General features: G+C 42.6%; 127 protein-coding genes (1 of these 127 only partly in view). 77 read left to right on the top strand and 50 right to left on the bottom strand.

The window, feature by feature from the left end; translation table 11 throughout:
- Together QWZ05_RS08280 and QWZ05_RS08275 are read right to left on the bottom strand one after the other, a co-directional pair.
- On the bottom strand, positions 1-116 hold the beginning of the coding sequence (locus QWZ05_RS08280) for a hypothetical protein (RefSeq protein WP_290297890.1). Its footprint begins 757 nt before the window's first position; the window shows 116 of its 873 coding nt (coding positions 1-116); its start codon is at positions 114-116; its stop codon lies beyond the left edge, outside the window.
- 9 nt (positions 117-125) lie between these two features.
- Positions 126-2,000 (bottom strand): PD-(D/E)XK nuclease-like domain-containing protein, encoded by a 1,875-nt coding sequence (locus QWZ05_RS08275; RefSeq protein WP_290297888.1) that lies wholly within the window; start codon positions 1,998-2,000, stop codon positions 126-128.
- 219 nt (positions 2,001-2,219) lie between these two features.
- On the opposite strand from QWZ05_RS08275, the gene QWZ05_RS08270 reads away from it, so the two are divergent.
- From QWZ05_RS08270 to QWZ05_RS08215, 12 genes are all read left to right on the top strand, one after another.
- On the top strand, positions 2,220-3,485 hold the full coding sequence (locus QWZ05_RS08270; RefSeq protein ID WP_290297886.1) for a ParA family protein: 1,266 nt from the start codon (positions 2,220-2,222) through the stop codon (positions 3,483-3,485).
- 11 nt (positions 3,486-3,496) lie between these two features.
- Positions 3,497-4,681, top strand: coding sequence for a hypothetical protein (locus QWZ05_RS08265; RefSeq protein ID WP_290297884.1), 1,185 nt, complete (start codon positions 3,497-3,499; stop codon positions 4,679-4,681).
- A complete protein-coding gene (locus QWZ05_RS08260; RefSeq protein WP_290297882.1) occupies positions 4,671-5,351 on the top strand; it encodes a SprT-like domain-containing protein in 681 nt (226 codons plus the stop codon). The genes QWZ05_RS08265 and QWZ05_RS08260 overlap by 11 nt, the downstream gene beginning before the upstream one ends.
- A 593-nt stretch (positions 5,352-5,944) precedes the next feature.
- Positions 5,945-6,490 (top strand): tyrosine-type recombinase/integrase, encoded by a 546-nt coding sequence (locus QWZ05_RS08255; protein WP_353958880.1) that lies wholly within the window; start codon positions 5,945-5,947, stop codon positions 6,488-6,490.
- Positions 6,491-6,563: 73 nt separating this feature from the next.
- Positions 6,564-6,818 carry an AbrB/MazE/SpoVT family DNA-binding domain-containing protein gene (locus QWZ05_RS08250; RefSeq protein WP_290297879.1) on the top strand — a complete coding sequence of 85 codons (255 nt, stop codon included), beginning with the start codon at positions 6,564-6,566 and terminating at the stop codon, positions 6,816-6,818.
- Positions 6,818-7,171: a type II toxin-antitoxin system PemK/MazF family toxin gene (locus tag QWZ05_RS08245; protein ID WP_290297877.1), complete on the top strand. Its 354-nt coding sequence runs from the start codon at positions 6,818-6,820 to the stop codon at positions 7,169-7,171. Before QWZ05_RS08250 ends, QWZ05_RS08245 begins: the two co-directional genes overlap by 1 nt.
- A gap of 13 nt (positions 7,172-7,184) precedes the next feature.
- Positions 7,185-7,388 (top strand): hypothetical protein, encoded by a 204-nt coding sequence (locus tag QWZ05_RS08240; protein WP_290297875.1) that lies wholly within the window; start codon positions 7,185-7,187, stop codon positions 7,386-7,388.
- Positions 7,389-7,437: 49 nt separating this feature from the next.
- On the top strand, positions 7,438-7,821 hold the full coding sequence (locus QWZ05_RS08235) for a hypothetical protein (RefSeq protein ID WP_290297873.1): 384 nt from the start codon (positions 7,438-7,440) through the stop codon (positions 7,819-7,821).
- 11 nt (positions 7,822-7,832) lie between these two features.
- Positions 7,833-8,345 (top strand): DUF262 domain-containing protein, encoded by a 513-nt coding sequence (locus QWZ05_RS08230; RefSeq protein ID WP_290297871.1) that lies wholly within the window; start codon positions 7,833-7,835, stop codon positions 8,343-8,345.
- Positions 8,346-9,128: 783 nt separating this feature from the next.
- Positions 9,129-10,064, top strand: coding sequence for a hypothetical protein (locus tag QWZ05_RS08225; protein WP_290297869.1), 936 nt, complete (start codon positions 9,129-9,131; stop codon positions 10,062-10,064).
- 74 nt (positions 10,065-10,138) lie between these two features.
- Positions 10,139-10,456, top strand: coding sequence for a hypothetical protein (locus QWZ05_RS08220; RefSeq protein WP_290297867.1), 318 nt, complete (start codon positions 10,139-10,141; stop codon positions 10,454-10,456).
- An 85-nt stretch (positions 10,457-10,541) separates the two neighbouring features.
- Entirely contained in the window at positions 10,542-10,685 is a 144-nt protein-coding gene (locus QWZ05_RS08215) for a hypothetical protein (RefSeq protein ID WP_290297865.1), read from the top strand.
- A 285-nt stretch (positions 10,686-10,970) separates the two neighbouring features.
- Here the strand turns inward: QWZ05_RS08215 and QWZ05_RS08210 are convergent, their stop codons facing one another.
- The 8 genes from QWZ05_RS08210 to QWZ05_RS08175 form a co-directional block, all read right to left on the bottom strand.
- Positions 10,971-12,233 (bottom strand): Y-family DNA polymerase, encoded by a 1,263-nt coding sequence (locus QWZ05_RS08210; protein ID WP_353958879.1) that lies wholly within the window; start codon positions 12,231-12,233, stop codon positions 10,971-10,973.
- Entirely contained in the window at positions 12,234-12,602 is a 369-nt protein-coding gene (locus QWZ05_RS08205) for a S24 family peptidase (RefSeq protein WP_290297860.1), read from the bottom strand.
- A gap of 59 nt (positions 12,603-12,661) precedes the next feature.
- The gene (locus tag QWZ05_RS08200; RefSeq protein ID WP_290297858.1) at positions 12,662-13,141 is read right to left on the bottom strand and encodes a hypothetical protein; all 480 of its coding nucleotides are present in this window, start codon (positions 13,139-13,141) and stop codon (positions 12,662-12,664) included.
- Positions 13,142-13,166: 25 nt separating this feature from the next.
- Entirely contained in the window at positions 13,167-14,069 is a 903-nt protein-coding gene (locus QWZ05_RS08195) for a DUF2786 domain-containing protein (RefSeq protein ID WP_290297855.1), read from the bottom strand.
- Positions 14,070-14,132: 63 nt separating this feature from the next.
- Positions 14,133-14,321 (bottom strand): hypothetical protein, encoded by a 189-nt coding sequence (locus QWZ05_RS08190; RefSeq protein WP_290297853.1) that lies wholly within the window; start codon positions 14,319-14,321, stop codon positions 14,133-14,135.
- A 12-nt stretch (positions 14,322-14,333) separates the two neighbouring features.
- Positions 14,334-14,792: a hypothetical protein gene (locus tag QWZ05_RS08185; RefSeq protein ID WP_290297851.1), complete on the bottom strand. Its 459-nt coding sequence runs from the start codon at positions 14,790-14,792 to the stop codon at positions 14,334-14,336.
- A gap of 291 nt (positions 14,793-15,083) precedes the next feature.
- The gene (locus QWZ05_RS08180; RefSeq protein ID WP_290297849.1) at positions 15,084-15,482 is read right to left on the bottom strand and encodes a hypothetical protein; all 399 of its coding nucleotides are present in this window, start codon (positions 15,480-15,482) and stop codon (positions 15,084-15,086) included.
- Between the two features lie 63 nt (positions 15,483-15,545).
- The gene (locus QWZ05_RS08175; RefSeq protein ID WP_290297848.1) at positions 15,546-18,401 is read right to left on the bottom strand and encodes an adenine nucleotide alpha hydrolase family protein; all 2,856 of its coding nucleotides are present in this window, start codon (positions 18,399-18,401) and stop codon (positions 15,546-15,548) included.
- A 113-nt stretch (positions 18,402-18,514) separates the two neighbouring features.
- On the opposite strand from QWZ05_RS08175, the gene QWZ05_RS08170 reads away from it, so the two are divergent.
- The 3 genes from QWZ05_RS08170 to QWZ05_RS08160 are packed head-to-tail and all read left to right on the top strand — an operon-like array spanning position 18,515 to position 20,331.
- On the top strand, positions 18,515-19,669 hold the full coding sequence (locus QWZ05_RS08170) for a DGQHR domain-containing protein (protein WP_290297846.1): 1,155 nt from the start codon (positions 18,515-18,517) through the stop codon (positions 19,667-19,669).
- A gap of 10 nt (positions 19,670-19,679) precedes the next feature.
- Positions 19,680-20,039 carry a hypothetical protein gene (locus tag QWZ05_RS08165; RefSeq protein ID WP_290297844.1) on the top strand — a complete coding sequence of 120 codons (360 nt, stop codon included), beginning with the start codon at positions 19,680-19,682 and terminating at the stop codon, positions 20,037-20,039.
- Positions 20,032-20,331, top strand: coding sequence for a hypothetical protein (locus QWZ05_RS08160; protein ID WP_290297843.1), 300 nt, complete (start codon positions 20,032-20,034; stop codon positions 20,329-20,331). Before QWZ05_RS08165 ends, QWZ05_RS08160 begins: the two co-directional genes overlap by 8 nt.
- Here the strand turns inward: QWZ05_RS08160 and QWZ05_RS08155 are convergent.
- Both QWZ05_RS08155 and QWZ05_RS08150 read right to left on the bottom strand, forming a co-directional pair.
- Entirely contained in the window at positions 20,328-21,116 is a 789-nt protein-coding gene (locus QWZ05_RS08155; RefSeq protein WP_290297842.1) for an EAL domain-containing protein, read from the bottom strand. The two genes, QWZ05_RS08160 and QWZ05_RS08155, sit on opposite strands and share 4 nt — an antisense overlap.
- A 129-nt stretch (positions 21,117-21,245) precedes the next feature.
- A complete protein-coding gene (locus QWZ05_RS08150; RefSeq protein ID WP_290297841.1) occupies positions 21,246-21,467 on the bottom strand; it encodes a hypothetical protein in 222 nt (73 codons plus the stop codon).
- A 425-nt stretch (positions 21,468-21,892) separates the two neighbouring features.
- Here QWZ05_RS08150 and QWZ05_RS08145 point away from each other — a divergent pair, with 425 nt between their 5' ends.
- Entirely contained in the window at positions 21,893-23,134 is a 1,242-nt protein-coding gene (locus tag QWZ05_RS08145) for a zinc metalloprotease (RefSeq protein WP_290297839.1), read from the top strand.
- Positions 23,135-23,191: 57 nt separating this feature from the next.
- On the opposite strand, the gene QWZ05_RS08140 is transcribed toward QWZ05_RS08145, so the two are convergent.
- Entirely contained in the window at positions 23,192-23,716 is a 525-nt protein-coding gene (locus tag QWZ05_RS08140; RefSeq protein ID WP_290297837.1) for a PadR family transcriptional regulator, read from the bottom strand.
- Positions 23,717-24,004: 288 nt separating this feature from the next.
- On the opposite strand from QWZ05_RS08140, the gene QWZ05_RS08135 reads away from it, so the two are divergent.
- The 6 genes from QWZ05_RS08135 (at position 24,005) to QWZ05_RS08110 (ending at position 28,429) form a co-directional block, all read left to right on the top strand.
- Entirely contained in the window at positions 24,005-24,388 is a 384-nt protein-coding gene (locus tag QWZ05_RS08135; RefSeq protein ID WP_290297834.1) for a hypothetical protein, read from the top strand.
- Between the two features lie 493 nt (positions 24,389-24,881).
- A complete protein-coding gene (locus QWZ05_RS08130) occupies positions 24,882-25,478 on the top strand; it encodes a TfoX/Sxy family DNA transformation protein (RefSeq protein ID WP_290297832.1) in 597 nt (198 codons plus the stop codon).
- 348 nt (positions 25,479-25,826) lie between these two features.
- Complete coding sequence (locus QWZ05_RS08125) at positions 25,827-27,074, top strand: competence protein CoiA family protein (RefSeq protein WP_290297830.1); 1,248 nt, start codon at positions 25,827-25,829, stop codon at positions 27,072-27,074.
- Positions 27,075-27,794 (top strand): hypothetical protein, encoded by a 720-nt coding sequence (locus tag QWZ05_RS08120; RefSeq protein WP_290297828.1) that lies wholly within the window; start codon positions 27,075-27,077, stop codon positions 27,792-27,794. It begins immediately after the preceding gene.
- A 107-nt stretch (positions 27,795-27,901) separates the two neighbouring features.
- Positions 27,902-28,132: a hypothetical protein gene (locus QWZ05_RS08115; RefSeq protein ID WP_290297827.1), complete on the top strand. Its 231-nt coding sequence runs from the start codon at positions 27,902-27,904 to the stop codon at positions 28,130-28,132.
- A gap of 12 nt (positions 28,133-28,144) precedes the next feature.
- Complete coding sequence (locus tag QWZ05_RS08110) at positions 28,145-28,429, top strand: hypothetical protein (RefSeq protein WP_290297825.1); 285 nt, start codon at positions 28,145-28,147, stop codon at positions 28,427-28,429.
- Between the two features lie 133 nt (positions 28,430-28,562).
- Here the strand turns inward: QWZ05_RS08110 and QWZ05_RS08105 are convergent, their stop codons facing one another.
- A complete protein-coding gene (locus QWZ05_RS08105; protein WP_290297824.1) occupies positions 28,563-28,844 on the bottom strand; it encodes a hypothetical protein in 282 nt (93 codons plus the stop codon).
- A gap of 245 nt (positions 28,845-29,089) precedes the next feature.
- Here QWZ05_RS08105 and QWZ05_RS08100 point away from each other — a divergent pair, with 245 nt between their 5' ends.
- Both QWZ05_RS08100 and QWZ05_RS08095 read left to right on the top strand, forming a co-directional pair.
- On the top strand, positions 29,090-29,806 hold the full coding sequence (locus QWZ05_RS08100; protein ID WP_290297821.1) for a hypothetical protein: 717 nt from the start codon (positions 29,090-29,092) through the stop codon (positions 29,804-29,806).
- Positions 29,807-29,869: 63 nt separating this feature from the next.
- Complete coding sequence (locus QWZ05_RS08095; protein ID WP_290297820.1) at positions 29,870-31,531, top strand: class I SAM-dependent methyltransferase; 1,662 nt, start codon at positions 29,870-29,872, stop codon at positions 31,529-31,531.
- Positions 31,532-31,607: 76 nt separating this feature from the next.
- Here the strand turns inward: QWZ05_RS08095 and QWZ05_RS08090 are convergent, their stop codons facing one another.
- Positions 31,608-31,901, bottom strand: a complete 294-nt coding sequence (locus tag QWZ05_RS08090; RefSeq protein WP_290297818.1) for a hypothetical protein — start codon at positions 31,899-31,901, stop codon at positions 31,608-31,610.
- Positions 31,902-32,147: 246 nt separating this feature from the next.
- Between QWZ05_RS08090 and QWZ05_RS08085 the strand changes: the two genes are divergently transcribed.
- The 24 genes from QWZ05_RS08085 to QWZ05_RS07970 all read left to right on the top strand — a co-directional run bounded on the left by QWZ05_RS08085 (position 32,148) and on the right by QWZ05_RS07970 (position 47,037).
- Positions 32,148-32,558 carry a hypothetical protein gene (locus tag QWZ05_RS08085; protein ID WP_290297816.1) on the top strand — a complete coding sequence of 137 codons (411 nt, stop codon included), beginning with the start codon at positions 32,148-32,150 and terminating at the stop codon, positions 32,556-32,558.
- Between the two features lie 63 nt (positions 32,559-32,621).
- Complete coding sequence (locus QWZ05_RS08080; RefSeq protein ID WP_290297815.1) at positions 32,622-33,014, top strand: hypothetical protein; 393 nt, start codon at positions 32,622-32,624, stop codon at positions 33,012-33,014.
- 12 nt (positions 33,015-33,026) lie between these two features.
- A complete protein-coding gene (locus QWZ05_RS08075) occupies positions 33,027-33,236 on the top strand; it encodes a hypothetical protein (protein WP_290297813.1) in 210 nt (69 codons plus the stop codon).
- A gap of 5 nt (positions 33,237-33,241) precedes the next feature.
- On the top strand, positions 33,242-33,529 hold the full coding sequence (locus QWZ05_RS08070; protein WP_290297811.1) for a DUF5983 family protein: 288 nt from the start codon (positions 33,242-33,244) through the stop codon (positions 33,527-33,529).
- Between the two features lie 21 nt (positions 33,530-33,550).
- Entirely contained in the window at positions 33,551-33,781 is a 231-nt protein-coding gene (locus tag QWZ05_RS08065; RefSeq protein ID WP_290297809.1) for a hypothetical protein, read from the top strand.
- 451 nt (positions 33,782-34,232) lie between these two features.
- Positions 34,233-34,841, top strand: a complete 609-nt coding sequence (locus tag QWZ05_RS08060; protein ID WP_290297807.1) for a class I SAM-dependent methyltransferase — start codon at positions 34,233-34,235, stop codon at positions 34,839-34,841.
- A 50-nt stretch (positions 34,842-34,891) separates the two neighbouring features.
- The gene (locus tag QWZ05_RS08055) at positions 34,892-35,083 is read left to right on the top strand and encodes a hypothetical protein (protein ID WP_290297805.1); all 192 of its coding nucleotides are present in this window, start codon (positions 34,892-34,894) and stop codon (positions 35,081-35,083) included.
- 2 nt (positions 35,084-35,085) lie between these two features.
- A complete protein-coding gene (locus tag QWZ05_RS08050; protein ID WP_290297803.1) occupies positions 35,086-35,310 on the top strand; it encodes a hypothetical protein in 225 nt (74 codons plus the stop codon).
- Positions 35,292-35,495: a hypothetical protein gene (locus QWZ05_RS08045; protein ID WP_290297801.1), complete on the top strand. Its 204-nt coding sequence runs from the start codon at positions 35,292-35,294 to the stop codon at positions 35,493-35,495. The genes QWZ05_RS08050 and QWZ05_RS08045 overlap by 19 nt, the downstream gene beginning before the upstream one ends.
- 211 nt (positions 35,496-35,706) lie before the next feature.
- The gene (locus tag QWZ05_RS08040) at positions 35,707-36,147 is read left to right on the top strand and encodes a phage protein NinX family protein (protein WP_290297799.1); all 441 of its coding nucleotides are present in this window, start codon (positions 35,707-35,709) and stop codon (positions 36,145-36,147) included.
- Positions 36,140-36,784 carry a hypothetical protein gene (locus QWZ05_RS08035; RefSeq protein ID WP_290297797.1) on the top strand — a complete coding sequence of 215 codons (645 nt, stop codon included), beginning with the start codon at positions 36,140-36,142 and terminating at the stop codon, positions 36,782-36,784. The genes QWZ05_RS08040 and QWZ05_RS08035 overlap by 8 nt, the downstream gene beginning before the upstream one ends.
- A 257-nt stretch (positions 36,785-37,041) precedes the next feature.
- Positions 37,042-38,124: an LPD29 domain-containing protein gene (locus QWZ05_RS08030; RefSeq protein WP_290297795.1), complete on the top strand. Its 1,083-nt coding sequence runs from the start codon at positions 37,042-37,044 to the stop codon at positions 38,122-38,124.
- 54 nt (positions 38,125-38,178) lie between these two features.
- A complete protein-coding gene (locus tag QWZ05_RS08025) occupies positions 38,179-38,301 on the top strand; it encodes a hypothetical protein (protein ID WP_290297794.1) in 123 nt (40 codons plus the stop codon).
- A gap of 208 nt (positions 38,302-38,509) precedes the next feature.
- The gene (locus QWZ05_RS08020) at positions 38,510-38,800 is read left to right on the top strand and encodes a hypothetical protein (protein ID WP_290297792.1); all 291 of its coding nucleotides are present in this window, start codon (positions 38,510-38,512) and stop codon (positions 38,798-38,800) included.
- 9 nt (positions 38,801-38,809) lie between these two features.
- Positions 38,810-39,112, top strand: a complete 303-nt coding sequence (locus QWZ05_RS08015; RefSeq protein WP_290297791.1) for a hypothetical protein — start codon at positions 38,810-38,812, stop codon at positions 39,110-39,112.
- 12 nt (positions 39,113-39,124) lie between these two features.
- The gene (locus tag QWZ05_RS08010; RefSeq protein ID WP_290297789.1) at positions 39,125-39,472 is read left to right on the top strand and encodes a hypothetical protein; all 348 of its coding nucleotides are present in this window, start codon (positions 39,125-39,127) and stop codon (positions 39,470-39,472) included.
- A 51-nt stretch (positions 39,473-39,523) separates the two neighbouring features.
- A complete protein-coding gene (locus tag QWZ05_RS08005; protein WP_290297787.1) occupies positions 39,524-39,853 on the top strand; it encodes a hypothetical protein in 330 nt (109 codons plus the stop codon).
- Between the two features lie 254 nt (positions 39,854-40,107).
- The gene (locus tag QWZ05_RS08000) at positions 40,108-40,530 is read left to right on the top strand and encodes a hypothetical protein (RefSeq protein ID WP_290297786.1); all 423 of its coding nucleotides are present in this window, start codon (positions 40,108-40,110) and stop codon (positions 40,528-40,530) included.
- Positions 40,531-40,717: 187 nt separating this feature from the next.
- Positions 40,718-41,656 carry a DUF932 domain-containing protein gene (locus QWZ05_RS07995; protein ID WP_290297783.1) on the top strand — a complete coding sequence of 313 codons (939 nt, stop codon included), beginning with the start codon at positions 40,718-40,720 and terminating at the stop codon, positions 41,654-41,656.
- Between the two features lie 214 nt (positions 41,657-41,870).
- Complete coding sequence (locus tag QWZ05_RS07990; protein WP_290297782.1) at positions 41,871-42,860, top strand: ParB/RepB/Spo0J family partition protein; 990 nt, start codon at positions 41,871-41,873, stop codon at positions 42,858-42,860.
- Positions 42,861-43,366: 506 nt separating this feature from the next.
- Positions 43,367-45,172 (top strand): hypothetical protein, encoded by a 1,806-nt coding sequence (locus QWZ05_RS07985; RefSeq protein WP_290297781.1) that lies wholly within the window; start codon positions 43,367-43,369, stop codon positions 45,170-45,172.
- Positions 45,096-46,043 (top strand): IS30 family transposase, encoded by a 948-nt coding sequence (locus tag QWZ05_RS07980; protein WP_290297780.1) that lies wholly within the window; start codon positions 45,096-45,098, stop codon positions 46,041-46,043. The genes QWZ05_RS07985 and QWZ05_RS07980 overlap by 77 nt, the downstream gene beginning before the upstream one ends.
- Positions 46,012-46,569 carry a hypothetical protein gene (locus tag QWZ05_RS07975; protein WP_290297779.1) on the top strand — a complete coding sequence of 186 codons (558 nt, stop codon included), beginning with the start codon at positions 46,012-46,014 and terminating at the stop codon, positions 46,567-46,569. The genes QWZ05_RS07980 and QWZ05_RS07975 overlap by 32 nt, the downstream gene beginning before the upstream one ends.
- Before the next feature lie 45 nt (positions 46,570-46,614).
- Entirely contained in the window at positions 46,615-47,037 is a 423-nt protein-coding gene (locus QWZ05_RS07970; protein ID WP_290297778.1) for a hypothetical protein, read from the top strand.
- 233 nt (positions 47,038-47,270) lie between these two features.
- On the opposite strand, the gene QWZ05_RS07965 is transcribed toward QWZ05_RS07970, so the two are convergent.
- Genes QWZ05_RS07965 through QWZ05_RS07945 form a run of 5 tightly spaced genes read right to left on the bottom strand, consistent with a single transcriptional unit; the run spans position 47,271 to position 56,439 of the window.
- The gene (locus QWZ05_RS07965) at positions 47,271-52,748 is read right to left on the bottom strand and encodes a hypothetical protein (RefSeq protein ID WP_290297777.1); all 5,478 of its coding nucleotides are present in this window, start codon (positions 52,746-52,748) and stop codon (positions 47,271-47,273) included.
- A 14-nt stretch (positions 52,749-52,762) separates the two neighbouring features.
- Positions 52,763-54,118: a hypothetical protein gene (locus tag QWZ05_RS07960; protein ID WP_290297775.1), complete on the bottom strand. Its 1,356-nt coding sequence runs from the start codon at positions 54,116-54,118 to the stop codon at positions 52,763-52,765.
- Positions 54,119-54,127: 9 nt separating this feature from the next.
- On the bottom strand, positions 54,128-54,877 hold the full coding sequence (locus QWZ05_RS07955; RefSeq protein WP_290297773.1) for a hypothetical protein: 750 nt from the start codon (positions 54,875-54,877) through the stop codon (positions 54,128-54,130).
- Between the two features lie 4 nt (positions 54,878-54,881).
- A complete protein-coding gene (locus QWZ05_RS07950; protein WP_290297772.1) occupies positions 54,882-55,883 on the bottom strand; it encodes a hypothetical protein in 1,002 nt (333 codons plus the stop codon).
- Positions 55,861-56,439, bottom strand: coding sequence for a hypothetical protein (locus QWZ05_RS07945; RefSeq protein WP_290297770.1), 579 nt, complete (start codon positions 56,437-56,439; stop codon positions 55,861-55,863). Before QWZ05_RS07945 ends, QWZ05_RS07950 begins: the two co-directional genes overlap by 23 nt.
- A 77-nt stretch (positions 56,440-56,516) precedes the next feature.
- Between QWZ05_RS07945 and QWZ05_RS07940 the strand changes: the two genes are divergently transcribed.
- Positions 56,517-57,023 carry a hypothetical protein gene (locus QWZ05_RS07940; protein ID WP_290297769.1) on the top strand — a complete coding sequence of 169 codons (507 nt, stop codon included), beginning with the start codon at positions 56,517-56,519 and terminating at the stop codon, positions 57,021-57,023.
- An 8-nt stretch (positions 57,024-57,031) separates the two neighbouring features.
- Positions 57,032-58,147 (top strand): thioredoxin domain-containing protein, encoded by a 1,116-nt coding sequence (locus tag QWZ05_RS07935; RefSeq protein ID WP_290297767.1) that lies wholly within the window; start codon positions 57,032-57,034, stop codon positions 58,145-58,147.
- A gap of 17 nt (positions 58,148-58,164) precedes the next feature.
- Here QWZ05_RS07935 and QWZ05_RS07930 read toward each other — a convergent pair whose 3' ends face one another.
- From QWZ05_RS07930 to QWZ05_RS07920, 3 genes are read right to left on the bottom strand one after another with little or no spacing between them, the layout of a single operon-like run.
- Positions 58,165-59,424 (bottom strand): toprim domain-containing protein, encoded by a 1,260-nt coding sequence (locus QWZ05_RS07930; RefSeq protein ID WP_290297766.1) that lies wholly within the window; start codon positions 59,422-59,424, stop codon positions 58,165-58,167.
- Positions 59,372-60,388: a hypothetical protein gene (locus tag QWZ05_RS07925; RefSeq protein WP_290297764.1), complete on the bottom strand. Its 1,017-nt coding sequence runs from the start codon at positions 60,386-60,388 to the stop codon at positions 59,372-59,374. The genes QWZ05_RS07930 and QWZ05_RS07925 overlap by 53 nt, the downstream gene beginning before the upstream one ends.
- Positions 60,385-60,831 carry a hypothetical protein gene (locus QWZ05_RS07920; RefSeq protein WP_290297762.1) on the bottom strand — a complete coding sequence of 149 codons (447 nt, stop codon included), beginning with the start codon at positions 60,829-60,831 and terminating at the stop codon, positions 60,385-60,387. Before QWZ05_RS07920 ends, QWZ05_RS07925 begins: the two co-directional genes overlap by 4 nt.
- Before the next feature lie 60 nt (positions 60,832-60,891).
- On the opposite strand from QWZ05_RS07920, the gene QWZ05_RS07915 reads away from it, so the two are divergent.
- Genes QWZ05_RS07915 through QWZ05_RS07895 form a run of 5 tightly spaced genes read left to right on the top strand, consistent with a single transcriptional unit; the run spans position 60,892 to position 66,288 of the window.
- Complete coding sequence (locus tag QWZ05_RS07915) at positions 60,892-61,188, top strand: hypothetical protein (protein WP_290297759.1); 297 nt, start codon at positions 60,892-60,894, stop codon at positions 61,186-61,188.
- Positions 61,185-62,285 carry a hypothetical protein gene (locus tag QWZ05_RS07910; protein WP_290297757.1) on the top strand — a complete coding sequence of 367 codons (1,101 nt, stop codon included), beginning with the start codon at positions 61,185-61,187 and terminating at the stop codon, positions 62,283-62,285. The genes QWZ05_RS07915 and QWZ05_RS07910 overlap by 4 nt, the downstream gene beginning before the upstream one ends.
- A gap of 1 nt (position 62,286) precedes the next feature.
- Positions 62,287-62,925: a hypothetical protein gene (locus QWZ05_RS07905; protein WP_290297756.1), complete on the top strand. Its 639-nt coding sequence runs from the start codon at positions 62,287-62,289 to the stop codon at positions 62,923-62,925.
- 1 nt (position 62,926) lies between these two features.
- Positions 62,927-65,593 (top strand): hypothetical protein, encoded by a 2,667-nt coding sequence (locus tag QWZ05_RS07900; RefSeq protein WP_290297754.1) that lies wholly within the window; start codon positions 62,927-62,929, stop codon positions 65,591-65,593.
- Positions 65,593-66,288 carry a hypothetical protein gene (locus QWZ05_RS07895; RefSeq protein ID WP_290297753.1) on the top strand — a complete coding sequence of 232 codons (696 nt, stop codon included), beginning with the start codon at positions 65,593-65,595 and terminating at the stop codon, positions 66,286-66,288. The genes QWZ05_RS07900 and QWZ05_RS07895 overlap by 1 nt, the downstream gene beginning before the upstream one ends.
- Here the strand turns inward: QWZ05_RS07895 and QWZ05_RS07890 are convergent.
- The 13 genes from QWZ05_RS07890 to QWZ05_RS07830 form a co-directional block, all read right to left on the bottom strand.
- On the bottom strand, positions 66,274-66,747 hold the full coding sequence (locus QWZ05_RS07890; protein ID WP_290297751.1) for a hypothetical protein: 474 nt from the start codon (positions 66,745-66,747) through the stop codon (positions 66,274-66,276). The two genes, QWZ05_RS07895 and QWZ05_RS07890, sit on opposite strands and share 15 nt — an antisense overlap.
- A 26-nt stretch (positions 66,748-66,773) precedes the next feature.
- The gene (locus QWZ05_RS07885; protein WP_290297749.1) at positions 66,774-67,109 is read right to left on the bottom strand and encodes an outer membrane protein assembly factor BamE; all 336 of its coding nucleotides are present in this window, start codon (positions 67,107-67,109) and stop codon (positions 66,774-66,776) included.
- A gap of 61 nt (positions 67,110-67,170) precedes the next feature.
- Positions 67,171-68,676, bottom strand: coding sequence for a hypothetical protein (locus tag QWZ05_RS07880; protein WP_290297746.1), 1,506 nt, complete (start codon positions 68,674-68,676; stop codon positions 67,171-67,173).
- A gap of 19 nt (positions 68,677-68,695) precedes the next feature.
- Positions 68,696-69,259, bottom strand: a complete 564-nt coding sequence (locus QWZ05_RS07875; RefSeq protein ID WP_290297744.1) for a type IV pilin protein — start codon at positions 69,257-69,259, stop codon at positions 68,696-68,698.
- Positions 69,260-69,298: 39 nt separating this feature from the next.
- The gene (locus QWZ05_RS07870) at positions 69,299-70,444 is read right to left on the bottom strand and encodes a type II secretion system F family protein (protein WP_290297741.1); all 1,146 of its coding nucleotides are present in this window, start codon (positions 70,442-70,444) and stop codon (positions 69,299-69,301) included.
- Positions 70,441-72,162 carry a GspE/PulE family protein gene (locus QWZ05_RS07865; RefSeq protein WP_290297739.1) on the bottom strand — a complete coding sequence of 574 codons (1,722 nt, stop codon included), beginning with the start codon at positions 72,160-72,162 and terminating at the stop codon, positions 70,441-70,443. The genes QWZ05_RS07870 and QWZ05_RS07865 overlap by 4 nt, the downstream gene beginning before the upstream one ends.
- Positions 72,163-72,187: 25 nt before the next feature.
- Positions 72,188-72,883 carry a hypothetical protein gene (locus QWZ05_RS07860; protein ID WP_290297737.1) on the bottom strand — a complete coding sequence of 232 codons (696 nt, stop codon included), beginning with the start codon at positions 72,881-72,883 and terminating at the stop codon, positions 72,188-72,190.
- Positions 72,873-74,477 carry a hypothetical protein gene (locus QWZ05_RS07855; RefSeq protein WP_290297735.1) on the bottom strand — a complete coding sequence of 535 codons (1,605 nt, stop codon included), beginning with the start codon at positions 74,475-74,477 and terminating at the stop codon, positions 72,873-72,875. The genes QWZ05_RS07860 and QWZ05_RS07855 overlap by 11 nt, the downstream gene beginning before the upstream one ends.
- Entirely contained in the window at positions 74,478-76,091 is a 1,614-nt protein-coding gene (locus QWZ05_RS07850; RefSeq protein WP_290297734.1) for a hypothetical protein, read from the bottom strand.
- A 12-nt stretch (positions 76,092-76,103) separates the two neighbouring features.
- A complete protein-coding gene (locus QWZ05_RS07845) occupies positions 76,104-77,300 on the bottom strand; it encodes a TcpQ domain-containing protein (protein ID WP_290297732.1) in 1,197 nt (398 codons plus the stop codon).
- 312 nt (positions 77,301-77,612) lie between these two features.
- Positions 77,613-78,836 carry an ATPase, T2SS/T4P/T4SS family gene (locus QWZ05_RS07840; protein ID WP_290297728.1) on the bottom strand — a complete coding sequence of 408 codons (1,224 nt, stop codon included), beginning with the start codon at positions 78,834-78,836 and terminating at the stop codon, positions 77,613-77,615.
- Positions 78,805-79,725: a type IV secretory system conjugative DNA transfer family protein gene (locus QWZ05_RS07835; protein ID WP_290297726.1), complete on the bottom strand. Its 921-nt coding sequence runs from the start codon at positions 79,723-79,725 to the stop codon at positions 78,805-78,807. Before QWZ05_RS07835 ends, QWZ05_RS07840 begins: the two co-directional genes overlap by 32 nt.
- A 76-nt stretch (positions 79,726-79,801) precedes the next feature.
- Positions 79,802-80,350 carry a DotD/TraH family lipoprotein gene (locus QWZ05_RS07830; protein WP_290297724.1) on the bottom strand — a complete coding sequence of 183 codons (549 nt, stop codon included), beginning with the start codon at positions 80,348-80,350 and terminating at the stop codon, positions 79,802-79,804.
- A gap of 273 nt (positions 80,351-80,623) precedes the next feature.
- On the opposite strand from QWZ05_RS07830, the gene QWZ05_RS07825 reads away from it, so the two are divergent.
- On the top strand, positions 80,624-81,256 hold the full coding sequence (locus QWZ05_RS07825; protein WP_290297721.1) for a hypothetical protein: 633 nt from the start codon (positions 80,624-80,626) through the stop codon (positions 81,254-81,256).
- Between the two features lie 49 nt (positions 81,257-81,305).
- Here QWZ05_RS07825 and QWZ05_RS07820 read toward each other — a convergent pair whose 3' ends face one another.
- The 14 genes from QWZ05_RS07820 to QWZ05_RS07755 form a co-directional block, all read right to left on the bottom strand.
- Positions 81,306-81,908 carry a hypothetical protein gene (locus QWZ05_RS07820; protein ID WP_290297720.1) on the bottom strand — a complete coding sequence of 201 codons (603 nt, stop codon included), beginning with the start codon at positions 81,906-81,908 and terminating at the stop codon, positions 81,306-81,308.
- A 41-nt stretch (positions 81,909-81,949) separates the two neighbouring features.
- Positions 81,950-84,964, bottom strand: a complete 3,015-nt coding sequence (locus tag QWZ05_RS07815) for a putative type IV secretion/conjugal transfer ATPase (RefSeq protein ID WP_290297718.1) — start codon at positions 84,962-84,964, stop codon at positions 81,950-81,952.
- A 13-nt stretch (positions 84,965-84,977) separates the two neighbouring features.
- Positions 84,978-85,283 carry a hypothetical protein gene (locus QWZ05_RS07810; RefSeq protein ID WP_290297716.1) on the bottom strand — a complete coding sequence of 102 codons (306 nt, stop codon included), beginning with the start codon at positions 85,281-85,283 and terminating at the stop codon, positions 84,978-84,980.
- Positions 85,284-85,294: 11 nt separating this feature from the next.
- Positions 85,295-86,521 carry a hypothetical protein gene (locus QWZ05_RS07805; protein WP_290297715.1) on the bottom strand — a complete coding sequence of 409 codons (1,227 nt, stop codon included), beginning with the start codon at positions 86,519-86,521 and terminating at the stop codon, positions 85,295-85,297.
- Entirely contained in the window at positions 86,518-87,330 is an 813-nt protein-coding gene (locus QWZ05_RS07800) for an HNH endonuclease signature motif containing protein (RefSeq protein ID WP_290297713.1), read from the bottom strand. Before QWZ05_RS07800 ends, QWZ05_RS07805 begins: the two co-directional genes overlap by 4 nt.
- Before the next feature lie 4 nt (positions 87,331-87,334).
- Positions 87,335-87,745: a hypothetical protein gene (locus tag QWZ05_RS07795; RefSeq protein WP_290297711.1), complete on the bottom strand. Its 411-nt coding sequence runs from the start codon at positions 87,743-87,745 to the stop codon at positions 87,335-87,337.
- Between the two features lie 65 nt (positions 87,746-87,810).
- Positions 87,811-88,191, bottom strand: a complete 381-nt coding sequence (locus QWZ05_RS07790) for a hypothetical protein (RefSeq protein WP_290297710.1) — start codon at positions 88,189-88,191, stop codon at positions 87,811-87,813.
- A 66-nt stretch (positions 88,192-88,257) separates the two neighbouring features.
- Complete coding sequence (locus QWZ05_RS07785) at positions 88,258-89,439, bottom strand: hypothetical protein (RefSeq protein WP_290297708.1); 1,182 nt, start codon at positions 89,437-89,439, stop codon at positions 88,258-88,260.
- Entirely contained in the window at positions 89,439-90,815 is a 1,377-nt protein-coding gene (locus QWZ05_RS07780) for a TraB/TrbI/VirB10 family type IV secretion system protein (RefSeq protein ID WP_290297707.1), read from the bottom strand. Before QWZ05_RS07780 ends, QWZ05_RS07785 begins: the two co-directional genes overlap by 1 nt.
- Complete coding sequence (locus QWZ05_RS07775) at positions 90,808-91,905, bottom strand: DotH/IcmK family type IV secretion protein (RefSeq protein WP_290297705.1); 1,098 nt, start codon at positions 91,903-91,905, stop codon at positions 90,808-90,810. The genes QWZ05_RS07780 and QWZ05_RS07775 overlap by 8 nt, the downstream gene beginning before the upstream one ends.
- A gap of 117 nt (positions 91,906-92,022) precedes the next feature.
- The gene (locus tag QWZ05_RS07770; protein WP_290297703.1) at positions 92,023-92,718 is read right to left on the bottom strand and encodes a hypothetical protein; all 696 of its coding nucleotides are present in this window, start codon (positions 92,716-92,718) and stop codon (positions 92,023-92,025) included.
- Positions 92,715-93,278 carry a hypothetical protein gene (locus QWZ05_RS07765; RefSeq protein ID WP_290297702.1) on the bottom strand — a complete coding sequence of 188 codons (564 nt, stop codon included), beginning with the start codon at positions 93,276-93,278 and terminating at the stop codon, positions 92,715-92,717. The genes QWZ05_RS07770 and QWZ05_RS07765 overlap by 4 nt, the downstream gene beginning before the upstream one ends.
- Entirely contained in the window at positions 93,279-93,986 is a 708-nt protein-coding gene (locus QWZ05_RS07760) for a hypothetical protein (RefSeq protein WP_290297700.1), read from the bottom strand.
- Positions 93,956-94,282 carry a hypothetical protein gene (locus QWZ05_RS07755; RefSeq protein WP_290297699.1) on the bottom strand — a complete coding sequence of 109 codons (327 nt, stop codon included), beginning with the start codon at positions 94,280-94,282 and terminating at the stop codon, positions 93,956-93,958. Before QWZ05_RS07755 ends, QWZ05_RS07760 begins: the two co-directional genes overlap by 31 nt.
- A gap of 80 nt (positions 94,283-94,362) precedes the next feature.
- On the opposite strand from QWZ05_RS07755, the gene QWZ05_RS07750 reads away from it, so the two are divergent.
- From QWZ05_RS07750 to QWZ05_RS07650, 21 genes are all read left to right on the top strand, one after another.
- Complete coding sequence (locus QWZ05_RS07750; RefSeq protein ID WP_290297697.1) at positions 94,363-94,866, top strand: hypothetical protein; 504 nt, start codon at positions 94,363-94,365, stop codon at positions 94,864-94,866.
- A 9-nt stretch (positions 94,867-94,875) separates the two neighbouring features.
- Positions 94,876-96,318 carry a secretion/conjugation apparatus DotM-related subunit gene (locus tag QWZ05_RS07745; protein ID WP_290297696.1) on the top strand — a complete coding sequence of 481 codons (1,443 nt, stop codon included), beginning with the start codon at positions 94,876-94,878 and terminating at the stop codon, positions 96,316-96,318.
- Positions 96,318-99,161 carry a type IV secretory system conjugative DNA transfer family protein gene (locus tag QWZ05_RS07740; RefSeq protein ID WP_290297695.1) on the top strand — a complete coding sequence of 948 codons (2,844 nt, stop codon included), beginning with the start codon at positions 96,318-96,320 and terminating at the stop codon, positions 99,159-99,161. Before QWZ05_RS07745 ends, QWZ05_RS07740 begins: the two co-directional genes overlap by 1 nt.
- Positions 99,162-99,170: 9 nt before the next feature.
- Complete coding sequence (locus QWZ05_RS07735; protein ID WP_290297694.1) at positions 99,171-99,503, top strand: hypothetical protein; 333 nt, start codon at positions 99,171-99,173, stop codon at positions 99,501-99,503.
- Between the two features lie 8 nt (positions 99,504-99,511).
- Positions 99,512-100,066: a transglycosylase SLT domain-containing protein gene (locus tag QWZ05_RS07730; protein ID WP_290297693.1), complete on the top strand. Its 555-nt coding sequence runs from the start codon at positions 99,512-99,514 to the stop codon at positions 100,064-100,066.
- Entirely contained in the window at positions 100,050-102,500 is a 2,451-nt protein-coding gene (locus tag QWZ05_RS07725) for a DNA topoisomerase (protein ID WP_290297692.1), read from the top strand. Before QWZ05_RS07730 ends, QWZ05_RS07725 begins: the two co-directional genes overlap by 17 nt.
- Entirely contained in the window at positions 102,497-104,758 is a 2,262-nt protein-coding gene (locus tag QWZ05_RS07720) for an ATP-dependent helicase (protein WP_290297690.1), read from the top strand. The genes QWZ05_RS07725 and QWZ05_RS07720 overlap by 4 nt, the downstream gene beginning before the upstream one ends.
- Positions 104,736-104,906, top strand: a complete 171-nt coding sequence (locus QWZ05_RS07715) for a hypothetical protein (protein ID WP_290297688.1) — start codon at positions 104,736-104,738, stop codon at positions 104,904-104,906. The genes QWZ05_RS07720 and QWZ05_RS07715 overlap by 23 nt, the downstream gene beginning before the upstream one ends.
- On the top strand, positions 104,896-105,951 hold the full coding sequence (locus QWZ05_RS07710; protein ID WP_290297686.1) for a hypothetical protein: 1,056 nt from the start codon (positions 104,896-104,898) through the stop codon (positions 105,949-105,951). Before QWZ05_RS07715 ends, QWZ05_RS07710 begins: the two co-directional genes overlap by 11 nt.
- 55 nt (positions 105,952-106,006) lie before the next feature.
- Entirely contained in the window at positions 106,007-106,663 is a 657-nt protein-coding gene (locus QWZ05_RS07705; RefSeq protein WP_290297684.1) for a hypothetical protein, read from the top strand.
- Positions 106,664-106,675: 12 nt separating this feature from the next.
- Positions 106,676-107,398, top strand: coding sequence for a DNA/RNA non-specific endonuclease (locus QWZ05_RS07700; RefSeq protein ID WP_290297682.1), 723 nt, complete (start codon positions 106,676-106,678; stop codon positions 107,396-107,398).
- A 117-nt stretch (positions 107,399-107,515) separates the two neighbouring features.
- Positions 107,516-108,085, top strand: a complete 570-nt coding sequence (locus tag QWZ05_RS07695) for a hypothetical protein (RefSeq protein ID WP_290297681.1) — start codon at positions 107,516-107,518, stop codon at positions 108,083-108,085.
- Positions 108,072-108,527: a hypothetical protein gene (locus QWZ05_RS07690; protein ID WP_290297680.1), complete on the top strand. Its 456-nt coding sequence runs from the start codon at positions 108,072-108,074 to the stop codon at positions 108,525-108,527. The genes QWZ05_RS07695 and QWZ05_RS07690 overlap by 14 nt, the downstream gene beginning before the upstream one ends.
- A 3-nt stretch (positions 108,528-108,530) precedes the next feature.
- Positions 108,531-109,073, top strand: coding sequence for a hypothetical protein (locus tag QWZ05_RS07685; protein WP_290297679.1), 543 nt, complete (start codon positions 108,531-108,533; stop codon positions 109,071-109,073).
- Positions 109,074-109,176: 103 nt separating this feature from the next.
- Positions 109,177-109,500, top strand: coding sequence for a hypothetical protein (locus QWZ05_RS07680; RefSeq protein ID WP_290297678.1), 324 nt, complete (start codon positions 109,177-109,179; stop codon positions 109,498-109,500).
- A gap of 9 nt (positions 109,501-109,509) precedes the next feature.
- Positions 109,510-109,956, top strand: coding sequence for a hypothetical protein (locus tag QWZ05_RS07675; RefSeq protein ID WP_290297677.1), 447 nt, complete (start codon positions 109,510-109,512; stop codon positions 109,954-109,956).
- A 245-nt stretch (positions 109,957-110,201) separates the two neighbouring features.
- On the top strand, positions 110,202-110,501 hold the full coding sequence (locus QWZ05_RS07670) for a hypothetical protein (RefSeq protein ID WP_290297676.1): 300 nt from the start codon (positions 110,202-110,204) through the stop codon (positions 110,499-110,501).
- 516 nt (positions 110,502-111,017) lie between these two features.
- Positions 111,018-112,376 (top strand): AcrVA2 family anti-CRISPR protein, encoded by a 1,359-nt coding sequence (locus tag QWZ05_RS07665; protein WP_290297673.1) that lies wholly within the window; start codon positions 111,018-111,020, stop codon positions 112,374-112,376.
- A 39-nt stretch (positions 112,377-112,415) separates the two neighbouring features.
- Entirely contained in the window at positions 112,416-112,616 is a 201-nt protein-coding gene (locus QWZ05_RS07660; RefSeq protein ID WP_290297672.1) for a hypothetical protein, read from the top strand.
- A 90-nt stretch (positions 112,617-112,706) separates the two neighbouring features.
- Positions 112,707-113,048 carry a hypothetical protein gene (locus QWZ05_RS07655; protein WP_290297670.1) on the top strand — a complete coding sequence of 114 codons (342 nt, stop codon included), beginning with the start codon at positions 112,707-112,709 and terminating at the stop codon, positions 113,046-113,048.
- A gap of 29 nt (positions 113,049-113,077) precedes the next feature.
- The gene (locus QWZ05_RS07650) at positions 113,078-113,584 is read left to right on the top strand and encodes a hypothetical protein (RefSeq protein ID WP_290297668.1); all 507 of its coding nucleotides are present in this window, start codon (positions 113,078-113,080) and stop codon (positions 113,582-113,584) included.
- Positions 113,585-113,721: the final 137 nt, after the last annotated feature.

Below are 113,721 nucleotides of genomic sequence, written 5' to 3'. Positions count from 1 at the left end.
GAAAATATGGTCGCTTCATCTCCGTAGAATTCTTCTCGGACATCTTTGCTGCGAGCGTACATCTGAGCTAACGTACGCAATGTTTGGATGTAATCTGGATTAAGCCATTTTTTCATTTTAGACCCCTAAGCGGCATTTGATTTTGAAGAGTTGGAAGTCATCAATGCATTAAAGCTTGGATATTCACTTTCGCTTTCGTGTTGCGAACGAGCGATTTGTGGTTGCTCGTTCTGCGCTTCCGCTTTTTTGTTCATGTGTGCCTTATGAGATGAGATAAATTCCATCTCTCGCTTAACTTGATAGGCAGGTACGTCTAACATCTCTTCGTCCTCAAACCCCGTGAAAATATCGTCATCAGTCCAATGTTCGATTTCTAAGAAACTTGCATCGATGAGTTGATTCGCCCGTTCGCGGTGATGGGGCTTGTAAACACCAACACGAATACGAATAGGCTTCGTTTCTTCTTTACCAAGCTCAGGTGCATCTTTCTCTACAAAGATAAACACAAACTTTAGTAACGTTTCAGCACCATCAGGTAAGCTTTCACAGACCTTGTTAAAGCCGCGACTATAGAAGGCTTCTTGGACGTGATAATTGAACGCGCCAGCATCGCGACTCATTTTGTCGAAATCCACCGAGCTGACAAATTTAAGGTCTGCCATGATGTTGTATTTGAGGTTAAGCAAGTCAGCTTTTAATTTGCACAATACCTGACGGACTTGATTTGGTAGTGAAGGGTGTTTGATTTCTTCGTTCCAAAACATTGCCACTTCATACATGTTGTCATCTAATGATAGGTACTTGCTTGCTCTCGGGTGTTGCTTAACTGACTCAACAATTCTCATCGCATGATCAAATTGTTCTTGGCTAATTAGCGTTTTTTTCTGCTCTGACGCTCGGTATTTATCCGCTTCCACCAGCTCTGTCATAATCACGGGTTTGGTTTTGTAGAGGCGCTCAAATGCCTGAATACATTCGTCTAGCTCAAATACCTCTTTATCGCTCTTCTTATTGCCGACATTCGGTAATTTAGTCAGGTAGCTAATAGCGTACTCTTCACAGCTATCGTTTAGAGCTTGGTTGGCTTTTAGTTCGTTATATAAAGTATCGATAGCTTGTTTTTCGTCAATTTGCTGTTTTTGCGATTTCTGAGTTTTTGAATAATCGGATAGTGCTTTCTTCTTACTAGCTTGAGTCAGTGCAGATTCAATGATTTGCTCTGGCACGTACTCCATAAACTCATCAGCACTCATCGTAGTGCGCTTTACAATCACTGCATCAATAAGCGAGTTCAGGATTTGACGTTTTACGCCTAGCTCAGCTTTATAGAAACTTTTAACCTCAGTTTGGGTGTAAAGCTCATTAAGCGCAGCAGACAGGGCTTCGACCTTAACAGCTACGAGTCTTTTCAGCTCATCCCCCTGAACTGAATCAGTGATGCGAACAAGGATTTGTTCTTCAAATCGTTTCAAGGCTTTTGTTTTACCTGCGGTAGTAAGTGTTGCTGTTTTGTACTCGGTAGGCAGCTCACTATATTCGGTGATTTCCAGCTCTTTAGTTTGACTACTCGAAGAGTTAAATACCTTTGCTGCTTTCTTAAGTTCTTTTGCAAATGCGCTGTGCTTGCGGTTGTGCTCGGAAATTGTCGCCTTAAACGCTTCGACATTGACAAAGAAAGCATCGTTGTCGCGGTGAATTTCTTCATAGTTTTTTTGCAAAACATACTTAGAGTCAAAAGTTTCAGGCTCTAATGTCAAGCAATGGAGTAGAGAGCCATCGTCCATACCGCTCGATTTTTTCTTACCTCGTTTGTCTACTGTGAAAAATTTGTAGTCCAAACCAGAGCGCAATGCAGGGTCAATGGCGTGTTTTGAATGTGACCCAACAGCAAAGTAATCTGAGTCACTAATATTAGCTACAATACCTGTAGGGGTCTGTAAAATAATGTTCTCTTCGCCCAGTTGCGTCAAAATGCTTTGAACAGAGTCGCGATTAATCATGATGGATACCTTTTGTTTAACTGACCCTATAAATATAGCAAGAATAATCAGTGTGTCAAGATTCTGTTTTCAAATAGGTGCTGTGTTCGCTTAATGCTGTGTTGTCACGAAAATCGCGGGGTGTGCTAATTATCGTAACAAGATGCCTTTTATTGACTTTGTTTCTGATGTAGTATCTAGTTAACGATATGACATGATAACCAAGCAAGGTTTACCAATATGAATGGATTACAGACTCTCAAGGCTTACACCATCCTAGCTGAGCGCTTTCGGGATGTGATTAGCCGAGCACAACGTCACGAGTATGATCAGCAGATTGATTTACTTTCTGATCTGAATAGCGAGTTGTATGTTGCACCGAACGGGAAGCGTCAAAAGGTATTCTGCTCACTAACAGAATTAGGTGAGTGGCTTTATGGTAAGAAAATTGCCTCTACAACCGTTAAACGTTTGGTCGATAAATATCAGCCTACAGGCGTTATTCCTCAGAGTGACAACAAGCCGAATATTTACCGCATTCCAATGTCCGAAGCTATGCGTATTGCCACAGGTGAAGAGTTAAAGACTCCCTTTAAACGTGATGTGGAGCAAGATCTACAAACGTGGCTTGTAGGGAATCTCAAAGGGGGGAGTGGCAAGACAACCACCACTTACAACCTAGCGCTAGCTTTAGCAACTGAATTACCTGTCACTTATCGTGTTGGTGTTATCGACCTCGACCCTCAAGGCAGTTTGACTGCAACAATGCTTCCTAATTTGTCTGAGGATGCATTTAGTGTCGGTGATATTGTGATGCAAAACTTTGAGCTTGATGAGGGTGAGACTTATCAAGATTTTATCCGAGACGCATTCCATGAAATTAATCACCCGAATGTGCGAGTCCTTCCAGCGAAAGAGACGGATAACCTTTTTAATCTACGTAGTAAAGAGCTTGGTAATGATTACTACAAGGTTTTAGAGCCAATCATCGATGCGGTACGAGATGATTTCGACATCATCCTGTTTGATACACCACCCAATATTAATGACATCACCATTGCAGCGCACTTTTCTGCAACTAGTGTGCTTATTCCGCTTCACCCAAGCGACAAAGACCGTGACGGAACGTACAAGTATCTCAAGACCTTTAAAATTCTCTATGAAGAATTGGTTAAGTCTCACGACCACCAAGGTTATGACAATATCCGAATGCTCACAGTCGGAGGCATTAAAAACTCGGCAACTGACCAAGAGCTATTGCGTGAAATTTGGTACGCAGGGGGTACAACGATGTTGCCTGACTTGGGTCACAGTGAAGCTGTGAAAAAAGCCGCTTTCAAATATAAGTCGGTACTTGAAATCTCTCCTTACGAATATTCAATGAAAGTCGATGGCAAAGTACTCTACGGCACAAAAGAGTCTCACGCTGCAGCAATGGAAATTATCAATACCGTGGCTGTTGGTGTCGAAGGTGCTATGAAGAAAACTTGGGGCTTGGCAATCTAAGGACTTAAAGAATGGCTAAAAGAACGATACAACTGACTGCTACCGATGCGATGGTAGGTCATAACCCTCACACTGAAAAAACCAAATCGACTGCACTTGACCTGCCTGACGATGGTTTTGATCTGGACTCTGAGTTAGGCGAGGAAGATTTTTCTCAAACAATCACGGCAGAGGATGTAGACCCTGAAACGCTCAAAGAAGGTAAAAATGAGATAGCTCTACCGCTTGGGCGTAATGGGGCTGATGTGGTGTTTAAACTGGTTCGGATTCCTGCCGATGAACTGGCAAAGAGAGTGACTATTCATCCAGATAACGCACGGGTTAAAGAGTACTTCACGGAACTTGATCGCTTAGAAGCGAAAAAGATGATTTCAGAGGAAGGGATCAATGTCTATCCAGCACTGGGTACTTTCAATAAGCAAAACAACCTGATTGAACTCGTTGATGGCTTTAGACGCTCTCAAGGCTGTGAAGCTGGCGGTTATGATTTTCAGGTTTACGTCTCTTATGACTCAATAAATCCAAAACGTGCCAGCAGCTTAAGTCGAAATGCGAACTTGCATGTAGGTAATGGTCTGCTAGAGAAGCGCCATGCTTTAAAACGAGAAATTGATTCAAAACATCGACACCATGAGCTTGCTTCTCAAAGGGCAGGGAATGTCGATAACACTAAAAAGCTAAGCCAATCTGCCATCATCAAACAATTGGGCATTCCCAGAGCTGATTATTACGCAGCCATCCAGTCGTTTGAGGTTAGCGAAAAGGTTTGGAAGCTTTTTCCCTCACCTGCAACTTTAGGGCGACCGTCAATCAATACCGTCATTGATTACTTCCGAATCTGCGATGAGAGTCAGCTCACAGAGAGCAAAAAAGGAAAGCTTCTGAATGAAGAGCAACGAGCCACTGTGATTACAACAGTGAGCCAATTCGTTGCCCAAAGTAATTTTGCTGTCAATGAGATCGCTCCAAAGGATGCCAATACTGCCACTATCAAGTTTTTTTCTAAAACCTGCAGTCAATTACTAAAGGAAAGCAATCCTAAAGTGTCTGATAACGTGAATACCTTGCCAGATAATTTAGGTAAAGTGACGACTAAGGAAAATGGTGCTTTGACGATTGAGCTTCAAACTCTTTCCTCTGAATCGATGAGCGCACTGATGGCTCAGTTACAAGCAATGATTGAAGATGCCAATTAGCGCCATCACTAAAAAGGCGATAGAGCGTGAGGCGTTAACGATTGTTGGGACAGCTTGTTTAGTGGCAAGTAGAACTACTGGTATCGAGCTGCCCTACAAGACGGTGGTTTTAAACACCGTTTTGTCTTGGCAGGGTAGTCGAACCAGTCATGCTAGAATCAACGAGCGAGGGGCAGGGTTGTATTTTGCTCTCCATGAGCTTTTCGCTTGTGAAATGGATGGGCGATACTTCTACAGCGAAAGTTCGGCACTGGCTAGGTCATATTTGCCACCAGCTTACATGACGCCTAATGAAGCGCTTTGCTCTTTGATTGCCCACGAGGTCGCACATCTTTATATGTTTCATGTTCCCAAGCTTAGAGACCGTAACAACCATCACCACCAAAGCTGGCTTGATTTGATGCTTACCATTCGAGAGAGGTTGGTGTCGGTCTTCTGTTTCTGCGTAACGAACGAGCTTGAGCAGCATCATAAGGACGCCAGCACTATCAACATGCGTTGGCAGTTTATTCGGCATTACGTTCGTTGTGAGACGCTTAAAGAGTGTGGTGCGTTGTTACCAGCAAAGCCAAGCCGCGACTTGGATATAATTGCGAAGTTGATCATTCGATTACGACAGCGCAAGGCTGTCAGGGGACTGTATCTAATGTCGGAACGATTATTCGTGTAGTTCACTCTGATTAGAACCATAAGCCGAGGCATTAAGCCTCGGTTTTTTTCATTGGTATATTTTGTACTAACAATTCATTTAAGAGTGACTCTTGTCGTTGGACAAAGATAAGAACTTTTCTCCAACACAGGGCTGATTACTATGTGATGTAACAGCCAAGAAGTAACAACAAAGATCGAAACTTTGACTCCATCATCGTTACTATCCTGTAGGAGAGGAATAAAGTTCGTTGCTAAACAGTCAAGCAACCCTGATCGAACCGTTTAATCTTAAACATGATCAAAAATAAAGATTCATACTGATTGCTACCACCAAGTCCTAATCAAGCTACAATTGATTATTAAAGTATCATACTCGTTTTCCCCTAAACTCCCATTGCGCCTATGGTATGTTAAACAACACGGTCAAATTCCGTGATGTGTGTATTTCTGGTTATTTAAGGAAAATGCACAATATGCCCAAGTCAAAATCTAAGGCTAAAAGCCTCACCCCGCACCAAATCAAAAAGTTGCTTACTCGATGCCAACTAATGCAGAACGCAGAACAGAAACGTGCTGTATTAGCTTTGTCATTTTCACAATTCACCCTTACGAGTGTCTGAACTTGCTCAAATTACCGTTGCCGATGTGATCACACCAACAGGCGAGATTAAGCATGAAATACACCTCAGAGCTGCGCTATGTAAGAGACGAATCCCGCGTTCTGTTTGGTTAAGTCAATCAGCTAAGAGTATGATCCAAGAGTGGGTTGATTACCGAAAATCCCGCAATTTGGCTACTACATTCGATGATACTTACCAATCACTTAACTCCCGAAGTAAATTGATTTTGAGTAATAGGGGGAGCAGCTACTCCATGAAGCGCAAGACCAGAATCAATCAAGCTGGTCAGACGGTCAATTATCTTGCCTGTGACGCGCTTGAATTTATGATCAGAAATATTTACAAGCGCAGTGGTCTAAAGGGCTGTAGTAGCCATTCTGGACGGCGTTCGTATGGTACTAACATGAACGCTCAAGGGGTTGAGCTAAGTCAAATACAACGGGCGTTAGGGCATAAAGAACCAAGTATGAGTTTGGAGTATATCGACATTTCAAGTGCTCAATTATCAAAGGCGGCTGAATTGTCCTTTTGGTTATAACATTGTTGACACTTGGCGATAGAGGTGTACAGTAACTCATGTTATAACAATGTACTCACTACAAGGTGGCAATATGCGTACTCAAGTACGGAAAATTGGTAACAGTCTTGGCAATATCATTCCTGCTACGTTCATACGTCAGTTGGGTTTAGTTGAAGGTGCTGATATTGAAGTTAAAACCGAAGGTAAAAAAATCATCATTGAGCCAGTTAAGCGACAAAAGAAACGCTTTCCATTAAGTGAAAAAGACTTACTAAAAGGTTTAGATGCTCATACGGCACATGCTGATGAATTAGCGGTTATATCGGGTAAGGAGTTTGGCGAGTAATGGCGATGTATATTCCTAAGCGAAATGAAATAATCTGGTTGGATTTCGAGCCAGTCAAAGGAAAAGAGATCGGCAAAACACGTCCTGCCCTCGTTCTTTCTAGCAAGGATTACAATCAGCAAACAGGCTTACTTATTTGCTGCCCGATTAGCACAAGTATTCGCGGTCAAGCTACCGAAGTGCCAGTAAATAATCTTGATAAACCTTGCGTGGTTGCAGCAAGTTTAATTCAAACATTATCTTGGAAAGACCGAAAATCGAAGTTAATTACCACTGCTGAAAGTGGGGTTATCGAAGATGTTTTACTACGACTTATCCCGTTAATTGGGGCTGAGTCTTTATTCGAAGATTAATTGGGAAATCGTAATGGCTTTGGGAGTAAAGCGTAGGCAACTACGAATACAAGCTTTAGAAACAGCAGCTCAATACATCAAAAGCATGGAAAGTGGCGGTGCTAGTCCAGAGGAACTTGTAGAAGATCCAGACGACTTAGAGCTGTTCATTGAAGAATGCGAAAAGCTTGCTGATAAACTCGAAGCAATGGCAGAAAAGCTACAAATCAAAATTTAGGGGTATATAGCGCCCTTTACCAAACCACAACATATAGGAATTATTAACAATGGATCATTACCAACACCTAATTTTGAAAGGCTTAATCAATGGCGGTGGCAGCTCTAGTGAAACTTATGTTTACCAGTTATTAACTGGCAACGTTTCAGACGAGGGTAGTTCGGTTTCTCATATGTGGGGATATTTAGACAATTCACTGAAAGAAACGTTAATTGAAATCTTTGCTGATATTTGCTCTCTCGATTTGACCAACAAAACAGATCGTCAAATCGTACCTCTCTTGATTGATTACATGGCGGAAAAAGCAGGTCGAAGTGAGTTTTTTAAAGTGAATGACCGCCGCGAAATTGATCGTATGAGCGATGATGAATACGAGGGTGGTATTCAAGACCTGATCCGAGCTAAGAAAGTTAAGCTGCTAGACCGCGAGTAGAGGGAAACTACGTGAATAATCGAATCCCACAACCAATTATCAAGTTTAGTGAATCGGGAGTCATGATTTCTGACTTGGTAGACAAACGCCACGGCTATTCAGCAAAAGATTACCCGTGGGCGCGAAAGATGCTAGGTAAATTCCCTATTCCTGAATGGCAACGGGATTCCGTTTGGACATTAGAGCAAAAGGTATCATTCGTTGAATCCTGCTATTTAGGTTACGACATTGGCTCTATCGTTGTGAACGATTATGTTGATTTGGACAACAACACATTAGCTAAATACTCGGATTGTCTCATTGATGGACAACAAAGGGTTGAAGCGTTACTGGACTACACGACAGATAAATTTAAAGTCTTTGGACTTTATTACAGCAAACTGGATCGAAGTGAACAATCTCGCTTTTTGTATCGAGAGTTAGGCAAACGAAAAACAAGCTGTTTTGATGAAACCAAGCTTAAAGCTGTTTATAACCATCTGAATTTCTCTGGTACAAATCACTTGGAAAGCGAACGAGCTTAACCACTAACGAAGAAATAAGGGAAAATAATGTCATAGTTACTTTATTGTCGAGGTATCGAACTTTGTCCACCGACAACTCTCAACACTTGGCATTTTTGGTTTGGGTTGAGTTTAGTGTTTATGGTTGTGTCGGTGATTTATATCAATGCGTTGCTCACCCCTTAACAGGGCGTTACATAGGCGATCCTATATCACCAATTTGCCTTTGCTTAAGGTTACAAATTGTTACATGTGTTTGTGGCACAATATAATCTTAATGATCGACCCGAAATAAATTGAAGGAAATTTGGTCGAGCAATAGCTCTAAGGTTTAAATTATTCGATGGATCGGCTTTTCTCTTATTCGTACTGACTCATAAAAGGATATATCGAAACCGTATCCTATAGTGTTGAATTATAAGGGATTTATTGAACTGGCATTGGATAAAGGCTAGGCGTTCATTATTTTGTCTTATGAGTGAGATACCATCAATTAAGCAAAAGTGAGACATTGTGCCACATTATTGTTTATTTCAATAACTGACAGTTTTTTTACATGCATCTACCATGTAGTTTATAATATACTTAACTGCATGAGGCGCATTGCCTCTCATGATTCATTCATTTTATTACCAAGAGGGGTGTTTATGGTGTCATCCACGAACAGGAACAGTACACGGCAAAATATTTCTAGCGCCCCTTTTTTCTTGGGGTCTTACAACGACCATTTGCGTCAAGAGTCCCAGCTTTTTTTTGCAAAACATGCAGTTCAACCTTCATGGTGATTCAGGGCTAGACCTCGGAATGTCACCTAGTGAAATTCGTCAATCTGGCAGTAATCAAATTAGTCACATGATTGCAGATGCGCTGAACAGCAAGCAAAATCCTTTACACGTCATGCAAGAGCACGGGCAATTTCTTCAAGCTTCTCCTTACTTCTTCCGTGAGGTGTATGATCAGATTGATGCTGAGTACGAGATGTTTAATCGCTTTAAAGGCATTGCCACTCAAACGATGAATCAGTTGGACTTCGGTGGCTTTAATGGTGTAACAGACTTCCAGCCGCAGAATCACATTCAAGAGTCACACATGCAGAACCGCATTATCCGAGATATGGATTCAGCGATTGGTAATGAAGTGATGGGACTGACCGTGAGTTATCTGAATCAAAACCGTGGCGTTGAGATTCATAACGCTGCTGACATTCAAAAAGTGTTTGATACAGAAGTGACGCAAGCACTACAGCAAAGTATTGAATTGCAGCTATCATTTCCAGCGAAGATGGTTGCCTTGACCGACCTTAAGAACTCTGTTCTTCAAAGTTTTGCGCACAATGAGTTTCTGTCACGGTTCGGTGAGGCGATTATTGATAATGGTTTTAATCCAGAGGTCAATCAACGTGGTATTTTTGAGGAAGCGATTGCCAATGGCATTTCTGTACCAGAAGAGTTCAAAACCCTTCAATCTGCATTGAAGCACCTAGAAAGTGAGGGTATTGAATTCGGTGGTACAAACGCTATACGCATTCCCAAAGACCACCGAGAACTCAGCTCTGTTCTCAACAGGGAAGGTGTGGACATCAACAATAATCAATTGATTGAACATGCGCGTGAATTTAAAAATGAGATGGTCGAAGTGACAGAGAGGGTGAATCCTTTCTCCACGACTGAGCAGCCTCAAGAGCCAGAGTTTAAGAACTTGAGCGAGCTACTAAACGCTCCTTCAAGCCCATCCTTATAAGTTAATTAAATCGTAGGGGTACGATTAAGGAGTTAAGTATCTCACATCGAATCAGTGCTCAGCAAAAGAACGCTATGCTTGTTTTGCATTTTGTTGAGCTTCGTTTTGGCATTGCCACACCAGTAAACACCTCATATATTCGCAAAAAAGTTTCAGAAGCTTTAGATAAACCGCTGGCGTCAAATCACTTCCTCGTGTCTTTAAGACGCTTGTCCGAGCTGGGCTACCTCAGTTTTGAATCCAATGGTGCAAGAGTAATTAACGCTGCCGCGCATATTAATGAGAGTATGTGGTCATTGACAACTCTTGGTCGTCAGTATGCGGAGACCCTTCATTCTGAGTCTTTGAGACGCAAGCGCACTTACACCAAAAGACAGTCTACAGCCTCTTAAAGCATCATTACTCACATTGATAAGTATTTGTGTTTATAAGCGTTTTTGTTTGCAATGTGCTCATGATTTACATTCAAGGACTGGAATGATGTTCAAAAGTGAAGAGCAAAAGCGTATTGAAAAGCTAGCGAAGAAAATTAGTAAAAGTGATAAGCGTCTCTCATGGAGCAACTGCTTGCGTAAAGCGCAAGAGCAGAGTCGATTGTTCAATTCGCATAGTAGTGATTAGTGGCATCGGTCTCAAGCTTTATTAATAGGATGTATAGCAGCATAAGTTCTCATAACCTTGTTTCTCGACCTAAATGGAGGCTGATATGCCGATAATCAAACTCTTGACACTCGTAGCTGTAATTTGCTTTGCATGGCTTCAAGTTGTTCAGATATATAGTCAGTATGGATTTACGTGGGGGCTAGTGTCTCTTTGTGGTTTAGTATTGTTTGGACGTATCGTGTCTAAGCTCCTTCTGAAAAAAATTAAGGAAAAACGACAAGCCGAATTTAACTGATAGTACTTTTAGCAGGTGATTTTTGGTAGGTCATTCCAGCTTGTTGTGTAGTTGGGGCTTAGGTGTCTTCTGAGCATTTGAGCTTCACTGGCTACCTTCTGAGCACCAATTGAAATTAGATGGCTGCCAAAGCGTTGATTCAGCCCATCTACCACTTTCATTAATTCAGGTGACTGTTTCGGTGCAAATAGATCGCCCTGCAGATTGGCGCTTGGCACAAGGCTCATCAGTCTGCATCCAACCTTGTTAAACTCTACACCTTTTTTGAATAGTTGGTTAAGGTGTTTGCTCAACTCTGCAATGAATACTCTGGTGTCATCTGTCGGTTGTTCGAGAGTGATAGTCGTATTGGAATACTGAGGGTCTGGGTCAAATCGACTACTGCTTGCATAAAGGGTAATGACTTTTGCAGAAAAACCTAAGCGTCTAAGTTTCTCGGCAGCAGTGGCGACCCTTTGAGAGAGAGCTTGATGTAGTTCGATGGTGGTTGTGGCTTTCACGCTCAGTGTTAAGCTCGATGTAACCTCTTTTCTCGTATTGCAGTCAGGAAAAGATGACATTGAATAAATCGCCTGTCCCCTTAGCTCCCTCACCGTCCTTTCTAGATTAATCCCCATCCAGCTTCTCGCATCGCTCGGTGAAACGTTTTTGAGGTCTAAGGCGGTCATTATCCCTTTTCTGCGTAAAAGAGCGGCTGTGGACGCTCCTACGTTCCAAATATCCGAAGTACTAACGAGCTTAAGGTGATCACTTTCGGTTTCGGGCAATGTAATACAGATACCTCGATAACCCTCTACCTTCTTACCAATGTGCGATGATACCTTGGCGATTGTGAATGTTCGCCCCCCACCGACTCCAATTGGCAATCGAACTTCATCCCACGCAGCTCTTCTCAGTGCTCTTGCTGCCGATAGAAGGTCATCATACGTTCGTATGAAATGTGGTAGTTCTCCAAACGTTTCGTCAATACTGTAATCAGCCATATCAATAAAAATGCCTTTTGACTTTAAGCAGCGCATTAGGCGTAAACTGCAATCCTGATAAAGACGATAGTTGGACGAGAACAACGTGCATTTGTCTTCGGAAAACAGATGACGTTGAGAATGAACAGGCTCATAGCGTTTCACCCCTAGCTCACGCGCAGCACGATTAAGAGCGACCACCAATCCATCTCCGTTACTAGCTACGGCTACGGCTTTGTGTCTTAGGTCGGGGCGATGAATTTGTTCGCAGGATGGGTACATTGCATGTACATCACAGAGAAAATACATCTAGTTTAGCTGCAATGGTCGATGGCAACGGATGGTTTGAGTCACTGTTGCTTCGATAATGACATCACCATGCAACGGGATGGAAGGTTCGTTATCGCAGCGTAAGCATCGGTGATTAAGGTCGATGACTCGGAGTACAAATCCATCAACTGCGAGCGCTATCACCAAATCGCCATCATGGGGCTTAACGGCTCTATCTGCAATAATGAGGTCGCCCGACATAATGCCGCGACTCCGAAGGTTATTCCCTTGGGCGTATGAAAAAAAGATGGAGTGGTGATGATTGCCCACCAGCAGAGTATGTAGGTTAAGCTCAGACAAACTGGCATATTCGTTTGCTGGGCTTTCAAATTTATTGACTGTCGCCATAGATGAAAAGGGTACTGTTTATTTATACAGTTTTAGTATCCTTCCTTTCTCACTTACCGTCAAGTTCGCTTGAACTGCTTTTCGTACTTCCTGCTCATGCGCAATCCGCAAAAATCGATAGCGGTCAGTTGTGTTAATGGATAGCCAGATATATCGCTAGCCAGATCAAAGTATTCGTCTAGTGGTATCTCTATTAGTGAAAAGTAGTCCGTCTTATCATTGGTTTTTTTGTTTAATTCTAGAAGCTGATATGTAGGATCGTAGTATGTTCCGCGATTGTCTTTTATCCACGCATGTTCAACGTTTATCGTAAGTTCAGGACTGAGCTTAACCTGTGCTGCTCCATAAACCACGCTGCACATATCGAGCTTCACAGCCGAGGTTATGGCGTTGTCATAACAGTAGCTCGGCTTGATGCGACTCTTTATGATTGATAACTCTTCCTGTGTAAGAGGCTTTACCTCGACTTTCGTTAAATACTGAGCGTCAACAGCCAGCGACTTCTCGATTTCTTTTAGATTCTGTTCAGGACTTTTCACGATGACATCCATTTTTTAAAAAAAGCTATGCGCCCAACAGAGTTAGTTGTTGCTCTATATGTTCAACGTCCTGTATGTAGATTGAGTCGGTTGAATCAATCTGTCGAACGAGTAAGGCGGTATTCGCTTGGTGATCCAATTTGACAAAAATCTGTTTAACTGGATGGTATAGGTAGTTGTTATTTTTTATTAAATAAACCCAGCCAGAGCCAAGAAGGTGTATGACGAGTTCCTTTATATCATCCACTTGAGATTGAAGCTTACGGGTCTCTGCGCCATTAACTTGCGCGTTGAGGCTAGTATTGTTTCCAGCGATTCGACCACCCATGTATGCAAGTGCCTCGGACATAGTTGGATCTCGATACTTGAACGAACGTGCAGAAGGTAAATCTCCGAAGTGGTTGAGCACTTGCGCTTTTTTAATCGGAATTAGGTTTGTCCCAGTACTCGAAACAAAGCTTGCCTCTCTTTCAGCAATTAGCGATTTAATCCGCTCCGCGATAGCTCTAGCAAAACCAACTTTGAACTGATAATGCTCGCTTCGACCCCTAGCGCCCGATTCTTTTGCGCATCGATTACAAGTGTCAATTAGATAGTCCAAAGTCATTTGTGCCACCACAGCATCGGCAGTGAACCCTTGAAACAGTAGCTTCACTTCGCGATCTGAGGTTACGATGCCCCCTCGACAGTCGTTCAATCGAGCAACACTAGAATGAAGGATGGATACCCACAGGTTTCGTTGTTTGAAAACAAACTCAGATTCAGCTTCAAGGAATTCCTTCTTGCCAGCTTGCTCAATGTCCTCTTTGCTTATCGAATGCTTATCCATCAGGTTTCGAGCGCGTTTTGCCGCTTGAAAGGCTTCGTGCGGATTATTTGATTCCGCTAGTGCTAAAAGCTTCTGTATTTTCTCAACTATCTTGTCCATTGCCGAATTACCATATTGAAATGTGATCGTATTGTAAACAATACCGTTTATAAACATAAGTGTTTACAACTCGGGTTTTAATAGGACAGTACGTGTAGGTTTGTATATTTCACCAGTATCAAGGTTGATATGGTGAGTCCGTTTCCAGCGAGTCAGCTCTTGTGCAAGTATCATTGGGTTGTCACGCAAGAACTCAGCGCTAGCGCCACGATGTGTGCCGTATCGAGATTCTATGTACTCAACGAGGGTCATGCCTAATCCTTGTTATTCATTGGGTGATTGGTTTGGTATGTCGAAATGTCTCTCCACTTCGATAGCTTCAATCTCAAGCGCACCGTTTGAGAGGTTATCCTTATTTACATGAAAATCGACTTGCAGTTCATCGGCTTCATGATTGTTTGCCAAGGTTTGAATTGATTCCATCCATCCCTGATACTCTTCGCCTTTATCACTGTCACGCCATTTATCAGAACGTTCGTCATAATAGGTTTCAGCTTCACCATATATATCCGAAAGCAACGTGAGCAAGCTATCGCGTTCGCTGTCGATTGACTCCATCACATCTGGAAAATTCTGTCCTTGCTCATTCACTTCTTCATCGAGTATCACTTGAATTTTTTTATTGATGGATTCGGTCATGCTCACAGCATCGGCTCGAAGCTTTGTTAATGCCTCTAAACGCTGATGAATTTCTAGGTAATCTGATTTGCTAATTTGGCGCATGAACTTTCCTTATGTCATAGAGATGCAGAGCGGTCAATGACACAAAATAATAAACACTATTGTTTCTAAACGCAATTGTTTATAAGTAAGCTGCGGTTATTTCGGTAGGTTAGTGTAGTGTAAGAAGGGTGGGGGCTAGGAAAGTCGCTATCAATTGTAAAATGTCAGTTAAACAACCGAGGATATAACCATGCGCCCCCACTATTTAATGGTATGGGGTTTTTCAAAAAAACTCAAGGGAACAGGGACGTAAAAGCTTGCGACTGTTGATACATTGATCAGTTGAAGTGCTTAATCGGCAATCTCATGCTTAATCACAGCAGTGTGTTCGCTATTATATGACCAACCAACCGTGTAACCCTTCTCAAAATGTTTTTGTTGCAGCACCTTTTTCGCTTCTCTTTTGTTGGTCTCTGAAATATATCGGACAGTGACGTAGCACTTGTTGCCGCTTGTGCGTACCGACTTGTTCTCATAGCCATGTATCTCGATGACCTTTGTCCCTAAATCACATTCATAATTCTGGTGCGCTTCAAATTCGCCAATTATCCACTCAACCTCATAAACATGCCATGATGTTTTGTTGCCGTTGTAATAGCCCGTTGCTCTCTCTGCGATGAAGTTACCGAGGACGAGACGGGCTTCCCCCATCAAATCGGCTTTCGGTACGATAAAATTAACCGTCTGCATAATACGCTCCTAAATGTATGTTGGGTTATCTTATATTGGGTAGGAAAAGAGTGAGAATGCCCCTTATATTAACTGGGAAAATAGCTTAGCCTGTTGACTCAATGCAACCTTATTCAGCGTCTTGGCTGCGTTCCTCACATCAAAGGTGCAATCAAAGTGCTTAACGGCTTCATGCAGTGCTTGGGCATTTTGTTCTAATTCATGACGTTCGTGCTTTGTCATCATTTCACGCTGGAACGCTTTAAAATCACTCGAAGCTTCACGATAGAAGTGGGTCAAGAAGTCATTGGCAACGGTGTCGTTGATTGAAGTCAATGTGTTTTTAAGCGCATCGATTTTAGCGATGATGGTTTTTGCGATGTCGCCACCAGTGAGTTTATGTCTTAATTGTTGTCTGTCGGCAGCTCTCATGGAGCGCAACATGAGTAGTTTCTGAGCCTTATCTGAGCGATGTTGCGCCATAGTAATGAGTGCGCCTTGCTCGGCTTTGCGCTCTAGCTGTGAGAGACTCAATGACTGGTAATCAAAGGCTCTTGCTTGTTGCAAAATGTAGCTTCTGTAGATGATACGCCTAAGCTCTGTGATGTAACGTGGTGCGATAGTAATGCCTTGGAATGCCATCATTTTGCGAACGATGTTTAGACCGTCATACGCCTTTTTACGTTTCCATTTGCGTAGGTTGTGTATGTAGTGCTCCTTGTCCTGCTCATATTCTCTTACAGCCCGTTCCCATCCATCGAGTTCATTCCAGTAAAGTGTTCCCACCTCTGAGTCTATCGAAATACTTTCAATAGCTAGGTGTTCATAATCTTGCTCATCGTTGATATTTAGGTCTATGTCATGTTTGTTTGTTGGATCGAAGTTAAGCAATACAGCACTGGTATGGTGTTGCTGTTGTAGACTCGAACGTGGACGGGCGTTATAAAACCGAAGTCTCGTGGTAGTTGGCATACCCTGCTTTCTCACTCGAACGGTACTCTCTTTGAAATAGTGATTTGGTTTTTTCCGTGCGCTTGGGTTTGGCATTCCCTCGATGTGTTTAATTTTCAGATGGCGAAGCTCAATCACTGTTTGTTGTAAACCATCGGTACTTGACCTTTTGAGGCGATGCTTTTGGCAAGCCTCCATCAACTCGGCTTCGATGGCGGTAAAGCGTTCGATACCGTATTTTTTCGTTGAGCCTACGATTGAAACTGAGTCAATCAGGGTTTTGTCATTCTCGGCTGTGTAACTGACATTGAGACGTAATGTGTGCTTTGGTTTGATGACTGAGGATGGGCAGCGCTCTTCGATTAAATGCAACCACTCATCGTGATAAGGCAATACCTCCTTAAGCGGCTCAAACCGATAGGCTTGCTCTGCCTCCTTACTGAGTAGAGGTAGGGCAAAAGCATCGTGCATGGGTGTACTCTTTAGTTTTGGCTGTACCGTCATTTCGCTGTTCAATTTAGGGTACGCCACCGAGCGGTTTTTCTCGAAAACCTCGTTATAGATGCCAATTGGGGCATAATTTAAGGTGCATAACCCATCCAAAGCCCAAACAAAGCTTAAGGTGATCGCGTCATTTCGGGTTACGAATTGATAGAACGGTTTCCTAATCCCTTGTGCGTACATGTCGAGGTAGTCCCTCTTGGCTTTGGGATGAATAGAGTGATCATTGAGAATGTCTTGATAACCCTCAAAGGCTAATGTCCCCTTAGCATCAATTTCATATTGCACATCTTCGGCATCACGAGTTAATTGACATAAATAGCGGTACACTCGTTCAGTCAACTTAGGCTTAAGCACATTTTGTTGGAGCATTACTCTCTGCAAAATAGGGTCTATGGAACGAGCATGAAAAGCCCGACTTGATGGTGTGATCGACAATCGCCAAATGTAATCTCGTATCCTGAGTGCTTTATCCATCCCCAACAACTTCCATCGTGGCTTTGTAATAAAGTTCTCTGCCGACTTGTTGGCTGTCACTATCGTACAGAACGTGCAACCCATTCTTGAGCTGTTGGAAGAGCTACAACCCCCTCCGATTTCTTCCCCATCGTCAGACAAGTTAATTTGGCAGGTGTCGGGAGCAGAGGCATCCCCATATATTTCGATAAGTAGTCCAGCATTTCGCTGAAAGCTTCGTATTGGCTCTAGGCTAGGAACAGTAACGAGTGGGTCATCACCTGTTAATCTCAATAGGGCGAACACATCATCCGCATCCCAGTCTCGAATAGGAGCGTAAGAGATATTTTCATCGTCACTCTGCTCGACTTGTTTGATGGTTCGCGTATCGGTGCTCTGTTTCGCCATGTTGTGTGAGCGTCTTGCTGACTCAGTAATTCTCACACCAGAGAGGTTGCACTGCTTGAAATGGGGGAACAGTTGACGAGTCTCTTTTTGCTGCGCTTTTAGGGGAGTGAGTTTGAAATAGTCGGTACAGTCAGCGGTACGGGTAGCGTTAGTGAAAAATTTACGAGCGCCAAGGTATCTCATAACGAATGAGTTGAGCTTGGTGGGCGAAATGCGGTTGTAAATTAAGTGAATCCCTGATTCTTTCGCGTATTTCTGTATTTGCGGAATGCTGTAATCGCAATAGAACTGGACGGGTAGCTCTTCCATCAAAGTATCAATCGTATTAATAATAAGTGGTTTGATGAATACCTTACCTTGTGCCTTTGCACGTTGCTTAGCCAGTCGGTAGGCTTCCAAAGCAATCAGCGTGACCACGTAACTGTCCTTGCCACCCGAGTTACCAACCTCACAAATGCGGTCTGTCTTTAGTAGCATTTCAGCGATGCGACTCGCTTCTTTGTGATACTTTTTATGGACTTTCTTGTAGCGCTTTTTCTGTAAGTCGCTTGTCTCGCTCGTAATGTCAATACAATCGAGCATCTCCGCACTATCAAATGAATCCCATACACTGACTGCTGCCATTGCTTCTACCTTTATTTAATGGACTCTATAAATATAGCAAAATTAATCATTGAGGTCAATCGTAGGTTGTGTTATATTTATTGTGTCAGTTAAATATTTTACGGAGAGACGTTATGCGTTCAGGGGTTGAGGTTTGCTTGTTTGAAGCGAGCGAGGGTTTACGAAGTAGCTTTGATTGCTATGAAGGGGTAATAACAGTGGGGGATTACCTGACTGGTTTTAGCGTTGAAGCCAATTCTGATGTGCTCAAAGAGCAAGACAAGTCACAGCGAGATGTCACGGAGAATGACCCTAGAGTGAATGGCATTTTTTCGTACTTAGATGAGGATGAAACAGCTTTTACAGGCGTGATCGTCTTTGTAAGCAAGATAGAGGTTCTAGAGACATTTCAGGTGGGGCGACAAAAAGCAATTCTGGCGCACTTATCCAGTGATGCTTCGACTTTTATCAATGACGGTCAAGGTCGTCATGTGGCTTTTTCAAAAAAAATTAAACACCTTCAAAATCAGGAGACTGTGAACCAAGAGCAGGTCGAACAACTCCTTAATCGCACGTTAGGTATAAAATTTATTGTGACGAATACCGAGACCGTTGATGAAGTAAAAGGGTTGATACGAAAATTGTTTGCTGATATTCACTTAAACTTGGTCAAGCCCAAAACCTCGTTGTCATTGTACTTTTCAGATGCCCCTTTATGCAGACTGCTAAAGGACATTTGCTCGGAGGTTTTCATTAACCAGAAACCCTTGCTCGATGCCATAGCCGTGAATGGCAAAATAAAGAAAGGACAGGTGTGGGACTTGAACCAGTTCCGTTCACTATGTTTGACATTGATGGACTCGACCCCAAAAGCTGCAAATCAACAATTGTATGACCCGAGTTGTTACGCGCAATGGAAAGCGACCATTTCAGGTCTGCTCAGTAAGACGCTGCCATTGCTATCACTTGAGCACTTTGATACCGATGATTGGAAACAACATCATACAGAGTCGTTGGTTGCAAAAGCGCTGTTTGCCAAGGGGCTAGGTTATTTACTTCGTTCGGCTATTGAAGAAGCATTGGAGAATAATCGAAAAGTGGATTACGTGGCTTTTTCAAATCTTGCTTCCCTTCCTCTCCACCAGCTCGCAGACCCTATTTGGCTTGACAGTAATATCGCTTTCAAAGGCACAAAAACCGTTCAGATCGCACCTAAATCTGAAAAGGTCATAGGAAGCTTTTTATGCAGAAAGCTGCGAATTTACCCATCTATCAGATTAACAGCTTGAGGACAGGTGAATGAATGAAAACATGAACTTTACATATCGGCTGAACATAGACAATGACCAGTGCGTGTTTCGTCTAGATACCTTTTACACTCGCCAAATGAAAATCACGGTGATTACCGATGGTGTTAGGCAGGTGGACTCAAGACCAATACGTACCTGCATTGACCGTCTATGGCACTTTCTGGCTCAAGACCTTGCGTTTAGAGATTGTGACTCTATTTTGCTGGATGATGAAACGGGTATCTCCCAAATATTCGCAGGTGACAAGCAGGGGCACTTAGTGATCAAGCCTATGTATTCTGGCAATGAGCGAGAGCAATTGGTTTGGAGCGCGATTAGATCTCTGCCAAGGGTTGATGCAAATGAGTGAACTGAAAATAGACTTATCTGACTTACGCTGTCCTGACGCTCTGATTAGGGCGAGAGCCGCTGTTAAAAAGCTATTGAGTCAATCTTGCGATGCTTTGCATATCTGTTCGATTGAGCCGAGCTTATTACGAGATTTAGAATATGCTAACGCACATGAAGACTGGAATTTGGCTATTGAGCAAATGAAACGTCCCGTTCCCGAAGTTTTGCAGAAAAAGTGGAATGAAGATGATCATAGTGAAATCTACGAGGGGATCGTGACTTTGAATCTCATCTCACTTCGTAAGGTTTAAGCGAATGTTCTTAGTAAGCTGGTAGCAAGTGAATCGGGGAATGGTTCTGGGCGGTGATGATAGAAACCTTGTTGTATGGTTACGCCTAAACCAGTCAATATATCAGCGACTTGTTTTGTCTCAACTCCTTCTGCTACCACTTCAATATTTGCGCTGCTTGTGACTCGGGCTATTGATTCGATGATAGATAGACGCTTAAGGCGCTCTTCCTTTTGCAGTTGGTTGAGGCTCGCAGAAATGGTGGGGTTGGGATTGAATAAATCGCTTGGGAGAAGACTTCTGTCGAGTTTGATTTGAGAGACAGGTAACTCTATCAGGCGTTGGAGGTTTTGGTTGTTAATGCCATAATCATCTAAGCTAAATGACCATCCTTCGAGTCTCATCTTGTTGACGTTATCACGGAACAAGCCCCAAGTTACGTGGCACGGTGTTTCGGTGATCTCAAGTCTAATGAGTTGCTTCGGGTAACGATACTTTGCAATTAGCTTGTCTAGCTGTTTGGAAATGATTGGTAGTGATAACTCATCTGGCGAAAAATTCACATTTAGTCGAGTAGGGCTGTACTGATTATCCCTCAATGCGATTTCAAGTACCTTAAGAGTGATTTCGTGGGTGATATTGAGTAGTTTGGCTTTAGGGATGAATGAAGCAGGGTAGTAGGCTTCTCCATCCAGCTCACATCGGGCTAATAGTTCGTATGCAACGACCATGTTGGTCTCTGTATTGATGATTTTTTGGTATGCAGGATAAAAGCTGTTGGCATCCACTGCCCTAAGTAAGTCCATCTACAAAATCCACCATGAGTTTTATAATAGATAAACTTACATCAAGCTGAGTGAATTGTCACCAATGGAGTGAGGGAAAAAAGGTTTTTTTGCAAAACTGCATAACGTGAGGATTAGGCTAATAGTCAACTACTTGGCTAGTTTAGCCAATAGCTGTTCCACTGAAATACCTTCATTCGCAAGCATTTCCCTTAACCTGTCTGCTTCGGTTTGTATTTTGCTTTTTCGTTTCTCTTCGGCTTTATCTTCTTCTATGAGCAACAGTAGATTCTCCACCATCTTCTCTTTCTGCTCTCTAGAGAGTTTTACCTCTTTAGAAAATCGTCTTAAAGCCTTTAGCCGTAGAAACATACTTACTACGCCATGTGTCATTTTTCAATCCTGTGTTTTAGCCAATTAAACTTTTGTTTTATTTTTATCTTCAACCTAGGGTCGGGTAATTGATTGGCTTTGTCTGCTATAACTACTCATTATGTAACAAAGCATGTCGTTCTGTATAAATAACGTCAGCTTTTTGAGATACCAGTCACTACTTTATTCTATATGTATCCAGTTCAATATAACAAAATCATGAACTTATGTGGATGTTTTGAGGCGCTACCACGTAGATAAATGTTGATATGGTTCAAAATACGCTCTTTTGTATTGCATATTGTAACAGCACATGTAGAGTTACCTTATTGTGGAAAAGTAACAAAAAAGTATGAATTTGGTTGTCCTTTCTTGTGCTTGTGCTATATTTATAGAGTCAGTTAAGCGATAAAAGGTTTATAAACATGGAACGTCTTTTACTATCAAGTGCGATTGCACTATCTTCTTTCTCAATTCATGCAACTGAGCTTGAGGTGTCCTTTGCATACAACAAAGCATTTTCTAATGATTCTTTCGTTATGGTGTCCAGTGAGGTGATTGGTTTTTATCGCTCGCTTGCTGCATCAAATGAATTTTTGGCAGAGCAGGGCGCTAACTTGACGCTTATTCCTGCGAAAGTTTTTTCAGTTGATGATGTGTATTACCCTGAAATGCTTCAATCATTGCAGTGGGTATTGCGGTATGGCGATCTAGACGCTGCGGATGACGAAATTGATTTACTTGATCTAACCAATGATTCAGCGCATCTATTGGTCGCCTTATCAAAGTTAAGGGCAACAAACGGTGCGGTAGGCTACGCAGTGCCTTTTAGCATTTCAGATTATAAAGCTTTTGATGATTTCGGGCAGTCTGCCGTAGTAACGAAAAAGGTTGGGATAGCAAGCGGCATTACTAATACCACCAGCATCGCGCATAGTGAATATCTAATCTTGCATGAGCTTCTTCATAGTTTTGGGGCGAAACATAGTTCAGAAGATGCAGCTAGATTTGATGATTTGGACTTAGGCATCACGTATGGACACGGTGAGGTGTGTGATAGCGGCTATAAGTCACTAATGGAAACCCCTTGGGATGCACCAGATGGTTATATGCAGCTATCGGGAACTGATGGCTGTCAGTCAGGTAATGGTGACATGGTTAAATTCATCAATACCTTTGCGCCTATCGTAGCGCAGCATGAGCCTTATCTTAATATGGCTACACTCGACATGACCGCAGTGGAAGATACCGACTTTGACGTTTACACCTTCACTGTGACACGCTCAAAAAACATTGACTCTAACTCAACGGCTTACATCCATTTATCTAATACGAACCCTACGGTTGGGAATGAAATCAAGCCAATCGAAGTGAGCTTTGCTGAAAATGTTTTAACCGCAGAAGTTGATGTGTCTTTTGCCTACATCCATCCTCTGTTTGAAGATGCTCAACATGCCGATGGAATGGTTTATGCCGTTGCTGTATCAGAAAGTGAAGTGCAACCATCATTGGTTGACCTAACGGCTATCAATACGGCTTGGACAGCCGATGATGATGAAGACAACGGTGGTTCGACTGGCGGTGACTCTGGTGGTGGCTCGCTCGGGCTATTCGGGCTGTTGTCTGTAGGTCTTATTGGTCTATTTAGAAGAAAATGGCTTAAGTAATTTGAAACCTAGCCTACCTTTGCCCCTCACATTAAAATGAGGGGCTTTTTTTCGAGATTACGCAGCTTGAACAGGCGCTTCTACCCGAGCGAGGTCGTCACGATATAGTTCTAATATTTCAAGCTGCGATCGAGTGATGATGATTTTCTCACGTATATGTAAGACTTGGTTAGTGCTAAGGTTTGGGTTATCTAATTCCTCATCGAATAATGACAAGTCCTGTTTAATTAGTTCGCATATTTTGCTGAGATATACCGACTCAGCTTTGAAGTGAAGTAGGGGGGCTAGTGTCGCTATGTAAGGATTCGTTTTCGCTTCTAATGTCAGCTCAAGTAGGTCACGACCTTGTTTTGAGATGCGGTATAGCTTGCTGTCAGGCTTTGAATCACTTGGGATTACTCTGTAACCAATTAATTGCTGCTCACTCATACGCCTGAGTTCTCTGTAAACTTGTTGATGTGAAGGTGATTGGCGCACCAGCGTTGAAAACAGTTTTTGCAGATCGTAGCCTGTAGATGTACGAATTTTTAATCCGTACAGTATCATCAATGTGAGCTTGCTGATGTCCTTCTTATTTTTCATGCTTTCCTTACCTCAAAATGTGCTTAATCGTATATGCTCAATGCTGCACTGAATCTAATCATAGCTTCGTTTATGTGATCTATAATCTACAATCATTTATGTGATCAAAATCCAACTTAATTTTCTCTTTCCCCATGTTTTATAAAAAAACCTGCCACCATTATTTTAATTAGTAATAGTGAGTATTTAATTTTCAAATACCACCAGTTCAATTCTTATGCAAAGTCACTTGATGAAATTGTCTTAATCTGCTATATTTATAGCGTCAGTTAAACAAGGTTTGTAATCATGGGAACATTTAGTGAATTTTTTCAGTCGGAGTTTGGTCAGAGCATCACACTGTCGTGTATTGAGGGTTTGTTCGGTCTGCTTTCTACGTTAGTAGCCTGTGGCTTGGCGTGGGTTGTCTATTCAAGACACCTTAAAAAAGCGCAAGCGGAGTCAACGGCATTGGCAGCTCTTTTAGAGTTAAAGTCACGCTCCGAATTAGAGATGATTTACTGTCGGTATATTGATGCTGAGAATCCAAGCAGTGCCAAAATGAAAGTTAGAAAACTTGGCATTAAAGAAGGTGTACGTACTTCTAACGCTTTTAGCCCTCAACGCTTAGAGAGTAAGATTGCTAGTTATGAACGTAAAACAAACCGTTCACTACCTTCTCTGTATTCATAGATAACACCCTGTTTATAAAAGGGGGGATACACAATCTCCCTTTGTTTAAGGACGCTTGATTAAGGCAACGTGTTAAAAAAAGAAACGAAATTCCGTTGCAATAATCACCAGACTTTTATATTTTTATAGAGTCAGTTAAATAACAATTTATGAGGTGTAATATGCAAATGATAAGTCTAGACCTACAACGACAGTCGCTCTTTGAACTTGTGAAGGATGCTGCACGAACTTACCCTAGTTATGGGTTTTCGGTTGGGATCAAACGATTCGGGCTTAGTGGACGTTTTCAAAAAGCGCACCCCAATTCTGAGTTAAGAAATTTGATCAAAACTATTGGTGGTAAGAGTGTGCTTAAGTCTATGTATAACGAAGAGAAAAGCCGATTCATTTAACCGCCTACCTCAAAAGTGTATCTTTAATTATAAACTCATTACTTGATTTTTCTTGATGTGTTTTATATTTTACCAACCGTAAAGTTGATGGGGGGTTGATCATGCCTGATTATAAAGGGACTATAAATATTGCAGATAGCCTGTTAGCGGAACTAGGTAGCTCTAGCGTAAGATCTCAATTTGGCGCATATACAATTGTTATTGATGGCTATACGTTAGTTCAATCAAACGAAAGAGGGCTGTTTGTTCGATTGTGTAAAGCTAACTGGGACGCTCTAAACCCAAGCGATGCTACACAGTATAAGTATCGTAAGAAGAATCACATGGTACGCACCAAGTATTATTTATTTGAGAACTTCGAGTCTCGGAAGATCGCTTTCGTTGAAGCAGTTACACAAGCTTTTGACTATGCAAAGCGAAATGAAGGGATTAGGCGTTCTGTCATCACTGAATTGGTCGATGCGCCTAATCTAACTCAAACTCATGTCAATCGCTTGCGTAGTGTCGGGATCAATAATTACGATGATCTGAAACGAGTGGGCGCATTAGAAGTCGCTCAACGCCTTAAGCGAGCTTCGTTTAAAGTAACTAAGAAACTTGGTTACTGCTTACAGGGAGCAATTGAGCAATGTCATTGGACTATCATCTCTGCTGAGTCCAAGCCCCAGTTTGATGTGTTTACTATAAACACTGATTAAAAGAATCCAACCTGTGTTGTTTGTTTTGTGATTTATTGTCACTCCTGCATATACCGCTACCTATAAAGGCTAGCGGTTTTTTTTAGTGATGTAGCAATATTTTGTCAAACTAGTGGTAATACAGTTGAGTGCTATTTGTGGTTTTTTTGCAAAACCTGTAGATCTGTTGTTGCAATCGTGTGTATGTTTCGGTTCTGCTTTTATTGTGTTAGTTATAGTGTAATATGTAACTTCTAATCCGTAAGGGTTAAGTAATGTATCATGATACGTTATGAGGTTGTTTGAGGCATAAATAGTGGTTCAATTGTTATAGTGTAATGATGTGGATTACGATTTCTGGGGGAAATGATGTGGCTAACGATTGCAAAACATCCTCGTGGTGATTGGCTAAGTATAGAGCAGGTATCAAGCGGCAAGACTGAGCTAGTTTGTCCTTATTGCTCATCACCGCTTATTGCTAAGAAAGGCAAGGTGAAATCTCATCATTTCGCACATCAACTTGAGACTTGCAAAGAATCGACTAAAGCCGCAGAGGGTATTCTTCTACCATTTTTCGATACCTTTGACATTACTCGCTTTTTTAATGCTGATGAACGCAAGTACCTTGAGAGAAGACGCAAGTACACACACAAAAATATCTTTTGGTTTAGGGGTCGTGATACTGCGGTGACGAGTCTAGAGCGCTTAGGTGTACTCACAAGTGAGCGAGATAACAGTCCAGAGGTCGCAGATGTCCTTAGTCGATTAGCCGCAATAGACCCCAAATTAAATTTTGATGACTATCAATTGTCGCACGAACTCGCTGCCTTATGTGAGGCTTTTGAGCCAATGCTTGATTTAAAACGAGCATTCGAGGAAGAGTCACAAATAAGCTCGACAAAACTGGACGCTTTGTATCTCAAGCACAGCAGACTGAGATTGTCACCGAACACCTCCTTGCGCGAATTAAATGAAGCGCAATGTTACTGGATTGACTTGAGACATAAGTACATCAGCTTAACGTCACCTGAGTGGCTTGAGTTGTTTGAGCACAAGTTTCTATCCCTGAATGAGCAGTCGCTCTATCTGTTTGAGTTTGAGTCTAAGGGCAAGCCCCTGTTTTTAAAAGTGGGCATGACCAGTCGCACAGTGCATCAGAGGCTTACTGAGGTCACTGGTGCTTTGCAGTCTTTCTATCCAGACATAAAAGGTAAGGTCGTCAAGGTTCTACCTCATTTTGGACGGTTAGAGCGTTCCATTCACCGCATGTTTGAATCATCGAAAGTCGAACTGGGTACATTTCGAGAACTGTTTGATGTAGAGATAAAAACCAACTTTATTTCTAAACTAAATAAGTTGGATGGTGACGAACCGCATTTATTACCAGCGCTCAATGTAGACCATCCTAATCTAGTAGCGCCCAGTCAAAGCGCTGACCGCAAAGGTGGTCGGAAAGCCAAAACCAACGAAGAGCTGATAAAAGAGTATCCAGATATTATAACAGCCCTAAAGCAAGGACTTAGCATAAGAGCAACTTCTCAACGGACTAGAAGGGCAGTGAATACTATTCAGAGAGTCAAAAAGGCGCTGAATAGTGACAACTTATGTGAGGATTAGATGTCCATTAAATCGGTCATACGCACAGATTTGGTTAGCCTGTGTGACCACCAGCCACCGTTGTTTGCCTTAGAGCCGTTAGTGCCTCTATCTGATTATGTTGAGGCGAATAACCTACTATTTGCAAACGACACCAATCGGCTCGTTGAGAACGTCCCTCTCTCTGCAATCGTTGGGATGAATAAGTCACACGTAATCACTTGGGATGATGCATTGAGGGGAGGACTCACATCGATGAGTCGAGCGTTGGCTCAGATGTCGAAAAACCCTCAACACTACTTATCTGGTGAAGTTGATCATGGGTGTATATTGATAAAAATTGGTGTAGCCTATTTTATTGAATGTAATGGTAACGAGTGTATCCCCATAGTGAAGCGCTTTTTAGCGCATTTTCACCAGCAAGATAGTTCAGAAGTTTTTTTGCAAAACGTTCAAGTAATTGAGCACAAGGTTGATTCCGTGTTTTTAAGCCAAATGCATTCTATTTATGAGCTTTGCCAAGCAAGAACCGATCTATTTGTTGATGTCACGCATCGGCACGATGATGCTCTGCCGTGTGTGTCAGTGTATTCCAGCCGTTCAGGTAAACCCACGCGATTGTTCAAGCGCTCACAGCTACATGAGCTGATACACACGTTAGAGCACAACCCCAAGCACCTCCTGAAACCATTGTGGTTGAGTCGAGTCTTGGCAAGATTACAGACATTACAGCGTGTTTAGCATAGATTGTTAGTTGAGTTTATAAACAAAAGTGTTTACAATGAATTTTGGAATTAATCATCGTTTAAGCGGTGCAAATACACTAGCTCACAAGAGACATTAGCCTCATGAAATTACTTAAAGACATTGTTATAGATGGTAAACCTGTAACCGAATTAACATACGAGTGGCGCGACTCTCGAATTGTGGTTCACGGTTGGGGCGTCCAACAGTCGGGTACGCTGGAAGGTAAGCCTTTAAAGCAATACTTAGATAGCTTTACCACTATCGAAGAGGCATTGGCTCAATATCCTGATGCTGAGCCATCTCATCCCGAGCAGCAGCCGAATTTGTATTGATTGAGCTGAACTATGCGACTGACTGTTAAGCGAATCATTGCTACTGTAGCCGAGCGCACTGGCATCAATCCTGAGTACATTGACCTAATTAATACCAGCGATGGTTATGTGTGGGCAGGTAAATGTGGTTCAGTATTCACCGAGATGAGCACTTTTAACAAACTCTCTGATGTGTCGTTAGAGCGGTGGGTAGAAGATTTTGAATATCGGGTCAATCAGGAAATCAACAGATTAGAGTTTGATGATCTAAATAGCTACATTGAGTCTATCGATTGGTCAGTAGATTATGAGCCATAACCTCATCACCAACTTTTGCAAAAAAACCATATTCGCAGTGTGTTGCCCCAAGGGTTTGATTTTAAATAAGACGAGTTGTTTTCAATGATAGGTGAAGCAGCTTGAGTGCCAGCTCATAAGAGCTGGCTATCGGTTAGTAGATGATACTCCCCATACCAAGACTGTCAGTGCCAGCCATTCCCAGCTCAGCCAGCATAGCCTCTACCTCTTCCATCGTTAGACTACCATCGCCAATGGCGTTCGCTATTCCTTTAATGAGCGTCCCTTTAGGGTCGTATCGGTCATCTACTGAAATCGCAGTGACACCGCGAGTCGAGTACCCACGCCCCTGATACCCTTCGTAAAGCTCAGCGCTTATATCTTCAAGTTGTTGATTTACGACCTTCACAATTTTTTTTGCAATTTCTGTTTCCATGATTTAAATCCCTACATTTAACTGACACTATAAATATAGCTGTACATGTCGGTTTTGTCAAATTGGTTTTCGGGAAAAAAGTACGTTAAGTGATTGATATTGGTATATTGTTTAATATTAATAAGACGGTTGTTTTTCTAATGATTGAAGGTGGGGTTGGTTAAATAATTTAATATTCTGCCTTGCCAATCTCTGTTATGCGCACTATATTTATAGTGTCAGTTAAACAAACGGAGTGCATCATCATGCAGACATTCATTGAACAGTGGTTAGAGAAAGACGAGTCAAATTCGATTGACTCTTTGATTGAAGCGTCATCTTTGTACGTTGGGATCGCAAAGCTATACTTTGCGGCTAGTTTTGAAAACATTGTGAGAGCGCCAATCCAATCAAAGGTTTTCCCTCAAAACAAGCTAGCGGCTGTTCAAAGCCGTGTATTTGCGATGTTTGGTAAACGTAACTGCTATTTGCTCGATGATAAGCAAAACGAACTCAATAGCTTGTCAGAGCTTTTTTCAGGCTATGGTCTGCCTAAATCGATCATGAAACAAAAGATTTGCCGTGCTCTCTCGCTTGATGATTACACGAAAGTTTCACAATTTCATTTCTTCCTAAGTGCATATTTGTACAAGACTCAGAGCCACGCCTGTTTTGACTTGCGTAACGAAGTCGGTAACACAATGAATTTACTGTTATTCAGAGACACGTTACAAAACGGCTTTGAGTCACAACAGTTTACCGACCTAACTACCGACCTATTTAATCAACAACCTGATGAGTTTTTCTTAAATGGCTATCCCCTCGATCTCTTTGTGCATGACCGAGTAGGGCTAGCCCAAAATGAACGTCCTTCTTTTTGGGTCACATTCAAAGACCGACTATCTACCCATTTACTCAGCAAAGAAGATGAAACGTTAGCCCATTCCGAAACCGAGCTTAAGCACATCGTAGCCATTGCTTAGCCTTAGCCCAAAGGGGGGAGACCCCCTTACTCACTTTTTTTGAAAAACTCGACAGGTGAAATAATGAATACTCAAACAATGGTTAATCTATTAAAAGAGCAGCAGCAAGATTTTCAATGGTATCCAACGTCACAGCGCATGATTGACGTTGTGCATCAGGATTTATGCTCACTGCTGTCAGTGCGCAGTGATGAGCAGCTTGCTTGCTCAGTGCTGGATGTCGGTGCGGGGAACGGCAGCTTTTTGCATGGTTTAGGCAAGGGTAAGAAATACGCTATTGAGAAAGCAAAACCACTCCTTGCAGAGTTAAAGAAGGATGTATTTGTGGTGGGTACAGACTTTCATAGTCAGACGCTCATTGATAAGCGCGTTGATGTGGTTGTGTCTAATCCACCGTATTGTGAGTTCATTGCGTGGGCTGAAAAAATCATTTTAGAAGCGAATAGCCCATTACTTTACTTGATCATACCTAAGCGCTGGGAAGACTCAGAGGCGATTGCTCACGCGATTAAGAAACGCCATGCTAAAGTCACCATTTTACAAGAGACAGACTTTCTGGATGCAGAGAGACAAGCACGCGCTCAAGTCCATATTTTACGAATCGAGCTTGGTTCGTGGCGTTGGCATCGCAGTACCAATAGCCCAAGAGTTGACCCATTCAAATTGTGGTTTGACGAGCATTTCCCTTTAAACGTGAACAAAAATAAAGTGTCTGACTGGGCGCAAAAAGAGTCAGAACAGCGATCATTAGAAAGAGAGTTTGCTGACTCAAAAGAGTTGATTTTAGACCGTGGACTGGCTCACGTACTCAACGAGTGGTACCAGCGCGACCTCGACAAGTTGATGAAGAACTATAGCGCTCTAAATGATATAAATCCTGATATTTTACAGGAGCTAGACGTTAATCTTGATGCGTTGTGCGAAGCGCTCAGAATGAAAATATCGAACCTGAAAGACAAATATTGGCGCAAGCTGATTGATGGTTTAGACATCATCACAGACAAGCTTTGCAGTAGTACCCGACAGCGTTTACTCGATACTCTTTTTGAACGTACCAACGTAGATTTTACCATTGATAATTCAACAGCCGTTGTGTTGTGGGTACTTAAGAACGCGAACGCTTATTATGATGATCAACTGATCGCAATGGTTGAGAATATGACGGAGTTGGCGAATATTAACAGTTATGTTTCAAATCAAAAGACGTTTGGTGAAGAAAACTGGCGTTATTGCTCACGCTGGGATTTCAATCGCAAGCTTGAGAGCCACAAATATGCTTTGAAATTGGAGTATCGGATCGTGGTGGAACGTACGGGGGGGATTGGTAACGAGAAACACGGTTTAACTGGTCGCTCGACAGACTTTTTAAATGATTTGTTGATTATTGCGCATAACCTAAATTATGACACCACCAGCACAGACCGCGCAGAACAAAGAGAGTGGCAAAGCAACAAGCCTCAAGTGTTTACTTACTTTAATCACACGCTGGGCAAAAGAATAGAGCTGATGAAGGTACGCGCATTTATGAATGGCAACCTACACATCCATTTCAACCAAGATTTTTTGTGTCAGCTTAATGTGGAATTCGGACGCCTTAAGGGGTGGCTAAAGTCTGCAAACGAGGCAACGGCAGAACTCGACATACCCACCGAAACCGCACAGCGCTTCTTTAGTTCAAACTTACAGTTAAAAGGCAGTCATCTTTCACTGCTAGCAGCCGCATAATTTGAGATCTTCTATTGGGTAACTGACATTGCCAGAGGCAAAGCAAAAGAGCATCGAATTGATGCTCTTTTTTTCGTTAATACATGATCATATCGTAGCCGTGAAAATCGAAGTTCGCTTTCTTCAAAGCTATCGATAGCTCTTCAATGACATCTATCGGGATTCCATTTTCTTCAATCTCTTTTTCAATGGCTTGCTTAGCCAGTGGGATCGGGTTTTCTCGTTCAAGGCACACTTTATTAATGATGATGCCAGTCTGTTTAGTGTCTTGATTTTTGCGCCCCATCCAAGTGTCGTAGAGCCTTGCTGTATCGCTGCCGTGGTGCAGATTGATTAAGTGGGTCAGAGTCGTTGCTGTCTGTCTATTCATGAGTTACGCATCCTTGTCGTGTACTGATACCAGTAAATCATTTGTTTTATATTATCTCAACAGTAAATGGGCGATAAATAGAGCGCTTTTGCAAAAAAAGTGCAGGTTCATTTTATTTAATAAGACGCTCTTTATTGAAAGGATTGGTTTTGGGGGGCGAAAGAAAATTGGCGAATCGACTTGCAAATCTCGCTATGTGCGCTATATTTATGGTGTCAGTTAAACAAGCCCAGAGGGAATTTAGTTATGAGTTCACGTAACCAGCGCCGCAGTCTTCACACCTTTGTCGTGTCCGAGTCGATTGACCAAGAAAAAGGGGTCAAAAAGCAAAACGTTATTGAGATAGAGATTCACTACAATCTTGGCGGTTATAACAACTGGAATGGTAATGATGAAGCTCGCGGTTTTTACCTTTCAGTGAAACCCGAGATGATTGAAACTCGTGAAGGTAGCCCGTATCAATCACGCTCTTACACTGGGTTCAGTGGTATTAAGACTTGCATTAAAGAGCTTAAGCGCTTTTCTACTAAACAGCTTGAAAATATCACCATTGAGAGAGAGACCCTTTCACGACTGCTAGAGCATGTTTGCAACCGCAATGGGCTTGACGTTGCCAAATTGAGCCTTGATGAAGTTGACCCGTCAGTGTTTGCCTAAATATTACCGTAGCTGTCCACCGAAACGGTGGGCAGTGAATAACCATTTTAAGAGTAACAACCCATGCAAAAACGTCTAACATCGCTCATCTTCACTGAATTAGAGCTGGAAGCGGTTGAGTGTCCATGCAATCAATATCGTCAAATTAGTGAGTTTGTGGGTCAGTATAAAGATGATCTCGTTGTTGTGCTGGATACGGAGCTGTCTAACCAAGTGAACCTATCTAGAGACTCGTTAGATTTTGAGGGTATCAAATGGTTCGACCAAGAAACCGCACTTATCACTCAAGCGTGTGAGGCATTATCTGCGAGGCTTGGACGTAACAGCATAGCGCTTAAGCCGCATAATCTCGCTTTAGTTGACGCTTACGAAATGGCGGCAAGCGGTACTTGTTCCATTGGTAGCTTTGAGCTGAATTTTGCATTAGTGGCTGATGAGCAAATTTCTGAAATTTAAGGAAATCGAAACATGGCAACTATCAACGCTAATAATAGCGCCCATGAGTCAGTAACCATTAATTTAACCAACACTAGATCAATCGACTTCTGTTTCAATGGGTGGCACTACGATAACGACTATGACGGTCTCACGCTCTCTTATTATCTTGGTGAAATACAGCATAGTAAGAGCATTCGTTTCGATGGGCGCAATGAAATCAGTATCAACGTACAAGGTTAATAGATATGAAATTTAATGAGACTTACAAAACGGCTTGCGTCAGCACACAGCACATGCAACTTAATGACGTTAGAGAGCTTAAAGTAATGTGTGATGAGCAAATGGCTATGGTTGCAGAGCGTGAAACAGGTTTTTTTCTAAAACTGTTTGAAGACGTATCAGAGAATCACTATCCAAAACTATCAACCGAGTTGAGCGCACTAATCAAAGAAGCGGCTGAACAAGGCTTTCGCTGCATTGAGTTCGACTGTGATGCTGAATCTGTGGATGGTGCAAAGGAGTTCGATTGGTAATTTTAGGGGGGGAAATAGAAAATGCCACTACACCCACTTTTCAAACGTAAGAGCAAGGTAGCTGCTGAAAAAGAGCGGCTAGAGGTTGAAAAGTTGTCATTGGAAGTTGAGCGCTTGGAGCGTGTCGTGAAGTACATGAAGCTTGATCAACTGTTTCTGTTAGTGAAGCTATTTTTGACCACTATGCTCGGCTTGACGGCTCTATTGAATCTTGTAGACTTAATGAAACCACTCGTTAATTTACTAGAGTGACAGGCTTAGGGGATCGTATGATGATAGACAAATTTGTGAACTACGTTGATAGTCACATTGTGCAAATCGGGTATGTGGGCGTTATTGTTGTAGCGGCACTCACGATTATTGCTAACGTGTTTCTATAGCACAGATTACCCATTCAGATATTTTAAAAGCAGCCTAGTGCTGCTTTTTTGATCGCAATATCTAACGTTCAATTCTCATTCGTCCGATACCCTATTTTTGAATAAGACGAACAGCGCAACGAGTCAGCATTTCTCAATCCACCAGCCTAGTTCCTACTGTTCAACACCACCTCGCTCTAACCACACCATGAGTTCCGTCTTTTCCACTGTTTATTGAAATAATTGGTTTTGGGGGCGGTCATTAACTGTCAGTAAAACTGGTAATTTTCGCATAATTGATCTGTATTTATAGGGTCAGTTAAACAATGAAGCGAGAATTGAAAATGAATACAGCACTGTCATTAAATGTTACTACCGATGAGTTATACACTTCCAGTATTGATATTGAGGAAGAGTTTCGCATCTCAGCACGTACAGCTATCGCTAGACGCTCACCAGCCGCGCCTCTTAAGCAAATCATTAAAGACTACCCCCACCTTATAAAAGGTGCAGCTATTAACTACGCAAAGGGGCGCACGTCATTAGATTCAGAAGCGATTGCAGAGATAGCAGGTATGTGCAACGACTATGACTTTACGCACTGCCCAGAGATCAGCGTATTGAATGCTCACTATCGCTTTGTGTATTGCGGGTATTGCGTCAACGTGCTTATTCCAGAGGCTCGCCAAGTAGTATGGAAGACACTTGCGAAACTTTGTCATGACACTGAGGGAGTCGTATTCGTTGCAGCACGTAGTGACAGCGACAGAGGCATCAAAGGCACTCCTTTTGCTGACGGAGTAAAAACGTCTATCGGCACTTTCCAGATCGGCTACCGCAAAGGGCAACTAGCTCAAGAAGCACAGCAGCACTTTGAGCATGTTACTGAAATTTCAGGCAAGGGCGCATATCGAATCGTTGCTTGCAGCCACGCCCCGATCAACTTGAAGTAATTGACTATGTGAGGGGTTAAAGCCTCTCACTTTTTTTAAAAAAGCTAACGGTGATGATAATCGAAGCGACCCAAGCACAAAATGATGAGGTGTTACAGAGCGCTAACACACTCGATGAATACAGCGTAACGTTTCAAAACGGTCAGACGCGCACAATCACAGCGAGTTGTTTACGTCATTGTATTTTCGGTAATGACAAAGTGAGTAAAACGGTTGTTAGTTATAAGCCTAAAGGGGTTTAACAATGAGACAGAGCACCATAGAGCGAGTTTTAGACAAGATCGAAAAATGCAGAGATGAGATGTCACTCGGTTATAAGCGTTATGTATTCTTGCCAAATCGCGTACAGCGAGCAATGAAACAAGCATATTACTTACAAACGGGGCGCACTAATAACTTTATTCCTATCGTTGATTTTCTCGCCTCGCTTAGTTTATCGGAGTATAAAACATGGTTAAAAGCCCAATAGAATCACGTAACCAATCGCAGCAGGTGAGACGATTGACGCAAGAAGAGATCGCTCGTTTTGAAGTAGCCGAAGCTCAAGAGGACAAAATCAAGCACAGCTACGGCAAATACAGTGAATTCGATTCGATCAAAGAAGGTCAATGGATCATGAAAGTAGGGCTGTTTGCAGATTTACCCACCTACTAGTTTGCCTAACGCCTTATAGAGAGCCTTGCATCAGGGCTTTTTTGTGTCAGTTTTTCGAGTGACTAGGTTTCTTATTTTGAATAAGACGACTTTTGGTTAAGTGATGGGCTTAAGGAACGGTTAGAAACCGATGAGTCAACATTGAAATAAAATCGCATTGCGCTATATTTATAGGGTTAGTTAAATGTAGGGTTAATTCACGGAGATAACCATGCTTACCGTTTGCACGAGTAGTTTACAAGGTATAGCCCTCGATTGGGCTGTTGCCAAAGCGTTAGAGCTTCCAATAGTTTTAGACCCAATGGGATTTAATAAAGATGCCCCCGATTGTGCTCAGTCTGGTTTTTGGGTGTGGGAGGATGATTACAAACTCGGGCGCAGAATGTTGATAGGAATAGATTTTAGCCCCTCATCGCACTGGTATCAAGGCGGTGAGATTTTTGAGCAGTTTCAAATAGGTGTAGTTCCATCTCAAGGTGAGTGGTCAGCTCATTTGAACAATGGCGAGTGTCGTCAACGAGGGGCAACAGTTCTCATTGCTGCTATGCGTTCATTTGTGATGAGTAGTTTAGGGGAGCGGTTAGAGATCCCAAAAGAACTGGTATCAAAACAATTGCACACTAATAGCCAACAGGAGCAGGACAATGCTTAATTCAATGACCCAGCGAGCTAAACCGTTCGATATTCCAGCCATCAACAACCATCTTGAAGCTTTAGCGGTTCACTTGGGCTTGGACAGTTATTCGATAAGCTCTAACGGTGTTTACAACGACCATTACACCACTCACGTACGACTATTTAGATGCCCTGATAATGTGCTTTATGCGGTGGCTCACAGCTGTGTGGGTCTTAATACTACTGTCAAGGTTTGGTACAACAGTAATCATTGGTACATTCTCAAGCTCGATGCCCATACGGGAACGAAAGTGTTTAGCGACAAAGTTGTAACTGATAAGCTCGCGACTTTGCTGGGGGATGATAAACAGATTACCAATTTACAGCAATCCGATGAGACTTTTGAAGTAAAGAGCGAATCGGGCGTGATTGAGGTCTGGAAATATAGAAGCCACCACCCCGAGGATTTAACGAGTTATTACCTTCAAGGTTTACTTGATACAAAGCTAACGACATACCACCCCAAAAATAGCCTGAATGTTGTCCTCAGTTGGGATCACAATTTTCAGTTTACTCATGCTCACTACAGTGATGGGGAGGAGGTGGAGCTATCCGACTCATTACGAGCCAACTTTCAATTGGACATTGATACGTACGTTCGTACGAACAATTAGCCGCCCCTTACGAACAACAATCAACTTTTAGAAAAAAACTTTCCTTAGCCCTGCAACTATTTTGCAGGGCTTTTTCATGTTTCACAGTGGTTTACTGGCACTGATTCGTTTATTCAATAAGACGATTTTAATGATAATGATTGGTTTTGTGGGGCTGGTGGGTTTTGGAAAAAAACCTCTGAATTCACTTGAACAAATCCCTATTTGTTCTATACTTATAGTGTCAGTTAAATAACTCAACCCAAAGGGGAATCACCATGAATACACGCAATTTCGACAAAGCAATCACTCGCGGTCAAGCGGTTTATAGTAACCTTTATAACTACGGTCTTGGGTATGTCCTATCAGTTGATGAAAACTGTAATCAGGACGACACGCGCAATCTTGGTCGTGTCGGTGCGACAGGGGGCGGTGAGGTTGAGATTGTGTTTAAAAGCGGCACACACACAACTTACCCAGAGTGTTTATTGCGTTCGGGTCTGCAATGGTGGATTGTAGAGGATGAAGCAAAGGCAGATGAAAAGACCCTTGATCAACTTGTCGAAAATGCGAGCCTGATTAAACGCCAAAAGGAAGAAGCGAAAGCGCGTGAAGCACAGGCGTTTGATGATGCCGTGGCACAGGTTGAAGCAGATAGCCAGTATAGCCACCTAAAGCGTCAGGCAGATTTTACAGGTAGCAATCACGCAGAAGTGGCAAAAAACATTCGAGCAGCTTTGAAACACGCTGGCATCAAAAATGTGCGAGTTAAAAGCGAGTGGGGTGTTTGTCGTCTTTACTGGACAGATGGCGCGACCGAGGACGCTGTAAAAGCGATTGTAGGTCGTTTCAAAGGTGGTCGATTCAATGGTATGGAAGACATTTACGAAAGCGAAGAAACACCATTCACAAGCGTTTTCGGTAGTGTTGATTACCTATTTTATGAACGTGACTTCTCGGATACTGTCGTAACCCAGTGTTTAGAGCAAGCGGCTAAACGCTTCGGGCAAGAGCCAATCACTCTTGAGCAATATCACCAAGGCGCATTAATAACCGCTGATTACGATCAGGATTTCTATCGTACTTTGAAAGCTTTTGATGGTCTCGCGAAGAAAGCAGCGCCAGCGAATGCAGAGCAGCCAAAAGCGCTAGAGTGCAATGATGGTTTTGAATACAGCATCGAAGAGCACACAAGAACACATGAGCCGCTGCATGTTGTTAAGTTGACACACAAAGTAGAACGAGAGCAATTTGTTTCGTTCCGTGCCTTAGCTAAGGAGTTCAAAGGCTATTACAGCCGTTTTGTGTCGGGCTTTATCTTCCAGACAGAAGAAGAAGCAAAACAGTTTATGGCTCTATAGCGTCTACACAGTGAGCCAACACAGATTGGCTCACTTCTTTTTAGGGGTTTATTTATGACACTGGTTTATTTTGATGGTTATAGCCGCATTCGTTTACATCGTCCGAATAGTACATACGCGCAGTTAGCCAACATAGCCGCAGGTTTTCCACCAAGTTACATTTGGCACATCGAATAGAAAAAGTAAGCATCCACATCTTTGGGTGCTTTTCTTTATCAGTTTTTCTCGAAAACCTTGGGGTGATTTTTTGTTTTAAATAAGACGCCTTTGAGTGAAGTAATGGGTTTGGGAACGGTCAAAAACTCACAAAATCACCTTGATGTTTTGGGTGTTTGGTCTATATTTATAGTGTCAGTTAAACAATGTAACCCATAGGGGACTCACTATGAATACAGCTCTCAATGCTCTTAAAAACCTTCCTATTTCAACTATCAAACAGGTGCGTGAAATTGCGCTATTAGACTGCGCGACTGGTAAGCGCCAAAGTCCTTTTGAAGCTAACTCGCCTGAATCTTCATTTTATGAAGAAGTACAAACCGAAGCGTTGGAAATCGCATCACCAGAAAAACTTTCTTTAGGGATGTTCCTTTCATCCGTAATGCTCGAATCCAAAGCGACTCACGGTGCGGTGGTTCATCGCCCTGTCCGTGACACCCAAAACACTTCACTTATCTAAGGGGCAATCATGGTCGAGTACGTGTGCGACTCTTGCCAAAATCAAATCTGTATTGACCGCTGCTCGCGTAGAGCGGTGGTCATACCGTCTAAGTACATAGGACGACCACAGAGCGAGCAAGAGCCTGATTTATTGACTGGTAACGAGCAGAGCATCCTCAAGGTCGGTGAGAGTGTGTATCAACCCCCTCAACACGGTTGGACGCATGATTTGATAGAGCGTTATGTCAATGCATACGACAAGCGTCATTTGAACGGGGATGCGTGGGATGTGTACTTAGGATCGCATTGGTGCGGTTCTAGTGAAATTTAAAGAGGTATTGGGATGCTAGTATCAAAAGCTCATAAATCGGCTGTTGCGTATGTTGTTTATATCATAGGTCAAATCATGCAGTGGGGTAGTTGGCTCGCCATTGGTGAGATCCTGTTTGCGCTAATTATACGGGACACGGTAGGGAACTCGCCCTATGTCCTGATGTGTACAATGGTAGTTATCTACGCGACCCAGTATTTAGATAATTCACATTTTCAAGATCAAGACCTTTTCGAGTTGCTCAACTGGCTAAAGGATAAGTTTGTAGCTGCTATCAAACGCCTAGTGATCACGTTTTGGGTGGTTGAAGTGTCAGGGTTGATAGATGTGTTTTATGAGGTTGTAGGGATTGCGGTATAAAGGCACTTTTACAAAAAAACCACATCCAATCATTTATAGAAGGGTAGGGAAATGGACGGACTAACTATTTGGATAAGGTCGATTGCAGAAAAAACAAATGATGATGCCTTGCTGTTTGTGATGTTTATGAATAGTGAAGCGCATAAAGTTGCTTTGTACCGTCTATTACTCTCGCATGTTGGGGAGCTTATGGCGCAGCATGTCACAGAGCGCAGAGTGAGAGCCTATTGTCACTTGATTAAGCGAGCGGTTACACAAGGTAACGACCACTTAGCGGTGAAGTATGCCAGTGAGTTGAATTCGGTTTTAAGTGGCTACGCAGAATCATTGCTAAATCTGTCTAAGCGTGGTTTGAACGACCAAGCTCAAAGGACGCACTAAGGCACAGGTAGTTAAGATTGTAACTAAGCACTTTAGTAGATGCTCAATTCACCCCGATTAACCGCTAATCAATAGCGGTTTTTTTGTGGCAGGTGAAAATCCCCTTCGTTGTTTGAATAAGACACTTTTTTGGAAATGAGTGGTTTAGGGGGCTGGTGGCTTTTAGAAAAAAAACCAAATAGCCTTGATTATTTTGGGTGTTGGTCTATATTTATAGTGTCAGTTAAATAAATCAACCCAAAAGGATTAGCTTCATGGATTCATACAAACCTTTACCGCGCATCATGCAATTTCAATTCGGCAATATGTTTTGCAAGTTTGACCCTACAGCTCAGTATGCAGATTGGTCTCTAGAGCAACTGCAGGCGTCATTCGGTATCCTAGTTACTTTCATCAACAACGCGACTCAGAGCTTACAAGAGCAGCTAGAGCATGGCTACAGCTTCCCTACTAGTGAGCTAGGTGGTCGTACTGAAAACGGTGTGTATTTCAGTCAGTATGACGATGATGAGCCACTACACGCCATGTTGCAAATATACAAGCTACCAAGTGAGGTTGTAGAGTCAGGTGATGTCTCCGATACCTCCAAGGCTACAGATATGCTTGAATTTTTCCCTTACGCTATCGCTTGCTTTACCGATGCAGATGGCAACCAATCCACCCGAAGATTTGACTAAACCACCGCCAACCTTTGCCCCAGTCCTTGAACTGGGGTTTTTTTTATCCGAATAAGACGGATTATTAAAAGTAATGGGTACGGGTCGGTTTTCAGGAAAAAGTTTCTAATTAATAACTTGCTTTAACTCGTTTGAGGGTCTATATTTATAGTGTCAGTTAAATAAGCCAAACCAAAGGACACGTATCATGAATACACCAGTTTTGACTCGTAACACTACATGCGTTGATTGGAATGCAATTAGCTCTCCATCAGCTCAACTGTCTAATCTTTGTTTAGATAACCGCATCAACCAAGATATTTTCTTTGATGTTGAAATGGTCGATCTAAACGAAATCATTGAAGCGCCTTATCTTGATGTGGCAGGTCGCCAAGCGATTATTGATACTACCTCTAACCGTGTTATCGCTGTTCACGGTAATCAATACACGCTCGTTAAAAATGCTTATGCTTACGACATGGTGAATAAAGCTATCACGGAGCTAGGCGTTAAAGGTGTTATTAATGTTGACGATATGTACATTAAGGATGAGTGTGTAAACAAAGGCGGTAAATCTATCCGTCAATACATCTTTCCGAATCACTTTTTAAACTTCGGTGATGAGCGTATTATGATGCGTATTATCGTAATCAACTCTTACGATGGCTCTGCTAACTTTTCGCTTCAAGTTGGTGGTTTTAGAATGGTTTGCCTGAATGGTATGGTGACAGGGCAGAAATTCATGAATCTTACAAAGCGTCATTCTGGTTTAATCAATTTGGGTGATGTTGAGAAACAAGTGGTTACAGCTAGTAAAACATTTGCTCTTATGGGTGATTACTGGGAAAAGCTTGTTAATACACAAATGACCCAAGCCCAAAGCGATACATTATGGACTCACTTCGCAACAGACAAGGCGACTAATAAACTAAGCCTACAGAAATTTGCAATGATGAATGAGCTATATGAAAACCATGTTAAAACACTAGGCCGAAACCATTGGGCGGCATATAACTCATTAACAGCATGGTCAACCCATTACGAGATTCAAGAGCGCAACATTGCAAACAAGGCTGATGTGATCTTAAAACGTGAGCAAGAGGTTGGAAAGATTTTAGCTAACCCTAAGATTTGGACTCCTGCATAATTTGAGTTTTTCTGAAAAAGTCAGCTTCGAGCTGGCTTTTTTTATGTCTGGATTTTACAGTTTTTTCTATTTTCAATAAGACGAGTTTTTTTCAATAAGCGGTTGTGGGGTTGGGTTTTGCAAAAAAAGATGATTCAAGCCCTTGCAATATTCTGTGTGTGCGCTATATTTATAGTGTCAGTTAAACATAGCAACCCAAAACGGAGACGGGATTATGACTACATCATTGGCACTACCTAAAACAGCTACACTAACATCGGCTCGTAAATTCATGGCAGACATCAAAGCTGATTCTGATATGAAGCGCTCTGACTCTTACACTATTCATATTCGTGATATTGAGTTTCGCCCAGAATGGAACATCCGCCAAATTAACCTAGAGCACGTAGAAGCGTTGAAAGCTACAATCGCTAACGGTGAACTATTTGACGCTCTAGAAGTTGAAGGCGTTTATAATGAAGACAATAAAGCATGTTTTCATATTGTCGATGGACACCACACTTACAGCGCTATTAAATCCCTGTTTGATGAAGCTAAACATGATGGTTTTGTGCCAGTGGTTATATTTAAAGGTAACGAGCAGGACAAACTAATCCGCGCTTTTAACTCAACTCAGGGTCTAAAATTAACCCCACTTGAGCAAGCGCGAGTTTACGAGCGTATGCTTAACGAGGGGATGACTAAAAAAGAAGTCTCTCAGAGAACAGGCAAAAGCCTTTCAGTTATCTCTAACGCCCTATATATCCTAAACGCTGATGAGGAAGTAATTACAGCGATTGAAGAGGGTAAAATCAAATCTAGCCGTGTTGGTCGTATCATGCGTGAACATGGAACAGATAACGCTTCACTTATTGTTAAGGCAGAGATTCAAGCAGCACAGGGTAATAGCCCAGTAGTAGAGCCAGAATCACCACAGGGCGCACAAGAGCCAACAGGTGCAAATAACCAAGAGTCAGACACACAGAAGGGAATGATTAAAGCAAGCAAGCAAGCGCTTCAATATAAGACCCTATCAAAAGGCAAGACCCAAGACCTTATCGAGTTGGTTCGTATGCTTGCAAATCGTGAAGCAATTGAAAGTGACGGAAATATCAAGCTCTCAAGCGTGGAGCGTATTGCTCTTGAAAGTGCGATGAAAGAAATCAAGAAGATTGACAGCCACAACCAAGCTGTTTCAGAGACTATGAGCAATATCACAGGATAGGCTCAAAAAGGAAACAAATGGGCTAGGGGAGAAATCCTCTAGCTTTTTTTTACAAAACTTGAAAATGCGTTTTTTTATATGAATAAGACGTTTGTTCTCTTGGCTGGGCTACTAAGTGTTGCTTTTTGGCTCTTTTTGTGATAAAAAGATTTATAAATTTATCTATAAGATATTTTTAAATTATTTAATATATTATTTATTAATATTTTTAATATATGTAGGTGCGAAGGGATTATTTTGATAAGGAACGATTTAAACCATGACTAGCTTTTATGACTGGCTGGTTGGTGTTTATAGTAATACCAAGTTTAATTTATTTTTCTCACCCCTAACCATTTTAACTCTGCATATAAACATCACATCGAAAAATATATCACGCCCCAAGCGACCTTTTTATTCCCCCCGTTGTTTTTTCTCTAAGTTGAGAATGATATACGTACGTACACACGAAACTGCCCATGTATGTTATAATGTGCGTATTCCCATTGAGAGTATATGGCTTAATCATGCATTTATTAGATTTAGTTAAACCTGAAAAAGTTATTCACGAGCTGTCAAGCAAAGCAATTGACGAAGGACTTGCTCTCGGCTTGGATTTAGCACGAGTTAAATTCGACCTTTATGTCACTCTTATTTATCAAGGTTTCCTTTCATCTGAACAGATGACTTTTCATACGGTTTTAGATTTAGTTCCATTTGAATACCTCCCTTGCCCTAAAGAGCAAGCTCCGAGCTTTTATGTAACAACTGCCACTATCGATAGGACAGTAAAGAAATATAGAGATTTTGTTTTAAATAATATCAAATTGGATGCAGGTTCACTGTTATCAATTGCCAGCGTTGTAAATAAGCTCCCTCTTTCGCATACCGAAGTTAACCAACTCCTATTAGAATCTGGTGTTATCCCCCACCCAGTTTCAACGCGAGCCATAGAATTTCTGTTTACTCTTCATAATGACTCGATTGATAATGGTGGTGTTAAGTCTGTTAATTTATACATCTCATCAAAAAACTTTAGATCAGATGGAACTCGTTACGAGAGAAATACTAGACCTAGTTATGTAGTATTCGCTCTTGCTTCTAAAGAAAAGCGAGTTAAGGCTATATCAACTGTTATAATTAGAACGGCTGAAATAGTTAGCGGTCTAATCGGTTTTGTTCATAGCCGCCATGTGGCACTTATTGTACATGATCGCCATAAAACAAAAGTAAACGCCCTATTTGAAAGTTACGATCATCTAGAAGACTTCATTAAAGTTTTTATTACTTCGCGATACAAAGATGCACCTATTCAGATTGATGATAACAAGGCATTAATAGCTGTTAGTGATGAAATTAATGAGAGTGATATTAATCATTCTTTAGAGCACTACCTATCAATGACGGGTCAACTAGCACTTGATAAGTTTCCTGAATATGTCGAAAGATTGCTGACTTATAAAGAAGTTCTTGCCAGAACGAATGCTAAAAAAACTATCGGTGATGGTAAGGTTTCTTTAAGGGTCGTCTCTAAATTCTTTGACAGTAATTACCTAATACCTTCTGTAACCAATCAGCTTCTAAAACAATTAGAATATGTCTCTATACGTGATGAATTCATAACCTACAATTCAAGGTCTGATTACTTCCCAAGTGAGGATGTCACTTTAGCTATTGGAATTGGCATTGATTATTTGAATTCAGGCAATCGGTTTTCCAAATCGACTTCCATTGATTCAGTAGTTCCCACAATGCGAGAGATGTATTCAAGGAGTTTCGAGCAACAATTAACAGCAGCGACCAAAGACCCACAAAATTTATTTGAGGTTAAGGGCGAAATCTATTCAGTTACGGATAAGAACATTGCACGTTACCAAAACCTGCAAGGTTACTATCTAAAGAATGAATACATAGAAGCTACAGATGATATAATTTCAACACGCAATGCTATTCATGACGTATTATCAGTACGTAAAGAGGTCTTCAAAAAGGGTCTAAAGGTTTTCCAATCGACTTATTCAAAACAAAGCGATCACCTTCCTGACATCGCTGTTGATAAAAGTCATCCAAACCATGAAGCTTACATGCGTCATAGATATGATGTTTTATCGTATGCTGATTATGATAGTTCCAGACTGTACCTAATTAATGCCCGATTTCAGATAATAAGTGCGACATTCATGGGAAGGTGTAGAAGAGGAAGCCAACTGCTGAAAGTGGTACGCTCTTCTCGCCAAAGAAACAAGCAGTACTACCATGAATTATCAGCAGTTGACCGAGGGCAGAAGATACCAGATTTCTGCTCTTTTGGAACGGGGAATTTCAGTTTCTGAAATCGCTAAAACAGTTCAGTGCCATCGCTCCACGGTTTATCGAGAGCTTAAAAGAGGTTGTAAGGACAATTATTATTGTCCGAGCATGGCTCAAATGGCCTCGAACACAAGGCGCAGAGCAGCACTCAAGTACCGAATACCAAGGGAGCGCGTTGATTTTATTCGCCTTCTTCTAGAAGCGGATTGGAGTCCAGAGCAGATTTCAAGCGTGTTGACGAAAGCTGGCGCAGCAGTCAGCCATGAGTGGATTTATCGCTTCGTTGCTCGGGACAAATGCTCGGGTGGTAAATTATATCGCCACTTGAGGCAAGGCCATAAACGGTATCGTCGTGGTAAAAAAGAGAAAGCTCCAGCGATAAAGAATGCCGTTTCGATTGATGACAGGCCAAGTATCGTTGATAGCAGAGAGCGGTTTGGAGACTGGGAGATTGACACTGTTCTTGGGAAGCATGGTACAGGCGCAATGGTAACTATTTTAGAACGTAAGACACGGTTTTACTTGGTAAAGAAAGTGCCATCTAAGTCAGCCGATGACGTTACCCAGGCCACAATAGAGCTATTGAAGCCTTACAAGAAGCATGTGCATACCATCACCGCAGATAACGGACGAGAGTTCGCAGGTCATGAAGCCATCGCGAGAGAGCTACAGGCAGATGTATACTTTGCTCACCCCTACAGCTCTTGGGAGCGAGGTGCTAATGAAAATGCGAACGGCCTTTTAAGGCAATATGTGAAGAAAGGAACCGACCTATCGACGGTGACCGACAGTGATATAGAGTTCGCTTTATCGCGGATAAACTATCGACCCAGAAAGTGTTTAGGCTTCAAACAGCCAGCCATTGTATTTAACAATATGGCTTTGGCTGCTTGATATTGGAGAGTGTCGCACTTCGCAGTTGAATTCGGGTGAGATTAGAAGATGTGATAAGCAAATTGAATCTCTCACTCGCTATGTCACTTACCTCGAATCTATGGATAACTCGGACAGTTATCAAGTGACCATTACCAACATCAACGAACGGTTATCGAAGTGGCAGAAAATTAAAGCAGATAATTACGACCTAATAGTGCAACTTGAATCTTCGGACATTAATCTGAAAATCCAGAGCTATAAGGTTAAGTTAGACTCACTTGAACGCTATCGTAAATCTCTGCGCATCGGTCACAACCAGTATAAGGCTCATCTTTTACTACATGATTTTATCTTGAAGAACGGCACAAGGACTCAGGACGAGGTTGATTCCTTTATTGCAGCGTACACTCAAGTCATCGCCATCAAGCGTGTCTCAAGTGACCTTACAGGGTTAGTTAACAATGCAGATGTCATGTATAACAACTTGACCAAAGCCATAACCTTGTTTGTTACCTACCATCCATTTAGCATCTTTGTGGATTAGTTTTTATTATCCAAACTATCGGTTTTTTTTATTGAGGCATAACAAATGGTACGCAGAAGGTTTTTTTCTAAAACTGAAATAACCGCAGTTAGAGATGCTGATACATTGTCATTGATAGCTGACCCGTTGTTTCTGATTAACGGCATTTTTGTTGATGTCAGGACTTCTCATAAAGATGACTTAGACAAAGCTATTAATGCGTTGTTAGCAGACGACCCTATCACCTTAGTAGGTCACATCGAAGATGCTCATATTGAGGTTACAGGTGCTCCTGATGCGTTCGTTATTGATCCTTACGCTGTCACTGTCACTGACCACTCAAAACATCTAATCAACGCGCTAGTAATGCTTGTCAATGACAGATTACCTGCAGAATGTGATGATGAAGATAAGCTAGGGGAGCTTTCTGAGTTAGCTCAAAACCTACGCAACCGTTCCTTCAATGTCAGGTTGCTTATTCAGGGTTAAAACATTTGGTAGTTCATCCATCTCAGCAGGGCTTCGATTATTGCTCAGTGAACTACGATTGATTAACTGAGGCATCCCAACGTATTTCGTTGCTTATACGTTGTGCGCGTCCGAAATTAACGGATAACTATTCAAGTTTTGAGCAGCTTAGAGTGCTGTCCATAGAAAAGGGTCGCTATCAATTTCATGATAGCGACCCTTATATTTTTTGTGCTGTTTATCTGTTTGAGCTGTTAGATAGCAGGTTGGTGATAGTAATCTGGTTCTGATTGGGTCTGTACGGCTCTCTGGGTCGGAGTTTGCGCGGAATCCACATATTCTTCGTATTCATCTTGCAACCCTTTTTGTTCAAATAAGGCGTCACCTAATGCTTCGTGACAATGGTTGTAGTACTCAGTTAAATCAATCTCACCATCAAGTAGCTTCCTAGCATGTTGCGATGTTTCTGTATGCTCCCGTGTGATTGTAGCGACCGCACTTTCAACAATAGCTGATGGTGGTGTTGTCTTTGATGTGCTGTTTCTCACAGCTTCCCCAAGCGCTATACTCATAGGCAGACCTCTCGAATAGCGTTGGTCTCCATATACTTCATCTACAACACGGCTAATTCTGCCCATAACCGAAGATACATCAGTACGAATAGATTCTATATCGATTTCCCTGTCGGTTAGAGAGGTGACTTTGTGAAGGGCATCTTTAATCTCTTTATTTGCCGACTTATATCCTGCATCTAGCTCATGTCGATTTGCTTGCAAGAACTCAATAAGCTGTTCGCGGCTCTGTGTTTGTTGCTCGGGCGAACCATGAGACGTATTCTGTGGATCTATAGCTGCGGCTAAGTCACTAGGTGGTACTTTAGGCATCTCTGAAATCTTTTGATCCAATGTGTTGTGTAATTGTTTTTCCGTATTGATTTGATTATCCAAATCATCGAGTTGTTGTTGTAGCTCATTGCGCTCTATTTCAAGCTCGGTTGGCTCGGGCGTTGAGGGGGTTATACCTTCAACGTTCTGTGAGGGTGCGCTATTTGCCTGAGTTTGAATAGCGGTTGTCTGATTGACGTTACCTTGCTGCATGGTCGTGATGATGCGCTCTTGCGAGCTAAGCATACTCGTTACCATCTCATTTTGCTTATCTAGCATGGCTTCTTGTTGCTTTAGGAGCTTATCAAACATTAGGTTTTGACGAACCATCATCTCTGTTTGCTGACTCATGACTTTATCTATCATATTCGTAACAGTAGATAGAGTAGCGTTATTTTGCTGAGCCATAACTTTCATTGCCTCAGTCAATGCTTGAGCGAGATCCGCATTAGAAACGGTGCTCTCTGTGACCGCTGCTTGAGTTTCGACTGAATGTCGAATAGGTTCATTCACCATTGACTCTTTTGGTGCTACATCAGGTATCTGTTCTGTTAAGTTTGGAATAGATGCTTCATCAATATCAGCCTTATTCGTCATCTGTGCGTTTTGGTTTTCTTCGCCTAGATTATCACCTACGACTGTTGTTCTTTCTGAGGTGGATAGCGTAGCACTTGGTTCTTTTGCGGTGTCCATTTCGTTTAGCACATCAGTATCAAAGACTTCCGCTGTTCGAGGTATCTCAAAGCTAGGTGATTGTTCATTCCCACTTGGGGTTTTTGTGCTTGTTTCGAGGCTATTGTGTGTTGTTTCAGGTGCTATATCTTGTTCATCATCATTAAAATCTTTCATCCATTCCATAACTTCTGGATCTAGACTAAGACTATCGAAATCTGGCAATTCAGCATTAGAATCATTTACGGCTAGTTCCTCAAACAACTGATCCATTTCGTCCATGTAAGGCATGTCATCTGTAGCAGGTGCGTCCAATTCGGCTTGTGGAGTATCAGGTGTTTGTTCAGCGATAGGCTCACCAGTCACAGGCACTTCATCGGCAGATGGCGCGTCCGTTTCGGCTTGTGGAGCATCAGGTGCTTGCTCTGCGATAGGCTCACCAGTCACAGGCACTTCATCGGCAGATGGCGCGTCCGTTTCGGCTTGTGGAGCATCAGGTGCTTGCTCTGAGATAGGCTCACCAGTCTCGGGCACTTCATGGGTAGCAGGTGCGTCCGATTCGGCTTGTGGTACGTCAGGTGCTTGCTCTGCGATAGGCTCATCAGTCACAGGCACTTCATCGGCAGATGGCGCGTCCGTTTCGGCTTGTGGAGCATCAGGTGCTTGCTCTGCGATAGGCTCACCAGTCACAGGCACTTCATCGGCAGATGGCGCGTCCGATTGGGCTTGTTGTACGTCAGGTGCTTGTTCAGCGATAGGCTCACCAGTCACAGGCGCTTCATCGGTAGATGGTGCGTCCGATTGGGCTTGTGGAGCATCAGGTGCTTGGTCTGCGATAAGCTCATCAGTCACAGGAACTTCATCGGCAGCAGGTACGTCCGATTCTGCTTGTGGTGCATCAGGCGCTTGGTCTGCTATGGGATCATTATTTGGTTCTGAAACTAATGGTTGAGCTGGTGGCAAGTCGTTCATTAGATCATCAAGAGCAGTATCGTGGTCAGGCTTATTACTACTAGGTGCTAAAGCTTCATTAGCTTGTTCGAGCGCTTCATAGTATCTATTTAAGCCCAAGTCGGTTTTTAGCTGGTCTGCATTACTTGACTGCATTAGTGTTGATAAATGGTTTAATGTCGCGTCTATAGCCATCGTTTCACGAACTAGGCTATCGTAATGCTTTTGTGGGTCTGAATGTGGTTGACTTAAATACTCATCCAGCGATTCTTTAGCATCTTCGATAAACGCACCATACATGTCCACTAGCTCCTGATTCTCAGGTGATAGCTCTATTTTCTGTTCTTCAATATCCTGATCAAGTTCTGACTGTACGGGGTGCTCGACTTGTTGACCTCCGAGCACTTGGTTAAGTAATTGAGCGCTAGTTTGATCACTCGGGGCAGCACTTTCAAGTGCCTCTGTATCCTCTAATTGAAAATCAAAGGTATCTGCATCTCGGGCTACAGTGCGGTTTTCTTCTTCACCTTCTAAGTCTAGCCAGTCGTCTGTCGATGGAACGAAGTCAACTTGTTGCGCTGCAGTAAGTTGTGCGTCTTCGATTTCACGTTCCCTATCAAAATAAACTGCAAGCTGTGGCTCTGATTGGAGTTGTCTTGCACTTACACCGAGTAGGCGACTTTTTTCGTCAACAAGTTTATGCAAGGTCGCCATGTGTTTATCAACACGCTTAGCGTTTTCATAATGCAGCCACTCCCCAGCGGTGGCTGATAGATTATCAAGTCTACGTGTAATAGAGTGAATTTTGGTGTCGATATAGATTGAGCTTTCATTAATTGTCGGTGCAACTAAATGCGGAATGTCAGCATCTAATTGGACAAGAGGTTCACTTTGAATTTGCTCCCCAATATCGTCTGATTGGTTAGGGTTTGATGCATCCTCAATGTACTGGTCAATTTTAGCTTCTGTTTCTGCAAGTAGATCTTGGTCTATTTCAACTTCTGCTTCGTTTTGAGGGTCATGTCTTGTTGATACCAAATGGCGATAAGTTTCATAACTCATCTGATGGTTTTTCTCAAAAACCTCGTTTACCCCATTGATGATGTCTTTTAGGTGGTAGAAATCAGGCAGTCCTTCTTTGCCAAGATTGTCTGCTGATGGACACCATTCATAAGCGTCTTGGTTTTCAACTGACCAGTTTGGCGATACATGATATTTCATGGTCGTTTCGATTTTAGAATAGAGCGACTCTTTGACTATCTCCCATGCTTCAACGTGAGGTGCATCAACACCTTTTTCTGACAGGTTTTGATATACGATATTCAGAGCATCATCTATATCTGACCCTTTCTGATCTTGTTGGAGTGCTTCCAAGTTCTCACCGAAGTCATTAGCAAAATCAAAATGAATGTGAGGTAGATTGACCGCATTGGTCATCTCAGCGGCTCGCTTAAGACCAACATTCACGGTTTTTCCCGTTTCAGGCATGTTTCTAGCTGCTAATTCATGCGGTAAATATCTTCGCTCTTTGTCAGAGTTAAACAAGTCGTTGTCAGCAAGATTAATGACAGGTTTAGTTGGGTGGCTCTCTAAGATTCTCCCGAGAGTGTATGGCAAGTTTCCTACATCGAGTCCACATACAGCAGCCGCTTTGATGCCTTTTTGCTCAGCCATTTCAATAGCGATAAGCCCGTTAACGATACCCTCACTTTCAATGATTAAAGCTGCGTTATCTATATCACCGATTGTGGCAGATGCTTTATTTTTTCGACCTTCTCCGATACCTTCAAATAGCTTATTGGTTTGGAGTAAGGGATCTTTGTCAGCAAGCAACTTTTGAAACCCTTCAATGTTGTCCATCGTAGGGTTTGATTCAGCGACATTAGCCAGTGGAATCCATACGGTTTTATCAGCATCTATACGCATGTTGGGGATAGATTTTATAGCTAGAAGGGCTGCAGATTTTTGAGCGAAGTATGTCCCTTCGAGCTGTTCTGCATTTGTAACTGGTGTCGCTTGTTCAAATGTCTGGATAGCCGCTTGCCTTTTTTGGGCATTTTCTTCTACCAATCGCTGTGCTGATTGTCGTTGCAGTTCTTCATTAGCGATACGCTGTTGTTTCAATTCTTCGAGGCGTTGTTCATTAAGTAAAGGGGTAATGTCTTGTGCTTGCTTTAGGTGCTTGGTTAGAAGGTTGGGTGAGTGTAGATCAGTTGCTAGCTCATTATGACTGAGCAACATAAGACTGTTACTATGGTTTGCTTGCCCTTCATAATATGTGACGTTTATCAACAGGTGGTGTACGTCTTTGAACTGCTCATCTTCTTTGATATATGCGGTAATTTTTCCTTTAGCGTTCTTCTTACTATTGATACGTGCAGCGCGATAATCCGCACCACTAATCCCCGTACTTTCATCGGCTTTGCTGTTCTCAGGTACAAATTTAATCAAATTGATTAGATCATCAAACTTGAGGTTAGCAGGGTCACACAGATCTTGAATGTCGCTAGCGTGGTTCGACATTAGAGTGTAGAGATAATCTTCTTTGTTTGATGAGCCATATCGCTGTTCTAGGAATGTGTTGATTTTATCTTGAATAGGCGAATAGATTTCTGACACCTCATGTGAGGTGGTCATAGGTGTATTTTTGGAGTGCAGTAAATTAGATTGGAATGCTTTCAACATTAACGTTGAAACTTGCGTTGCCTTTTCCACGTCAACACCAGCAGCCTTTAACTCTCCTGTCTCGTGCATTTCGTTAATAGCTCTTGTGGCTAAAAGATCCGCAACCTCCATAATTCCACTTTTTTGTTCGGTGGTTGCTGTGTCCTGAACATTCTTCCATTTCGAGTTTACTAGCTTCTCTGCATCAACTGAGAACCGCTTAATGGTTTTTCCTTCAAAACTACCCCCCCTTTGAAAGAGGTTAATAGCTTCGTTAAGCTCCTGAATATTCTTATTGTCATGCCCCAAGGTCGTATAGATAGAATAGAGTAACGAGGCTTGAGCAACATTTTGTATCTGAATGCGGTTAGGATTTGTTTTGAGGTTTTCAAAGCCCGCTATCTTAGAGAAGTCGGTGCTGTATCGCGTAACATTTTTATCAGTCTTTTTAGTGATTAGTAAGGGTATTTTGACTTTTGATTTATTGTCGATAGATCCAAATGTGCGTTCTTTGTTATCAGCTAGAACGGATTCTAGAAAGTTGGATATTTGTTTAGCCATTGAAAAACCTCATCCTAGTTGAGTTGCAATATGTATGGTTGAATGTGTGCAGGGAGCGCTTTTGGGGAAGTGCTTGTTAGTGCAATGAACGGCACAAGGTTTTCATTAAGTGCATTAATGTAGTTGAGCTGCTCTTTTGTTCTGACTTCTCCCGTCAATACGAACGGGAGCGATAGGTTCAATATGTTGTCAAGGTGATGCATATCTAGTTCTAACGAAAGCAATGAATCACCGTGATACATTGTCTGTTCGTAGTTACAAACATAACTGCCATGAACTTCATCTTGGTTCATGATATGGCGGAGAATTGTTATATAAACTAGCTTTGGAGGTAGGGCATTAGGTGTGCAAATCAACAAAGGTTCGCGCTTTGATATGGCACTATCAACGCTGCTCAATAATTTGCTGATGTTAGATTCGGTTATTGAAGGTACACTTTTACCACTCTTGTCATCAATCAGTGGAAACAGCTCGAATTCAAGAATAGTCATCTGATTATTGAGTTCAACACGCGATGCTTTATATGCCACCCCAAGACTTCTCTTCGCCCGTAGGTAAACCATTGGCTGACCTTGCTCACTCGCACTTACTGAAACTTGAGCCATCGTGTTGAAGGTGTAGGCTAGATTGTCGTCAGTGAGGCTTTCACTAAGCATCAACAGGACTTCGTTCCTTGAATACAGACTTTTAACTGATTCCACTTTGTTGGTACGATTGTTGATACGAACGGTAAAACCCAGCATGTCTTCACTTGCCGCTTTTTCAAAAAAATCTGTTAACACTCCTTGGTTGTTTAAGTTGAAAATCTTGTTACCTGTATTCTCATTGGGAGCGGTTAACATTTCGCGAATGTGTTTGCCCATCGCTGTAAAGTACTTAGGCAAAGTGTCATGGAAGGAAAAGTATTGATTAATAGGACAGTGCTTGTTCGACCTGTTTTCAGTTACGTACTCAAGCCCTTTTTGAGACCCGATTAGAAGACATAACGCCTCGTTAATTCGTACAAGCGCGAGTAAGTTATCTTCTAGTAACTCAAATAGCACCACGTTCCCGTAAAGATCTGATTCTAGTGAGCAGTGAGTCGTATCGTGTAGGTATGGGAAGTTGAGAAGTGCTGCGTTGATTTGTAGCTTATCTTCGTCTGACACATAATCGGCTTTTAGCAGGGCGTTAAGCTCGGTATCTTTGTCTACTGGAAGATGTAAAGTACTGATCACTTCCGCATGACTTTTACCCACCACCATTCTGTGCATCATGGCTGAGTATTGGTATTTCGGGTTACTCATCAAGTCACTGAGGTCATCAGTCGGCACTTGTATCGATTGTTCATTAATTTCAGTAACCGTTCTTTGAGCAGATGCGTATTCCATGACTCACCTCTATGTCGTTGGGCTTTGTGAGGATGGCATCAACTTGCTAGCAAAGTTTTTAAGAGTTGATGTTAGGTTATTCACACTGTCTGATATTTTTCCAGCAAAGGCATGGAAGTCGATTTTTGCGCTATCAGGTAGGATGTCATTTCGTATGTTCAAAGAGGGCGCATCCTTTTGAATGCGTGTAGCTAGTTTCTGAAGATAGGAATTATCTTGTTTGATGCTATCGATTGCCTGATTGAGATTGTCACCGTTGACGTGTTGAGTAGCTTTGAGGTTCAATGCCATTTCTTGATTTATCTGGGCAATATCGGTGCGGATCTGCTTAAAGGCGGCTTCAACTTCTGAGGCTGTTGTATCGGTTGACATGACTTTATCTAGTTGTTGATTGATATTATCGGCAAGGCTTTTAACTTTGGACTCACCGCCCATAGCTGCCTTTCGCTCTGCCAGCTTAATTGCATTTTCTTCAAGGCTTACCCTAGGTGATTGGGGTTTGTTTTTTGAGTTCACTAAGGCATGTAAAGCACTCGCAAAGGGGGACATATTGCTGGTGGTTTGGCGTTGTGTTGGTTCACTCTTTTGGGCGTTAGGATCAGGCGCGTAGACATCTTGCATATTGATACCCTTGTACATAACGTCAACGTTATTCAGAACCCTCATTTTTTCGTGAGTCGCCTCTTTGAGCTGATCTAGCTCTTTCTTCTTTTCTTCAATTTCTTTTTTTAAGTCATCATTGGTTAGTGAATCACTCATAGACCTAATATCCTTGTAATTCCATGTGCTTCTTGAGAGCTAGGGCAGTAGCCGCTTGCTCTCGATGTCTTAGTTCCAGTAGTTTGAATTCATTTTTTAGATTTCGTGCTCGGGATGTAGCCAAGACTCTTAAAGCTTGATCAGACATTTCTACATCTCCAATCTCAGCATTAAGTCGCTCTATAGCCGTTTCGGTTGCAGATTCAATCAAAGCAGCATCTTTGGCGTAACTGCCTGAGTGTTCGGTACGGTCTCTTAATGATCGAGTCACGAACGCTTTCGCGGTATTGGAGTGGAAATACTGTAGGTACTCATCAACACTAAAGGCGTTAGGTAAGCGTGATACTTCGTTGGGGTCGGGTAGGGTTACACCATAGTCAAAGAGTAGGTTAGAGACGCTTTCAAAATTGCTACTGCTTGATTCGCTAATTAGTTCAAAGTTATTAACAGCGTGTGAGTATGCTTGTACATCGTTTCCGATAACTTGAAGAATTGCTTTCTCATTGCTTACTCCATCTACGCTTTCATCGAAAATATTTCGATAATACTTACCATCGGCTTTTTCAGGATCGATAAAACGCTCTTCTAGTGCCTTGACTTCGTATTCCGCTCTATACCATACGATTGAACCGCAACTACTGCTCGGTTGAGCTGTCTTACCTGCTTCTATCCAAGCGCACACTATCTCTACTGCCGAAGGTTCACTTCGAGACGCAGCAGCAAGGTTTTGTGTGATTGACAGTGCTGATGTTACTGCTCGGATGCTACTAGACTCGTTAGATTCCTCTCGCAACATTTGAAGTTGACTGAGCATCTGTTCACCAATCATTTTGTCTATATTGGCTAATTTCTTTTCAGCTAAGATCAGGTAATCCCTGAGAGACTTAAGTTCCCAGTTGTAGTCACGTACAGGATCTACAATTGTCCATACCAACCATGCATGTGCATTGAGTGATATTGTGCAAAGAGCACCGATAGCAATTTTACGGAGTAGGGCTTTGGTCATGGGTAATTTCCAAGCTTTGCTGCGTAGTGACATGCTGAGTCGGGTTTTGGTCAGGGGTTAAAGGTGTATTGAGAGACTGACGGTTAGGTGACACAATGCTAGAGTACGCAACTCGTACAAACTCTGGCACAACAAGATTCTCGCGAAGTCTGACAATACGACTGCCTAAATCGAATGGGGTGTTTACGTACTCTTGTCCAGCAAAGCAGATTGTTTCGATAGCGCCAGCAATGACCACTGACTCTTCGTGCTTTGAAATGGCTTCAAGCTTATGACCATGATAATGCTTATTGAGAGCCGCTGTTTGATTCTCAGTAAGATAGCGACTGTCCAGAACGAGTAGTGTTCCATTTTTTTCAACAACCGCGCCCGAAGTTAGGTACTTACCGAGGGTAAATGCAAAGTATTGAGTGAGAAGCATGACATTGCTTTCAAATTTGTTGTTTCCTTCATCGGTGATTATGCGAACACCTGAGTATTCAAGACTGTTAGGCTCTAGGTGACGTTGTGTAGCGAGGCGCTCAAAGTAGCTTTTAAAGGTACGTTCAATAGTCATGGCTTTCACTTGCGTTTTCTGTCTATAATATCCACAGTATAGCGGTATGAATATTATAAAACAAATGGATAAGATGCATGGAAAACGTACGCAAACCGTCACTCTACAAACCAGCCGTGTATGCCAAACTACTTAATAGACCTGATGTGAGTCTCTTTACTGAGTTTCAGCACGATATGGTTTTGCAAAAAAACAGTTTGGAAATGAGCAATTATTTTGCTTCGCATATCGGTCTCATTGTTGATGGTATCAATGCTTACCTTGGAGTACCAAAGGCATTGTGGGGGGCATTTGGGCGAATAAACTGGCAATCATTTTCGGTAGTAGATGACCTTTCGGTATTGAATCTTTATTTCGATGTTGAGGTAGAAAAGCAGAAAGTATTAAAGCGCTCTTATGGTCAAGAATCGACTTCGAGTTTAGAAGTAGATCGACTAAAAATGGTTATTCCGCTTCATCCCTGCCATAGCGATGAACTTATTCGCTCTTCGATTTTACACATCTGTTGTATCAATGATGCTCATGAACGAGACGAGAGCATTCCACCAGTTTCTATCACCAAAATTCACTCGGCAAACATTTAGGAATCACAATGAAATTTACTTCAATAGTAGGCGCAATTGCACTGTCATTTAGCCTTTCTGCCCATGCCAGTACAAACCATGTAACTGAACTTACACATAGTCTCAAAGAGTCAACAGGGGCAGAGGTTTTCGTTAAACCGCTTGAGGGTTCAGATCTGTTTGTTGTTTACTTAAACGACAAGGTTTTATTTACGGACGCAAGTGGCTCGGTATTAATCAACGGTGACGTACTTTCACTCGCAGACAATGTAGTAGTCAGTCGAGTTATCCAAGAGGAATTCGATGCGCTACGTAGGCAAGAAGAAATTAGCAAGCGAGCACGAGTTGACGGTGTAGATTCGTTCTTAAGTGGTTCGGATGTTCATAAGAAACCTAAGCCAGTAGCCCCACCTCAATCATCGTTAAGTCCAGCACCATCATTACCTGAACTGACTACGCCACCGACTTCTGATGTGGTTGTTATGGGGTACACACAAGAGCAGGTAAGCTTAGAGCAGTCGTGTCTGCAGAACATTCAAAAGCATTCCGAACTATCTAGTTTGTACGATATGTTTCAAACGGAATTTGACGCCAATACTCGTATCCAATGTGGACAAGTATTTGCAGGGGCGGTTGTTCCCAACCTACCTTCCACCGAGTTCATTAAGTATGAAGCTCCGAATGAAAAGGCATCCGTCACCATTTTTAGTGACTATACGTGCAGTTATTGTTTGAAGGAGCATCAGCAAATAGAAACACTGTTAGCCAAAGGAATATCCGTTAAGGTGTATCCATACGGAAGAGATTATTATAGAGAACGCATCAATGCGAACGGTCAGATTTCCTATGGTGATTACACAACGATGGGCAAAAACATGCTCTCGGTTATGTGTTCCACTGATGACAACTCAGAACGTGCAGAACTCTTTGACACCTTGATGGGACAGCCAAGACATTATCTGTCCAATGAGCTTCCTTCTGTTGCTAATACTGACTTTAATTCAGAGTGTGTAATTACCGCTCACCGACAAAAGCTCTATGGGGATCTCTTTACCTCACGCGCTACTCCGCTTCATGTGTTTAGTAACGGCAAAGTTCACCGAGGCTACTTGTCGGTTAGTGATTTAATCCAGAAAGCCATTTAGTCTGGATAACGTGCCACCTACATTGGATTTATCATGTCCAGTGCAAAGCCTGTTTTTACAGGCTTTTTTAATGCCAGTTGTTCGGCTTCAATAGCTTCTCTCATTTGAACTTGCATCTGTGGCGTTTCAATCGCCAAAAGCTCAATGGTTCGTTTAACGCCATGCTCGATTAAATCAGGCATTACACGCTTCCCCTCAAGTAACAAACTGTCCATTAATTTATGATTGAGGCTTTCCCCATTGTATAGAAATTGACGGTATTTGGGTGTATGACTAGTAATGACCGAAGGAAAAGTGTCAGGGTCGGTGGCTAGATGAAGCATTATGTCTTGTTCGGGGGTTATCCTATGGTCTGGTAAAGGCTCATCGATTGCTATTGTCGCACCAAACCCCGATTCAAGCTCAACTGCATGAAGATTGTCTGTACAAGCTGACTCATTAATTTTGTAAACAAGCCTTGTTAGATCGCTGTCGTACGGTGTCAAATTGTGAAGAGCGTAGTGAGCATCATTCAGTTCATCTGTTCCTGTATGCCCAGAATACAGTGAGTTTGAAAGAGGTAATGTCGTTGAGTCGGTGCGAACGTATGACAATTCTTGGTTTTCATAAGCGTTTTGAAGCTGCTCGTGAACATTGGGTATGTTACTAAACACAGCAGCAGTTGCGATAGCTCTCGTGTTGCATGGTTGGATCTTATTGACTTTGATTGGATGAATGGTGTTCATCGCTGGTGGAAGTTTGGTGTATAGCTCTTTACCGCCCACGTTTACAGTGTGATTTGTCCACTCTCTAGAAGTGCCACGCTCAAGAAGACTTTTTGACAGAGTAAGCCCTGTAGTCGTTAGAAAACTACCTCCTTTGGATTGTTCTTTTAGTCGTAGGTTTAGAACTCTTAGGTATGCTGCTTCCGTTGCCAGTTTTTCAGAAAAACCAGTAGGTCTATCTATGGCTGTATAAATGTCTTCGGAGGTCAGCGACCTAATATGAACGCGCTGATGGGTTGCCTTTGGCGTTAGTGCCTTAACGTGTGCAGCAATAAGTTCGCCTTGTTGGTCACTATCTGTCGCAATCAAGATATGTAAGTCACTACGGTTAAACAGTCGTAAGCGCTCAAGCAAAGGAATAGACTTTGGCTTAAGAGACACTATGTTGTCCTCTAAGGCAAAATCATAGATATGCCCTCGGGTTGAAAATGTCTCTAGTCCAGTCAGACGACAAACTACATTAGCCGTGACTGTACTTTCTGTCAGTAGTACGGATGTTCGACCAGAAATCATCATAACTGCCTTGTGCTTGTTGGTTGAAATAGTTGTCATGAAATAGCGAGCATGATGCAGCTTGAAAAACACCATTGAAATGACCGTAACATGTCTTGTCAATTTGATAGCAAGAGCCAGTAGTTGACCCGTATTCGTTCGCGATAGAGCATAAACGCTGCATTTGAGATGGCTCTTGGTTCAGGTCTCGACAATACGAAATGCCACCAGAAGATGTTGAACAAGCTTCTGCGTTGGTTTGCCTTAAGGCGGTAGTACATTGCGATAGCTGGGGTTCTAACTGTCCTGTCTCATTGTTTCTAACCCAGTCAGCAATGCATATTTCGCTCTCTTGTGTGTAACGTGAGCATTCTGTAGAGGTGAACGGATTTGAATAACTGGTTGATTTAAAATAACAGGCATTGGCATTGTTAGGATCGCTTTGCGCAATATCACAAGGTACTGTGATGGTGCTTCCATTGACATCCGAGGTGTAGCATGTCTGATTGTCTTGGTCGGGTTGCGCCACGTCATTATCACGCCAACTGGTGTCTGTTCCACCTGATGAACCTGATGAACCATTGAGGTCTAGCTCGCCCGTGATGTCATCAAAAATGTCATCTGGAATGGTGGCATTGATTTCATCCAATACTTTATCGATTGTTTGGCTTTTCACATCTTTTACCAAGTCACATACTTGACCTGCAATCCCAGCCGCAATATCGCCCATTGTAGGTAGACCAATCATGTCAAAATCGAGAGAGCAGGTTTCAAATGGATTGAACCAATTACTCGGGTTGCCTGAGCGTGTGTCGAGATCGCATGAGGCATCTAATGCAGGTAAGGGGAGTTCTAGAGTAAATGAATCGCAACTTTGTGATAATTCCAGCGTCCATGTTTCCGCCGCATTCGGTTTTGTAGAAAAACCTGATGTTACTAAAGCTAGCGCAATACTTGATAACGAAAGGGTGAGGGTTCGTGTCATGCCTTTACTCCCATGATCTGATGCAGCATGGCTATCCTAGCCATCACTTTTGTACGTTCGATGATGATGTGTGCATTTGCATATTCTGCGCTGTTATCGTTATAGCAGTCATAGGCAATACGATAGATGGCGTAACCGTATTCTTCGTTCTCGAATCCTAGCCATGCCAGAGCGGTCATCGACTCACGAAAGGGTAGGTAGGCGACTAGACGAATGAGTTTAGAGATCAGTTCTAAGTCCCTTTCCTCCAACGGATTGTTGCAAATGGCTGGTAGCATATTAAATGTCTCAACTATGCGTTCCATTTGTACATAGATAGCCCAAGGCTCTTTCGTTTCTAGTGTTCCAAGGTACTCTAAAGTCTCTTGGCTAAATTGTGATAGATAACGATCTTTAAATACCTTGTAGTCGGTAAGTGTTGGCTGAGCTTGAGAATCTGTCATTGTAGTTTTTGTCATTTGATTTATAATATTCAAATGCATATTAGCACGGAAGTTTACAATATGAAATTCTCAAGTTCAGTGATTGCCATCGGTGCGTTACAGCGTGACGTTGACGTATTGGCTATCAACTCTATGGCAAAACATAACCCTGATACTGCTCTCTCATTTGATGACTTTTTGAAAAAAATTACAGATTTTCATAGTCCAACCACTGAGGGTGAGGCTAAAGAGTTGGTCTCTTTGGTGACGAATGCAAACCAACCAGTTTATGACTTTAAAGACCTTGAGGTTCAGCACACTAAACGACTCGATGATAATGAGTTAGCGAACGCACTCGATCAGGACATAGAACTATGAGGCTAAAACCACTCACGTTACTCGTGTTCACGCTAAGTAGCTCCCCTGCCTTTGCGGTGGTATGCACCGACCCAACTGGTAATGCATTGCACTTACAAGAAATGGCAAAAACAGCCGCAATTTGGCTTGAAGAAAAGAGCATGTATTTAGCTACGATGACTCAAGACAAAGCTATTTCACTTTACGAGATGATGCGCCAAGAATATATGCAAAGTGCTAATATCTCGGCTACAACCAGTGCGATTTCAACAACTCAAAATGCTGCTTCCGAAGAGCGGTATTCTGCTTCACCGTCAGCTTGTGAATCCTTCAAGCGAGTAAAGGGTTATTTAAATAGCATGACCTCGACATGTGAAAACCCACTCACCGAAGCCCTCTTTGAAAACAATCAATCTCAAATAACCGATTGTGGTACAGGAGGTAGTGGGCTTAACTGTGATCGAGTTCAGAACCGTAGAAATGAAATAGCTTCTGAGATTAACAATGCCGTAAAGGACAAAGATGGCAGTAAATTATTAAATGTCCTCGATGGCTCTAAGTTACTTGGACTTTCAGACGCTCCAATGACACCAGAAAATGCAGATGAGCATGACTTGGCTTTATCTCTCCTTTTGGGTGTGGAAGAGCCTGACGACCTACCAAGATTAGCTAATGGTGACATGTTAGACCCGAATTCTGTTAGTGGCTCTTTAGAGGTCAGTACATGGGCGAGGGGGCATGTTTTACGGTCGATACCCAATGGCGCACTGAGTAGAATCAAAAGGATGAATCAACCACAACCTGACGGTAGCGCAAGCCAAATGGCAATGTTGGAAGAGCAAGTTAATTACTACAACAGCGAGCAATTTATAAAACTACTGTCGAACACCAATGATAAGGATGGACTACCTACCAATTGGGAGCAGCTAACCCCTGCTCAAAAACATGACTGGAACAGGATGGCTGATACAGACAGTAAGATGACCTCAAGTGAGCAGGTCATCAGAATGCTAGGTGAAATGGAAGCCCTCTCACTTCGTTTGAATTTCCTTCAACTGGAAGCCGTTAATTCTACTAATGCGCTTGCTGCTCTTCAATTAAAAGTCATGAGTCAATAGCATGGAAGAATCAGAGGTTGTAGGTACTGGATCGAAATTAGAGGACGTACTTAATTATGTATTAACCTCTGAAATACCCGCCTTATATTGGCTGGTGGAAAGACTCGCATTAGCTATCGGTGTGGTGCTAATGTTTACCGCTATCATGTCGATTTACCGTGTCAGATCACTGACGGGGAACTATTCGATGATGTCGATGCAAATGGCTGATGTCTCTCTACAAGAAATCGCAGCCAAAGTAGTTGCAAGCGTTTTCCTAACGAGTTTCGGGCTTGGTCAAGCCATAGTCAGTAACACGTTACTGTTCCAATCTTTTGAACCTTACTCAGTAGATGTTCTGCGCTCAATTAGCTGTAGCGCAGGTGATTCCGTTGGTTGTATTCACTATGAGTTAGGCATCTACAATTCTGGCTCTTGGACTGAACATGCTGTCAACAAAACGTTCTTTGAGTTTTTCACCGCAGTTATAGCGATGCTCGGCACTATTTGTTACACGATGGGGTGGGTGTCGTTTTCAAAATTGGGTGGAGGCTCTGGGCAACCGCAGAAAGGGTTTATGGCTTGCTGTATGCAAATCATCATGGGCACACTCTTAATGCGTCCTACTGAGACTTGGTTAATGTTCACTGGGGGTAGCTAAAATGGATGAAACCTCGATATTAGATAATTTTGTTAACCCTTCAATAATGCATTGGTATTCACTAGGTCTTGGGCAATGGGTCTATGCGTTAACAGGGGCAGATGTCGCTATAACCCATCCTGTTTCAACCTTGATGTTGCTCATAGCCGCAATGAATATAGTCGCTATCTTCGGGCTGATGTGCATGATTGTCTTCATTGGAGGCAAAGGTATCTTTAGCGGAGCGGCAACCGCAAACATCCTAGCAGGTCAATCACCGTTTACCGTTCTGCGAGTCTCTCTTGGTTTGCTAGTTATTATGCCGACCACGTATGGTGTGAGTAAACTTGCTGAGCACAACGTCCATATTGGTAATGGACAGGTGGGAGTAGCTTACACGTCTATTTGGGGGGGAGCAGTAGCGGATACGCTATGGCAACTAAGTGGTTCTGGGGCGCTTCAATACAACATCTCTTCTAACCACAATATTAGAAACACGTATGGTAAATCGCGCTCATTGGCTTTTGTTTTCGTTTGTAATGAATTTTATTATCAGACAGTGGGGAAAGACGCTGGTCAGAATCGCTTTTATATCAACGAGCTTTTTCAAGTTGATCCCACAAAGGGAAGTATGAAGCGAGGTTTGCGAGGTGTTGACTCACTTTCTGATGTAGAGGCGATGGAAAGTCACTCTGACTATTATTTCACTCAGGAGATTTATTTTGGTGGTAAAGCTGCAGCGTGTGGCTCTGTTGCGCTTGATTACTTAGCGACTGCTTCAAGTGACGAGGGTTCGGTATTAGATACCATTTCTAACAACCTTTTCTTGGGATTAACCAAACTAAAAGCAGAAAACATTAACGCTGCTGTTAATAGATATATGGTCGAACTCAGAAATTTCGAGCAGTTTGCTGATCGTTATTACAGGGCGTTCTCTGCACTCAGTTATAAAGATTTGCGAGATACGGTAGCTGACCAAAAGGGTGATAATGCCATCGAACCAGATAAGGTGCTGAACATAGGTGCTCTGCAAAATGGGTATGGTGATAAAGTTCTACAAAACGAAATAGCTCGCGCTACGGATGCTCTTAATTACCTCACTCTCAGACAGTCCTATTTTGAAAAAGCCGAGGGTGAGCTGGCTTCTGAGTCTATGTTGTCCACATTCAGTGGTACTACCGATGGTTCATCAACATCTAGTTTTTCTAATATGATTTACGATAAGTACCTCAATGGTTGGGTGTCTGCAGGTTCATATTGGGCAATTTTTCAAGGGATCTCGGATATTCTTTATGGTGTGGAACGACACATTAACGGGATTACGGTCAAGACCAATGACATATCCGATGTACAGCTTTGTCAAAAAGCAGGTTTCTTCGGTTCGATAGGTAGTGCTATCAATAAACGGCTAGACAAGAACGAACCCAGTTGTGAATCGGCTGGTCATGTCCTTAAAGGCTTTGATGTTATCTTGGCTCACTCAAGCACAAAGGGACAAGTCACGGACTCTTTACCAGACACAATTTCAGTCAACGGCAAAACTTATCCAGTTGATACGGGTATGTGGGCATCGTACTTTGTACCAACGCCTCAATCCAAACAAGATCTCGCTTTTTTTACAAAAGCGACTATTTGGGTGGTTGAGTCAATTTGGGGAGCTGGCAATTGGTTAAATTTTGGGGAGTCAGGTGTTTTACTAGGTTCGGTTAGTGATAACCGTTCAATGCTTTCAGCTACCGAAAATAGCATCATGTTGGATTTGCACGGAACAACCTCTCCTTACGCACTTCTTAATCAAATGGGGGAAAACACTCGCGATTTGGCATATTCAATGCGTATGGCAAGTCGAGTTTTAGAAGCTTTCTTTCAATCATTAAAGCTCAACCAAGAAGGTCGAGTTCTCGGTATGAACGTGTGGACAGGTGGTGCGTCATCCATCTTGATGCTCATACCCGAAACTTTTGCTCGTACCATTATCCTAATGGGCAACGACCTAATTTCAGCCTTAAGCCAGATGTATTGGGCGCTAACTCTGACCAGTTTAATTGCCATGTACGGAATTCCGCTTATACCTTCGGTTGGTTGGGTGTTCATTTTAATAGGGGTGTTCTTTACATTGTACTCTGCTCAAGCGGCTATACCTTTGACCGCTATCCTCATGGCTGCTCCCAAGGGGGATGGTATGTTCGCACCTGATACGGAGCGAATCTTGAGCTTGTTGTTTGGTATCTTTCTAAGGCAATCGCTAATTGTGATTGGGTTTTGGATGAGTCTGACACTCGGCTATGTCGGGCTTTCAATCTTAAATGTTGTATGGCTAACGACCTTCGTAAATAAACTGTCTAGTGCTGGCGTCCTAGACAATGTTCTCTCCACAATCATTTTCTTTGTAGGTTATGCATTTGTCGCATTTTATATTTGTCTCTACACGTTTAGGACTATCTCAATGCTTGTTGACGTAGTAGGCAATTGGTTCAGCTCAATTATCACGGGTGGAGCATTCGGCTCTAATGCCGAGGACTATGCGGCTGCCCAAAATGGGATCACAGGTTTGTCGCAAAAGATGGATGAGCTGAAAGGGGCATTTGAGAACAATAGCAAGAAAAAGAATACAGGCTCTCAACCAAGCGCCAGTGATGCAAAAGATCCAAAGACTAAAAAAAGTGAACATTCGGAGACTAATGCATAATGTCCAATAGTAATGATGATTACACCTTACCAACGGTAAAAGCCCACAGCTTGCCACAAAGCTATGCTCCTTCCGACTATTCAGAAAAGCATGATATTGCTCCCTATAATGAGGGGCAGAAAGATGATGTCGTTAAAGTGGAGGAAGTTCGTTCTCCTAGTGTTATTCGGAAGGTTGTCTATCATCACTTTAAGGTCAGTGCAGATTGTACAGTCGGTCAGCTAAAGACCAATAGCACTTATCAGCAAGTCTTTCTCAATCAGATCGCTCATGACTTTAAGTTCATGGTCTACGGGAACGCAGAGGTAAACAAGCTTGCGTTCCTCGAAGATGAGAAATTACCGATACGCTATACGCTGGTGGAAAGTCTTGGTGTGGATGAGCAGGTGTTTAACCGAAACGTGCGCAACCTTGCGCTCAGCCTGTACATAGTCATTGCATTCTTGGCATTTGGGTTCTTTGGTTTCTTAGATAGTGGGACTGACTTACTGTTTAGCGCTAATGTCAGTGGGGGGTTGTGGCTGAGATTTATGACTAATCTTTTTGCTTTTGCTGTCTGCGCTCTTTTGTACCTGAACTATTGTTATCACGCTTTCGCGGTGATCAATGATGAGTTTACTTCACGAGGTAGGTTTGTTCATGCCCTTAAGGAAGGGGATTTAAGGGCATGGTTGCCGCTCCTATACATGTACTAAGCGGTTTCGTATCCAATCAAAGGTAATGGACATGATAAGGATACCCAAAAACATGAAGCCTAGCAGCCAGTATTCAAACATAGGAATAAAGAAAAAAAGCTCTTTATGCCAAAAGTTCACACAGGTGATTTTTAGAGCCTCATAGCTTTGTGGTATCGCCTCTCTCGAAATTCCTTCAATCACTTCATATAGAGAGCCTGTGACATCAGAGTAGGTCATTAGGTGGCTCAATCTGTCTAGAAACAATGTAACAGGTAGTTCAATGTATCGAGTGTATAGAACCGCATTGAAAATACCGACTAGCACGATGAGTCGCCCTATAGAGCCAGTGAAGAGTTTTGTTGCTGCGATGGGTAAGAGGTAGAACGTTCTACGAACGATACCTGTATAGAGCAGGGTAGCGAACACAAAGGTGAACGCTACTGCATAACGAGTCGTATTGTTATTAATAAGGCGCATATTCCCCCTTGTCGGGAGACAAACCACTATTGAGGTTGATTTGGCTCTCCGAAGTCACTTGCATCGTTGATGGTAATGTCTATTAACCGTTGCTTATCATTAAACACAAAATCTACACCTTGTTTTGTGACATTTGCATATTTCTTTTGATAAAAACGGTACTTATAAATTGTTCGGGTGTCGGGATACTCAATAGTCTGTGGGTATCCAAACGTTTCTTTTACTGTATCTTGAGTTGATAGTCCTAAAGACAAACGCTCAAGTTTTGTGAAATTAATGGGACTGCCATGTTGGGTAGCGGAGCAACCAACAACAAATAGAGTTATGGCAATCGTACAGGTTTTTTTTAAAAATGATTTCATGGTGTTACCTTTGTTTAACTGACTCTATAAATATATGTCATGATTTCTGTAAGTTCAAGCTTTATGGGTAATAACAGTAGATTTGAGCAAGAGCGACACCGTTGGGATCGTTGATAATAGCTTGGTCGCTAACCCGATGCGTTTTGATGTTTACGCGCCAGTTTGACCCTGAAACGGTAGCACTTAGGTAATTCAAGTTGTTGTTGATGTTGATATTGCCTTGATCAAGAAAATACGTTGTCCATTGTTGAGGGGTTAGAATTAAACGGGCTGTACCCGTTGTACCGCAGCTCGGTTGGGGTATCAGGTCGTTTGCTCGTACGACTTTCACACCGATATGGATAAAGTTTGGAAGACGGTCACTAAGTAGCGCATCTTTCGCGTTGCCAATGGCTAAATCATGTACACGAGATGTTCCAGACAGGTCTATCATGTAGTTGTTGTTATTTTGATCGTAGATATTACCCGTAGTGAATATATGACCTTTACCAATTGTTGTGTTCTGTGAGCTGCTACCGACCCGTACCTCACCGAGAAATTGGTTTTGTAAGGTTGAAGAGGTCTGCTTGATAAACTGAACTTCCGCATTGGTAATTTTAGCGTTGGTAGCAGTCATGTCCGTTGTATTGGTAGTGGTTGAATTAACGGTTGTAATATTACCTGTCGTACCCTCAAGCACTGAACCTTTCACTTTGTTGGAGGCGTTCACATTTGTCATGTTGGCAGTTGTACCGTTAATGGTCGTTAGGTCAACGTTGGTCAACTTACTTGTACCAGCAGCATCAATGTATTTTGAGGTGTTCCCTCTATCAACAAAACGATTCGCGAATATTTCATCCACCCCCGAGATGTCAGCCAGATCTTCAAATACGATACCAGCGCCATCTTTAAAGCGTAGGTCTCCGACCACAGGAACGCTCCCTGTTGGGGTTAAGTAAGGTAAGTGTTCATTATCAATGGATATGTCAACAATCGGCATCGCAGTTGCTTGGTTCGGAATAAAGTTGGTATTCACGCCACCCGAACTCGAAAATGTGATTAGGGGTTCAGCTTTAGCTGAAAGTGTCCCTGCAACGTCAGGGGCTAGGTTGCCGTTAATCACGATACCTTGTGATGTATTTGATGAATTCACAACCGAGAAAGTGGTGGTGATCAGCGTGCCATCGTTAGCTATTGTAAAGCGATATTGAGATGCATCACCGACTAACGGTGTGTCAGCTTTCGTACATGGAAGCAGTTCAAAAGGGGCAGAGGTTGCCCCAGAGCAAGTAGTTTCTTTTAGCCAGTTCAATCCAACGTGAGTCGTCCCATTGCGAAAGGGCTGTCCACTCACATTATGTTGATCCGTAGGTGCAAGGAGACCTGATGATGAGTCTCCCCCAGAGGATTGATAGCGCACCACAGCATGAACGATTTCTGCCATACGCTTCGCTTCTAGGCTATACGTTTCTTGATCAATGTCGTGGGTACGCTGTCTGACCCAAGCAGAGAAAAGCATTGACGCTAATATCAGTGCCAGAGTCGCTTGAATGAGCATGAATCCACTTTGTTTTTTCATTTCACGCATAGTTACACCTACTACAGAATTACAGATTAGTCAGAACAACGTTGACTTTCGTGCCTGATGCGCAAGCTGTATCACGGGCAGCTATACCATCGATTCGAGTGCCACCAACATTAACCTGCACCACTGCGTCTATGTAGTCATCCACTGTATCCGCACACATTTCGATAGGTACGTCTTTAAGCGTTACCTGAATGTAATTATTGGCTGATGTGAATGATTTGCCGCTTCTATCTGTTGCAGTGCTTACAGGTGCAAAATCAAGTCCATCATCGGTATATGGAGTAATGAATTGGTTTGCTGTAGTGGACTTGTACATATCACTGATGAGTTTGGCACTTTGATAGACCGACTGGTTTGTTGTACCAGCGTATGATCCGTAGGCGCGTTTATTTTCCTTCATCGTACCGAAGAATCGTAATAGCTCCATGCGCAAGTTGTCACGGTTTGTCGCGGCTTCTTGTTGGTTGTATTGGTTTACAGCAACCGCAGATATGATGCCCACAATGATAACGGCTAAGACAACACCGATAAGACCAATACCTTTCTGCTTTTTGCGAGATTGTAAATTACTCATACGTTTCATATATCAATTACCTTATTTACGTTTGTATTCCATTTTTATTTATGAATTCACTGCGCCTTGCAGTTCCATCATTGCGAGCACTAAGCCAACGAGGTAGAGAGCCAAAGCGACACTGCCTGTAGTGTTGATGGCGATAGAAATCGCTCTGACCTTTGTTTCAATTTTTTCGATGATATTTTTAGAGATTTCCTCCATGTGTTTAGTTGGGTCTGCGACCCTGAAAAATATTGAGAGCATGTGATTAATGTCAGTAGGGAAAAGATCATTTTGAATGGCTTTTCTGTCTGAACCTGTGTGGCTATGCACCTCAAGCATTTGATTGATGTGGTGCTTCATAAATGGGGTAGAGCTTTTTTCAATAATACCTAAAGCCTTTTTCGTGTTAATGCCGTTGCGATAAAGTAGAGCCAATGACGTTAAAAACAGTCCAGCATTTATGTCACGCGACATTTTGAAAGGGAGTCCGATTAAGAACACTTTCTCGATAAGGTTTCTGGGCGCACCTGAAAGATTTGGGATGAGATACGCATATAGAGCCACTAGGAAAATCACGAATGGCAGCATGAACACTTGAGTTTCTATGATGAAGCGGTTGAAGGTGTCAACGGTTTGCATAGAATAGCCAGCATTCGCACCAAGCTTGTCCAGCAGTGCGGTGAACTTACCGATGATAGGCTCTTGTGTCCCGTTCACTAAGCCAATGATTATCAAAAAATAGACGAAGGGCATAACCGCTGCGCCAATGATGGTTTTGCGTAACTTCCCATCCTGTTGCGATGAGTCGTAGATGACTTTCAGACCTTCGAGCGGTGTCGGGGCAGCTTTAAAAATCATCTGCTCTTTATCATTGAGATACGGTTTCAACGCATCAAAGATGTCAGCATTTTTCGACTGCTTGAATCGGTCTCTTACGTTTTTGTAAAAAACCTTAAGCAGTATTTTTTGGTAAGACTTCGGATAACTTTCAACGATAGTCTCATCGAGTGCATCTACCACTTGAGTTAAGTTCGCGCCAGCACCGACCAACTCTAAAATGAATTTGATGTACTCAATCACTTCTTCTTTTTTTAGCATCTTACGAGCAATAAAAGCAACGAAGTCATTTTTGATGGTTTCCGTAGTATTGCTGCGGAGGTATGCCAATTTATCTTCATAAATTGAATAAAATCGAGTGCGAGTGATCATCCGTAAATCTCCGCTGGGTGTTGTATATCGAACTGCTCACGTAAATGGTATGTTTCGTTCAAATCAGATAGTTGTTCAATGACATTGGTAGGGTCGATAAGACCTTGGAATATGCAGAACAACGCAACGTCTTTTCTAGAGAAACCACTATCGTTTAGCCAAAGGCGTTTTGCTTCGTCTTTGTTATCTGCAGCGAGGGCTTGCAGGATCGGTATTGTGTATTCAACAATCTCTGCGACAAGTCTGCGACCTTTAATGCCACGGTAGTCACATTTGTCACAACCAGCTTCATTACGAAACTTCACTACATCCAGCTTGTGAGAAAGCCCCATTTCGGCAAGCTGTTTTACGGCTGCTTGCTGTAATGCAGTTAGGTTTGTTTGTTCAAAAATAGTTTGTGAGCAGTGAGGACAGAGTTTCTTAAACAGCTTTTGACTCACCACCGCTTTCATCGTTTCACCACTCTTAAGCTGTCGCTCAGACGCCCCAAGACCTATCATTCGTTCCATCACATCGAATGGAGAATCACAGTGCATCGTAGCAAGTACGTTGTGACCAGTGAGCGCGAGTTGCTGTGATGACGAGCAGGTACTCTTGTCTCTCACTTCCCCCACGGCTACGTCATCAGGATCAGCTCGAACGATAAATTCCATTGCGGCTTTGAATGAGTCGTCCAAAGTTGAGTTTGATGATGCACCAGAATCAATGAGGTTTATTTGGTTTACCCCATTGATTTGCCTTTCAATCGGGTTCTCGAATGAGACTATGTGACGAGTGTGATTTGATTCTTCGTCTATCTCCATCATCATGTTAGCCATCGTTACACTCTTACCAGAGTTGGTTTCACCGATAATGAGAACTATGCCTTTGCCATATAAGCATTGGGCGATTTTGGCTGCTTGATTAAATTCAAAGCCCAATTGATTGAATGGAATCTTCGTTGCGGTTTCATATTGGTCTCCCAACATACGAAGAACCATGACAAAGTTTTTATCTTTTTTTTCTGTTGGGTGGCTCGCGATACGCGCTCCAAGTCGGAGGCTTCCTACCGTACGATAAATAACGCCATCTTGTTTGGTGAGGCTATCAAACGATGCATCTTTGATAGCTCCATCCTCTGCAGCCAATGACGAATAGAGCACGGAGGCTAAGTCATGAATGCTATCCTGATTTCGTTCATGACCATACATCAAAAGCTCACCATCTTGACGAAACTTTATCCGAGTTTCACCTACAGTATCGCTGCAGACGATATGGACATCTGAGGCGTTGAGTTCATGTGCTTTTAGCAGAAGTTCGTCAATCTCTATTTCGGTCTTGTTTCGGTGTTCATTATTACTGTTTGACAAACTGTTCTTTAGAGCATTAAGAATGATGTCAGTACTTGCATAAGTGATCTGTGGTCTTATGCCGTAATGCGTATCGGTGTATCTACGGACACATCGAACATGTTCACGGTATTCTTCGGTATTGATGGGAGACTGACCTTTAGATATGCGTTCATCGACTAGCAAAAAAACTGCATCTGTCTTTGTGTTTGCATTGTCTTTATTAACCTGCACCTTGTGCTCTTTTGAAACGATCAAAATGTAGTTCTGATGGTATTTATCTCCCAGTCCCAATTCCTCGGAACGGACGATGCCGCCAATCGACCCAAGTTGATTGAGAGAGGTGATTGTAGAATCTTCAAGATCAAGCTGTTTCATCGAGTCTGTCATAGGTTAATACCACTTCAAGTCTTGGTTAGTCAGCCATGGAGTCATAGACCGCAGGAGCTTGAGAAGCTGTCGGATATGAAACGCTCAGTGGTTGTTGTTGTATTGAACTCTGTAAATCAACTTCCAACGAACCAAGTGCATATAGCTTTTGGTACTCTTGAATTAGCGAGTTGTTATGGTCAATCTTCTTAAAGATCGACTCTGCACTGATTGCTCGTTTAGTAACGATTTTGTTGGTCTTAAGGTTACGAAACTTGATGCCGCTTGCATCGTAGGAGACAACGCAATGGTTAGCGTAAGCTGTGCGATTCTTTTTTGCTTGATATAGGTCTACGCGAACGGGTTGTCCATCAACGTACAACTCAGCCTCGGCATCATCCCCTATGATAGTTATTTCAGACACATAGACGGTATTCATTTCGTAACCGATAGGTGGACGATATGTAGCTACTGGTTGAGGTTTAACAGGCTCAGGTTCAGGTTGTACAGTTTCCTTAACCTCAACAACAGGGGGGTTCATCATTAAGTTGATCTCACTGTTGACCTCATAGAGTTCTTTGAGCTTCTTAGCTCGCTCAATTTTTTCATCCAAGCTTTTATTAGAGTTTGCATTTTCTTGAATCATTCTTTCATAATCTTTCAAAGAAAGTGCGTGTGTATGAGGTACGGCTGATGCTACTGCGATACATAGAGCAACCATTTTCGGGATTCTAGAGATCATATATTCGCACCTCCAGTGCGCCAGTTTGTGTAGCTATTTGATAGTGAAGTTTGCTGATTACAGCGGTTTGAAAATCATCGAAGACCACACTCAGGCGTGGGAGTTGATTGGAATATTTGAAGTTGACCGTCACCGTGTAAACGTCAAATGGATGAAGCCATTTGGTTTCATCTTCGTCAGTTTTAACCTTAAGGCGAGACAGTAAGTTTTCCTCTGTAGTCGTATATTTCTCGGGGCGACTAGGCGGCACGGCTTTACGTAAAGCCCAGTTGGTTATAACACCTTCTCGATCCATTATTTGTAATCTGGAAATTAGGCTTTCTAGATCCAAGTCCTCTGATTTGAACTCAAAGGGTCTTTCGTGAGTAGATTTTTTGAAGGTGGTTTCCACTAAACCAATGTTTCCATCAAGAGTTATATTTGCATCAGGAAACACCTTAAGGAACTCATTAATAGTTTGGTTGCCTCTACGCACATACTGACTGGTCACGATGCTGTCTAGTGTATTCTTTTCGATTGAAAAAGGGTCGGCAAAGGTCACGTCTTCCAGTTTGTAACCTTGAGCTTCAACAGGCAGGTTTGAAACAGCTTGATATAGATGATTAAATGGGCGATGACCATTCATCCTGATGTGTGTTTCTATCCATTTACGTTCTTGATTTATGATCTTTTCAAGTGCATTTCTATCGTCAGTCGGGTTATAGACAGGGGTGTTCTCAACAGGTTTAGATACTGTTGGCTCTTCGATAGATTGGAAATTATTGTATTTATCTAGTGTTGCTTGGTCGGTAGTTGGCTTCGATGACCCGTTAAAGTACATGTACCCAACCAAAGAGAGGGCAAGAACACCACCAATGGTCGCAACTTGTTGCTTATTTAATTTCGCCTTAGCCAGCTTTGAAATATCACTAACATGAAGTAGTGAGTCTGCAGGAAGGGATCTTAATAGGTCTAATAGATTTTCTCTGTGATGGTTTTTTGAGAAAAACTCCAAGTGACCTTGTATGAACTCGTGAGTATTACTAATTGCCTCTTCTAACAGGTCGGTAAGCTGTTGGTTGTTGAGGTCGGAAGCTCGTTTTTCGTTTGCCTCTTTTTCAAGCCATGTGGTGTGTAGGGCTATCGCAAACTCATCACTCCCCATTAGGATGAGGCTACCTATCTCATCAGCTATTGTATCAAATGAGTTACTAGCATCTTGAGTAAGTACCAAATCGAATAGGTTTCGTGCGCCTTGATAGCCGCAAGCGTAATATTTGCCATCTGGCAAGATGCTGACATGAATATCAATGAGGTCTTTCTCTGAATCTTCATCTGAAAAAGGGGCTTTGTCCAAACACGCTCTGCGCAGTGCAGGGGCTAAAGCAATACCTGTTTTCGGGTTGGAAATGAGATCGTTTTTATTCTCAACCAAACCCAGATTGACAGTCGAGCCATTGACTATGCGCACACCTTGCGAGGTGTGTGCCTCAATCAGTTTTCCAAACGCTCTGGCGTATGCAGTGTTATTGGCAATGCCTGTTTCAGCTTGCCACACCAACGCAGCAGCAAGGAAAGAAGCATCATCCAATTTTGCTGGATAAAATACCGACATTTAGATCTCCAATATTGTTGGTTGGACAACCACAATTAGATTGGATTTGTAGCGGCGTTTTGTTTGATTACCACCAGCCCACCACGGGAACTGTTCAGCGAGTTGGCTAACATCCGCTGCGGTCAGTAGACGTTCGTATGCATTGACAATTGTGTGCTGTCCATCTCGCATTACTACAAAGCCCATCGTGTTCTGTCTACGATTCTCTTCCAATTGAACTTCGTTATCTGCGTTACCAAAGCTTGTGACATCTTTGATGACTTTTGTATTAACGATAACTTCTAGATCTATCAGTCCTTTACTGGTTAGGCGAGGACGGGTAGATACCGCAAAACCCTCATCAATGAGTTTCGTTTCGATGCTCTCTTGTGCAAACCCTTCTGAGTTAACTGTTACCGAACGTCCAGCCACGATCCCTCTGTCATCAATACTTGAAACAATGGTCGGAATATTGTTCTTCGTCTTGGCTGACTGCTTGATATAGCTATAAATAGAAGCGTTGTTATTCAGTGTGCTGAACACTGAGCTGATGTCCCAATTCCCCATCGTCAGTGATAGGTCTAAGCCGCCACTATTCGGAGATGGAACAAAATTGGGAGAAGTAAGGCTTAGGTTTGAACTGCCTGTCTGGAAAGCAGCCTCCCAATCGATACCACGCTCATCATTTACTTCTGTTACGATTTCAAATACGTGAGCGGTAATCCCGTAAGAGGTGGTAGCTCTCATATTATGATTTTCTAGGAAATCACGAATTACTTTTAATGATGGTGGGGTATCTTTAATGGTTGCAGTTTTGTCGAAGCGATTCACATAGACTTCACCATCTTCTGAGAGCAATAGTTTAATTTGGTCTTCAATTTGCTGTAGCGGCTTCGCATCTTCGCCTTCGGATGACAAACCTGCCCCAACGGTATTATCGTCTGTACCACTCGATGAGTTTTGAGTGAACGTTGCTTGGAAACTGCGATCTCCCGTGTCTAGCTGGAATGTTTCTTTATTGAATCGGAAAATCGTTGCTCTACCATCTTCGTACTTCCACCATGTATTTGTGTTAGCAGTGATCAAGTCTAACGCTTGTCTAAGACTTGCGTTTTGTAGGTTGAAATTGAGTTTATATCCGCGCTTTTGAGTCGATGACGTGAGTGATGTGGTATCAATAGTGGCAATTGGAATAATGCCCGTTGAATCATCTGATGAAGTCATGGCTTCGCCTGACGACTGCTCTTCACCAAGTGCATCGGCTATATAACTGCGAGCTTCATTATCAAGATTAATCACAAGTCCGTATGGTTGGTATCGCTTGTTCAGCATGTCGATCACGCTGTCTATCGTCATTTCGTCCACACGATTAAACGATGAAGGTGTATCGAAAATCGCTGGCAAAGATTGTCGCTCTACCATTTCAAACGAGCCACCAAGGACATAAAACCCCTCACTGTACTCAAATGGCATGTCTCTTAAGCGGTCAGTGTTGTACGTAAACTCTCGGTCTATCTGGCTCGACATCTGGCTATATTTAGTTTCATGCTCTTGATTAGATGCAATATGGTCGGTTGAACATGCCGCCAAAACGAGAGGTATCAACAAAGCCAGTGGTTTTTTAAAAAAAGTCATTTCCATTTCCTCTTATCTGCGTGTTGACTTGCGTCTCTTGATGACGACAACTTTGTTGTGATTGTTCCACTTGGCAAAGAGTGGGAAATCTTGGTCTTGAGTTGAACGCATTAGCTGGTTCACGATGCCATTCTCACCGCTAAAGTCTGTGTTAATCACCGCAGGGGCAACGATTGGATAATCAATGTTTTCTGTTTCCCACAACAGTGTCCAGCCAGCTTGATGAGCAAATCCATCCAGAGTTTCATGTAGTGACTTATTTTTTTGAATGTGCCAAGAGCGCACAATATAGTCGTTTTGCTTTGGACTTTGCGGTTGGTACATCTGACGAGAGACGAGGGTCTTTTTGTAAGGGTCGATGTGGAACTCTAGGTAGGGATGTTGGATTGCAATTTGATTGATGATGCTTTTCCAGTCTTTACCTTGAACCAATGAGATCTGTTTGCTAGATGAGTTCGCTGGTGGTGTATAGACCCAGCCATCAGGCATTATTGATTCGATAAACGAGTTCATATTCACTAGGGGTGCTTTAGAATCCGCTCGCGAAAGTGCCGATAAATCGCCACCGTCATTAGGCTTTAATGTCGCTTTGAAATTAGGTGCGTCTTTGGATGCTACTACGATATTGGATGGTGCATTGTGCTGTAGCTGTGCAAGCAGTAGGTCGTCTGAACTGGAAGCAACTTTGTTCTGTAATTCAAGCGTTTGTCGCTGAATATCAGCTTGCGTGTTATAAAATGACTCTTCTCTGTTGCGTTGCTCATCGTATATCGCTCGCTGTGTAGCGACATTTCTTTTATGCATTTGCTGCTCTTGTTCATGAAAATCGTCAAGCATCGCTATGCGTTCATATTCAAGAGAATTTTTGTCTGCCATTAGACGTTTTTGCTGAACCAGTAGGTCTTCTTGCTTCAACTCTACAGCCAATCGTTGACGCATGGTTTCATCGTACTTTTGGTCAGCTCTGCGCTGTTGAGCCTGTTGCCATTCCAACATTTGACCCAGTACAAACTCACTGGTCATCGCGCTTCTTTCAATGGCTTTGGTTTGGGCTTTGGAAGCTTCAATTTGAGCAACTGCGAGTTGATGGTCAGTTGTGGGTCTAATGGAGTCTACCGATACATAAACACCTGCGTTAACCGTAGGAGAGAGAGCGATAGCAGCACACAGACCTGTGAGCATTATCGTGCGCAAATTTTTCATCTTCATAGCCTAATCCTTATGCATATAGACGTTAGTGTATTATAAAACACATCGTATGCAATCAATTTTTTACGTGTGTCGGTCATTCTTTAGTCTCGCGTGTGATGTTGATGTTCTCGCTGCCCAGATGCGCTTTACAATGTCGAGAAGTGAGTAATTGAAAAAACCAGCGATACCACACGCTATTGTCCAAATAATTGTGAAGATCAAGAACTCGTAGGTCTTCACTAGCCCCAATATCGGTAGGGGTAATAGTACGGAAGCATCAAAAATCCAAATCTTAAATTTGTGGTTCTCTCGGTCAGTGTTTGCCATTTTCTACCTCATGTACTTGGATAGGGTTGCTTCATCGATTAGCCCTTGTTCGTACAAGTTAGCTGCTGCCTGTTTGAATGATGTTTGCTGTATTTCCAGAAGATGCCTGACTGAGCGCTTTAGGGCAGTGAGTCCATTTTCCATTGCGTCTTTGAGCGTGTCTTTTACCTCTGTTGTGAGTATCAGTTGTTCTCGAACAGCTATCATTTCACCTCCAACGCGGTCTTCTAGTTTTTGCGCAACCATTATCTCAGTTTCAGAAATGAGGTTGTCCATCAGAGCTTCACGTTCGGAGGATGGGAATTTCATATAGATTCGAGAGAACGCTGACTCGACACTGTTTGCATGTAACGTAGAAGAAACGATATGACCTGTGTTGCTAAATTCGATACCTGCTTTAAATGACTCTAGATCTGTCATTTCCGTCACGGCTACCCAAGTAGGCGCTTTGCGTACAGCAGTGGATATTGCTTGTTCGTAGTCTTTAGCGTCACCTCCACTTTCCCCCGATTCTGCAACGGAATACGTAATGATTTCATTGGACGGATGGATGAGTACGTTATGCCACATATATTCAGGTGGGCGACCATATTCTAAAATTCGGGTATGGGATGGCTTTTCTAAAATGTACCTCATGATTGCGGCAAGGGTCGTGGTTTTACCTGTACCTGTACCACCAATGAGCAGTATCATGCCTTGAGTCATTGATTCCACATGGTCTAATAACTCTCCCTCAATACCTATATCAGAGGCTTTAGGGACATCTTCGGGAATTGGGCGAATCGCCACATCCAGACCTCGAAAATTACCATTGGTATGAGTCGTTAGAGAATAGCGAAAGGCAGTTTTTTTGTTGGGGTTCAATCGATCAGTAACGATGTAGCGATCATTGATTGATTCACCACCGTAAGCTCGACCAACTTTGTTGCCCGTCATCGAGTCCATGAGTGTTTCAACTTCACTATGAGTTAACTCACGATTAGTGATGAGTTGAAACTTGTTCCCCTTTCGTCCTCTGATATAGTTGTCTGAGGCAATATAAATGTCTCTGTATTTAGCCTCAACAGCTTTGATGAGAATAACGTCCAGCGCATTAGCATCAATCATTGATACGATAATGGGCGAGGGAGTCATTAACCAGTTATCACTTACCTGCGGAGCGCCCGTGCTTTTTAGCTCGTGACTACCATAGGATTTAATTAGATAGGAGAGTTCTAAACTGCTCATCTCTGAGTTCGTCCATCAGTTGTTCATGTTCCGTTGTATAGATAGTGACATCACTGTTTTGTACTTCCTGTAGATCGATAGCCCCTGTGATGATTGAATCACGCAGATCTTTACGGTTCGTATTAATGTATTGGCTTGATGCATACCCACTCCATTGACTCGTGTCAGTAACGAACTGACTTTGAGATGTTATTTGGATTGTGGTTGGGTTTATCGTCAATTCTTCTAAACCATCGAGTTTTCTGTGCTCTAGGTGATAATTGGTAGAGTCAACGTTGACCTCTGTGATCATCCCGACCTCTACTAGATACCAGTAATTCGTAATACCAATTAGATCAGAGAAAAGGTGGTTCATACGCTTGCGGTATTCTTCTTGTGCTGACTCAATTCCACGTTCCCAACCTTTTTCAGTTGCTCGCTTCCATAGCTCACGCTCTTCTTGGTTCGATGGCAGCATGGAACGTGCAGGAGGGGATAGGTCTCGATGTTCATTTGGAAAAACGTAATCGAACCAATGCGGAGGACTCACCCTAAGCGTAGGTTTTTTTCTATATCTGAAATGCTCATCTCCACTAATGATGAGTTCATCGTCAACGGTTTTAATTGAGCTATCAATCTCATCGACAACCCCACCCACAAGGTACATTCCAGCGGCAGCCCCATCAGAGAGTAGTGATGACAGTCGTCTGAAATCCAGAAGTGTGTCCCAACGCTGTTTGTTTGCCATCATCTGTGTTTCTAGGTACTGCATCTCAGTCATGTAGCCATGATTAAATGCGTACTCCCCTGCAATTTGTATCTTCTTTTTTTGTAAAACCGACTTCTGTTTACGTTCTTCTAGGTAGGCTGCATTATTAGAATTAAGGTCTTTTAATTCGTTAAGTGGCATTATTCCGTCATTGGACAAAACATTGGCACTATATGCAAACGTAGTGCATATCATTATTTTAAAAAAAGTAATGGCTCTAATTAATTTCATAACTAGTTGACCTTGGGGCATCTAATGATTTGTATTCAATTAATATGGACTCAAAATTGGGATCGATTCGTATGTCTACATAATGTCCAACTTGCATGTCTAGTGACTCTAGGACGAGGGACAGCGGTTGATTTCGCTGTTGGACGCTGACGGGTACGCCTTGGGCTGGTTTTCTGCCAATCTCAAGAACCTTATTCATGTCCCAGCCAAGCTGGATAGAGAGCACTTGTAGGGCTGTTTTGAGATCACAAGTACAGTCGAAATCCCGATTGATGTCTAAGCCACTGAATTTAGTTGGTTTTAGTTTTTTTGAGTGTTGTTCATACTGTAAATCAACTTTAGTTTTTCGTGCCGAAACCAACCGATTATTGGCATCAATTAGGTCTTGTGTGAACGACTCTAACTCTACATCTATGAGATTTCGTTGCTGATTCGATGGTGGGGCTGTCTCGTTGATAGCTACACTAGATGAGCAAGCTGTAATGGTATTGATAATGGCTATTGCTAGTAACGCAAATTTAACATTAACCCTCATAGAGCACTCCGTATCATGATATGGGTTTGTGTATTATAGAATACATCAATTTAGGTTGCTTTTGCCAATATAAAAAAATGTTGTTTTTATCAATAGCTTGTACCCCATATTGCATAAGGGGTAGGGGGCGGCTGGGTCTTCGTGTTTTATGACGAACTTCATTTTTTTTTGAAGCAGCGTCATGAAATATTGATATACAGAAAAGTTCGTAGCATAATGATTCACATATTTTTACAAACGTCAGTATTTATAACAAGCGCAGGGATTAGCAGTTTGGAACATACGTTTTACAAAACGATGGAATCTGAAATATCAGGCGATTCAAATCTAATACATATAATATGTGAGGCATTCAACTTGTCTCAGCACCAATTGACCCCTGATTACCTCGATCTAAAATCCATCATGGACATCAACGATTTTATAGCTCAGCAAAAATCGTCACAAAGAAATAATATCTATATTGCAGAACGCCTTGCTGGTGGTAGGCGAGCTGTGGTGAGACATTCTGGTGTCGAGCCTCAATTATATGAGGAATATTTTAGAACACATGATTATAAGGCGCTTAGCCAGCTTTTTGTTACCCATTTTGATTTTGATACTGCCTTTTTCGAGTTTGGTCGCACCTACTATAACCGTGATCAAATCACATTGTTCAGATCTAAAAACCTATCCTATGCAATGCGCTACGTTACCGACATTGTAGCCTTAACCTCTTGCATCGATTCGCTAGAGGCATTTGAGTCTTTAGTTCGCCTATCACCTGCTGAGTATAACCAAGCCATTAATGATTCTATTGCATCTCTAACGGTCAGACAGATTGAGTCAGCGTTGGGGCTAACTAATGGCTCACTGGATATGCGCCATTCTCAATTTGTCCAATATTTCGACTCTGCCTTGTCCTGAGTTTTTTTCAAAAACATCAAAAAGAGAAGCCGAGGCTTCTCTTTTGTTATTAGGTGTTGAGTGCATCGAGCATAGCCTTTTTATAATGCCGCTGGTTGGAACGGCTCTTAATCATTAGCCAGATTATCCTCAGAACCACAAGTATTAAGGGTGTTGGCGGCACGAAATCTGAAACATCTCTAAAGTTCCCTGCTATAACTACTAATGCCAGAAAACCGAGTATAAGTTGCAGGACTACTGCATTCGATGACGGTATCAAATCCAAAATTTTGAGTTCTTTCTGCACTTTGCTAAGGTTTGTGACCTCAGAGGTATTAGTGGTCTTATTCTGTATAGCAGCCACGTACCTTAAGCCTTTCTTTTTGACCTCTGCTATAACTGCGGTTACAGATTGTCCCTCACGGAAGTTCATATCCGAATTGTCTATTTCCAAACAGACCTCTTGACCTTCTGTTGTTTGTATCCAAACCTTGATGTGTTTTGTGCTACTTGAGCTAATGCTTGGGCTGTTTACAAAACCATGTCCGTTTTGGATGTGTACTCTCGTGCCTGTTGAATAAACGTCTGTCTCGTAGTCAGTGCCTTGCTCAAGTACCGTCCCAGAGACAGTTAAGAGTTCGATTTTGTGTCGCCTAAATTTCACCATGCTCATTGAAACTCCTTTTCCATTTTTGTTTAAAAGTGATGTTCATATTAGATAGCTACGTTGGCTAAGCTGTCTACAATTTCGTTGACAACATCACGTTGGGTTAACGGTTTTTCGTCAAACTGAGTGAATGAGAGTCTACGCTCGATCTCGCCTTTGGCTGTACCGTGAGGAAACTGTTTCGCTAAGCGTAGAAATGCTGTCTTTTCACCATAACGTTTTCGCGAAAGCAATTTGATCTGTTCATCAACTTTATCAGAGGCGAAATTCCATAAGTAGCTCGCAGTTATTTGGTTACGTAACAATTGGACAAGGTAGCCCGAGATACCTCGATATTTGCCTATATACAAAATGATTCTACCAAAGCCATCTTCACTACGTACCTTGCGTTTCATCTCAGCTACGAACGAGTCAGACAACGAATAGCGCTCTTGTAGTACCTGAGCATCACTGTCAGTCAACGTCAGCATATAGATGTTAGTAGCGAGCTTAATAAAGTCGTTTGGCGCATGATCTAGCTGCTGTGACGATAGCGTTGAGATTAATGAGTATTTACGGGCAATAAGTACTTGCTGTGACAACACATCGTCCATTTCATCCGATTTCATTTGTCTGTATTCGTCCATATATCGGTGTTTGGGTAAATCGGCTTCCTCATCCAGAATAGTTTGATAGTGATAACGGTAGATTTCAGGAACAAGCTTCAAAAAGGTGTTTGGGTCTCGCCAGAAATTTCTGGTCGCCAGTTGGTTCGCAATCATTCCGAAAATTTGTTTTATAAATCGTGTGTCAGGATCTTCGCCATCACCTGCAACGCCTTTCAAATCGACTCCGACCACTCGTGCTTGTGACACGTCTAACTGGGACTTTTTACCTAGAACGTTTTTGAATCTTGATGTGATGGATTCGAGTGTTGCGATGATATGGTCAAACAAGAAGACCGTTGGCGCACTGTCTAACCTGAATGTGTGCAAGTCTTTACGCATTCTGTCTGATTGCTGCATGAGGCGTAACAGGTCACGCAAATCAGGCGAGCCTTGGCGGTGACAAAAACGAGCATGTTTAAAGTAAGTGGTCTTATCGAACGCAAACAGCTTATCTCGAATGGTGTACCAACTGAGAACCTCGTTGTCAGCCACCACGATTTTTCCTGTCTCTATCAATTGGTTTATTTCGAGATGCAATCGCTGCTCTTCATTCACATACTCACCAAGGCGAGAGTCATAGCGCAAGGGATTGGCTCGGAAATATTCAAAGAATTCGTTGATGATTTTATAAACGGCATTCGATACCTGTCCGTTGGCGGGTGTAGGTGATGTGCCATTGATCATTCGAGACAACAGGGAGCTAGCAAAGCCCATTTCAGTTTCTTCAAGCACATTGAGACCAAATTGTGGCTCTAAGATGTTGACTGCATTACCGAGCTTATTGATGAGTGAAATACAAACGATGGTGTGCAATTGACTCTCGGGTAGCCAAGCCTTAAGTGAGTTCAGATAGTTGTGTACACCAGAGCCAAAGTCGATATAGGCAAGCGGTGGTAGAGCAATATTGCCTTTAGCGAACATGATTCCATTGTTATAGACGGATGAAAACACGGTCTTACCCGATGACATCCCACCAGCGATCATATTTGCCTGATAATCCTGTTTGGCAGTTGTTGGGTCAATCGGAAATGGCTTGCCATCTAGTGAACTTAAGCATAGTGCTCCCTGATCGATAGGTGTAGCAGCCCGTGTTATCGGTAAAGTTGCGATATGTTTGTCAGCAATTTGAATACATGGTCTTGATGATTGTTTTTTTGAAAAAGCGGGTAATGTTGCGTAATACCCTGCAAAGGTGTCGTTGGGACTGCGCGGTGTCAGAGAGCGCCAGCTCATTAATGCCTGATTAATGTCTCGCTTTTGTTGCTGAACCTTCTCAATCGTTTCGCCCCAAGTAGCGATACTTAGAGTCCCTTTGAGTAGGGTACGGTTATTTTTATCGGCTTCCATGACCAGATTTGATGCCGCTGAATGGATGTTTCTGGCGTAACCTGTAAACATTATCCACAGAAGCCAGCCCTGCCTAATCCCAAGCTCAGTCATGATCTGCTTAGTACCCGTTTCCAATTCGTAGTACGCACGAAACGGCACACGCCTATCTAAAGCTCTTAGAAATTCATTGAACGTAGAGTAGTCATTTGAGATATGGAAATACTCTCTATCAATGGTGGTGACAAAATAGTTTCCAGCATCTATCACACCTCCTGTATTTTTGACTCGCGTTTTATCATCAGTAATGATTTGGTAGGCAAGGGGAGGGTGAGAAATCAATGTGGACTCAGTGTTGTTCACCGTTAGGTCTTCTTCATCACTGAGGCTTTTCGGTTTCCAGTAATGATTGAGCGGAGTTTGACTCTCTTCTTCTTTGCAATATTTAAGATAGGTTTCCCCATCTATTTCGTTCAGAGCTAGGTAGTTACTCAACGCTTGAACCATCACCTTGACGAATGCGTTGTGCTGTTGAATAAGCTCTAGCGCATCCATCATCGTGTTCTGAGCAACGGCAGGGATGCTCTCGACTACAATCTTTTCACCTGCTAATTCAGGTTGTTCATAATGCAGACTTTCAACTGCCTGTTTTTTGGTTTTCAGTATCAGTAAGGTGCGTTCAAAAGCAGTGTTGTCCAAAAGGTCTCTCTTTTGTGATTCAAAAAAGTGCCTCGCGTCTATCCCGAGACGTTCAATCGTCTCGATGGTTGGTTGAAAGCAATAATCGAGTTGGTCTTGGGTACGGGATGGATCGCGTACGTACATGAGACCAATGGTATGATGTGGCTCGCGTAAAATGCTTTGGGTGTTACCTTCAATCTCAGCAATAAAGTTCACCTCTGTCTGATTAGTTAAGTATCGGTGCGTACCGAGTATCTCGATTGCGGTGAAAACAGAGCCATCAGAGTTAATAATCACATTTGGGTTGTGTTGGGAGATACACATTAAATTGCAATGGCTAAACGCATTATTCTGAATGCCATCAGCCAGCATGTTAGTCACTTGTGAGAAAGTAGGTAATCCAAACATCTATCGCTCTCGATTAGTAAAGCACATTCAGTGCTTGCGGTTGAACATGAGCTACTGGTCGTTCTGTTGAACTCAGTTGTGCTGACTCTTTGGATTTGAGCTGTTGTATTTTCCTCTCATCATCACGTACTTTGATGTCCTGAAATATCTGTCTAATGAGATCTGCCTTTACGTCTGGATTTGCGCTCGCTTCTTCAAGCTGCATAAGGTCTTTGGTCTGTATTACTCCCTCACTCGGATATGAAGCCGCTAGTTTAAATACGACATCGTTCTGAATTAACTGGTGAAATACATCAGTGTTTTTCATTGCACTAAACATACACATTCCTTCTATTGTTCAAATGCTGGTTTCAATTGTGGTATCAAACCGTGTGCTGGCATCTGCTGTCTGAGGCGTTGACATTCGTCTCTACCGTTGACAATGAACCGAGTAGAGCCATTACTAAAGCCCACCAATTGAAAACCTTTTTCCACTAAACCCATCGATGCTTGACGTAGCATGATACGGTCATAAGCGCGGATATATGAGGCAATGGGGGAGGTGAATCGCTCAGAGGTTTTCTTGTAGCTCAATGACAGCCAGAGCGCTTCATTGACTGAGCCGTTGACGTAGGAGAGAAACTTAACGTTGTTATCTGGGATGTTTGGGGCAAAAGGCAGTTTTTCTGCAAAAGTAACATACCCCACATACAGCTCTAACAGTGCATAATTACAAAGGTCGATGATCTCAGGAATAGCCGCCCATTCACGATATGAGCTTTTGCTGATCTCTCTCCCAAGCGGAACAAATTTCTCGTGCCGAGCATCCATCGACAGCACTTTAAAGCGTATAAAACCTGCATACTGTTGAGAGTATTCGATGAGCTTTTGAATGGTCTCTTCATTAACGATTTCGTTGCCATCCATTCCAATCTTTTGTCCGTCAAACTCAGTGGTTTCTCGGTAGTCTTCTTGAATAGGATAGCTTTGACCTAGTAGATGTAAGAAGTACGGTGTTTTTGGAAAGTAGGCTGAAACCACTGGGTTAGAAGATGACGGTTTTATTTTTACATTGTTCGATTGAAGCTTTTGTAGGGAGTTATCAACTGCGTAGCCGAGGCTTTCTGACTCGCGTCCATCGAGCCTCAATGTTTGATATGTAAGGTCTGGGTAGATATGATCGCGAATCTTCTCCAAGATGGTGTAGGACTCATCAGTTGGAACAACCTGATACATGTCAAAAAGCTTTTCAGCAATTTTGGCTATCACTGTTGAAAACACGGGTAGCTTTTCAGATAACGTTTCAGTGATGCCCAACTCAATAGCGATATTAGCCGCTGAAATACCATAATAGCCAGCATGTTTGATCCCGTACTGTGTCTTTAGCCCCAACGCTTTAAAGCGGTGGGGTTTTATGTTGGTGATGTAGGTGTACTCAGGCGGCAAATTAGCGATCTTTACACGTTCTACCTGCTCAGGTTTATCTTCCCCAGACATGTACCCAGTCACAGGGTAATGGTTAGTTTTTGGGTCATCTATCCATATAAATGCCATCAATGGTTTTCTCGACAAGTTCATCCATGCCTCTTTTGTTTTAGTAATTTGGCAGCATCAAACCACGCTGCAGGATTATGTTGATTAGTCTCATTGTCTTGAATGAGGATATAACGAGCGAAAGATTTGATTTCGGTTTCAAATTTACTGGGTTCAAACAGCAGTCTCAGCCCAGCAAATGTTCCAATTTCTGCTAGTTGATTTGCACTGTCTGTTTTGAATGCCCGAGCCAGATACTCATCTTCTGTCATCATTGCGAAGATGTTGGCAAAGTGAAGAGGGTCGTTGGTTTGAAAGTTTCTATAAACAACCCCTTTTGTCGCTTTGACTGCGCTCATCAAGGTATCTAAGTCGGCTTTTTGCCTTTTCAGTAAGGTAAACTTCTTAGAGGACTGATTAACCGTACTCACTACATGGTCGAACGCATAACTGATAATTTGTATTTGATTGAGAACGGCTTGAGGTATTTGCGGTACGTAAACCACTGACGCCATATTATTTACACCAACGAAACCTAAATGGCTTGATAGGTGGCAAAATGGGTCTCTCAATGAGAAATTACTTTTGTCGTTATTCGTATGGTCGCCATCTTTATGATGGATGTGGTAGCCAGATGGAATAACTAAACCGCATTTCTCACATCGAAGGGCATTATCACCATCAAAGCTCTCTCGCAGCTCATTGATAAACTCGCCTCTTGCCTCTTGGTAAACTTTGTCATCCTCTTCAACATGGGGATTATCCATACGAGCGGTAGCGTTGACGTTTCGAGTCACTTCCATGAAGAACGCAGGGTCGATACCAAGCTGTTTAAGGTGGTCGTAATTCAACATGTGGTTAATCCGTATTTGTATCTAGAAAGCCGCTTGCGTTGAGGGACTCGACATTGGTTACGGCTTGCACCTCACTTTCATTTAGAAAGGTTTGGGCATTCATTGACATGCATCCTTTAAACCCTGCTAGACAAAAACCAACCGAGACCATAATGAGTCCCATTCTTTTTGGCAGGTTGTTTTTATTGGCGCTGACCCACAAACACAAACCACCAATAATGCAAGCAAGAGCGACTACTACCACGAAGTCAAAAAAGGTCACGCTGAATCCATCGACCAGTACAGCCAACCGATAAAACAAACCACCAGCGGTTTCAGAGTCCGTAGGTGTGTATTCGGAGGATGCAATAGCTTGACATGCATTGAGCGCTGTCACTATAACAAGCAACATCTTTTGTGTTTGTCTAATCGACATACTGACAACCTTAAAATTGAGGTTCAGCATTGCCACCAATTGACAATACTGAACTTGTAATTTGCTTACTCATTATCCCCTAAGAACGCACTCATCTCACTTTGTTGACCTGTAAGTGTTTGAGTACCCATATTGGTGAAAGCGGTGATACCCGTTAGGGCAATCCCTGCAACAAACATGATTGCAGCCGCGCCTTTGGTTTTCGACTGGTCGCCTTGCGCTCTTGATGAGATACCGAAGACCATGATCCCGATGACAATAAGCGCGATACCGATAGTGATACCAGCATCGTACATCAAGCCGCCAGATTCTTGGGTCAGCGTTCTAGCGTCCTTCACACCATCAAGCAAACTACGACTACCTTCTGTTGTTGCAAGTGCATTTGGAATGTGGAACATAAACAGCATAATGAAGCCCAGATGGATTTTTTTTAACAAGTTACACATTGGTCTCTTTCCTTTTTGATTAACACAGTGTTGATAAATATTCGTTTAGGTAGTTTTTTTGAAAAACTACATGCCTATGCCTTGAATGCAGTATTTTTCAAAACAAGTACGTCCCGTTTTAAAATCGATGTTTTGAACCTTACCAACACCACTAACGAACAGATTTTCTTTGAGTCTCATCGGTGATGTGGTTTCAGGGTTATAAACAACGACTTCTTGATTTTCGGGAACAGTGGTTACGACATACCAACCAGCCAGATCTAAGCGATTATCTTGTTTCGCAGGGGCTTGCTTGATGGACGTGTTTTGAGTACGAGGTTTGCTGGAAGTTGCAGGGGTCGCTTTCTTCTGGCTTGAGCTAGGCGCTTTTTTAGCTTGCAAAGCTTTAAGCTCGGCTTTGGTGAATTCTTCGCGCTTACCATCAATGTAGTAGCCACCACTGATTAGCAGTCGGTATCCGTCAGCGGTCTTAACGGCTTTCTCAACCTTGTGCGATCCATGTTTTGAACGAAAACCTTCACCGATAGTCAAGGTAATGGAATTGTCTTTGCCACTTTTCTTAGGGGCATCAACAACGAAGAGCGTTCCATCTTTGAGTGCAGGGTAGACAATATTAAACTCTTTCAATCGAATTCGAGGAACGATTGTCCCCATTTGATTTTTACTACCCGTGTTCATCATGGCGTAAGCATCATCAATTCGGTGTGTTTGGCGAACGAGATCATGTTCAATCGAATCAATGCGGTTGTGTGTTTGGGTATTATAATTAGTAAACTTGAGATTCACCTTTTGAATTTCAGAGTCGATAATGTCAATGATACGGTTTTCATCGTAGATGTTTTCACTAGCCGAACCCGAGCGAGAATTATTCGCTAACTCTCTATTCAGTCTGTCACTTACCGTGATGTCATAATCATTGATTTTCTTACTAACAATTTGATTGATGCGCGTATCGACACTTGTCCCGATAGTGCCTCGCACTTCTTTTGTTACCGTTTCAGTGATTGCCTCAATCTGTGCTGGGTCGGTTTGAGAGGCTTGTTCTACGCCCATTTCCAACGAGTTCAATTGGCTTTGTACATTACCAGCTAACGTCCGTAGGTTGCTGTCACCGTTCATAGCCATTTTTGCTGAGAAACCACTTCCGAGCATAGCCATCACAGAGAGGGCAATCGCAGATATGGGCAATAGATTACTGCTCCCTTTTGCGCTCGACTCCTTTTCAGCGCTAGTCTTCTTCTTTAACATCAGTAATTAACTCCATTTGTATAGGTATAAGTAGTCGCCTTGCTGTAATTACTGAGCAGCGACTCAGGTAGTGATAACGTTTGGGTAAATACAATGCCAACGGGATAGCCGTTAGGTATCGTTATTGTGGGTTGAATGTTTGCGTTCTTTCGTAGATCAGGTAAGAATTCTTCGGCTACAGAAGCAAGTCCCCCAATAATTCGGTCTTTTGTACCAGTAACGGGGTCGTCAGAAATGATCACATTGCCATTTTCGATTGTGGTAGTGGTCGCTTTTACAAACCCTAAAAATGGAGTCATAAACGCAGCAGAAGCTCTTGAGAGGAATCGTTCTGCAAAATGAGTGTCCACATCATGATCGAATAGGGGAGTGAGGTCGGTAGTTATATTCACCCCATAACCATTTATCGGCTGTATCAAATCCCCCATCTGGAATTGTGTCACTCGCAGCAACACTCCGTCTTGACGAGGTGTGATCTCAAAGTTTCCTTGCAGCACCATCGCCTTAAGCGGAGGCTCTACAACATCAAAGAAAACGGGCAAACGATAGTCACTCACAATCTGCCAGCGCAGCTCGGTCATCAACATATCGCCAAGATTGAGAACTCTAACCATTGGTTCTTCGTCTTCGGTTTCAGCGGTAGGATTCCTACTCGCATGGGCAGGACTAGGGTTCGTATCATTGGCTATTCCAAGCCTAGCTCTGTTGTTAGTCTGGTAGTCAGAAGCACCTTCATCATTCACCGCTTGATCTTCGACATACCCGTAATAAGTCACTTGGCTAGCGGCTGAACCATAAGCGGATCTCACTCTAGGTAAGCTATCAATCTCTTGATTCGAGGCTTGAATCAGTGCTGTAAAATCAGGCTGTTTAGGTAGAGCTGGATTAGGCATTAGCAGTTTAGAGATATTGTTAATGAGTAATTGGTCACGGGTCGTTGCTTGACCTTTGCTGTTACCTTGTGCGACCTGTACTGCCACTTTCGTTGGTTTATCAGGTAATGGAGGATATTGGAATTCTGCCTCAATCCGCTCGGTTTTTTCTTGAATAGCGTTGGTACTATCCATGTGGGATTTACCAAGCTCTTGAGCTTCCTCTTTCGCTCTTTGTTCTTGTGCGTCAGCGACACGAGCGGCAGGTGAATCTTCTTGGATCAGAGTTTTCTCATCCGCTTTCGGAGTGGATAGTGAAGCAGGTTGCTGAGAGTAACGTGACCTCTTTGTATTGGCTTGGTCGATGGTCTCAGGTTGATGGCTAATCATTGAGGCGTATTTGTAGGCAATGAACGCGAGCACCAACAAACAGATGACTACCCCGATGATAATCGCTCTTCGATTTTGAGTTTTTTTCGAGGTACGGTCTAAGGCTTTACTCATAAATACTGACCTTCTGTTCTCGGTTATTCACATTAAACCAGTAAGAGCTTCTTGAACGTGCTCGGTAGACGTACAAACCTCTGATGTTGATAGCTGAATCAATCTCATACTTCATGAGAGCACGAGTACGTATGTAGGTAAATTCACCTGATTGGTACACACGCGAGTCTGATGAAAGCCCCGACTGTTTAAGCGCTTTAGCTGATGTCGGTAATCCATGAAGGATTTCGTACATGATTGGGTCATCACCCTTGTTCAACTTGGAAAGGGGGACAACACTTTGCTCGACCTTCGCCTCATTTGACGGGGCAACAGATGGTAAAATCACGTTTCGTTTCACATCAATCGGATGTTTAGGATCTGAGGTGAGCAGGAACGGTATTGGTTGTGGCTCGTTTTCTAAAAAAACAAAACCTGACAACATTTCAAATTCTTCTTTTGCACTGACGAGTAATTGGTTTGCACCTTTTTGAACGAGTTCAAAGGTCTGTGCATCGGTTGGAAAGTAACTCGTTATGGTGTAAGGATGACCTGTAGTATCAAAAAAGGAGATCACACTTGGTCGGTTCACTCGATTGTTTAATTCAATTTGAGATGCTTGATTTGGGTCAAAATGTTCAGTATCTATGGCTATCTGAGGTTTATAGATGAGCTTCTTTTTAGCCGCTTCTACTTCGGCACTTTTCCTTCTTTTTTCAACGATCCTATCTGGGTCATTAATTACAGCATCGACTTCATCCTCTTGCTCGATTTGGTCTTTGAGCGTATCGATTTTGACTTTGTGTTTATGACTGGCAATTTGTTTGTTCTGGTTTTGGATTAACTGCATCGTTAATTCACGCAGTACCGACTTTTGTTGCTCTGAAAACTTGTCTGAATACAACAGCATGTTTTCAACATTGCCATAGCGGTTAAACAAGTCTTTCTTGATAGCGTTTCTGTCGTATTGTTTATGCGTATTGGCATCTACATCAAGTTGTTGACCTTCAAGTTGGTTGATTGGAACTATGCCGCTGTCGTGACCGACAATTGTAATAGCAGCGTTAGCACTGAGCACAGCACTAGCGAGCATCCCACTTAGCATAGTCATCCTAACCATTCCTATAACTCATCAATAGACATAAAGATAATATAAAACACATGGTAAACCTTAGTTTGTTTTTTTGCAAAACTCTTTTACAAATGCCGTGTCCGTTGGCGTGGAACTCTACTCTAAACTAACGATAGACCGCACTCCCAGAGGGAACTCTCTGATTAAGGGACTCATTTTTTCTACCACCACTCGGTACTTGATAGGAGCATCAAGTTTCTGACCATCCATTTTTATACGAAAGACGACATCATATTCATAGGTGTAGAGCGATTCAGTTACCATATCCCCAAGAACGGAGGTTATGTATTTGAAATCCCTCACTCCTTCTTTGTGTAAAGTCGAACTATCAATTTGGATTCTCATCGCGGTACGGTTATCTATCAAGGTTCTGATGATCCCCGAACGCTCTAGTTGACGATAGAACGCTTGCCCATGCCGTACAGCGGTGTTTGGCGGCATGTTTAGAGAAAATATATGTGCATTGCAATGATTGGCTACCGATGCATAGTTTTGGTAATCGAACATCATGCATTGCTCTAGGCTATTGAGTAACCAACCTTGGATTTCTTCGTTATCGTAACTGGCAGGTTGTCGTTTAGATTGACTCTCAATTAGCACGTTTCGGGTATCGACAGAAATATAGTTACGGTTACGGTCTACACGACTTACCGTATCCGATTTATACATGCAAAAGAGTAGTATCACTATCGCGATAATGGCGTTGATAAACCAAATCACTAATTGCTCGCGCATGTGTCGATCAAGGTCAAGAACAGCTTGTAATGCAGGATCACCCTCATGTTGACTCATAGAAGCACTCCAATTATTTCCATCATTTCTGGATTTTTCGCATTGAGGGTAGGGCGAACGAACAAGCGAACCACTCTATTCTCACTAGGTCGCCTAGTTCTCATTACCGTAGTCGTCATGATTTCAGCATACAGCGCGTAGTACAGACGGTTTCTTTTGGGATCAGGCGTTGAGACTACTATCGGGGGCTTGATGAGTGTTGTGTAAAATGACCCATCGTTATTGTTGAGTTGAATTTGTTTTGGGGTAGCGAATTGTGCTTTGTACACCACACCAGCATTGGATGAAAAATACTGCTCTTGGCAATAATCACTTTTTGAAGTGGCATTCAGTGCCGTTAATGAAAAGCACTCTGCGACCACATCTTCCACAAACCTGATCACTTTCGTATCTGAAATGACTGGGTTATTTCTCACTCTTACTTGTTGGTAAGTGTCTTCAACTTCGGTCACTGCCTGACGAATGGGGGGGGTCATAATTCTTATGTAGGTAAAGTGAATGAGCGCAGCACAGCACATAAGTAAGAACGTAACCAAGAATGCTTTATACCTTCCTATCATTTAACGCATCTCCCACTTGCTCATCAAGGTCATGATGAAGTCTTGTCTTTTCCCAAACCCCTTTGTATCAATCACATCAATATAGAAGCGTACAGGGTAGCGAGCTTTGACCCTCGATACCGTATGTTTCAGAGTGAGCGTTCCTGTCACTTCCACTGACCAACGTTCCAGAGAAGTCGTGTTGAGTTGATTAAGAAGAATGCTTGTATAGGATTCGCCCTGACTTGTATAAGCATTGATTACCAGCGGTACTGAGGTCACTTTAAATTCAATTGAACTTATCCCTTCTGCAGATTGCAGGTGATCAATCACTTGTAGATTACGCAAATTAGCTAGGAGATCTTCGGGGAAGCTGCTGCCACTATCAGTCGATAATAAGGAATCGAGTCGAGTAAAGCTTGTGCTCGTGTGATTAAGCATCTCATATAATTTAAGGCTAACGTAATTTTGCACAGCGTTCACAGTGTCATCGAAAAAGTGGATTGAATCGATGGTGGGAACTGCTCTAACGACCTTTTGTTGTGTCTTTACTTCAAATACACCTGATGCCTCATTGAGCTGAGTAGAGCTGTGCTGGAATGAATAGCCAAAGCCCACCAAAAGCATGAGCATGATCAGCAACATCCCGTTATTGGAGTTGGTTATCATTCGATTGATGGTGGTAGCGACTCGATTATTTAGCGAATTTTTTGCAGATCGCTTATCCATTGCACAACTCCCTCTTGATCAAATGTGTAGAGTTGCCAGTCTTTATTTCTAACGTTTTGCGTCAGACTGAAGCCCATCACAATTAATGACAGCAACATCGCAGTGAACGTCACTGCTTTAAATATGGTCGTCATCGCTGCGATTTTACGACTGTCATACCACCAGCGAGGACGTGGGAATTTGAAGCCGAGAACACTAACGTAGAAACGCCTCTTATTAGGCAGAGAGTCGATCCACTTCTTTAATTCACGTTCTTTCTTTTGACTTCTGATGTCATTCTTCATATTTGAAATCATACTTGCGTTGCCATCAATACAGCTTAACATATTATAGATAACATGATTTAATGTGAACATATTTGTGAGTATGAGAATTGATGATGAGTGGCACACAAGCACCAAGTCCAGAAATCCTACCGAAGCAGCGATGGGTAGTTATAGGCTTAATCAGCGCGACTGCTGTATTACCATTCTTGGGTCTAGCCCCGTTTGTTTTTTTGTTGCTTTGCCTGTTCTTTATCAGGCGCTCGTTTAAAAAGTACGATGAAGCTCGTGGACTAAACGCGATCCAGCGTTACTCAAAGGCTTTGCTCTCCCTTACCACTAGAACCTTTATTGGTGTAATTAGTGTGACTCTTTTACTCATTCATCAAGCCTCACAATCCAGCGTAACAGCCGAGCCTATCAATCTTGAGGTGTTCTGGGTCTTTGTGGGCTTTGGGCTTGTGGCGCTGCTTCACTACCTGTCTTTGATTTCTTTGAGTTTCAAGCTCTACCGTAATCGCTTTGAGGTCGATGGTACGTATCTCGGTTTGCTCAACAGTATCATCAATATCGGTAGAAAGGTTGTCTCCACTTTTTCAAAAAAAGTTCGGAAATAGGGCGGTATCATGGCAGTGGACAATGATAGAAACATCATGGAGGACATCAAGAGTTTAGGTTGGGTTCTCCTTGCAGTAGCCGTGACAGGTTATGCCTTATTTAGTAAGCCTACGCTACTGTTCACTGTTTGGAAATATGCCCGTTTTGGGGAGTTACTTGGTTGGCATTATCTCTACGACATCCCCTTTAACAGTGATTACTTCAAAAATGGGGTGAACCTAATTTGGGTGACACCACCAAGTGAGATCACTTGGTCATTTGTGTTTCAGTTTGAAGCAAAATATAACCATTATCTTAGATTCTTCTATTCAATATTTTTTTTCGTTATCGGGGGGAAAATAATCTTCAACTACCTTCATGTCACGAGACAACTCAACGTACAAAGTATGATTGAGCTATGGCGTCATGAAAGTGAAGCTATTGACGTTCTTGCTGATGACAATCCAATCAAAAGTCACCGAGTGTATGACTTCGACAATCGCGATGACTATCACAATCGTCACGCTCAAGCGATGTCACCGACACAATACCTCACCGCTAACCCTCCTGTTAATGCCAGCGACCATGAGCTTGAGGTTCATGTCCAAGCCATTGAAGCAGGGGCAGAGTCACCATATCGACCAATCGCTGTTATTGACCACAATACCCAGTCTTTGGATTTTAGCCGAGTTGCCGCAAAACAGAGCTTAGAGCGTCAACTGACCGATCCCCCTGTTGAAAACCCCTTTTACCATGAAGAATTCAATGCGCCTCGCTTGTTCGACCAAGAGGGGCAACTTGTACCTCTTGAGTATAACGAAGAGGGGCTTATTGTTGGAGGCTTTGCAACCGACAAGCTTTTGAATAATGGGCGTTCATTTCATGGTGAACCAGAGGATGTAGCCCTGTTGTTTAACGGCTTAGAACGTGAAGTCTTTTATACCCTTTGTGACCGCTACAACAATCCTAGCGTGCCAATTGAGGATGTCGTTTTAGAACTCACAAAACGCCATGCTTATAGTCGTACTTACCTTGTCGCCCTTATGCGTTTAGTAAGAAAGAACTCCAATGTCGCTTCAACAGAATTCTACCTGACTTGCCGTGAAGACAGGCTTTTGTATTTCACTATCTACAGTGCTTCGGAAGAAAAGCCTTTCTATGAGGCGATGGGCGTGATGAACCATTTCCATTATGAAAATCAACTGGGCAGAGCCATTCCATTCCCATGCGTTGATAAAGCGGTCAATGCGCTGCTCAAAGATGCGAAACGCATCGCAGGTTGGACTCCTGATAGTACTGATGTTCTCACCAAGCTCGCTCACAACTTACGTGATGATTATGCCAGCCCTGAATTCGATAACTCCATTACCGATGAAGATATAGAAGGAACATTAGCGGCTTTAAATGAAAATACCACAAGTGACAATGTAACGTCATCTGGTCAGGCTGTTGTAAATGATGAGGTGAGATAATGAGTGCGTTTTCGGAAAAAACTCGCTATGCAATGCAAATGGGTCAATTGGAAAACAAATCCCACCATGTTGACGCGAGACCATTTTATGTCAAAGCCGCTGACTATCTACCGATCACGATAGGTTGGATAATCGGCTCAATCGGAATACTGGTTTGTTTCAAACCCGAGTACGCCTATTTTCTGTTTTGCTTAGGTCTGCCGTTATTCTTTTATGGTTTGAATAAGCAGCTTGATTACTTCATTTCAGCGCCAATGGCTAAAGATACGCTCAAGCGTAAAGCGAAGGAAAGAAGAGGCAAGCGCACTAAATTAAAGAAACCGTCTGCAGAGTCCAAAAGTGGTTTTTTTCTAAAGCGAGGTGACGCACTTATGCTGGTGGGCTATGACTTGTTATTTGGTCGCCAGCTATGGATAGACTTAGACCGTGAAACTCGAATGAGCCTCATCACGGGGACAACGGGTGCGGGTAAGACGGTGACACTTTGTACGTCACTTTTCCAAGCTTGCATTCAAGGACACCTTAAAGGTGGCGCACCGATTTACCTTGTTGACGGTAAAGGCTCTGTTGAAGGTCTTTATGACTTCTTGTTTTACATTTGGCGTACAGGTCGTATTCACGATTTCAGGCTGCTGAACTTTCTCACAGGCGGTGAGAAGCAAGACGTGAATAAGATGCTTGATGAAGACATGACGACCAACTGTTTCAACCCTTTTTCAGATCTCAATGACTCGGAATGTACTGTTTTGGTGCTTTCGTTTGGTAAAAGCTCCGAAGGGGGAAATAACGAATACTTCCGAGACCGTGCCGCGAACATGCTTTCAGGCATATTCCCAGTGTTGTGTTACAAGCGAGATGAGCAAGGAGAGCATCTAGACATCACTGTGTTGCAACAATCACTCGGTTTACGTGAATGTCTCGCACTTGCCTCAGATAACTCGATTCCGAAAGATGTGAGAAAACCACTTCAAGATTACCTTAAGACTCTCAATGCAATTGATGATGCTGTCCTTTCAATGTCTGCTCAGGACGTTGAGATCAACAGTAAAGCGGATGAACAGCATACATATAACAAAAGTATGGTCTCAAAAACTGTTAACGAAATGGCAGGTAAACTTGGGCATATATTCAGTTCTGTGGGTTCGGATCTCAACACGCGCTCGGTGATCAGTCATGGACAAATTGCCATCATTCTTTTACCAACCATCGAAAAAGACCCTGATAGCATGGCTGAACTTGGACGTATGCTTGTAGGCTCGCTTCGCCCAGCATTTCAGAGTGCATTTGGTTACAAATCACAAGGATTGAAAGAAGCGACAGTCGGTGGCTTACCTACTCAACGTCTCGTTCCTGTTCGTGTGTATCTTGATGAGGTAATGAACTACTACACCAAGGGTATCGCTTCATTCCTATCGCTGCTCCGCTCATTAAAAATAACCATCACTTTGCTAGGTCAGTCCATGAAAGGATTAGAAGATGCTGGCATATCGGAGGGGCGTCAAACGCTAGCGAACCTTAACAATAAATATATGTTTAGTTCGCAAGACGTGTATGAAACCTTTGAGGTGCTGTCGAAGTCACTTGGGAAAATGCCTGTCACGCGACTTTCTGAAATGAACCAGAATAACTGGGGGGCATGGAAGGGCGGTGAACGTCTTCAAACTTCTGATGAAGCGATCTTGAATGAGCGTGATATGGCATCTGCAGATGCGATGGAAGGTTTGTACTTATATCGCGGTGCGCCCGTTCCAATGAAAAGTGCCACGTTCTTTGCTGAGAAAAAGAGGGACGGAGAGCTTGATTCCTTCTTTCTGAACCATTTTGCCGAGCTGATGCTACCTGATGAAGACGACCTTGCTCGCGTCTACTCTATCTTGAATTTTGAAGATGAATGCCTAAGTGGTGATTTAAAACCGATTGAACAAGAGTCGAACCCGAATGCCATTATTGATGCCTTTGTCGATGTGCTTGCTGGGCTGCATGAGGCGGTGTGTACGAACTCTTGGGGCGATGTCTATTCTCATCAAAACATCCTTTCCTATGCGTTTATTGACCACCAAGTTCAAGCCGATTTGCGACTTGCCAAGAAAACTCAAGACCAACTTTCGAGTGAAGCTGACCAAGAACGCCAGTCCATGAAAGAAAATCGCACCGCAGCGCAGGAAGCCATCATGTCGGAACAGGGCTTGATTACTGATGATGATGATGGTTTTTGGAAAGACCTTGTTCAGCAAAATATGGATGTGATCGGTGTTGATGAGGATGCTATGCAATTTACCCCTCTTATCGATGATGATACTGACGAACACTATCAGACCGATGATGAAAGTACCACCGATGACGCCAGCAATAGCACCGAAAGCACCGAGAGTGAGAAAGAGCCTACGCAACCAGAACCAACCGAAAAATCCGCTGGTGGTTTATTGGTGAGTAAATCTAGAGCGCAAGAGCTAGACAGTAAGAAAAAAGAGTATCGCTATGGACGAGTTGAAACTGAATCGTCAGATAAGGAAGACACAAACGATGATGACTCAAGTAATAATGACTCAGCGTCAAAGGGTGACGATAAGCAGTCAGAAAGTTCAGGTGGCTTAAAAACCGAGCGTATTAAAGATCTGGCAAAACGCACGTCTGAAATCACTGGTGTCAGTTCAGATCAAATAATTAGTGATGTGTATAACGTGAAGATTTACCCAACGAACCCATTACCAAAGGCGCTATCAGATCAACAACATGAATCTTTGGTGTCGGACGTAGCTGACGAGTTTGATGAGGCAATTACCCGTTTAAAACAAGATAGTGCGGAGAGTCATAACGATCTGCTTAATCAATTTTTAGATTAAAGGAATGAGATGGATACATTGGGTTTTAATGGACAATCAACGAGCGAGCTATTTTTTGCGCTCATACCGATCCTAAAGCATAGACATAGTGTTGTTGGTTTTTCGACTATTGCCAATGCGGTTTCACTGAAAAACCTATTTGATCTAGTCAGTGACCCCAACATTCCAGAGCAAAAGAAAGGCTCATTGTCGGCTTATCTACTGTCGTTAGATTCCGTTGATAAAGAGCTGCTTAACCACTCAAACGGTTATCTGGCACTCAGTGAATCAGCGTATGACCAACACATTTACAATGCTAAGGGCATACTCGCGACAGCGATGGAAATTATAGACTTTGAATAGAGGCGACAATGGACACGCAAGGACTACCACTCGACCACGATATATCTAATTACGACATTGCTTACTACCAGACCCTAGCCGAAACTCAGACATCTAAAGAGCCGCTAGCCAATTGTATTTTACGGGCGGCTAAATTGTACAGCGTCCACCCCGACTACATTTTCACTTTGGCGATGGCAGAAGGGGGTACGATGGGCAAGTACCGTAAGAACAATGATGGCACTCATGATATGGGTATCATGCAAATCAATTATGAGCGTTGGGCGCAGGATATGCCGCGCATTGGCTATCAGGTGGATTGGCGCAAAGTACTAAGGAACACTTGTAGTAACGTTGAAGCTGGAACGATTATTTTTAAACACCGAGCTAGGAATGTTACTGACGCGCTAACTGCACTGGCGAATTATCACTGGTATGTCAATGTCGATATGAATAAGCCACATCATGTGTATAAGGCGCGTGTAAAGCGTATTTACACCGACCTTTTGCGTGATAAACAATCCTTCATTGAGACGGGCAAATTGAATAGCGGTCTAAGGTGTAAGTATGCTGCTTGTGACTGAGAAATATCGGGTAGCCGCTTCAATTGCTAAGGCGCTTGGTTTCAATCGGTTCGTAGATGATCACTTTGAAAACCAACAAGGGGATGTGGTAGCGTTTTCTAGTGGTCACTTGTTCACATTGTCTCATAGAAGACAGGATGTGTATCAATGGCAAACGCCAGAGAGATTCAATCGACTACCAAGAACGCTCTATAAGGAATTCTCACAGCGCGATGTATTTGTCAGAGGCGCAAACATTCCAGCCCAACAGTTAGGTTCAAGCCTCATAGTTCAAATGAAGCAGCATGATGTGATCATTAACGCGATGGATTTAGACAGAGAGGGGGAGCGCATTTTTTACGACTTGTTCAATGCCGCAAAAACTCAAGCCTATATTTATCGCATGGATTTAAGTGATGGTCTAACTAGACGGATGATTTGTGATGCTTTCGCGAACCTTCAAGATGGTATCCACTTTAAGTCACGTCATTACGCATCTCAGGCTAGAGATTGCAGTGACTTTGCATACAGCTTAGCGACACAAGTCCTTACGTATTACGGGCGTTCTGGTGAGCTACATCCTTTGCTTAGTGGCTATCGTAGTGCGAAAGCCTCAGTAGTGAGCATAGGGTCGGTTCAAATACCCACACTGAATCTTATTGCCCGACAGTGTAGGCGTGTCGAGAAAAATCGGGTACGTAAAATCCATGTGCCGAGTTTTTCTGCAAAAGTCGGTAGGTATAAACTTCGGTTTGAATACGATGCGAAGCGTTCTGGTACAGATGAGACGCTGCTTTTTCAAAAAAACTTGGGTATGAATTATCTCAAGGTTAGAAATCAACTTTCTGATGAGGTTGTAGTTACTCAATGTAAGGTGACAAGTTACGAGGTATCGCCTCCCGACCCACACAATCAATCGTCACTTCAATCTGCTTTTAGCGACTTATCCCCCAAAGAGGTTTCCGAAACCCTTCAATCTTTGTATATGAAAGGACTGATCAGTTATCCACGCTCTGATAATCGAAGCCTACCTGATACGCAGTATTCTAATGGTCGTTTAGCTGCTTTGATGGAAAGCTTGGCAGGGAATGAAGCTTTCACTCAGGCATCAAAATTTAGTAGTGAGATGCTGAACTCACAAGCGAAATCCTTAGAGTTTGCTTCTCAGCCCCCTTGTGTGTCTAAGATGGAGGGACATGCTCATTCAGCCATTGTACCAACGGGGGTGAACTCATCTAACCTTGAGTTAAATGAAAATGAGTCAAGGGTATATAACGAGATTGGCGCTCAGCTTGTTCGTGCTGTGTCAGGAGTCACAACGGCTTTTGATCTAAGTTTGTCGGTTAGGTTTAGTGATGAAGCATTGGGAGTGCTAGGTGAGCAAGAGAGTGTATTCACTTGTGTGCGAACCTTCGGTAGCTCAGTCGGAAAATTGGCTGAACTCAAATCGGGTGATAGGTTCACAGCCTTAGACTTAGAGTTGACTCATATCAGTAGAGATGTGCCGCAGTACTATCTCTTAAATGAGTTACCAGAAAAGATGCGTAATGTAGCCGATGAAGTAAGTGATCCCGAAATTAAGCGATTGCTGGGTGAATCTTGTGGACTAGGCACATCCGCTACAAGACACACCATTATCGATAATTTGATTAAACGTGCGTATATCGAAGTCCTAGTAGAAGACGATAACCGTTATGTTGTCGCTACCTCTAAAGGGCTTGCACTGCTTTCAGTTTTACCAACGCTGTTTACCAGCATTGAGATAAAAGCTCTATGGGAGGCGCAGCTACAGAAAATTGAACGATGTCAGTCGATTGAACAAGCCGTTGAGATGCGTGATACCTTTATTTCCCGTGCTTACGATGAAGTTGAGTATCTTTGCAATCTACTCAATGGAAAGCAGCTTGGCTCAAACAAAAGCTGTGACCAACCAGCCGATGCGAAATTACAAAAAGAGGTGTTAGACAGGGGGCAGCTCTTAGGACTTGAGCCTCATGTGAATCTGTTTAAATCGACCAAGGCTTGCCGAAACTTTTTGATGGCTAACCCAGCTCCTTACACCACCGCGCAAATGCGCGACTTAGGTAGTAGTGGCATGGATACAGACCGCAATGTTATGCGCGACCCAAGGCGCGTACAAATGCGTGAAGTGCAGCAAGGGCATCAACGCCCACCGTCATCGGCACAGCTACTAAAAGCAACACGTTTAAGCCAGTTAGTACACGTTCAAATTCCACCCAAAGCAAAAAAAAGTGCCGCTGCTTGTGATGAATTTATTCGACTGTGTGAGTCGAAGCGAGCGCCATCGATACCGCAAATCAGAAACTTACAAAAATTGGCGAAGCTCACGAAGTTTCCACTTGAGTCATCCATGCTACAAAAGCGTGCTGATGTCGTTAGGTTAACTCGTGAATTACGCAAGAAGATAAAACAACAAGGTAAAACGCGCAAATGAATGTCTATAAGGGTCTCACTGACAGACAAGAAGTAGCAGTCCGAAGTGAAGGAGTGTGTAATGTCATAGAAGCAGGGGCAGGGGCAGGGAAAACGGCTGTCCTGACAAGAAAGGTTTATTTAGCATTACAGCAGTACAAAGGATCTAACATCCAAGGTTGCCCAGTTATCGCGATAACTTTCACTCGCGATGCGGCTGCAGAGATGCAAGAGCGCATTATTAAAATGGTTGGGGATGAGCTAAGCCAATTCGTTAAAGCAACTACTTTTCATTCCTTTGCTATCAACCACATCATCAAACCTTATATCAGACATGATTTTTTTCAAAAACATGGCTTACGTAAGGTATTGAAACTCGCCAGTGACCGTGATGTTCTGCACTGTATGGCGCAAGGCATCGAGAAGGGCTTACCACCTAAACAAAGGTCGCACCTCAAACGCTTAGACAAGCCAACGTCATTCAGTGAATGGTTATCGTTGACCAGAGCCTTTGGCTTTACCCCAGATTCCTTTTTCATGCAAAACAAAGAGAAGTTTGGGTTTGAGGACATCGAAGAGTTTCTAAACTATAAAGAGCCTCTCACTACCACCAGCGGTCAACCCAAGGACATCATTAGCGCCTACTATACAAAAGCATGGTTTCGTTATGTCAACGAGTTGAGGCAGATTTCTAATCTCGGGATGATCGATTTCGATGAAGTGCTTGTGTTGTCAACACAGTTCATTGAACAGCACAAAGACGTTCGCCTTGAGCTAAAATCCCGATACCGTGCCTTATTCGTAGATGAGTTCCAAGACACGAACAACTGCCAATTTCGTTTTGTGATTGCGCTAGCCAATGACGGAAGTGGCTTATCTCTCTTTGGCGATATTAAACAATCTATTTATGGGTTTCGTGGCTCTAATCCAAAACTGTTTACCCAAGTACCGCAGATATTTAAAAAGCACAATCACATCTATTTGCCAGATAATTTCCGCTCAGTCCCTCAAATCGTTGCTGTGGGAAACGCCCTTGCTGAAAACATGGGACTTAAGATGTCGAGTGAGCCAATGATTGCGCAAAATAAAGCCTCACCGATAGAGCCTGTTACTGTCTTCACCAGTGAAGATGAACAAAAAGAAGCAGTAACTATTGCGACTAAAATGCAGTGGCTTAAGGACAGAGGCGTTGGGTATCATGAAATGATGGTGCTGTATCGTTATCGCAAGGTCGCGAACGTCCTTGAGAACGAACTCATATCACGCAATATTCCTTGTCGTAGGGTCGGAGGAAGCGAAGATAAGTCGCTTTATGAAGATCCGCGAGTACAAGATATTGTGCTGTACCTACATTTATTGTTTAACCCACTGTCGAAATCAGCCATGCCTCGTTTCTTAACTCAAAACAGGCAGTTCGGGCTTAACTACGATGGCTATCGAGAGTTGGTCAAAGCCAATAATTTCACCAATCACCACCACATGTTGCAATACTTGCTCAGTGGTCATTACAGTCAATCGCACGTTGGTTATCAGCCACTTTCAAACCTTGCATCTGATGCTTTACGTTTTTCTGCAAAACTTGAAAATATCAAGACCTTTGAGAATTACTGCCGCTTTCGTGATATAAGCTATGAAGGTTTACCAACGAAGCAAAGGCTTAAGGTGGTTGATGAGCACGGTCAGGAATATGTGAAAGTATTAAGGTCGTTTATTGATTCGTTGATGGAGCGATACTTATCGTACTTCTACTTTCCGTTCCTCACGTCAGAGAGAAGAGCTGAGATAGTCAGAAGAGAGCGCAAACGCTTTCATGAGGATTTCAGGGCAATTACAGGTTCTATGTATAACCCAGACCGCCTGTTTGGAGAAAAGCTGGACATTGGAGACTACCTACGTTCCCGACCCCTGTTAAGCGCATCAGCAAGTAAGAATAAAGATGATGAAGAAAATACGACTGATGTTGAGTTCATGACAGCTCATGCCAGTAAAGGGCTGGAAAAGAGAGTTGTATTCGTGATTGGTTGCAATGAGGAAACGTGGTTTAAAGACGAAGTGACAATAGGCTCAGCCACCGCAGAAGAAGAGCTTCGGCTATTTTATGTGGCGGCAACAAGAGGCAAAGAGCAGTTGTATTTGTCGCATTACGAGACTCAAATTGTTAATGGTGACACCGAAAAATGTAACAAAATCCATTTCCTTCCTATGATTAATGGTGTGGATAATATAAAATACATCACTCATGGAAGGGAGTGTGATAATGACGGGTACATTGACCAATGATGAATTAGTCTTTTTACAGCGATTGGATTCATTGCTCATCTCGGAGCAAATGGATTATGACGACTTCCTCACGATTGAGGAAGTCAAGAAACTGAAATTGGTTTTGAAAGCGAACGAATGCAAGGATGGGCAATCGGATGTCCACTAGCGCTAAACCAATCTCACGCATTGATCAGGTATGGATTGAGGCTAAGTCCAAAATTCATGATGTACTGATCGCTAATGCCCTCTTTTCTCACGATTTCAAATTACCTTCACATGCTGAGCTACTTCAACCTCTCGCACCAAAGCAAGTTGATTTTTGTAGTGGGGTATCCATTCTTTACTATCTAGCCAATGCTTATCAATCGTTCCAGCTAAGTCAGATTTATGACTCACGCATCATCAGTCTTGAAGACTTAAAAGAGAATAACCTTGTTCTACGCAAAGGGGCGAAAGCATTACCTAACCTGCGCGTGATAACGCACTGTAAGGCAGAGAGGGTTGATCATTCGACAGGTGAGGTGCATGAGACAATAAATCCATTGGAACGCCCTTACCGCACGTATTTTAATTACTTTCATTTGGGAGATTTAGCGGTTCGGTCTGTCCCTCCTTGTGAAGCAGTATTAGAAGGTTTGAGTCATCCATTTGCTGACCCCGACAGCTTCGACTTGCTGGTGGCTGATGTCGTTTTCTCTCTAGGCATAGATGTGGTATTTACCGACACCATCAAGTCAGGTCACTACATTGAAGATGATCACCTGATAAAAATCCCTAAGCCCGATCTGTTTGATGACTTAGCTCTCTTTCACACGGAAATTATGCCACTGCTTATCTTGGCTTTGCGTCAGCGTTTTCACTGGGATAGTCAGCTTTCTCATGTCATCGCATTACTCGGTTCATACATGGTTTTTAATCACTGCCTAATGCGCAAGCCTTTAGGGAAGAGTGTTGAAACCTTTATTAAATCTATAGAGGAATTGACAGCCGATGAGCTGTTTTATGCAGTAATTTACGCAGAACAAGCGTCTCGCTATCTGATTCAACAATCCACACAACGTCATAAAGTCCAGCAGTATCGAGTCAACATTGCTCTAAGAATCAACAACCATTTGAACATGTTTTTAGAACAAGATTACTCAGTGATCAGTGACACCAGTGACCACAGAGCAACATTGCAATATTCAGAAGAAAATTCCGTGACATTTTAAATGTTAGTGCTATATTTATAGTGTCAGTCAAATAATTTAATCAAGGGTGATTACCATGTCAGAAACAGCCGCTCCATTTGTCAGTCGCGATGAAATCAATTTCTTCCATTACATCGGTGAGACATATCCCGAGGTGAACATAGTGAGCAGTGAAGGTCGTGTGTTCGCTTCGCTATTTCGTAATAACAAATCCTATGTGGTGCTAAAGAGTGCCGACATGGAGAAGTTGACGGACATTCAAACCGTTTCAGTTGAGCTATTCAGAAAAGGGGTGATGTTGTTCCTTAAGATCAACTTTTACCCACGCGATTCTGATAAGCCAATCTTTTCTATTTTGCCTATTGATGCAAAATTGGATGATGTGGCGTTCCCAAAGTACCCAGCAGAAGGTGAGCTGATGCAGTTTGAGGTTCACCTACTTGATTACTTCAATGGCGACAAGCTAGGTAAGGTGATCCGTTTTCATGTGGAAGCTTTGGATTTTCAGGAACAATTGGTTGAATTGTATAAGCATCAAAAAGGTGCAACCTATGAGCGAAATATTGCTCTATTGGATACCAAGGCTTTCTTGAGTACTTCATTCACTAACTTATACGACAGCCTAGTGATGACCTCTGCCGCCTCTATTGATAAACAAACACCATCAGAGTTTGAACAACCACGACTTGATTATTCCGATGAGCTTAATGCCGTCAGCGCGGTTGTGGCTTAGGAGTCGAGTTTAATGAGAGCATTAAAATCATTCAGCCTAGCCATTGTATTTAGCGCTTCATTGCCAGTACAAGCGCAGGTCATCGATGTTAATTATGGTTGGTTTCGTATCCAGCTCAATTGTGAAACGAAATCAGCCGAAGGTTGGCAATATACAGCGGTTAAGGACACCAATAACTATCCGAGACATGAACGATTCTATCATGACTCCACTATTCCCAATCGTTGCCAGCAAACCTCGCAAGGTACTTACAAATCCAGAGGGCAAGTTTCGTACGACCGAGGTCATCTAGTCCCAGCCAACGCGATGGACTCACACGAAGAGGCAATCCGTTTGAGTAACATGATGGTCAACGTGTTACCGCAAGTAAAAGAGATGAACCGAGGGGCTTGGCTTGAAACTGAACGGTATGTTGAGTGCCGAAGAGACCATTCACCCGTTTCTGTGTGGGGAGGGGTCTATACAGGGACGATACCGCTCGGTGGTGATTTTACAGTCTCTCATGGTGTAGTCGCGCCCGAGGCTTTTTACAAAATAGCGATGCATGGCAACCAAATTATCGCTTGGTGGATTCCCAATAGCCCCGAAGCTGTAAAGTCACGAGTCGATGATTATATTGTCACTGTTGCGGATTTAGAGAACAGACTCGGCTTAGAGTTCCCAATTCCATCCTACCTCAAAAATCAGAGACAACAACGCACGAATGCTGTCACGCCAAATTGTGACTTAAGTTGAGGAAGTATGATTAGCTCAAAGATAGTAAGTACCTTAAACAGACGGATGTTATTTCAAAAGCAATATCGAAATTTGTTCAATGTGGTGGGCATAAGCTTCATTGTGTTTATCCTGTTCATGATCGGATATGAATATACTTTAGTGAAGTTTGCAAAGGTGTCTGTTTACACAAATGCGTTATCAATAAATATGGTTCAACTGGCAGCGCAAAAACCGATGTTTTCAATTGCTGAGTTTGCGGTTTTTGAAGGGTTAATGGATTCTGCTGTAGAGTTTTTTAACTATGATGGTGAGCTAACTTTTTTGGAAGTTGTTTTCTTTGATTTCGATAAGCTGAAAGAGATGAATTATGTCGCAGCCTCCTTGTTGTACTCAATTGATGTAGATCAAAGTGAGCATTTTGCAGCAATCAACCAGCACATGTTGCATCTCAGCAATAAAACGGTGGGTGCAATTCGTGACATGGATAACGGCTTTAGGAACGACACTCACTCAAGGTTTATGAATGTATTCCTTATCGCTTTTCTGTTTTTCATTGTCATCGAGCTTTTTCAAAAAAATCGAAACCGTATGGTCATATTTTTTTTGGTCGGCTCGTTAGCGATAACTTTCGTAATGCGAAACCCTACTGATTTTCCATTTGATGCGCCACATATTACAGGAGACTACAACCATGCCTTTGAATAGTGATTTACCAGAACTTGATGAGACGCAATTTATTTACTTGGTAAAAGGGACGATTTTAACACTTTCATTTGAAGATGGGGTGCAGAGTGGCAAAGGATGTTACGCACACGGCTCTGCCAACTTACTTGAAGGCATTTACAAAGCGCTGCTGTATAAGAAAGAACATCAAGGCTCGCATTTTAACGCTGCCGTGTTGATGCAATCTTTGAGTTTACGAGAATGTCTTGAACTTGCTTCTGATGCATCCATTCCTTTAGAAAACCTCAAACAACTTCAACGTTACCTATTGCACCTCTACGGTTTTGCGCAACCTGTATTTTCTTTTTCTACGCAAGATCTAGAAATCACTCCCAAAGTGCAGGAGCAGCACTTTTTCTACAAAACAGAGTTGGTGAAAACCATGATTTATGTTTCGGGCTTTAAACCTTTCAGACAGGGGTAATCAATGAGTAACAAATACGTTGCGTACATCGGTGCTTTGATGTTGCTGTCTGGTTGTGCCTCAAAGACAATTTTGGATGGTTACTACGAGCCAGTAAATGTTCGCTTTACTTATTACCCCGTCCACAACGATTTTGATGAAAGTCATCTGCAGCCATCAATGGAGCGAGTGGTGCAGGGCAAGCACTTAAGCGTAGGGCGAACGAATAATACCGTTCTAGGTCACGACTCAGCAGTAGTGTGTAAAAAATTACAGCCTTGCGCCTATTCCGTGGGTCTTTCACAACTGTCATATAGCTTCGAGTACGTGAAAGGGATTCCAACACTTTTGGGAGTGTTTAAGACCCAAGCTGGCTCAAGCGTAGCCCGACAGCATGGCGATTTAGGTTGGAGTAAAAAGCGCATAGAGGATGGAGCACCACTTTATCTAGAGGGTGTGCTTAACCAACAGTTTTCGTTTGAAATGGCGTCACCTCAATCAAAAGAGCTGGTGGGCATACTTGGCGATAGGCTAGTTATCTCGATTGAAGATATAGACAGGGGGTAATGATGGCACTTGCAGGTATTTTGTTGTTGATCATTGGGTTGCAGTGGATGCTCGCCCGTTTGCTCATGGACTCTTACCGTGAAGATGAAAAATTGGAGGGAATATGCAAATCCAAGTTAAAGATTCACACCTAACATTGCTGCAGCTTGTTTCATCTCTTGATTTTCCAAAAGAAGCCAGTTGTGTCATGCAGGTCTGTGATGGTCGATTGATATGGTTTACAGCACCTCTTGCCGAGGTGTTAGTCGGTCTAGCTAATGACGCCTTGTTCAAGTCAACTCAACTTCTCCATCATAGTGAACGGTACATGTATTCGTCACCAAAGAAAAAGGGACTTCCATTACGTGCGAACGACTGGAGTTATTCCGTTGTAACCAAGGGACAGCATTCGATTATGCGTCAGTCTCCAATGCATCGGTGTGCCTAAAGGGAATGAATGATGAATTTTAGCACTAGATCGGCACGAGTCGTCCAGTATGAATCGCGCTTATTCTTAGGCGAGTTACTAACGACACATACTGAGAGTCCAAACATTGTAGTCTTTGAGCCTCTCGATTGTACGACATCCGAATTTGCCGAATGGTTTATGAGGCAATACCCTCTTGATCACATTGAATGCGGTTGGGTAGAGCATCAGCCATTTTATGATGACTCTGAGCGTCACCTACGGTTATTCCTTTGGGTTGACGATAGTCATTTTGAAGTAGGTGAAGTTATTACCATTCAGGCAGCAACGGCATTCGAGAATAAACTAGAGCAACTAATTTATTCTCATCGCTGCGATATAAATCAATTAGTGGCTGATGCCATGTTTTCTATTGAGCATCAATTTTTATCAAATCAGTTGGAGTTAAATATAGATGAAGAATTACTGCCCTTTTGAAAGAAAACTATTATCCTACGCTAGCCTATTAGCTGTATGCTCCTTGCTTACCTGTTTAGGGATCTATTATTCATTTTGATATGTTCTATGGTGATTAATATTAATTGTCATTGGGTGGTTGTATTCCTAGTAAATCCTCCAGTAGGACTGACAGTAAGATAACCTAACCGTTATACCTACTAGACACAATCTGTTCAATGACGGAATTTTTATAGAGCACATCAGCTTTAACACGGATGAGAAAAATGAGTAAAGTCCTTAGCATCAAGGCATCGCAATTTGACCGACAATGGCAGACGCTAGAGCCAGAGACAGCAAAGATATTTATTCAAGGCGATTATACCCATGTCAGCTATCAGGGTGTCCTTTACCAATGTATCATTGACCATGCCGCATTATTACCTAAAGCAGATGATACTAAAATCGTTTACATCAATGCCGAGGTCGGGACTTGTAAGCAGTGTCATGCAGCTTTGTTTGTAGACCTAACCTCTGATTCGGTGGTCACACGTTATGAATGCCGAGGTTGCGACCAAAAGCCATAACAGTACGCCTTAAAACCCACCAGCGAGTTTTTGAAAAAAAGCGTCTTAACGTTTAGACGCCTTTAGTCTTCATCTAGTATCTAGATTCCACAATCTTCTCTGCAATGGTACATCCAAAGACCATGAAAATTAGATATAAAATGGTACTGTATTGTTCCACTAATGTAGCTGACCAGATACCAAGTGGAATGACAACTGCCGCAATGGGAAATACGTGTATTGGCTGAATGTGAGAGTTGTTTGAAAACCCGCATCCTGCCAAATATAAAAAAGTACTGATACTAAGATGAACATTGTAAATGGTGCTATATTCATGCGTCATAGGGTAGGGCATATTGAATATTGCATAAGCAAGGGTTAGCGCTGACAAAATATTAAATATGTAGGTTATTGGTGTGTTCATTATAATTTACCTTTTTGTTTGATTCTAACATTATAATTATTAACGCTCAATATGGTTGCCGAGTGAATTAATGCGTTATATAATATAGCTATATTTTTTATTAAGGGTTCTGTATGACTATTCATTCTCGAAAGTTGCGTTTCGATATGCTCAAAATGGGCGAGCGATTTTCTAATCACTTAGATGAGTTCCCGATACGTTACGCCCCGAAACTCATCAGTAAGTTTGATGAGGCTGGTGAGATGGGTTACTTCCCAACTTCGGAGAAGGAAGTAAAGGCGCATATAGAAAAGCTTAGAAAGCTCCCTTTAAGAGTCGTAGATGATCTGTTGTTATCAATGCCACATCCAACGAGGTCTTTGGATTTTGGTGGGGCGATAGATGGAATCATGTCGATGACTGCCGATGCATCTTCACCAGTTCTGTCGGCTGCGTATAACCCGAACATGAGCTTAACCGACATCGAGATGTTTTGCGTTTCATTTAAAGAGAACCCTTACCTCAGTCAACGATTCCCTCAATTTGTGGATAATATACGAGAGTATGGAGCAGGTGGACTGTTCATCCAATTACTACCCATCCTACATTACTTGCGTTCAGACCCGATATTTACCATCACAGCAGAAACTTGCCAAGAAGCAGAAAGTATCGATATATCCAAAGGGATAGATACCTCATATTTGCGATCGCCAGTGCCAAATAGTTATTTTCATCTTGAGAAAACCGATTTGCAGGTTCATGACCCATCAACCGATTTTCACATTTTGGATGGGTTTTATCTCGTTGAGTCGGAAAATCATTGTTACGATTTCGACAAGGTGACACTCGAAGCGCTTGGACTTGATGCCACTAAACCTTATCGGGCAATGCAAATTGTCTTCACAGGCAAACCAAAAGGCACGGCACTAAATGATACCCTGTCCAAAATCGATATTTTCCTGCAAGACGGAATGCCAATTGATGAGATGATTCAACGGACGCTAGCTTGGTACGATGGAAAAGTCACAGCAGACGAAAGTGGAACTTTTAAGATGGGCAGTTTAGATAATAAGATCATTGACCTGACCAATCTTGATGTCGCTCATAATGTGAAACTCGTAAAAGATGCAATCAATTACATCGCCTACTTATCGTTTGCAAACTTTCGTAAGCAGCAATCGAACAAGCTTCAAGAGGGTATCAAACAAGTGATGTCGAAGACTGCCAAGAATCGCAGAAAAGCCGCTAAGAAGCTACGAGGTATCTCGGACGAGATTATCATCCAAACCAACAACCCTATTTTCAAAGGTGCAGGTCAATCGGCTGCAGGTACGGGCTACAAGATGAGTGCTCACTTCCGTAGGGGCTTCATTCGTAATCAGCGATATGGCTCTGGTGATAATATTGAGCATAAACCGAAATTTATTGCTCCAACACTTGTCGCCCAAGGTGACAGTGATGAGGTACAAGCGAAGAACTATCGGGTTAAGTAATCGACTTTTTTTGCAAAACCAGCTACGAGAAATATTAAAATGCTAAAGCTATTTGAAATCGAAGACCATGAGATAGCGACAAAAACTATTGTCAGGGCGCAAGGTTATTTGGAAGCCATTGCAGAGTATCTTCCTTGGGCAACCTTGCAGGTGGATGTTATTTGGCAACCAACTTACGGTCAAGCTGTGTTTACCGACCGTACAACGGATTTTCGCTATACCGTGAGTTTCAAAAACTAGGAGTCTTCCGACAATGGGCAATACTCAAAAAAACATCTGCATGAATTGCTGACCCAGCTTAATCCCGAAAACAGTAAGCTGACGATTGATATGAAACACGACATCATTCACGCTGCGCTAAATGCTAATCACTTCGTTAACTATCCAGCTATCGTGACTGCCCTCATTGCAGCTTCCTTACACAGTCGTCATGATGTGATTTGGACTGCCGTTAAAGATTTGGATGAGCTGCTATCAGATGAATTTGATGTCACCAAAAATGCTTGCCTTGCCGCGCAAGAGGTCTGCTTTAAATTGAATGACCATTTTCTACACTCGGATTTAGAAAATGATAATCTCAATCCAGAACAGCAGCGTACCGTTGAGAGCTTCACTAAAGCTGCCCTAGCAATGATTGAACTCATCGATAGTCAGGAGCAACCCGAGGCTTAAGTCTTTTTTCAAACATAGGAAATGAAAGGATGCGCAGACGACCAAATGATCTATCCAACCCAATCTACTTAGATGGTGAATCGCCATATTACGAAGTGAATTGGGATAATTGGGGTTTAATAGTTGTAAGTAGAACTGACAAGGCTGCAATGAATGCCCGTGGTATGGGTGAAATGATTGGTAGAAACCAGATAACTGAAAGAGTCGATGGTCACATCACTCAAATTGATGATACGAGTTACGTGTACAATAGTCACACCATAGACATTGATCTTGAGCACAGCGATTTTGTGCTCACGTACAAACAGAAGCACTATATGAGTAGGTTCGGCATATCTTCGATACTTACTGGTGTTTATGATCTAGAAGTCAAAGTAATGAACAATTCGCAGTACATTGAAGACTACTTCGATTTGCTGACAAAAAAAGAGAATCGGATAAGGTCAGAAAAGGACAGGAATGATGAGCGAGAAAATAACGCTAAAATCAAAGCGTTTCTGGTTCAATATCTGAATTTGGAAGAGTCGAAGGCCTGAGTTACAACTTGATTTACCTGAAACGCCACCGACACAGTTAAGGACGTGAATAATGTCAGACGAAATGGGAATACTATTCTCCGAAAATGATGGAATAATGAACAATCGTACACATACCTACACCTTACCAGAGCAAC

It is taken from the genome of Vibrio agarivorans (assembly GCF_030409635.1).
GTDB lineage: Bacteria > Pseudomonadota > Gammaproteobacteria > Enterobacterales > Vibrionaceae > Vibrio > Vibrio agarivorans.
Note: the sequence above shows the minus strand (reverse complement) of the source record. Positions and strands in the feature narration are given on the sequence as shown.

Bases quoted from the DNA above. Each gene is read 5' to 3' on its own strand.
- QWZ05_RS08275 (WP_290297888.1), bottom strand. From the start codon at position 2,000: ATGATTAATCGCGACTCTGTTCAAAGCATTTTGACGCAACTGGGCGAA.
- QWZ05_RS08270 (WP_290297886.1), top strand. From the start codon at position 2,220: ATGAATGGATTACAGACTCTCAAGGCTTACACCATCCTAGCTGAGCGC.
- QWZ05_RS08265 (WP_290297884.1), top strand. From the start codon at position 3,497: ATGGCTAAAAGAACGATACAACTGACTGCTACCGATGCGATGGTAGGT.
- QWZ05_RS08260 (WP_290297882.1), top strand. From the start codon at position 4,671: ATGCCAATTAGCGCCATCACTAAAAAGGCGATAGAGCGTGAGGCGTTA.
- QWZ05_RS08250 (WP_290297879.1), top strand. From the start codon at position 6,564: ATGCGTACTCAAGTACGGAAAATTGGTAACAGTCTTGGCAATATCATT.
- QWZ05_RS08245 (WP_290297877.1), top strand. From the start codon at position 6,818: ATGGCGATGTATATTCCTAAGCGAAATGAAATAATCTGGTTGGATTTC.
- QWZ05_RS08240 (WP_290297875.1), top strand. From the start codon at position 7,185: ATGGCTTTGGGAGTAAAGCGTAGGCAACTACGAATACAAGCTTTAGAA.
- QWZ05_RS08235 (WP_290297873.1), top strand. From the start codon at position 7,438: ATGGATCATTACCAACACCTAATTTTGAAAGGCTTAATCAATGGCGGT.
- QWZ05_RS08225 (WP_290297869.1), top strand. From the start codon at position 9,129: ATGTCACCTAGTGAAATTCGTCAATCTGGCAGTAATCAAATTAGTCAC.
- QWZ05_RS08220 (WP_290297867.1), top strand. From the start codon at position 10,139: ATGCTTGTTTTGCATTTTGTTGAGCTTCGTTTTGGCATTGCCACACCA.
- QWZ05_RS08215 (WP_290297865.1), top strand. From the start codon at position 10,542: ATGATGTTCAAAAGTGAAGAGCAAAAGCGTATTGAAAAGCTAGCGAAG.
- QWZ05_RS08210 (WP_353958879.1), bottom strand. From the start codon at position 12,233: ATGTATTTTCTCTGTGATGTACATGCAATGTACCCATCCTGCGAACAA.
- QWZ05_RS08205 (WP_290297860.1), bottom strand. From the start codon at position 12,602: ATGGCGACAGTCAATAAATTTGAAAGCCCAGCAAACGAATATGCCAGT.
- QWZ05_RS08195 (WP_290297855.1), bottom strand. From the start codon at position 14,069: ATGGACAAGATAGTTGAGAAAATACAGAAGCTTTTAGCACTAGCGGAA.
- QWZ05_RS08190 (WP_290297853.1), bottom strand. From the start codon at position 14,321: ATGACCCTCGTTGAGTACATAGAATCTCGATACGGCACACATCGTGGC.
- QWZ05_RS08185 (WP_290297851.1), bottom strand. From the start codon at position 14,792: ATGCGCCAAATTAGCAAATCAGATTACCTAGAAATTCATCAGCGTTTA.
- QWZ05_RS08180 (WP_290297849.1), bottom strand. From the start codon at position 15,482: ATGCAGACGGTTAATTTTATCGTACCGAAAGCCGATTTGATGGGGGAA.
- QWZ05_RS08175 (WP_290297848.1), bottom strand. From the start codon at position 18,401: ATGGCAGCAGTCAGTGTATGGGATTCATTTGATAGTGCGGAGATGCTC.
- QWZ05_RS08170 (WP_290297846.1), top strand. From the start codon at position 18,515: ATGCGTTCAGGGGTTGAGGTTTGCTTGTTTGAAGCGAGCGAGGGTTTA.
- QWZ05_RS08165 (WP_290297844.1), top strand. From the start codon at position 19,680: ATGAATGAAAACATGAACTTTACATATCGGCTGAACATAGACAATGAC.
- QWZ05_RS08160 (WP_290297843.1), top strand. From the start codon at position 20,032: ATGAGTGAACTGAAAATAGACTTATCTGACTTACGCTGTCCTGACGCT.
- QWZ05_RS08155 (WP_290297842.1), bottom strand. From the start codon at position 21,116: ATGGACTTACTTAGGGCAGTGGATGCCAACAGCTTTTATCCTGCATAC.
- QWZ05_RS08150 (WP_290297841.1), bottom strand. From the start codon at position 21,467: ATGTTTCTACGGCTAAAGGCTTTAAGACGATTTTCTAAAGAGGTAAAA.
- QWZ05_RS08145 (WP_290297839.1), top strand. From the start codon at position 21,893: ATGGAACGTCTTTTACTATCAAGTGCGATTGCACTATCTTCTTTCTCA.
- QWZ05_RS08140 (WP_290297837.1), bottom strand. From the start codon at position 23,716: ATGAAAAATAAGAAGGACATCAGCAAGCTCACATTGATGATACTGTAC.
- QWZ05_RS08135 (WP_290297834.1), top strand. From the start codon at position 24,005: ATGGGAACATTTAGTGAATTTTTTCAGTCGGAGTTTGGTCAGAGCATC.
- QWZ05_RS08130 (WP_290297832.1), top strand. From the start codon at position 24,882: ATGCCTGATTATAAAGGGACTATAAATATTGCAGATAGCCTGTTAGCG.
- QWZ05_RS08125 (WP_290297830.1), top strand. From the start codon at position 25,827: ATGTGGCTAACGATTGCAAAACATCCTCGTGGTGATTGGCTAAGTATA.
- QWZ05_RS08120 (WP_290297828.1), top strand. From the start codon at position 27,075: ATGTCCATTAAATCGGTCATACGCACAGATTTGGTTAGCCTGTGTGAC.
- QWZ05_RS08115 (WP_290297827.1), top strand. From the start codon at position 27,902: ATGAAATTACTTAAAGACATTGTTATAGATGGTAAACCTGTAACCGAA.
- QWZ05_RS08110 (WP_290297825.1), top strand. From the start codon at position 28,145: ATGCGACTGACTGTTAAGCGAATCATTGCTACTGTAGCCGAGCGCACT.
- QWZ05_RS08105 (WP_290297824.1), bottom strand. From the start codon at position 28,844: ATGGAAACAGAAATTGCAAAAAAAATTGTGAAGGTCGTAAATCAACAA.
- QWZ05_RS08100 (WP_290297821.1), top strand. From the start codon at position 29,090: ATGCAGACATTCATTGAACAGTGGTTAGAGAAAGACGAGTCAAATTCG.
- QWZ05_RS08095 (WP_290297820.1), top strand. From the start codon at position 29,870: ATGAATACTCAAACAATGGTTAATCTATTAAAAGAGCAGCAGCAAGAT.
- QWZ05_RS08090 (WP_290297818.1), bottom strand. From the start codon at position 31,901: ATGAATAGACAGACAGCAACGACTCTGACCCACTTAATCAATCTGCAC.
- QWZ05_RS08085 (WP_290297816.1), top strand. From the start codon at position 32,148: ATGAGTTCACGTAACCAGCGCCGCAGTCTTCACACCTTTGTCGTGTCC.
- QWZ05_RS08080 (WP_290297815.1), top strand. From the start codon at position 32,622: ATGCAAAAACGTCTAACATCGCTCATCTTCACTGAATTAGAGCTGGAA.
- QWZ05_RS08075 (WP_290297813.1), top strand. From the start codon at position 33,027: ATGGCAACTATCAACGCTAATAATAGCGCCCATGAGTCAGTAACCATT.
- QWZ05_RS08070 (WP_290297811.1), top strand. From the start codon at position 33,242: ATGAAATTTAATGAGACTTACAAAACGGCTTGCGTCAGCACACAGCAC.
- QWZ05_RS08065 (WP_290297809.1), top strand. From the start codon at position 33,551: ATGCCACTACACCCACTTTTCAAACGTAAGAGCAAGGTAGCTGCTGAA.
- QWZ05_RS08060 (WP_290297807.1), top strand. From the start codon at position 34,233: ATGAATACAGCACTGTCATTAAATGTTACTACCGATGAGTTATACACT.
- QWZ05_RS08050 (WP_290297803.1), top strand. From the start codon at position 35,086: ATGAGACAGAGCACCATAGAGCGAGTTTTAGACAAGATCGAAAAATGC.
- QWZ05_RS08045 (WP_290297801.1), top strand. From the start codon at position 35,292: ATGGTTAAAAGCCCAATAGAATCACGTAACCAATCGCAGCAGGTGAGA.
- QWZ05_RS08040 (WP_290297799.1), top strand. From the start codon at position 35,707: ATGCTTACCGTTTGCACGAGTAGTTTACAAGGTATAGCCCTCGATTGG.
- QWZ05_RS08035 (WP_290297797.1), top strand. From the start codon at position 36,140: ATGCTTAATTCAATGACCCAGCGAGCTAAACCGTTCGATATTCCAGCC.
- QWZ05_RS08030 (WP_290297795.1), top strand. From the start codon at position 37,042: ATGAATACACGCAATTTCGACAAAGCAATCACTCGCGGTCAAGCGGTT.
- QWZ05_RS08025 (WP_290297794.1), top strand. From the start codon at position 38,179: ATGACACTGGTTTATTTTGATGGTTATAGCCGCATTCGTTTACATCGT.
- QWZ05_RS08020 (WP_290297792.1), top strand. From the start codon at position 38,510: ATGAATACAGCTCTCAATGCTCTTAAAAACCTTCCTATTTCAACTATC.
- QWZ05_RS08015 (WP_290297791.1), top strand. From the start codon at position 38,810: ATGGTCGAGTACGTGTGCGACTCTTGCCAAAATCAAATCTGTATTGAC.
- QWZ05_RS08010 (WP_290297789.1), top strand. From the start codon at position 39,125: ATGCTAGTATCAAAAGCTCATAAATCGGCTGTTGCGTATGTTGTTTAT.
- QWZ05_RS08005 (WP_290297787.1), top strand. From the start codon at position 39,524: ATGGACGGACTAACTATTTGGATAAGGTCGATTGCAGAAAAAACAAAT.
- QWZ05_RS08000 (WP_290297786.1), top strand. From the start codon at position 40,108: ATGGATTCATACAAACCTTTACCGCGCATCATGCAATTTCAATTCGGC.
- QWZ05_RS07995 (WP_290297783.1), top strand. From the start codon at position 40,718: ATGAATACACCAGTTTTGACTCGTAACACTACATGCGTTGATTGGAAT.
- QWZ05_RS07990 (WP_290297782.1), top strand. From the start codon at position 41,871: ATGACTACATCATTGGCACTACCTAAAACAGCTACACTAACATCGGCT.
- QWZ05_RS07985 (WP_290297781.1), top strand. From the start codon at position 43,367: ATGCATTTATTAGATTTAGTTAAACCTGAAAAAGTTATTCACGAGCTG.
- QWZ05_RS07980 (WP_290297780.1), top strand. From the start codon at position 45,096: ATGAATTATCAGCAGTTGACCGAGGGCAGAAGATACCAGATTTCTGCT.
- QWZ05_RS07970 (WP_290297778.1), top strand. From the start codon at position 46,615: ATGGTACGCAGAAGGTTTTTTTCTAAAACTGAAATAACCGCAGTTAGA.
- QWZ05_RS07965 (WP_290297777.1), bottom strand. From the start codon at position 52,748: ATGGCTAAACAAATATCCAACTTTCTAGAATCCGTTCTAGCTGATAAC.
- QWZ05_RS07960 (WP_290297775.1), bottom strand. From the start codon at position 54,118: ATGGAATACGCATCTGCTCAAAGAACGGTTACTGAAATTAATGAACAA.
- QWZ05_RS07955 (WP_290297773.1), bottom strand. From the start codon at position 54,877: ATGAGTGATTCACTAACCAATGATGACTTAAAAAAAGAAATTGAAGAA.
- QWZ05_RS07950 (WP_290297772.1), bottom strand. From the start codon at position 55,883: ATGACCAAAGCCCTACTCCGTAAAATTGCTATCGGTGCTCTTTGCACA.
- QWZ05_RS07945 (WP_290297770.1), bottom strand. From the start codon at position 56,439: ATGACTATTGAACGTACCTTTAAAAGCTACTTTGAGCGCCTCGCTACA.
- QWZ05_RS07940 (WP_290297769.1), top strand. From the start codon at position 56,517: ATGGAAAACGTACGCAAACCGTCACTCTACAAACCAGCCGTGTATGCC.
- QWZ05_RS07935 (WP_290297767.1), top strand. From the start codon at position 57,032: ATGAAATTTACTTCAATAGTAGGCGCAATTGCACTGTCATTTAGCCTT.
- QWZ05_RS07930 (WP_290297766.1), bottom strand. From the start codon at position 59,424: ATGATTTCTGGTCGAACATCCGTACTACTGACAGAAAGTACAGTCACG.
- QWZ05_RS07925 (WP_290297764.1), bottom strand. From the start codon at position 60,388: ATGACACGAACCCTCACCCTTTCGTTATCAAGTATTGCGCTAGCTTTA.
- QWZ05_RS07920 (WP_290297762.1), bottom strand. From the start codon at position 60,831: ATGACAGATTCTCAAGCTCAGCCAACACTTACCGACTACAAGGTATTT.
- QWZ05_RS07915 (WP_290297759.1), top strand. From the start codon at position 60,892: ATGAAATTCTCAAGTTCAGTGATTGCCATCGGTGCGTTACAGCGTGAC.
- QWZ05_RS07910 (WP_290297757.1), top strand. From the start codon at position 61,185: ATGAGGCTAAAACCACTCACGTTACTCGTGTTCACGCTAAGTAGCTCC.
- QWZ05_RS07905 (WP_290297756.1), top strand. From the start codon at position 62,287: ATGGAAGAATCAGAGGTTGTAGGTACTGGATCGAAATTAGAGGACGTA.
- QWZ05_RS07900 (WP_290297754.1), top strand. From the start codon at position 62,927: ATGGATGAAACCTCGATATTAGATAATTTTGTTAACCCTTCAATAATG.
- QWZ05_RS07895 (WP_290297753.1), top strand. From the start codon at position 65,593: ATGTCCAATAGTAATGATGATTACACCTTACCAACGGTAAAAGCCCAC.
- QWZ05_RS07890 (WP_290297751.1), bottom strand. From the start codon at position 66,747: ATGCGCCTTATTAATAACAATACGACTCGTTATGCAGTAGCGTTCACC.
- QWZ05_RS07885 (WP_290297749.1), bottom strand. From the start codon at position 67,109: ATGAAATCATTTTTAAAAAAAACCTGTACGATTGCCATAACTCTATTT.
- QWZ05_RS07880 (WP_290297746.1), bottom strand. From the start codon at position 68,676: ATGCGTGAAATGAAAAAACAAAGTGGATTCATGCTCATTCAAGCGACT.
- QWZ05_RS07875 (WP_290297744.1), bottom strand. From the start codon at position 69,259: ATGAAACGTATGAGTAATTTACAATCTCGCAAAAAGCAGAAAGGTATT.
- QWZ05_RS07870 (WP_290297741.1), bottom strand. From the start codon at position 70,444: ATGATCACTCGCACTCGATTTTATTCAATTTATGAAGATAAATTGGCA.
- QWZ05_RS07865 (WP_290297739.1), bottom strand. From the start codon at position 72,162: ATGACAGACTCGATGAAACAGCTTGATCTTGAAGATTCTACAATCACC.
- QWZ05_RS07860 (WP_290297737.1), bottom strand. From the start codon at position 72,883: ATGATCTCTAGAATCCCGAAAATGGTTGCTCTATGTATCGCAGTAGCA.
- QWZ05_RS07855 (WP_290297735.1), bottom strand. From the start codon at position 74,477: ATGTCGGTATTTTATCCAGCAAAATTGGATGATGCTTCTTTCCTTGCT.
- QWZ05_RS07850 (WP_290297734.1), bottom strand. From the start codon at position 76,091: ATGACTTTTTTTAAAAAACCACTGGCTTTGTTGATACCTCTCGTTTTG.
- QWZ05_RS07845 (WP_290297732.1), bottom strand. From the start codon at position 77,300: ATGAAGATGAAAAATTTGCGCACGATAATGCTCACAGGTCTGTGTGCT.
- QWZ05_RS07840 (WP_290297728.1), bottom strand. From the start codon at position 78,836: ATGAGCAGTTTAGAACTCTCCTATCTAATTAAATCCTATGGTAGTCAC.
- QWZ05_RS07835 (WP_290297726.1), bottom strand. From the start codon at position 79,725: ATGCCACTTAACGAATTAAAAGACCTTAATTCTAATAATGCAGCCTAC.
- QWZ05_RS07830 (WP_290297724.1), bottom strand. From the start codon at position 80,350: ATGAGGGTTAATGTTAAATTTGCGTTACTAGCAATAGCCATTATCAAT.
- QWZ05_RS07820 (WP_290297720.1), bottom strand. From the start codon at position 81,908: ATGAGCATGGTGAAATTTAGGCGACACAAAATCGAACTCTTAACTGTC.
- QWZ05_RS07815 (WP_290297718.1), bottom strand. From the start codon at position 84,964: ATGTTTGGATTACCTACTTTCTCACAAGTGACTAACATGCTGGCTGAT.
- QWZ05_RS07810 (WP_290297716.1), bottom strand. From the start codon at position 85,283: ATGTTTAGTGCAATGAAAAACACTGATGTATTTCACCAGTTAATTCAG.
- QWZ05_RS07805 (WP_290297715.1), bottom strand. From the start codon at position 86,521: ATGAACTTGTCGAGAAAACCATTGATGGCATTTATATGGATAGATGAC.
- QWZ05_RS07800 (WP_290297713.1), bottom strand. From the start codon at position 87,330: ATGTTGAATTACGACCACCTTAAACAGCTTGGTATCGACCCTGCGTTC.
- QWZ05_RS07795 (WP_290297711.1), bottom strand. From the start codon at position 87,745: ATGTCGATTAGACAAACACAAAAGATGTTGCTTGTTATAGTGACAGCG.
- QWZ05_RS07790 (WP_290297710.1), bottom strand. From the start codon at position 88,191: ATGTGTAACTTGTTAAAAAAAATCCATCTGGGCTTCATTATGCTGTTT.
- QWZ05_RS07785 (WP_290297708.1), bottom strand. From the start codon at position 89,439: ATGTTAAAGAAGAAGACTAGCGCTGAAAAGGAGTCGAGCGCAAAAGGG.
- QWZ05_RS07780 (WP_290297707.1), bottom strand. From the start codon at position 90,815: ATGAGTAAAGCCTTAGACCGTACCTCGAAAAAAACTCAAAATCGAAGA.
- QWZ05_RS07775 (WP_290297705.1), bottom strand. From the start codon at position 91,905: ATGACTATGCTAAGTGGGATGCTCGCTAGTGCTGTGCTCAGTGCTAAC.
- QWZ05_RS07770 (WP_290297703.1), bottom strand. From the start codon at position 92,718: ATGAGTCAACATGAGGGTGATCCTGCATTACAAGCTGTTCTTGACCTT.
- QWZ05_RS07765 (WP_290297702.1), bottom strand. From the start codon at position 93,278: ATGATAGGAAGGTATAAAGCATTCTTGGTTACGTTCTTACTTATGTGC.
- QWZ05_RS07760 (WP_290297700.1), bottom strand. From the start codon at position 93,986: ATGGATAAGCGATCTGCAAAAAATTCGCTAAATAATCGAGTCGCTACC.
- QWZ05_RS07755 (WP_290297699.1), bottom strand. From the start codon at position 94,282: ATGATTTCAAATATGAAGAATGACATCAGAAGTCAAAAGAAAGAACGT.
- QWZ05_RS07750 (WP_290297697.1), top strand. From the start codon at position 94,363: ATGATGAGTGGCACACAAGCACCAAGTCCAGAAATCCTACCGAAGCAG.
- QWZ05_RS07745 (WP_290297696.1), top strand. From the start codon at position 94,876: ATGGCAGTGGACAATGATAGAAACATCATGGAGGACATCAAGAGTTTA.
- QWZ05_RS07740 (WP_290297695.1), top strand. From the start codon at position 96,318: ATGAGTGCGTTTTCGGAAAAAACTCGCTATGCAATGCAAATGGGTCAA.
- QWZ05_RS07735 (WP_290297694.1), top strand. From the start codon at position 99,171: ATGGATACATTGGGTTTTAATGGACAATCAACGAGCGAGCTATTTTTT.
- QWZ05_RS07730 (WP_290297693.1), top strand. From the start codon at position 99,512: ATGGACACGCAAGGACTACCACTCGACCACGATATATCTAATTACGAC.
- QWZ05_RS07725 (WP_290297692.1), top strand. From the start codon at position 100,050: ATGCTGCTTGTGACTGAGAAATATCGGGTAGCCGCTTCAATTGCTAAG.
- QWZ05_RS07720 (WP_290297690.1), top strand. From the start codon at position 102,497: ATGAATGTCTATAAGGGTCTCACTGACAGACAAGAAGTAGCAGTCCGA.
- QWZ05_RS07715 (WP_290297688.1), top strand. From the start codon at position 104,736: ATGACGGGTACATTGACCAATGATGAATTAGTCTTTTTACAGCGATTG.
- QWZ05_RS07710 (WP_290297686.1), top strand. From the start codon at position 104,896: ATGTCCACTAGCGCTAAACCAATCTCACGCATTGATCAGGTATGGATT.
- QWZ05_RS07705 (WP_290297684.1), top strand. From the start codon at position 106,007: ATGTCAGAAACAGCCGCTCCATTTGTCAGTCGCGATGAAATCAATTTC.
- QWZ05_RS07700 (WP_290297682.1), top strand. From the start codon at position 106,676: ATGAGAGCATTAAAATCATTCAGCCTAGCCATTGTATTTAGCGCTTCA.
- QWZ05_RS07695 (WP_290297681.1), top strand. From the start codon at position 107,516: ATGATCGGATATGAATATACTTTAGTGAAGTTTGCAAAGGTGTCTGTT.
- QWZ05_RS07690 (WP_290297680.1), top strand. From the start codon at position 108,072: ATGCCTTTGAATAGTGATTTACCAGAACTTGATGAGACGCAATTTATT.
- QWZ05_RS07685 (WP_290297679.1), top strand. From the start codon at position 108,531: ATGAGTAACAAATACGTTGCGTACATCGGTGCTTTGATGTTGCTGTCT.
- QWZ05_RS07680 (WP_290297678.1), top strand. From the start codon at position 109,177: ATGCAAATCCAAGTTAAAGATTCACACCTAACATTGCTGCAGCTTGTT.
- QWZ05_RS07675 (WP_290297677.1), top strand. From the start codon at position 109,510: ATGATGAATTTTAGCACTAGATCGGCACGAGTCGTCCAGTATGAATCG.
- QWZ05_RS07670 (WP_290297676.1), top strand. From the start codon at position 110,202: ATGAGTAAAGTCCTTAGCATCAAGGCATCGCAATTTGACCGACAATGG.
- QWZ05_RS07665 (WP_290297673.1), top strand. From the start codon at position 111,018: ATGACTATTCATTCTCGAAAGTTGCGTTTCGATATGCTCAAAATGGGC.
- QWZ05_RS07660 (WP_290297672.1), top strand. From the start codon at position 112,416: ATGCTAAAGCTATTTGAAATCGAAGACCATGAGATAGCGACAAAAACT.
- QWZ05_RS07655 (WP_290297670.1), top strand. From the start codon at position 112,707: ATGAAACACGACATCATTCACGCTGCGCTAAATGCTAATCACTTCGTT.
- QWZ05_RS07650 (WP_290297668.1), top strand. From the start codon at position 113,078: ATGCGCAGACGACCAAATGATCTATCCAACCCAATCTACTTAGATGGT.